This window comes from Minwuia sp. IMCC3060 (genome assembly GCF_029909435.1).
Lineage (GTDB): Bacteria > Pseudomonadota > Alphaproteobacteria > Minwuiales > Minwuiaceae > Minwuia.
In genome coordinates this window covers 2830094-2945436 of record NZ_CP123782.1, presented here as the reverse complement: position 1 = coordinate 2945436, position 115343 = coordinate 2830094, and the positions used below count along the sequence as shown (strand labels likewise).

100 protein-coding genes and 3 tRNA genes (2 of these 103 running past the window's edge) are annotated in these 115343 nt (G+C 65.1%); 72 read left to right on the top strand and 31 right to left on the bottom strand.

What is annotated here, in order from left to right; genetic code table 11:
* Positions 1 to 450: the 5' portion of a hypothetical protein gene (locus QGV54_RS13800; RefSeq protein WP_281016264.1), read on the bottom strand. The gene continues 51 nt to the left of window position 1, outside the view; 450 of the gene's 501 nt are visible here — the first part of the coding sequence; it begins with the start codon at positions 448 to 450; its stop codon lies beyond the left edge, outside the window.
* Positions 451 to 565: 115 nt separating this feature from the next.
* Here QGV54_RS13800 and QGV54_RS13795 point away from each other — a divergent pair, with 115 nt between their 5' ends.
* The 4 genes from QGV54_RS13795 (at position 566) to QGV54_RS13780 (ending at position 4602) form a co-directional block, all read left to right on the top strand.
* Complete coding sequence (locus QGV54_RS13795; protein ID WP_281016265.1) at positions 566 to 2170, top strand: long-chain-fatty-acid--CoA ligase; 1605 nt, start codon at positions 566 to 568, stop codon at positions 2168 to 2170.
* A 66-nt stretch (positions 2171 to 2236) separates the two neighbouring features.
* On the top strand, positions 2237 to 3148 hold the full coding sequence (locus QGV54_RS13790) for a 2-oxoglutarate and iron-dependent oxygenase domain-containing protein (protein ID WP_348638788.1): 912 nt from the start codon (positions 2237 to 2239) through the stop codon (positions 3146 to 3148).
* Positions 3145 to 3762 (top strand): LysE family translocator, encoded by a 618-nt coding sequence (locus tag QGV54_RS13785; protein WP_281019963.1) that lies wholly within the window; start codon positions 3145 to 3147, stop codon positions 3760 to 3762. Before QGV54_RS13790 ends, QGV54_RS13785 begins: the two co-directional genes overlap by 4 nt.
* A gap of 48 nt (positions 3763 to 3810) precedes the next feature.
* Positions 3811 to 4602, top strand: coding sequence for an EAL domain-containing protein (locus QGV54_RS13780; protein WP_281016268.1), 792 nt, complete (start codon positions 3811 to 3813; stop codon positions 4600 to 4602).
* A 58-nt stretch (positions 4603 to 4660) separates the two neighbouring features.
* Here the strand turns inward: QGV54_RS13780 and QGV54_RS13775 are convergent, their stop codons facing one another.
* The 3 genes from QGV54_RS13775 to QGV54_RS13765 all read right to left on the bottom strand — a co-directional run bounded on the left by QGV54_RS13775 (position 4661) and on the right by QGV54_RS13765 (position 7320).
* Positions 4661 to 5224, bottom strand: coding sequence for a hypothetical protein (locus tag QGV54_RS13775; protein WP_281016269.1), 564 nt, complete (start codon positions 5222 to 5224; stop codon positions 4661 to 4663).
* Between the two features lie 132 nt (positions 5225 to 5356).
* Complete coding sequence (locus tag QGV54_RS13770) at positions 5357 to 6331, bottom strand: transketolase C-terminal domain-containing protein (protein WP_281016270.1); 975 nt, start codon at positions 6329 to 6331, stop codon at positions 5357 to 5359.
* Positions 6331 to 7320, bottom strand: coding sequence for a thiamine pyrophosphate-dependent dehydrogenase E1 component subunit alpha (locus QGV54_RS13765; RefSeq protein ID WP_281016271.1), 990 nt, complete (start codon positions 7318 to 7320; stop codon positions 6331 to 6333). Before QGV54_RS13765 ends, QGV54_RS13770 begins: the two co-directional genes overlap by 1 nt.
* A gap of 109 nt (positions 7321 to 7429) precedes the next feature.
* Between QGV54_RS13765 and QGV54_RS13760 the strand changes: the two genes are divergently transcribed.
* Complete coding sequence (locus QGV54_RS13760) at positions 7430 to 8260, top strand: hypothetical protein (RefSeq protein WP_281016272.1); 831 nt, start codon at positions 7430 to 7432, stop codon at positions 8258 to 8260.
* A gap of 18 nt (positions 8261 to 8278) precedes the next feature.
* On the opposite strand, the gene QGV54_RS13755 is transcribed toward QGV54_RS13760, so the two are convergent.
* A complete protein-coding gene (locus tag QGV54_RS13755) occupies positions 8279 to 9571 on the bottom strand; it encodes a response regulator (RefSeq protein ID WP_281016273.1) in 1293 nt (430 codons plus the stop codon).
* Positions 9572 to 9729: 158 nt separating this feature from the next.
* Between QGV54_RS13755 and QGV54_RS13750 the strand changes: the two genes are divergently transcribed.
* On the top strand, positions 9730 to 12456 hold the full coding sequence (locus QGV54_RS13750) for an MHYT domain-containing protein (protein ID WP_281016274.1): 2727 nt from the start codon (positions 9730 to 9732) through the stop codon (positions 12454 to 12456).
* A gap of 89 nt (positions 12457 to 12545) precedes the next feature.
* Complete coding sequence (locus QGV54_RS13745; protein WP_281016275.1) at positions 12546 to 13424, top strand: SDR family oxidoreductase; 879 nt, start codon at positions 12546 to 12548, stop codon at positions 13422 to 13424.
* 100 nt (positions 13425 to 13524) lie between these two features.
* Here the strand turns inward: QGV54_RS13745 and QGV54_RS13740 are convergent, their stop codons facing one another.
* The gene (locus tag QGV54_RS13740; protein ID WP_281016276.1) at positions 13525 to 14925 is read right to left on the bottom strand and encodes an OmpA family protein; all 1401 of its coding nucleotides are present in this window, start codon (positions 14923 to 14925) and stop codon (positions 13525 to 13527) included.
* 122 nt (positions 14926 to 15047) lie between these two features.
* Here QGV54_RS13740 and QGV54_RS13735 point away from each other — a divergent pair.
* The 5 genes from QGV54_RS13735 to QGV54_RS13715 all read left to right on the top strand — a co-directional run bounded on the left by QGV54_RS13735 (position 15048) and on the right by QGV54_RS13715 (position 20340).
* Positions 15048 to 15122: transfer RNA gene (locus tag QGV54_RS13735), tRNA-Asn, on the top strand.
* 228 nt (positions 15123 to 15350) lie between these two features.
* A complete protein-coding gene (locus QGV54_RS13730; RefSeq protein ID WP_281016277.1) occupies positions 15351 to 17204 on the top strand; it encodes a dihydroxy-acid dehydratase in 1854 nt (617 codons plus the stop codon).
* Between the two features lie 62 nt (positions 17205 to 17266).
* Positions 17267 to 17470 (top strand): DUF551 domain-containing protein, encoded by a 204-nt coding sequence (locus QGV54_RS13725; RefSeq protein ID WP_281016278.1) that lies wholly within the window; start codon positions 17267 to 17269, stop codon positions 17468 to 17470.
* 74 nt (positions 17471 to 17544) lie between these two features.
* Entirely contained in the window at positions 17545 to 19104 is a 1560-nt protein-coding gene (locus QGV54_RS13720) for an AMP-binding protein (protein ID WP_281016279.1), read from the top strand.
* A gap of 33 nt (positions 19105 to 19137) precedes the next feature.
* On the top strand, positions 19138 to 20340 hold the full coding sequence (locus QGV54_RS13715; RefSeq protein WP_281016280.1) for a GNAT family N-acetyltransferase: 1203 nt from the start codon (positions 19138 to 19140) through the stop codon (positions 20338 to 20340).
* A gap of 12 nt (positions 20341 to 20352) precedes the next feature.
* On the opposite strand, the gene QGV54_RS13710 is transcribed toward QGV54_RS13715, so the two are convergent.
* From QGV54_RS13710 to QGV54_RS13695, 4 genes are all read right to left on the bottom strand, one after another.
* Positions 20353 to 20976, bottom strand: a complete 624-nt coding sequence (locus tag QGV54_RS13710) for a ParA family protein (protein ID WP_281016281.1) — start codon at positions 20974 to 20976, stop codon at positions 20353 to 20355.
* The gene (locus QGV54_RS13705; protein WP_281016282.1) at positions 20973 to 22487 is read right to left on the bottom strand and encodes a CHAD domain-containing protein; all 1515 of its coding nucleotides are present in this window, start codon (positions 22485 to 22487) and stop codon (positions 20973 to 20975) included. The genes QGV54_RS13710 and QGV54_RS13705 overlap by 4 nt, the downstream gene beginning before the upstream one ends.
* 176 nt (positions 22488 to 22663) lie before the next feature.
* Entirely contained in the window at positions 22664 to 23701 is a 1038-nt protein-coding gene (locus tag QGV54_RS13700; RefSeq protein WP_281016283.1) for a lipid A deacylase LpxR family protein, read from the bottom strand.
* A gap of 41 nt (positions 23702 to 23742) precedes the next feature.
* Entirely contained in the window at positions 23743 to 24552 is an 810-nt protein-coding gene (locus QGV54_RS13695) for a hypothetical protein (RefSeq protein WP_281016284.1), read from the bottom strand.
* A gap of 286 nt (positions 24553 to 24838) precedes the next feature.
* Between QGV54_RS13695 and QGV54_RS13690 the strand changes: the two genes are divergently transcribed.
* From QGV54_RS13690 to lpxC, 17 genes are all read left to right on the top strand, one after another.
* Positions 24839 to 25345 (top strand): hypothetical protein, encoded by a 507-nt coding sequence (locus tag QGV54_RS13690; protein ID WP_281016285.1) that lies wholly within the window; start codon positions 24839 to 24841, stop codon positions 25343 to 25345.
* On the top strand, positions 25345 to 26337 hold the full coding sequence (gene rsmH, locus QGV54_RS13685; protein WP_281016286.1) for a 16S rRNA (cytosine(1402)-N(4))-methyltransferase RsmH: 993 nt from the start codon (positions 25345 to 25347) through the stop codon (positions 26335 to 26337). Before QGV54_RS13690 ends, rsmH begins: the two co-directional genes overlap by 1 nt.
* Positions 26334 to 26681: a hypothetical protein gene (locus QGV54_RS13680; protein ID WP_281016287.1), complete on the top strand. Its 348-nt coding sequence runs from the start codon at positions 26334 to 26336 to the stop codon at positions 26679 to 26681. The genes rsmH and QGV54_RS13680 overlap by 4 nt, the downstream gene beginning before the upstream one ends.
* Positions 26678 to 28441, top strand: a complete 1764-nt coding sequence (locus tag QGV54_RS13675; protein ID WP_281016288.1) for a penicillin-binding protein 2 — start codon at positions 26678 to 26680, stop codon at positions 28439 to 28441. Before QGV54_RS13680 ends, QGV54_RS13675 begins: the two co-directional genes overlap by 4 nt.
* Positions 28428 to 29858, top strand: a complete 1431-nt coding sequence (locus QGV54_RS13670; RefSeq protein WP_281016289.1) for a UDP-N-acetylmuramoyl-L-alanyl-D-glutamate--2,6-diaminopimelate ligase — start codon at positions 28428 to 28430, stop codon at positions 29856 to 29858. Before QGV54_RS13675 ends, QGV54_RS13670 begins: the two co-directional genes overlap by 14 nt.
* Complete coding sequence (murF, locus tag QGV54_RS13665) at positions 29855 to 31285, top strand: UDP-N-acetylmuramoyl-tripeptide--D-alanyl-D-alanine ligase (RefSeq protein WP_281016290.1); 1431 nt, start codon at positions 29855 to 29857, stop codon at positions 31283 to 31285. Before QGV54_RS13670 ends, murF begins: the two co-directional genes overlap by 4 nt.
* 16 nt (positions 31286 to 31301) lie before the next feature.
* A complete protein-coding gene (gene mraY, locus QGV54_RS13660; RefSeq protein WP_281016291.1) occupies positions 31302 to 32390 on the top strand; it encodes a phospho-N-acetylmuramoyl-pentapeptide-transferase in 1089 nt (362 codons plus the stop codon).
* Positions 32391 to 32394: 4 nt separating this feature from the next.
* Positions 32395 to 33762, top strand: coding sequence for a UDP-N-acetylmuramoyl-L-alanine--D-glutamate ligase (gene murD / locus QGV54_RS13655; protein WP_281016292.1), 1368 nt, complete (start codon positions 32395 to 32397; stop codon positions 33760 to 33762).
* Positions 33759 to 34892: a putative peptidoglycan glycosyltransferase FtsW gene (locus tag QGV54_RS13650; RefSeq protein ID WP_281016293.1), complete on the top strand. Its 1134-nt coding sequence runs from the start codon at positions 33759 to 33761 to the stop codon at positions 34890 to 34892. Before murD ends, QGV54_RS13650 begins: the two co-directional genes overlap by 4 nt.
* Complete coding sequence (gene murG, locus QGV54_RS13645) at positions 34889 to 35998, top strand: undecaprenyldiphospho-muramoylpentapeptide beta-N-acetylglucosaminyltransferase (RefSeq protein ID WP_281016294.1); 1110 nt, start codon at positions 34889 to 34891, stop codon at positions 35996 to 35998. Before QGV54_RS13650 ends, murG begins: the two co-directional genes overlap by 4 nt.
* On the top strand, positions 35995 to 37413 hold the full coding sequence (murC, locus tag QGV54_RS13640) for a UDP-N-acetylmuramate--L-alanine ligase (protein WP_281016295.1): 1419 nt from the start codon (positions 35995 to 35997) through the stop codon (positions 37411 to 37413). The genes murG and murC overlap by 4 nt, the downstream gene beginning before the upstream one ends.
* A 5-nt stretch (positions 37414 to 37418) precedes the next feature.
* Positions 37419 to 38357, top strand: a complete 939-nt coding sequence (gene murB / locus QGV54_RS13635; RefSeq protein WP_348637696.1) for a UDP-N-acetylmuramate dehydrogenase — start codon at positions 37419 to 37421, stop codon at positions 38355 to 38357.
* A complete protein-coding gene (locus QGV54_RS13630; protein ID WP_281016297.1) occupies positions 38354 to 39259 on the top strand; it encodes a D-alanine--D-alanine ligase in 906 nt (301 codons plus the stop codon). Before murB ends, QGV54_RS13630 begins: the two co-directional genes overlap by 4 nt.
* Entirely contained in the window at positions 39247 to 40131 is an 885-nt protein-coding gene (locus tag QGV54_RS13625; protein ID WP_281016298.1) for a cell division protein FtsQ/DivIB, read from the top strand. Before QGV54_RS13630 ends, QGV54_RS13625 begins: the two co-directional genes overlap by 13 nt.
* 43 nt (positions 40132 to 40174) lie before the next feature.
* Positions 40175 to 41419: a cell division protein FtsA gene (ftsA, locus tag QGV54_RS13620; protein WP_281016299.1), complete on the top strand. Its 1245-nt coding sequence runs from the start codon at positions 40175 to 40177 to the stop codon at positions 41417 to 41419.
* A gap of 140 nt (positions 41420 to 41559) precedes the next feature.
* A complete protein-coding gene (ftsZ, locus tag QGV54_RS13615; protein WP_281016300.1) occupies positions 41560 to 43242 on the top strand; it encodes a cell division protein FtsZ in 1683 nt (560 codons plus the stop codon).
* Between the two features lie 229 nt (positions 43243 to 43471).
* Positions 43472 to 44377 (top strand): UDP-3-O-acyl-N-acetylglucosamine deacetylase, encoded by a 906-nt coding sequence (gene lpxC, locus QGV54_RS13610; RefSeq protein WP_281016301.1) that lies wholly within the window; start codon positions 43472 to 43474, stop codon positions 44375 to 44377.
* 33 nt (positions 44378 to 44410) lie between these two features.
* Here the strand turns inward: lpxC and QGV54_RS13605 are convergent, their stop codons facing one another.
* Both QGV54_RS13605 and QGV54_RS13600 read right to left on the bottom strand, forming a co-directional pair.
* Complete coding sequence (locus QGV54_RS13605) at positions 44411 to 44851, bottom strand: VOC family protein (protein WP_281016302.1); 441 nt, start codon at positions 44849 to 44851, stop codon at positions 44411 to 44413.
* Between the two features lie 79 nt (positions 44852 to 44930).
* A complete protein-coding gene (locus tag QGV54_RS13600; RefSeq protein ID WP_281016303.1) occupies positions 44931 to 45722 on the bottom strand; it encodes a helix-turn-helix transcriptional regulator in 792 nt (263 codons plus the stop codon).
* 112 nt (positions 45723 to 45834) lie between these two features.
* Here QGV54_RS13600 and QGV54_RS13595 point away from each other — a divergent pair, with 112 nt between their 5' ends.
* From QGV54_RS13595 to QGV54_RS13565, 7 genes are all read left to right on the top strand, one after another.
* Positions 45835 to 47730 carry an acyl-CoA synthetase gene (locus tag QGV54_RS13595; protein WP_281016304.1) on the top strand — a complete coding sequence of 632 codons (1896 nt, stop codon included), beginning with the start codon at positions 45835 to 45837 and terminating at the stop codon, positions 47728 to 47730.
* Positions 47731 to 47834: 104 nt separating this feature from the next.
* Positions 47835 to 49058, top strand: a complete 1224-nt coding sequence (locus QGV54_RS13590; RefSeq protein WP_281016305.1) for an aromatic ring-hydroxylating dioxygenase subunit alpha — start codon at positions 47835 to 47837, stop codon at positions 49056 to 49058.
* Between the two features lie 111 nt (positions 49059 to 49169).
* A complete protein-coding gene (locus tag QGV54_RS13585) occupies positions 49170 to 50003 on the top strand; it encodes a TauD/TfdA family dioxygenase (RefSeq protein WP_281016306.1) in 834 nt (277 codons plus the stop codon).
* 58 nt (positions 50004 to 50061) lie between these two features.
* Positions 50062 to 50916, top strand: a complete 855-nt coding sequence (locus QGV54_RS13580) for a TauD/TfdA family dioxygenase (RefSeq protein ID WP_281016307.1) — start codon at positions 50062 to 50064, stop codon at positions 50914 to 50916.
* 87 nt (positions 50917 to 51003) lie between these two features.
* Complete coding sequence (dctP, locus tag QGV54_RS13575; protein ID WP_281016308.1) at positions 51004 to 52011, top strand: TRAP transporter substrate-binding protein DctP; 1008 nt, start codon at positions 51004 to 51006, stop codon at positions 52009 to 52011.
* A gap of 39 nt (positions 52012 to 52050) precedes the next feature.
* A complete protein-coding gene (locus QGV54_RS13570) occupies positions 52051 to 52590 on the top strand; it encodes a TRAP transporter small permease (RefSeq protein WP_281016309.1) in 540 nt (179 codons plus the stop codon).
* Positions 52587 to 53852 carry a TRAP transporter large permease gene (locus QGV54_RS13565; protein ID WP_281016310.1) on the top strand — a complete coding sequence of 422 codons (1266 nt, stop codon included), beginning with the start codon at positions 52587 to 52589 and terminating at the stop codon, positions 53850 to 53852. The genes QGV54_RS13570 and QGV54_RS13565 overlap by 4 nt, the downstream gene beginning before the upstream one ends.
* A 15-nt stretch (positions 53853 to 53867) precedes the next feature.
* On the opposite strand, the gene QGV54_RS13560 is transcribed toward QGV54_RS13565, so the two are convergent.
* From QGV54_RS13560 to galU, 3 genes are read right to left on the bottom strand one after another with little or no spacing between them, the layout of a single operon-like run.
* Positions 53868 to 55250: a phosphomannomutase/phosphoglucomutase gene (locus QGV54_RS13560; protein ID WP_281016311.1), complete on the bottom strand. Its 1383-nt coding sequence runs from the start codon at positions 55248 to 55250 to the stop codon at positions 53868 to 53870.
* A gap of 14 nt (positions 55251 to 55264) precedes the next feature.
* Positions 55265 to 56578 carry a UDP-glucose/GDP-mannose dehydrogenase family protein gene (locus QGV54_RS13555; RefSeq protein ID WP_281016312.1) on the bottom strand — a complete coding sequence of 438 codons (1314 nt, stop codon included), beginning with the start codon at positions 56576 to 56578 and terminating at the stop codon, positions 55265 to 55267.
* A gap of 29 nt (positions 56579 to 56607) precedes the next feature.
* A complete protein-coding gene (gene galU, locus QGV54_RS13550) occupies positions 56608 to 57486 on the bottom strand; it encodes a UTP--glucose-1-phosphate uridylyltransferase GalU (RefSeq protein ID WP_281016313.1) in 879 nt (292 codons plus the stop codon).
* Between the two features lie 155 nt (positions 57487 to 57641).
* Here galU and QGV54_RS13545 point away from each other — a divergent pair.
* Together QGV54_RS13545 and QGV54_RS13540 are read left to right on the top strand one after the other, a co-directional pair.
* A tRNA-Leu gene (locus QGV54_RS13545) sits at positions 57642 to 57728 on the top strand.
* Between the two features lie 267 nt (positions 57729 to 57995).
* Positions 57996 to 59345 carry an aminotransferase class I/II-fold pyridoxal phosphate-dependent enzyme gene (locus QGV54_RS13540; protein ID WP_281016314.1) on the top strand — a complete coding sequence of 450 codons (1350 nt, stop codon included), beginning with the start codon at positions 57996 to 57998 and terminating at the stop codon, positions 59343 to 59345.
* 90 nt (positions 59346 to 59435) lie between these two features.
* Here the strand turns inward: QGV54_RS13540 and htpG are convergent, their stop codons facing one another.
* Genes htpG through QGV54_RS13515 form a run of 5 tightly spaced genes read right to left on the bottom strand, consistent with a single transcriptional unit; the run spans position 59436 to position 66048 of the window.
* Positions 59436 to 61334 carry a molecular chaperone HtpG gene (gene htpG / locus QGV54_RS13535; protein WP_281016315.1) on the bottom strand — a complete coding sequence of 633 codons (1899 nt, stop codon included), beginning with the start codon at positions 61332 to 61334 and terminating at the stop codon, positions 59436 to 59438.
* Positions 61335 to 61337: 3 nt separating this feature from the next.
* The gene (locus tag QGV54_RS13530) at positions 61338 to 62459 is read right to left on the bottom strand and encodes a DUF4340 domain-containing protein (protein ID WP_281016316.1); all 1122 of its coding nucleotides are present in this window, start codon (positions 62457 to 62459) and stop codon (positions 61338 to 61340) included.
* A 3-nt stretch (positions 62460 to 62462) separates the two neighbouring features.
* Positions 62463 to 64364, bottom strand: a complete 1902-nt coding sequence (locus tag QGV54_RS13525; protein ID WP_281016317.1) for a GldG family protein — start codon at positions 64362 to 64364, stop codon at positions 62463 to 62465.
* Positions 64365 to 64374: 10 nt separating this feature from the next.
* A complete protein-coding gene (locus QGV54_RS13520; RefSeq protein WP_348638757.1) occupies positions 64375 to 65112 on the bottom strand; it encodes an ABC transporter permease subunit in 738 nt (245 codons plus the stop codon).
* 3 nt (positions 65113 to 65115) lie between these two features.
* Entirely contained in the window at positions 65116 to 66048 is a 933-nt protein-coding gene (locus QGV54_RS13515) for an ABC transporter ATP-binding protein (RefSeq protein WP_281019866.1), read from the bottom strand.
* A gap of 228 nt (positions 66049 to 66276) precedes the next feature.
* On the opposite strand from QGV54_RS13515, the gene QGV54_RS13510 reads away from it, so the two are divergent.
* Positions 66277 to 67431 (top strand): thiolase family protein, encoded by a 1155-nt coding sequence (locus QGV54_RS13510; protein ID WP_281016319.1) that lies wholly within the window; start codon positions 66277 to 66279, stop codon positions 67429 to 67431.
* Positions 67428 to 67838, top strand: a complete 411-nt coding sequence (locus QGV54_RS13505) for a Zn-ribbon domain-containing OB-fold protein (protein WP_281016320.1) — start codon at positions 67428 to 67430, stop codon at positions 67836 to 67838. The genes QGV54_RS13510 and QGV54_RS13505 overlap by 4 nt, the downstream gene beginning before the upstream one ends.
* A gap of 39 nt (positions 67839 to 67877) precedes the next feature.
* On the opposite strand, the gene QGV54_RS13500 is transcribed toward QGV54_RS13505, so the two are convergent.
* Positions 67878 to 68669: a LuxR C-terminal-related transcriptional regulator gene (locus QGV54_RS13500; protein WP_281016321.1), complete on the bottom strand. Its 792-nt coding sequence runs from the start codon at positions 68667 to 68669 to the stop codon at positions 67878 to 67880.
* A gap of 201 nt (positions 68670 to 68870) precedes the next feature.
* Here QGV54_RS13500 and QGV54_RS13495 point away from each other — a divergent pair, with 201 nt between their 5' ends.
* The 15 genes from QGV54_RS13495 (at position 68871) to QGV54_RS13425 (ending at position 83290) form a co-directional block, all read left to right on the top strand.
* Positions 68871 to 70037, top strand: coding sequence for an MFS transporter (locus tag QGV54_RS13495; protein WP_281016323.1), 1167 nt, complete (start codon positions 68871 to 68873; stop codon positions 70035 to 70037).
* A 144-nt stretch (positions 70038 to 70181) separates the two neighbouring features.
* The gene (locus QGV54_RS13490) at positions 70182 to 70997 is read left to right on the top strand and encodes a class III extradiol ring-cleavage dioxygenase (protein WP_281016324.1); all 816 of its coding nucleotides are present in this window, start codon (positions 70182 to 70184) and stop codon (positions 70995 to 70997) included.
* 66 nt (positions 70998 to 71063) lie between these two features.
* Positions 71064 to 71561 (top strand): pyridoxamine 5'-phosphate oxidase family protein, encoded by a 498-nt coding sequence (locus QGV54_RS13485; protein WP_281016325.1) that lies wholly within the window; start codon positions 71064 to 71066, stop codon positions 71559 to 71561.
* A 513-nt stretch (positions 71562 to 72074) separates the two neighbouring features.
* Positions 72075 to 72920, top strand: a complete 846-nt coding sequence (locus tag QGV54_RS13480; protein WP_348638787.1) for a branched-chain amino acid ABC transporter permease — start codon at positions 72075 to 72077, stop codon at positions 72918 to 72920.
* Between the two features lies 1 nt (position 72921).
* Positions 72922 to 74160, top strand: a complete 1239-nt coding sequence (locus QGV54_RS13475) for a substrate-binding protein (RefSeq protein WP_281016327.1) — start codon at positions 72922 to 72924, stop codon at positions 74158 to 74160.
* A gap of 98 nt (positions 74161 to 74258) precedes the next feature.
* On the top strand, positions 74259 to 75374 hold the full coding sequence (locus QGV54_RS13470) for a branched-chain amino acid ABC transporter permease (RefSeq protein WP_281016328.1): 1116 nt from the start codon (positions 74259 to 74261) through the stop codon (positions 75372 to 75374).
* On the top strand, positions 75367 to 76107 hold the full coding sequence (locus QGV54_RS13465) for an ABC transporter ATP-binding protein (protein ID WP_281016329.1): 741 nt from the start codon (positions 75367 to 75369) through the stop codon (positions 76105 to 76107). Before QGV54_RS13470 ends, QGV54_RS13465 begins: the two co-directional genes overlap by 8 nt.
* Entirely contained in the window at positions 76100 to 76798 is a 699-nt protein-coding gene (locus QGV54_RS13460) for an ABC transporter ATP-binding protein (protein WP_281016330.1), read from the top strand. The genes QGV54_RS13465 and QGV54_RS13460 overlap by 8 nt, the downstream gene beginning before the upstream one ends.
* 31 nt (positions 76799 to 76829) lie before the next feature.
* A complete protein-coding gene (locus tag QGV54_RS13455; RefSeq protein ID WP_281016331.1) occupies positions 76830 to 78344 on the top strand; it encodes an amidase in 1515 nt (504 codons plus the stop codon).
* 11 nt (positions 78345 to 78355) lie between these two features.
* Positions 78356 to 78811 carry a hypothetical protein gene (locus QGV54_RS13450; RefSeq protein ID WP_281016332.1) on the top strand — a complete coding sequence of 152 codons (456 nt, stop codon included), beginning with the start codon at positions 78356 to 78358 and terminating at the stop codon, positions 78809 to 78811.
* Complete coding sequence (locus QGV54_RS13445; RefSeq protein WP_281016333.1) at positions 78808 to 79485, top strand: urease accessory UreF family protein; 678 nt, start codon at positions 78808 to 78810, stop codon at positions 79483 to 79485. The genes QGV54_RS13450 and QGV54_RS13445 overlap by 4 nt, the downstream gene beginning before the upstream one ends.
* A gap of 13 nt (positions 79486 to 79498) precedes the next feature.
* Positions 79499 to 80212, top strand: a complete 714-nt coding sequence (gene ureB / locus QGV54_RS13440; RefSeq protein WP_281016334.1) for an urease subunit beta — start codon at positions 79499 to 79501, stop codon at positions 80210 to 80212.
* Positions 80212 to 81918 carry an urease subunit alpha gene (gene ureC, locus QGV54_RS13435; protein ID WP_281016335.1) on the top strand — a complete coding sequence of 569 codons (1707 nt, stop codon included), beginning with the start codon at positions 80212 to 80214 and terminating at the stop codon, positions 81916 to 81918. Before ureB ends, ureC begins: the two co-directional genes overlap by 1 nt.
* Complete coding sequence (gene ureG / locus QGV54_RS13430; RefSeq protein ID WP_281016336.1) at positions 81915 to 82538, top strand: urease accessory protein UreG; 624 nt, start codon at positions 81915 to 81917, stop codon at positions 82536 to 82538. Before ureC ends, ureG begins: the two co-directional genes overlap by 4 nt.
* Positions 82502 to 83290 (top strand): urease accessory protein UreD, encoded by a 789-nt coding sequence (locus QGV54_RS13425; RefSeq protein WP_281016337.1) that lies wholly within the window; start codon positions 82502 to 82504, stop codon positions 83288 to 83290. The genes ureG and QGV54_RS13425 overlap by 37 nt, the downstream gene beginning before the upstream one ends.
* Positions 83291 to 83343: 53 nt before the next feature.
* Here the strand turns inward: QGV54_RS13425 and QGV54_RS13420 are convergent.
* Positions 83344 to 83419, bottom strand: a tRNA-Lys gene (locus QGV54_RS13420).
* Positions 83420 to 83623: 204 nt separating this feature from the next.
* Between QGV54_RS13420 and QGV54_RS13415 the strand changes: the two genes are divergently transcribed.
* Positions 83624 to 85174 carry a carboxyl transferase domain-containing protein gene (locus tag QGV54_RS13415; RefSeq protein ID WP_281016338.1) on the top strand — a complete coding sequence of 517 codons (1551 nt, stop codon included), beginning with the start codon at positions 83624 to 83626 and terminating at the stop codon, positions 85172 to 85174.
* Between the two features lie 91 nt (positions 85175 to 85265).
* On the opposite strand, the gene QGV54_RS13410 is transcribed toward QGV54_RS13415, so the two are convergent.
* Complete coding sequence (locus QGV54_RS13410; RefSeq protein WP_281016339.1) at positions 85266 to 86075, bottom strand: metal-dependent hydrolase; 810 nt, start codon at positions 86073 to 86075, stop codon at positions 85266 to 85268.
* Positions 86076 to 86168: 93 nt separating this feature from the next.
* Positions 86169 to 89621: a pyruvate carboxylase gene (gene pyc, locus QGV54_RS13405; protein WP_281016340.1), complete on the bottom strand. Its 3453-nt coding sequence runs from the start codon at positions 89619 to 89621 to the stop codon at positions 86169 to 86171.
* Between the two features lie 203 nt (positions 89622 to 89824).
* Here pyc and betA point away from each other — a divergent pair, with 203 nt between their 5' ends.
* Positions 89825 to 91495: a choline dehydrogenase gene (betA, locus tag QGV54_RS13400; protein WP_281016341.1), complete on the top strand. Its 1671-nt coding sequence runs from the start codon at positions 89825 to 89827 to the stop codon at positions 91493 to 91495.
* Between the two features lie 16 nt (positions 91496 to 91511).
* Here betA and mutL read toward each other — a convergent pair whose 3' ends face one another.
* Together mutL and QGV54_RS13390 are read right to left on the bottom strand one after the other, a co-directional pair.
* On the bottom strand, positions 91512 to 93368 hold the full coding sequence (mutL, locus tag QGV54_RS13395) for a DNA mismatch repair endonuclease MutL (RefSeq protein WP_281019961.1): 1857 nt from the start codon (positions 93366 to 93368) through the stop codon (positions 91512 to 91514).
* Complete coding sequence (locus QGV54_RS13390; RefSeq protein ID WP_281016343.1) at positions 93368 to 94654, bottom strand: hypothetical protein; 1287 nt, start codon at positions 94652 to 94654, stop codon at positions 93368 to 93370. Before QGV54_RS13390 ends, mutL begins: the two co-directional genes overlap by 1 nt.
* Before the next feature lie 107 nt (positions 94655 to 94761).
* Between QGV54_RS13390 and QGV54_RS13385 the strand changes: the two genes are divergently transcribed.
* The 8 genes from QGV54_RS13385 to QGV54_RS13350 all read left to right on the top strand — a co-directional run bounded on the left by QGV54_RS13385 (position 94762) and on the right by QGV54_RS13350 (position 99111).
* Positions 94762 to 94995, top strand: a complete 234-nt coding sequence (locus QGV54_RS13385; protein ID WP_281016344.1) for a hypothetical protein — start codon at positions 94762 to 94764, stop codon at positions 94993 to 94995.
* 78 nt (positions 94996 to 95073) lie between these two features.
* Positions 95074 to 95673, top strand: a complete 600-nt coding sequence (hisB, locus tag QGV54_RS13380) for an imidazoleglycerol-phosphate dehydratase HisB (RefSeq protein ID WP_281016345.1) — start codon at positions 95074 to 95076, stop codon at positions 95671 to 95673.
* A gap of 37 nt (positions 95674 to 95710) precedes the next feature.
* On the top strand, positions 95711 to 96352 hold the full coding sequence (hisH, locus tag QGV54_RS13375; RefSeq protein ID WP_281016346.1) for an imidazole glycerol phosphate synthase subunit HisH: 642 nt from the start codon (positions 95711 to 95713) through the stop codon (positions 96350 to 96352).
* A complete protein-coding gene (locus QGV54_RS13370; protein ID WP_281016347.1) occupies positions 96352 to 96912 on the top strand; it encodes a GNAT family N-acetyltransferase in 561 nt (186 codons plus the stop codon). The genes hisH and QGV54_RS13370 overlap by 1 nt, the downstream gene beginning before the upstream one ends.
* Positions 96909 to 97634, top strand: a complete 726-nt coding sequence (gene hisA, locus QGV54_RS13365; protein WP_281016348.1) for a 1-(5-phosphoribosyl)-5-[(5-phosphoribosylamino)methylideneamino]imidazole-4-carboxamide isomerase — start codon at positions 96909 to 96911, stop codon at positions 97632 to 97634. Before QGV54_RS13370 ends, hisA begins: the two co-directional genes overlap by 4 nt.
* A gap of 3 nt (positions 97635 to 97637) precedes the next feature.
* A complete protein-coding gene (gene hisF / locus QGV54_RS13360) occupies positions 97638 to 98417 on the top strand; it encodes an imidazole glycerol phosphate synthase subunit HisF (protein WP_281016349.1) in 780 nt (259 codons plus the stop codon).
* Positions 98414 to 98743 (top strand): phosphoribosyl-ATP diphosphatase, encoded by a 330-nt coding sequence (locus QGV54_RS13355; protein WP_281016350.1) that lies wholly within the window; start codon positions 98414 to 98416, stop codon positions 98741 to 98743. Before hisF ends, QGV54_RS13355 begins: the two co-directional genes overlap by 4 nt.
* Before the next feature lie 5 nt (positions 98744 to 98748).
* Positions 98749 to 99111, top strand: coding sequence for an HIT domain-containing protein (locus tag QGV54_RS13350; RefSeq protein ID WP_281016351.1), 363 nt, complete (start codon positions 98749 to 98751; stop codon positions 99109 to 99111).
* A 73-nt stretch (positions 99112 to 99184) separates the two neighbouring features.
* Here QGV54_RS13350 and QGV54_RS13345 read toward each other — a convergent pair whose 3' ends face one another.
* From QGV54_RS13345 to QGV54_RS13330, 4 genes are all read right to left on the bottom strand, one after another.
* Positions 99185 to 100444, bottom strand: a complete 1260-nt coding sequence (locus QGV54_RS13345; protein WP_281016352.1) for a serine hydrolase domain-containing protein — start codon at positions 100442 to 100444, stop codon at positions 99185 to 99187.
* Positions 100445 to 100573: 129 nt separating this feature from the next.
* On the bottom strand, positions 100574 to 101704 hold the full coding sequence (locus tag QGV54_RS13340; RefSeq protein ID WP_281016353.1) for an acyl-CoA dehydrogenase: 1131 nt from the start codon (positions 101702 to 101704) through the stop codon (positions 100574 to 100576).
* A gap of 57 nt (positions 101705 to 101761) precedes the next feature.
* Complete coding sequence (locus QGV54_RS13335; RefSeq protein ID WP_281016354.1) at positions 101762 to 102958, bottom strand: acyl-CoA dehydrogenase family protein; 1197 nt, start codon at positions 102956 to 102958, stop codon at positions 101762 to 101764.
* Between the two features lie 94 nt (positions 102959 to 103052).
* Positions 103053 to 103691, bottom strand: coding sequence for a hypothetical protein (locus QGV54_RS13330; protein WP_281016355.1), 639 nt, complete (start codon positions 103689 to 103691; stop codon positions 103053 to 103055).
* Between the two features lie 64 nt (positions 103692 to 103755).
* Here QGV54_RS13330 and QGV54_RS13325 point away from each other — a divergent pair, with 64 nt between their 5' ends.
* The 7 genes from QGV54_RS13325 to QGV54_RS13295 all read left to right on the top strand — a co-directional run bounded on the left by QGV54_RS13325 (position 103756) and on the right by QGV54_RS13295 (position 113992).
* Positions 103756 to 104643: an EamA family transporter gene (locus tag QGV54_RS13325; RefSeq protein WP_281016356.1), complete on the top strand. Its 888-nt coding sequence runs from the start codon at positions 103756 to 103758 to the stop codon at positions 104641 to 104643.
* A gap of 61 nt (positions 104644 to 104704) precedes the next feature.
* Positions 104705 to 105463 carry a methyltransferase domain-containing protein gene (locus QGV54_RS13320; RefSeq protein ID WP_281016357.1) on the top strand — a complete coding sequence of 253 codons (759 nt, stop codon included), beginning with the start codon at positions 104705 to 104707 and terminating at the stop codon, positions 105461 to 105463.
* Entirely contained in the window at positions 105460 to 107034 is a 1575-nt protein-coding gene (locus QGV54_RS13315; protein WP_281019960.1) for a sulfatase-like hydrolase/transferase, read from the top strand. Before QGV54_RS13320 ends, QGV54_RS13315 begins: the two co-directional genes overlap by 4 nt.
* 211 nt (positions 107035 to 107245) lie before the next feature.
* Entirely contained in the window at positions 107246 to 110533 is a 3288-nt protein-coding gene (locus QGV54_RS13310; RefSeq protein ID WP_281016359.1) for a hypothetical protein, read from the top strand.
* Complete coding sequence (locus QGV54_RS13305; RefSeq protein WP_281016360.1) at positions 110533 to 111261, top strand: hypothetical protein; 729 nt, start codon at positions 110533 to 110535, stop codon at positions 111259 to 111261. Before QGV54_RS13310 ends, QGV54_RS13305 begins: the two co-directional genes overlap by 1 nt.
* Complete coding sequence (locus QGV54_RS13300) at positions 111258 to 111761, top strand: hypothetical protein (protein WP_281016361.1); 504 nt, start codon at positions 111258 to 111260, stop codon at positions 111759 to 111761. The genes QGV54_RS13305 and QGV54_RS13300 overlap by 4 nt, the downstream gene beginning before the upstream one ends.
* Positions 111758 to 113992 (top strand): hypothetical protein, encoded by a 2235-nt coding sequence (locus QGV54_RS13295; protein ID WP_281016362.1) that lies wholly within the window; start codon positions 111758 to 111760, stop codon positions 113990 to 113992. Before QGV54_RS13300 ends, QGV54_RS13295 begins: the two co-directional genes overlap by 4 nt.
* A 33-nt stretch (positions 113993 to 114025) precedes the next feature.
* Here QGV54_RS13295 and QGV54_RS13290 read toward each other — a convergent pair whose 3' ends face one another.
* On the bottom strand, positions 114026 to 115343 hold the 3' portion of the coding sequence (locus QGV54_RS13290; RefSeq protein WP_281016363.1) for a heparinase II/III family protein. The gene runs 1166 nt beyond the window's last position; only the last 1318 of its 2484 coding nucleotides appear in the window; the start codon falls outside the window, past its right edge — the gene reads right to left on this strand; its stop codon occupies positions 114026 to 114028.

The following is a 115343-nucleotide window of genomic DNA, read 5'->3' as shown; positions in this document are numbered from 1 at the left end:
ATACTGGATGATCACGAAGATGCTGCGCACGAGATGGTGCAGCAGGCCGACAGGTTTTCGCTGGCTGGGCCAGAGCGGTGCAATGCGCGGCAGGATGATCAGCGGCAGCAGCATGGCAATCAGGGCACCGATGCGGATGGTGGTCTGATCCCCGGCGGAGGCGACAGCCGCGCCAACGAAGATGATCAGCACGGCCGCGCTGGAGGCGACGCCGACCCAGCCGCCGGAAAGCAGGAACAGCAGCTTCACGTCGTGGTGCCGCCAGCCGAGCCAGAACATGCTCTGCGTCACCCAGACCACAAGCGCGAGCGGCCAGAGGATCGGCGGGTCCGCCGCGCACCGGTCAAGGCTCCAGCCCCACCAGAGTGCCGCCCCGCCGAGGGCGAGCAGCAAGAGCTGGCGCAGCACGAAGGCGGCGATGGTTGTCTGTTTCTGCGAGGCGGTCTGCATGCGGCGCAAACTGCGTCAGGCCCGCTGCCTTGGCATTGTGACCGATAGCCGCGCGATGCGGTTGACGCGGCGGGACCTTGCGGGAACACTCGCGGCTGCTTCGGGGAGGATGAGAATGACTGGCAATACTGCAACGGATGGCGAGGATCGCCGCAATGTGGCTGACGTGCTGCGGAGGCATGCCCGCGACAGCGGTGACAGTATTGCGCTGGTCTTCGGCGAACGGCGAACGGACTATGCGACCCTGGACCGCCAGGCCAGTTGCATCGCCAACGGTCTGATTGCCGCGGGCATTCGTCCCGGTGAGCGGGTCGGCCTGATCGCGAAGAATTCCGATGATTTCATCGCCCTCTACTATGGCTGTGCCAAGGCCGGTGCGGTGCTGGTGCCGGTGAACTGGCGCCTCGCGGTGCCGGAGATGGCCTACATCATCAACGACAGTGGTGCGCGTGTGCTGGTGCTTGGCCCCGGCTATCACCATCTGGGCACGGACCATCGGGGCGAGATGCCGGCCGTGGAGACCATCCTGGCGATCGATGGCCGGACCGAGGGCGTCGCCGAACCGGATGACCTGCGCGAATGGTACGGACGGCAGGCCGATGTCGATCCGATGGTGCCGGTGCTGGCGACGGATATTGCGGCGCAGCTCTATTCCAGCGGCACCACGGGGCACCCGAAGGGAGTCCAGCTCAGCCACTTCAGCTGCTTCGAGCTCTGGCCGATCCTGAGTTCCAACGAGACCAAGGCCTATGGCCGCTGGACCGCGTCGGACGTGAACCTGATCTGCATGCCGCTGTACCATGTCGGTGGCCTGAACAATGCCCTGGCCGGCCTGTACGTCGGGGCCATGACGGTGATCATGGCGGAGGCGGTGCCAGGCGAGATCCTGAAGCTGATTCCGCAGTACCGGGTGACCAAGTCCTTCATGGTGCCTGCGCTGATCAATTTCCTGCTGCAGTCGCCGGGCTGCGCGGAGACGGATTTCTCCTCCATCGACGAGATCTGGTACGGCGCGGCCCCCATTCCGGCGGAACTGCTGCGTCAGGCCATCGAGGTCATCGGCAACAAGTTCGGCCAGGCCTACGGGATGACGGAGAGCAATGGCGGCGGCGTCTACATGAGCCCCGACGAACATGACCTGTCGAAGCCTGAGCGCCTGCGGGCCTGTGGCCGGGCCGCGCCGGGCTACGAGATCCGCGTGGTCGATGAAACCGGCAAGGACGTACCGACCGGTGAGGTGGGGGAGATCATCCTGCGCTCCACCACCCTGATGTCGGGTTACTGGAATCTGCCCGATGCCACCGCGAGCACGCTGAAGGATGGCTGGCTGCATACCGGCGACGCCGGATACTTCGATGACGAGCAGTTCCTCTACATCTACGACCGGGTGAAGGACATGGTGATCTCGGGCGGTGAGAACATCTATCCGGCGGAGGTGGAGAGCGCCCTGTTCGGCCATCCGGCGATTGCCGATGTCGCGATCATCGGTGTCCCGGACGAACGCTGGGGGGAGGCCGTCAAGGCCGTGATCGTGAAGAAGGCCGGTGCCGAGGTGACGGAGGGCGAACTGATCGCCTATGCCCGCGAACGTATCGCCCATTACAAGTGCCCCAAGTCGGTGGACTTCATCGATGAACTGCCGCGCAACCCCACGGGCAAGATCCTGAAGCGCGAACTGCGCAAGCCCTACTGGGAGAAGGCCGGGCGCAATGTCAGCTGAGAAGTTTTCGTGAGCGATATTCCGATCATCGACCTGTCGCACCCGTCACGCCCCGAAGGCGGCGGCGTGCCGGCGCAGATCGCCACTGCCATGCAGCGCAGCGGGTTCTTCTACATCACCGGTCATGGTGTGCCGGACCAGGTCATTGCCGCTGCCGTGGAGGCAGCGAGAGGTTTCTTTCGCCTGCCGGTGGAGCAGAAGCGCAAGGTGGCCGTGACCCGGCACCATCGCGGTTTCAACGCACTGGGTGATGCGCGCATGTACGGGGCGAAGCGCCCGGACCACAAGGAGTTCTTCCAGATCGGCCTCGACCTGCCGCTGGATGATCCGGACGTGATGGCCGGTCAGCCGCTGCGCGGGCCGAACATCTGGCCCGACGCGCCCGCAGCGTTCCGCAGCGTCTTCGAAGCCTACTACGCGGCGATCGCGGACTGTGGCCAGCGGCTGTTGCAGGGCGTGGCGCTGAGCCTCGGGGTGGAGCGTGACTTCTTCGCGCCGTTCTATACCAAACCGCTGCAACGGACGCAGGCCGTCTGGTATCCGCAGCAGCCCCGCGCGCTGGGGGACGACCAGTTCGGCGTCGCGCCGCATACCGACTTCGGCCTGATCACGCTGCTCTGGCAGGATGACAATGGCGGGCTGGAGGTCTGTCTGCCGGATGGCACCTGGATCGCCGCGCCGCCCGTGCCTGGGTCGCTGGTGATCAATGCCGGGGATCTGATGGCACGCTGGACGGCGGGACGCTATCGCTCGACCCTGCATCGCGCCACCAACCGGCACGTGGCGGAACGCCTGTCCATCGCCACCTTCCATGACCCGGACTTCAATGCGCCAGTGAACCCCGCCGATCTGGTGGGGGTGGCGGCAGCAGACGGGGCGGAGGTGACCACGGCGGGCGCTCATATCCTGTCGCGGATCAACGAATCCTTCGGCTACCGCAAGACCGAGGCTGCGCGTGACGGGACCGTGGGCGCTTGATCGAGGCGCTGATCTATTTCACGGGGGCGTTCTTCCTGCTGATCATCACCCCCGGACCGGGCGTGCTCTCGGTTGCCGGGGTCGGGTCGGGTTTCGGCTATCGCACCGGAGTGCGCTACATCGCCGGGCTCTGGCTCGGAACCAACCTCGTGGCCATCGCGGTGGTCAGCGGTCTCGCCGTGGTGCTGGAAACGGTGCCGGAGCTGCAACTGGTCTTCCTGGTGGTCTCCGTCGCCTTCCTGTTCTATCTGGCGGCCCGGATCGCACTGGCCGGTTCGACGATAGCCTTCGCGCGGGCCGTGAAGGTGCCCGGCGCGGTCGATGGCATCTTCCTGCAGTTCGTCAATCCGAAGGCCTATGTGGTCCATGGCACCCTGTTCGTCAGCTTTCCGCTCGGGTTCGAGAGCACGACCACCGAGATCATCGTCAAGTTCGTGCTGATCAACATCATCTGGGTGCCGGTCCACTTCGCCTGGCTCTACCTCGGGGTCTCCCTGAAACGCATGGCACTGGCACCCGCCACCCAGCGCCGGATCAATATCCTGATGGCGCTGGCGATGGTCATCGTCGTCGTGCTGGCACTGTTGCAGGGACAGGGTATGCTGGACGGGTGACAGCATCGACCCTGTCTGTTTCCAACCGTTCAGCCCGGAGGGTGTAAGATGCCCGACCTATCCGACGCGCATCACGCGGTCTGGCTGAGCGGAGAGTTCGTTGCAGCGGAGGGACGCGGCGAACTCTCCATCGCCTACCAACCCATTGTCGAACTGGCCACGTCCCGTGTCGTGGGGGCGGAGGCGCTGTTGCGCTGGACCCACGCCACGCGCGGCACGGTGTCGCCGAACACGTTCATGGGTTTCGCGGAGCCGGAGGGGCTGCTGTCCGGTCCGGGTGCATTTGCACTGCAGACGGCACTCGATGACCTGGCGTGCTGGCGGGAAACCAGGCGTGCCGCGCAGGGAATGTTCGTTTCGGTCAATGTTTCGCCGACCCAGCTCGATTCACCGGGGTGGGTCGGCGATCTGAAACAGGCCATCGACGACTGCGGCATGGCGCCTGAAGACCTGCATCTGGAACTGACCGAGACCGCGCCGCCGCCTGGGCCGGGTGCGGCGCGGGCACTGCAGGCCTTGCACGATCATGGCTTTCACATTGCCATAGACGACTTCGGAACCGGTTATTCATCTCTGTTGCGGGTGCAGAACCTGCCTTGCGACAGCCTCAAGATCGACCGGGCCTTCACCGCAGGTCTGCCTGACGACACAGCCTGCAAGGCCATCGTGGCCAGCAGTCTGGCGCTGGCGCATGGCATGTCGATGGGCACGGTGGCAGAGGGGATCGAGACTGTCGCCCAACGCGATCACCTGCACGACGCCGGGTGCGACCTGGGACAGGGCTACCTGTTCGGCAAGCCGGTCGATGCGGCAACCTTCATGGCGGCGCACCTCGACTGAGGGGCAGGGCGACCGATCATCCCCGATCGCCGTCTGCCTCCAGCCGTGGAAATGTCGGTCAGCTGATCACTTCCATCGTGTACCAGCCGTTGCCGACACCATTGGCGACACCTGCCTCCGTATCACCGGTGTAGGTATAGAGCGGCTTGTCGGCCATGGTCAGGACCCAGACCTGCAGGGCCTCGTTCCATGCCTTGCCCCACAGTCCATAGGTGCGCAGGTCCTTGCTGACCGTAAGGGGGCGCCAGTTCTCCAGGGCCGCACCCGACAGGGAGGACTTGCCGTAGGCCGTGTCCTTTTCCGTCGCATAGAGCGCATGGCCACTCAGGTCGGTGAGGATCTGTCCGGTGCGCTTGGTATAGACGACATCGACCAGGCCGCTGCCACCCCGGTCCATCACGCCGCGCATCGGGATCCGGTCCACCAGCGGTCGCTGGGCACGGGTCGGCCCACCATCGGTGATCGCGTAGTATGGTGACCGGAGTTCCTCCTCCAGAACCTCTTCAGGGTCCAGCGCATCATCGACGCGAAGCTGGGCCGCTGCAGGCTGCAACTGGAACAGGAAAACGGAGAAGACCAGCAGGGCAACAGACCGGTACTGGCCAGCACTCAGACGAGACATTCCGAACATCACTTCACTCCGGGTTTCAGGGCCAAACCTCTACCCGAATGTTGGATCTGTCAGCGGGAATTGCAAATCAACTCCTGCGGTCGGAAGCCCGTGACAAGAGCGCTGGCGGGCGTGTCAGGCTCCTCAGGACATCATGCGCGCGATGGCGGCGTCCAGACGGTCAGGCCCCAGCCTGATCTCGTTCTCCAGGGTTGGCGCGTAACCGATAGGCAGCTTCGGTGCCCCGATCCGGCGGACGGGGGCCTTCAGGTCCGAATGCAGTTCCTCCGCAACCGTTGCCGCGACCTCCGCGCCGAATCCGCCGACGACCACCGCCTCATGGGCGATCAGCAGCCGCCCGGTGCGGCGCACGCTCTGCAACACGCAGGCCTTGTCCCAGGGCCAGAGCGTGCGCAGGTCCAGCACCTCGATATCCGCCACCCCGGCCTGTGCGGCCCGCCCGGCGGCCGCCAGAATGTCATGCAGCGTCGCGGACCAGGTGACGATGGTGAGATCACTGCCCTGCCGCGCCACCCCCGCCGTTCCGATGCGATAGGGCGCGGCATCGTCCGGCACCTCGCCTGAGAGGGGCCAGAGGTTCTTGTGCTCCAGGTAGACGACCGGATCGTCGCTCAGGATCGCGGCCTTCAGCATGGCGTGGTTGTCGGCAGGTGTGGCCGGCATCATCACCACCAGCCCGGGAATGTGCGTGTACAGCGCCTCCAGCGACTGGCTGTGCTGCGCGGCGGATGACCGCCACATGCCGACCGGCATCCGCACCGTCAGGGGGACTCGGGTCTGGCCGCCGAACATGAAGCGGGCCTTGGCGGCCTGGTTGATCAGTTCATCCGTGGCACAGAGCGCGAAGTCCGCGAACCGCATCTCCACGACCGGACGGGTCCCGGTCATGGCGGCCCCGACCCCGACTCCCATGATCGCGGCTTCGGAGATCGGGGTGGAGACAATGCGCTCCGCGCCGAACCGTGCCTCCAGCCCCGCGTATTGACCGAAGACGCCGCCGCGTCCCAGATCCTCCCCCAGCGCCCAGACGGTCCGATCCGCCTCCATGGTCTCGGACAGCGCAGCTGCCCCGGCAGCGGCATAGGTCATCTCCGCCATCACGCCACCTCCGGCGCGCGGGCGTCCAGAACGTCGGTCAGCCCTTCTGCGGGGTCCGGCCATGGGGCGTTCCGGGCGGCCTCGAAGACCTGTTTCATCTCCGCCGCGACGGCCCGTTCCATCGTGTCGAACACCTCTGTTTCCACGCCCGCAGCGACCAGCAGGGCGCGGGAACGGGCGATGGGGTCGTTCTGCCACGCCTGCTCGACCTCCGTCGCCGGGCGATAGGTGGCCGGGTCGGCCCCCGTGTGGCCCGTCAGCCGGTAGGTCCTTGCGTGCAGGAATGCGGGCTTGCGATTCCGCCGGACCCGGTCGATCAGGGATTCGGCAGTTTCCGCCACGATGGTGATGTCGTTGCCGTCAATCGATTCCGCGTCCATGCCGAAGGATGCGGCGCGGGCGGCCGGGCCGGGCCCGGCGGTCAGGTCGGCGCTGCGTGTGGTTGCCGCGAAGCCGTTGTCCTCGCAGATGAACAGCACCGGCAGGTCGAAGGCCGCTGCCCAGTTCAACCCCTCCAGAAACGGGCCGCGGTTGATGGCGCCGTCGCCAAAGAAGCAGGCGACGATGCGGTCGTCGCCATGCAGCCGGATCGCGTGCGCCGCGCCCGTGGCAATGACGATGTTCGCGCCCACCACGCCATTCGCCCCCAGCATGCCGACGGAGAAATCGGCAATGTGCATGGAACCGCCCTTGCCACCGCAATTGCCGCCCTGGCGACCGAACAGTTCGCGCATCATGGCTTCCGGATCGGCGCCCTTGGCCAGCGTATGCCCATGACCCCGGTGGGTGGAGAGCAGGATGTCGTCGCGACGCAGTTGTCCGGCGACACCGGCGGCAATCGCTTCCTGCCCGATGGAGGGATGGATGGCCCCCAGGACGAGGCCCTGCTTCAGGCCTTCCAGCGCGGTTTCCTCAAGGGCACGGATGCGCAGCATCTCGCGGTGGTAGGCAAGAAACCGGTTCCGGTCCAGGTTTCCCCTGTTGCTCATGATCCCCCCCTCCGCATTGGCAATTGCGCCTGTTGGGTTCACGATAGGGGAGCCTGGCAAATCCGGTCAATCCGACCGGCAGACCAATGATTTCAGGAATGGCGCGCAGATGACCGAGAGACCCTATGGCATTGTCCTGGCGGACACGATCACCAGCCTGCCGCCAGAGGCTTCGGGGGCCGTTGTCGTCAGTGGCAGCCACGGCGGGCTGTTTCCTGCAGCCTGCGCCCTGCGGGCCGGTGTACGCGCGGTCATCCTGAACGACGCGGGCAATGGCATGGCAGCCGCCGGACTTGCCTGTCTGGATCATTGCCATGCGCACGGCGTGGCTGCCGCCGTGGTCGACAGCATGAGTTGTCGGATCGGCGATGCGGTCGACACGTTGCAGCGTGGCGTCATCAGTCATGTCAATCCTCTGGCGCTGACTGTCGGCGTCCGGCCCGGCATGTCGGTGGAAGACGCGGCGGAGGCGCTGCTTCTGGCACCGGTTTCGGACATGCCGGTCGCGGAGATGGACGAGCGCCGGGAGGTCGTCGCGTTGCCCGGGGCCCTGCGCCGTATCGTGCTGCTGGACTCCGCCTCGCAGGTGCGCCCTGAGGATGATGGCCAGATTGTCGTGACCGCTTCACATGGTGCGCTGGTGGGGGGCAATCCGGCCTACGCCATTCGCCGTGAGGCGTTCGCGGCCCTGTTCAATGACGCGGGCGGCGGGCCGCAGGGCTGGGGCTTCAGTCGGCTGGGCGCGCTGGATGCGCGCCGGATCGCCGGCGCGACGGTCGGATGCAGCAGCGCGCGGATCGGGGATGGCCGCTCCACCTATGAAACCGGTGTGCTTTCCGCAGTGAATGATGTTGCGCGTTTCCTGGGACTGCGGGTCGGCATGTCGGCACAGGACGCGTGCGAGATTCTCGCACTGACCGATGTCAAGGTGCCGGACTGAGACACCGGAACAGCCGGATCAGGCGGCGGAATTGGCCGAAACCGGTTCATCGCTGATGATCTCCAGCCGCTTGCCAGGCAGTACCAGGCTGACCGTGGTGCCGACGCCAGGCTCGCTGTCCATCTCGAACCGTCCGCCATGCAGTTCCACCAGCGATTTCGTCAGCGGGACCCCGAGCCCGGTTCCCTCATGTTTCCGGGAATGGGTGGCGTCTGCCTGACCAAAGGCTTCCATGACGCGGGGGATGTCTTCCGGCTTGATGCCGATGCCGGTGTCCGCAACGATCAGGTGCAGATCGCCGTTGGTATCGATCTCCGCCCGGATTTCGACATGGCCGCCGGTATTCGAGAACTTCACGGCATTGCTGATCATGTTCAGCAGGGCCCGCCGCATCAGGATCTCGTCGCAGAACAGCTCCACATTCTCCAGTTCGCCGCCGAAGTCGATCCTGATCCCGTGCTTCTGCGCCAGCGACTCGACGAGGCGGATCGAGCGGTCGACCAGGTCGGCGACCGATGTGTGCGATTCGTTCAGGATCGTCTTGCCGGCATCGACCTTGGTCAGATCCAGAATGTCGTTGACGATGCGCAGCAGATGCTGACCGCTTTCGTTGATGTAGCAGGCGTATTCACCGAACTTCGCCGTGTCGGCCGTGGCGTCGGATTCAAGCTGCTGTCGGATCAGATCCGAGAATCCGATGATCGAATTCAGCGGGGTCCGCAGCTCATGGCTCATGGTGGCCAGAAACTCGGATTTCGCACGGTTCGCCGCCTCTGCGCGCTTCTTTTCCTGACGCAGGCCTTCCTCCAGCGATTGCCGCTGCTTGATCTCGTTGCGCAGGTCGAAGTTCATCTTCTCCAGGTCACGGGTGCGTTCCTCGACGCGTCGCTTCAGGCTCTCGTTCGCGGCGTGCAGCGACAGCTCCGCACGGCGGCGGTCAATCTGGGTCTGCATCCGCGCCAGGGTGATGTCCAGGTCGACAGGCTTGGTGATGTAGTCGTTGGCCCCCAGCTTGATCGCCTCGGCGATTCCATCCTTCTCGTGGATGGCCGTCACCATGATCACCGGCAGGATCGCGGGGCTGCGGTTCGCCCGGATCAGGCGCAGGACCTCAAGCCCGCTCATGCCCGGCATCATGATGTCGAGAAGGATGATGTCGAACTCGCTCTCGTCGATCAGGCGCAGGGCATTCGGGCCATCTTCCGCCATGACCGTGTCGTATCCGCGGCGCGTCAGACGACGCGCCAGCATGGCGCGATTGGCCTCGAGGTCGTCAACGACCAGGACGCGCGGCTTCTCTTCGTTGTCCATCTTGCTCCGGCTCCTAGCGGAATGGGCATATCTCCATCTAGACACTGGCGGCTGAACATTTGGTTAAGCCGCAGAATGTCGCGATCAAGGCCGGCGCCATGACTTAATGCGTACTTAACCCCTTCGCGCCATGATCCTTCGTGCACGGAGGTTCGCGAATGGAACTGTCACAACATCACGATATGACGCTGGTGCTGCTCGCGGTGGGCATATGTGCGTTCTCGGCCTTTTCCGCGCCCACACTCGCATCCCGCGCCCGGGATGCGAGTGTGGGCGCGGCGGCTGGCTGGACATTGTTTGCCGCATTTGCCCTGGGCGGTGGCATCTGGTCGATGCATTTCATCGCCATGCTCGGGATGGAACTGCCCGTCGTGACGGTGCTGTTTGACACGCCCAAGACCATCGGTTCGATGGGTTTGGCCGTGGTCTTCACCTGGGCCGGTCTGGCGATCGTCAGGTCCCTGGGGTCCAGCTTCATCATGCTGCTGGCAGGCGGCCTGTGCATGGGGCTTGGTATCGCGGGCATGCACTACATGGGCATGGCGGCAATGCGCATGCCGGTCGAGATCGTCTACGATCCGGTCCTCTTCGTCGCCTCTTTCGCCATCGCGATCCTGGCATCGATGGCGGCGCTGTGGCTCTGCTTCAATCTTGAATCCCTCACCTGGCGACTGGGCAGCGCCTGCCTGATGACCTTTGCGGCTGTCGGCATGCATTACTGCGGCATGGCGGCGGCAACATTCAGGCTGCGCGCCGATGCCCTGGTCCATACCGACTCGGTCGTGAATTCCGGCGTCCTGGCTGCAGCCGTCGCGCTGGGGGCCGTGCTGCTCTTCGGCGTCGGGCTGGCGACAGCCCTGATCGACAGGCGGGTTACCGAGAACCTGCGTGCCGGCACGGAGAGGATCAGACGCAGCGAGGAACGCTTTCGCCTGATGGTCAACGGCCTGCAGGACTATGCCATCATCATGCTGGACCCGGCGGGCCGGGTATCATCCTGGAACGACGGCGCCGCGCGTCTGGATGGTTTCAGCGCGGAGGAGGTACTGGGCCGGTCCTGCGCCCTGTTTGATGCGGATGCCGAGAACGCCCCGCGCATTCTGGCGCGGGCCTTGTCGGAGGCCAGCCTCCGGGGCCGGTTCGAGGCGGAGATGAAGCGGCGGCGCAAGGACGGAAGCACCTATTGGGCCAGTGTCACGTTCCACCCGGTCTATGACGGTGCGGGTGAACTGTCGGGCTTTGCCAGCGTGACGCACGACGTGACCGAACGTCGGCAGGCCGAGAAGGCCCTGCGCGCCGCCTACGACGGTCTGGAGGCAAAGGTTGCGGAACGGACCCAGGAACTGAAGGAAGCGATGGAGGTGGCCGAGGCCGCGAATTCGGCCAAGAGTTCGTTCCTGGCCAACATGAGCCATGAACTGCGGACCCCGCTGAACGCGATCATCGGGTACACCGAGATGCTGATCGAGGATTTCGAGGATCAGGGCGATGCAGGCACGGTCGATGACCTGCACCGGATCGAGAAATCCGGGCGCCATCTGCTGACCCTGATCAACGAGGTGCTGGATCTGGCCAAGGTCGAGGCCGGTCGCGTCAGTCTGGATCTGGAAGCGGTGGATGTCGCGGCGCTGGTCGATGAGGCGATGAGCACGGTTCGCCCCATTGCCGAACGGTTCGGGAACAACCTTCTCCTGGATCTGCAGGTGCCGGGACTGCATATCGAATCGGACCGCAAGCGCCTGTTCCAGTGTCTGCTGAACCTGCTCTCCAACGCGTCGAAATTCACCGAGAATGGTGACGTCGAACTGATCGTCGGCCGGACCGAGATCAAGGATCGGGACGCCGTCTCGTTCGTCGTGCGTGATTCGGGGATCGGGATGTCGGAGGAGCAGCTCGACAAGGTATTCGAGCCTTTCGAGCAGGCCGACGGCACCCTGACGCGGGAACGCGAAGGTACCGGCCTCGGCCTGACAATCACCCGTCGGCTGGTGCAGATGATGGGAGGCGATATCACGGTGACCAGCAAGCCTGGCATCGGTTCGACCTTCACCCTTGTCGTGCCGGTCTCGCTGGAGGAGATGCATGATGATGGCCGGTCCGCGACGCTGTTGTCGGGCATGGCGTCGCCTGTTCTGCCCGAGGCAATGGACGCCGTCGGACCGCTGGCCCTGATCATCGATGATGATCTGGATGCGCTGGACATCTATCGCCGGGTGCTTGAACGCAGCGGCTTCCGCACGAGGGTCGCGCAGGATGGTGAAAGCGGCCTTGCCGAGGTCCGGACAACGGTGCCCGACCTGATTCTGCTGGATATTGCCATGCCGGAGATGGACGGTTGGCAGGTCCTCGGGGCGCTGAAGGAAGATTCGAGGCTGGCGAACATTCCGGTTGTCATTGTCTCCGTCACGGATGAAGCGGCGCAGGGACTGGCACTTGGCGCGGTCGACTGGCTGACGAAGCCGGTATCGGCAGAGGCCCTGACCAGCGCCGCGGCACGCATCTCCCGCGTCCACGCCGAGCCACGGGTTCTGGTCTTCAGCGACCAGATCGACGTGATCGAACCGGTCGGCGACACGCTGGATGACCTGGGGATCTCGTGCCTGTTCTTCGAGAGCCCCGACAATCTGCCGGACCTGCAGACATTCGGGCCGGATATCCTGATGATCGACATCTCGAGCAGGTTTGGCAGACCGGAGGTCCTGGAGAGACTCAAGTCACAGTCGAACTGGATGGAGATGAAGGTCGTGCTGCTCGCATCGCCATCGGAAGATGGCGGCAGCGGACCGGAACCGCGTATCGATCCGGCCCTGCCGCCCGACGATCTGCTGCGCGAAGTGTCGAAGTTCGTCCGGCCGCAGCGCTGTGGTGATGCCGCGGCTGCCTGACAGCAGCATTGCATTGTCTGCCCATACCATCCGCTGAACGAACGCTCTAGACTTCCCGTTCTGGCCAGTTGGAGAACGGGGAGGTTCGTATGTCCGGAGAGAATTCAGGTCGCCTGTCAGGGCGTGTTGCAGTGATCACCGGCGGTGCGTCGGGGATGGGCAAGGCAACTGCGGAACGGTTTCTGGCAGAAGGTGCCGCCGTCGTCATCGGTGATCTCAATCAGGTCAATGGCGATGCCCTGATCGGGGAGGCAACCGCAGCCGGGTATGGCGATCGCATTGCCTTCGTGCGTTGCGATGTTTCGGAAGAAGCGGACGTGGCCACACTGGTCGGCACCGCTGTCGACCGTTTCGACCGGCTGGACTGCATGTTCAACAATGCGGGTGTCGGCGGTGCCTTCGGGCCGGTCACCGACACCACGGTCGATGAATGGGACTACACGTTTGCCGTTCTGGTGCGGGGCGTTTTCCTGGGCTGCAAGTATGCGACCCGGCAGATGCAGAAGCAGGGTTCAGGCGGTTCCATCATCTCGACCGCGTCCATCGCAGGGCTTTCCGGCGGGGCGGGTCCGATCGCCTATTCCGCCGCGAAGGCCGCAGTGGTGAACCTGACGCGCGCCCTCGCAGGGGACCTTGCGGAGGATCGTATCCGCGTCAATGCCATCGCGCCGGGGGCCATCCGGACACCGCTGCTGCATTCGGGCCGGGCGGAGATGATGGAAAAGATGGCGCAGGCGAAGACGCCCTGGCCACGGCTGGGCGAGGGGGCGGACATTGCGGGTGCCGCGCTGTTCCTCGCCTCCGACGACAGTGAGTTCGTTACCGGCCACACGCTTGTGGTGGATGGCGGCGTACTGGGGGCTGCGCCGGACATCTGGGGCCATGGCCAGGATGCCATGTTCAAGTCGAAGGCAGGCGTCAACCGCGGCACGACAGGGCAGGGCGGTGACGTGCGCGACGTGGAATGACCGCCACCTGGCGGTAGGACGCTGCCGCAAGAAAGAAGGGGGTGCTGCGGCATTGGTCCCGCAGCACCCCCTTTCTGATTCCGGCTCCGGAACGGACCGGTCAGTTCTCCAGGAAGCGGACCTCCACGCGGCGGTTGCGCTGGAAGGCTTCCTCGCTTGTCCCTGTGTCGCGCGGATGGAACTCGGCATGGCCGGCTGCCACCAGGCGGTTCTTCGGGATGCCCTGTTCGATCAGGTAGCGCACGACGGAGAGCGAACGGGCAATCGACAGTTCCCAGTTGGAGGGAAACTGCGGTGTCGAGATCGGCCGATTGTCCGTATGGCCGTCGATCTGAAGTGCCCAGTCGATCTCCGCCGGGATGTCGGGCGCGGCGGCGAGGACAGCCTTGGCGAAGGCATCAAGGCGTGACTTGCCGATGGGGCGCAGGCTGGCCTTGGCGACGTCGAACAGGACTTCGGAACTGAAGACGATGCGCTCGCCGTCGATCTCCTCGGCATTCGCGACACCACCGAGTTCGTTCACCCGCTCAAGGAAGGAGGTCCGGTACCCGATGATCTGCACGTCATCGCGGGCTTCCAGGTTCTCGAAGCGGGCGTTTGCCTGCGCCAGTTCCTTCTCCAGCTGGTCGACGCGGTTGGTGGCGGCGGTCAGGCGGCCCTGAACCTTGCCGAACTCGATCTTGTCGATGCCTGTTTCCGATCCCTGAAGCTGGGCGCGGGCACTGACCAGTTCCGCCGTTGCCTCATCGAAGCGTGCATTGGCGGCTTGCAGGAGGGCCAGGGTCTGGTCACGCTCGGTCTCCGCCTCGCGACGTTTCTGCGCCGCATTGCGCAGGTTCTTCTGGTAGCGGTCGGCGAGCGACTGGATCTCGGCCAACTGGGCCAGCAGGTCGCGTTTCTCCTTGTCGAACGCGGCGGCCTCCGCGCGCAGCTTGCCGACTTCCTGGCTGATCTGGGTCAGCTGGCTGATCTGCGTCGAGAAGGTGGATTCCATCCGGGTGATGATGGTCTGTACCTCGATCACGCGGTTCTCCGTGTTCTGCAGCTCCAGCACCAGGGCCGCGACATGCTCGGCCAGGATCGCCGGGCAGTCACCGGGTGCCCCTTCCTCCAGCCCGCAGGCCTCAACGGAGGCGAGGCGGTACTTGCGCTTGAAGTTCCAGTACTGGAAGCCGCCAATCGGCTGGTTGGCCAGCAGGCGCACGGCCACCCATGAATCAGGATAGATGTCGATGATCCGCTCGAACCGCTTCCAGGCAAGGCCATAGAGGCGATAGCGCTCCAGCGGCAGCACGCCGGGTTTGTCAGCCTTGCGGATGAAGTCGAGTGCGGCCACGAACAGGCCATTGACGTCGGTTTCGCAGGCGCAGGTGATCTCCTCGATGGTGGCATCTGCCGCAGGTGGTTCGACCGCGACGGCGGCCTTGTCTGTCTCTGCCTCCTGCGCCATGGCGCCGAAGCTGATGAATGAGGCCACGATGGCCCAAGCGAAACGTCGCATTTTGTCGATTCCCCTCGAATGCACTGACTGCACCTGTCCTGCGCAAGAGCCGGGCCAGACGGTCGACAATTTCCTCTGGTCAATCCGCCCCCGCTTTGCTATGCCCTCATCCGCTTCCGTGATCCTCGGTAGCTCAGCGGTAGAGCAATCGGCTGTTAACCGATTGGTCGTAGGTTCGAATCCTACCCGGGGAGCCATTTTTCAGGGCCCGTTCCTTCCCATGAAGGCGCGGGCCTTGTGCATTACGGACTGCATTTTGCGGATAAGGTCCCATTGTGTGGATCGATCCCGGTGCGATCTGCGTCCCCCGGACTTGATCAGGGGGGGCAATCTCATTCATATGACGGCCAAAGCAGCCGTGGTGCCGCATTGCCTGTCGAACGGGTGGTCGTGGCGCGCTGACCAAACTTGGGGAGACTGACGCCGTGTCGAATGAAAAGCCTGTCCTGATTGACAATCATCCGGGCCGCAACGCCCAGGCCTATGGCATTGCCCGGGAACTCGGCGCGGACATGGACCTGATCCATGAACCGTCCGTCGGCGTGATCGGCAACAAGGGCGACAGCCAGTGCTACATCGGCGTGCAGCGCAAGGTGGAGGCGATCCACGAGAGCCTGCGCCAGCGGCTGGGCCGGGAGCCGGGTCAGCTTTCCATGCGGCTGGTGCAGCCGGAGTTCACGGTCGCGACCTCCGACGGTATCCGCAACGGCACGCGGGAGATGCGCTATTCCCTGATCGGTCGCGAAGTCACCCACGACAGCGTCTGCGAGCATCTGAGCGCCAGCGGCCTGGCCGGCACCGTGGCTGTCGTTGCCTGTGACAAGCCGCCGGTCGGCACCCTGGCCGCCCTGCTGGAACACAATCAGCCTGCCATCATGATGTCGGACGGCTCGATCCACCCGGCCGTCGATCCGAAATCGAACGAGACCATCGATCTGGTCTCCGCCTATCAGGTCGCGGGCAGTGAGGACGAGGAGTTCCGCAAGCACATCGCCTGCGTCGCCTGCCCGGGCTATGGCAGCTGCGGTGGCATGTTCACCTACAATACCATGCAGACCTTCATCGGCGTGGTCGGCATGCAGCCGCTGCACATGGTGGCGCCGCCGTCCGACGACCCGCGCCGGATGGAGCAGTTCCCGAATGAACTGGTCGACTATCTGAAGGGGCTGATCGACAGCAATACCCGCCCGCGTGACATCGTCGGGCGCGATTCCATCCGCAATGCGGTCATCGTGGCCATGGCGATCGGCGGTTCGACCAATGTCGTGCTGCACACGCCGGAGATCGCCCGCGCCGCCGGGTTTGCCAACTTCTGGCAGGACATCATGACGCCGGAGGAATTCAATCACCTGTCGAAGAACGTCGTGCCGGTCCTGACGGATGCACGTCCCTATGGTCGCTATTCGATGGTGGACATCGACCGGGTCGGCGGCGTTCAGGTCATCGTCCGGGAACTGATGGATGCCGGACTGCTGAACGGCGACGTGCCAACCTGCACCGGCGAGACACTGGCCGAGCAGGTGGCCCGTCTGGATCCGCCCGCGGCGGACGGCGACGTGATTCATCCGGTGGCCAAGCCCTACAAGCCGACGGGCGGCCTGCGCCTGCTCGGCGGCAATCTCTCCCCCGGCTACAGCGCGATCCTGAAACTGGCCGGTGTCGAGGGCGGTCTGGAGAACAACATCTTCCGCGGCAAGGCCAGGGTGTTCGAGGGCGAGGCCGGTCTGCTGGAAGCACTGGATACCCAGCCGGAGATCTTCAGCGACGGCGACATGATCATCGTCCGCTACGAGGGGCCGAGCGGTGCGCCCGGCATGCCGGAAATGCTGGATTCGACCTCCCGCATCACGACCCTGTGTCGGGAGAAGGGGATCGTCGTCGGCCTGATGACCGATGCGCGCTTCTCCGGCGGTTCGGTGGGGCTGGTGATCGGCCATGTCGGACCGGAGGCCGCGCTGGGTGGCCCCATTGCCCTGATCGAGAATGGTGACGAGATCACGGCCGACCTGAACAGCAACGAACTCAACTGCACCGAACTGATGGACAAGGCGGTGTTCGATGCCCGCATGGCTGCATGGCAGGCAACTGTCGATGCAAACGGCGGTATTCATCCGAACTGCGGTGTTGCCGATACGCGCCTGCTGAACCGGATGCGCCGTTCCGGCGTTTCGGCGCTGCAGGGGGGCGGCATGCACCCGGACCGGGAAGTCTGGGTGAACGATCCGCGTGAGCCGGTGATCACGGGCTTCACGCCGACCAATCGCTGGCACAGCACCTGACCATTCCGCACAGTGTGATCGAGGCGGTTGCCTGACCGCCCGATCCCTGCTGCGATAGGGTCATGGCTGGCTGGCTTCCCATACGCACGGCACCGCAGGACGGCATGCCTATCCTCGTCTATGTCCCGGAATATCAGGGCGGGCGCGGCGCCATCATCACGGCTGTCTGGATGAAGCGCCGCCTGTTCGGCTCCGGCTGGTACGACAGCGGCGCGACACAGGTGAAGCCGAGCCACTGGCAACCCCTGCCGGATCCGCCGGTCTGAGGCGGGTACCGATTCCATCGTGCGGCGTAACTCTCTAGACTTCGCTTCAGATAGTTCCGGGGGAGGGTTGGATCATGGGTGTTCCGTATGACGGGCTGACAGTGGGTGACCTGCTGTTTCGTGCCTTCCGCCGTCACGGCGACAAGGTTGCCTTCGACGGCTACGGCGGACGCTATACCTATCGCGCCGCGCTGGACCTGATCGGGCGCTACCAGGCGGTCTACAAGCGGCTCGGAATCCGGCGCGGCCAGCACATTGCCATGCTGAACGCCAACCGGGCGGAGGCCTATCTGGCGGGTGTCGCGGCGCAGGCGCTGGGACTGTGCATGACGCCACTGCACACGCTTGGCAGCCTGGCGGACCATCAGTTCATCCTGGAGGACTCGGAGACCGACTGGCTGCTGGTCGACGTGGAGAACTATGCCGTGCGTGGCCGTGAACTGGCGGAGAAGGTAGATCGCCTGACCGGTGTCCTGACGCTCGGACCCGCCGACTACGGTACTGACCTTCGCGCGGCGGCAGAAGATATCGGTGCGGTGACTGCGGTGGTGGAGGCGGAGACCAGCGACCGGGTCTGGCTGAGCTATACCGGCGGCACGACAGGGCAGCCGAAGGGCGCGGTCCGTACCCATCCGGCTTTCGTGGCCATGGCCAATGCGATCCTGGCTGACTTCGAGTTTCCCGATTTCACCAACTACCTGGCCGTCGCGCCCATCAGCCATGTCGGCGGCACGAAACTGCCTGCGGTGCTGCACCTGGGCGGCACGGTGACCTTCATGAACGGCTTCGATCCGGGCAAGGTGCTCACCACCATCGAGCAGGAGCGGATCAGCATGACGCTGCTGGTGCCGACCATGATCTACATGCTGCTGGACAGCCCGGAACTGGAGAAACGCGACCTTTCCAGCCTGGAGTACCTGCTGTACGGCGCGTCACCCATGTCGCCGACACGGCTGGTGGAGGGAATCGAACGGATCGGCCCTGTCTTCGGACAGCTCTACGGGCAGACGGAGGGCTATCCGATCTCCGTGCTGTCGAAGGCCGATCATGATGCCAGTCAGCCGGAACTGTTCGCGTCCTGCGGCCACCCCAATGCCAGCGTTCAGGTCAGGCTGCTGGACGATGACCTGAACGAGGTGCCGGAGGGTGAGCCCGGCGAGATCTGCGTGCGCTCGCGCCAGATCATGGACGGCTACTGGAAGCGCCCGGAGCAGACGGAGGAAACCCTGCGCGGCGGCTGGCTGCACACAGGTGACGTGGCACGGCTGGACGATCGCGGCTTCCTCTATATCGTCGACCGCAAGAAGGACATGATCGTTTCCGGTGGTTTCAACGTATTCCCCCGTGAGATCGAGGATGTGCTGACCTCCCACGGCGACGTCGCCATGGCCGCCGTGATCGGGGTGCCGGACGAGAAGTGGGGTGAGGCGGTGAAGGCCATCATCGTGGCCCGGCCCGGCACGCAGCCGGATCCGGAGGTCCTGATGCGCATGGTGCGGGACAGCAAGGGCGCCGTGCATGCGCCGAAGTCGGTGGAGTTTGTCGATGAGATTCCCGTTACCCCGATCGGCAAGCCGGACAAGAAGGCCATCCGTGCCCGGTTCTGGGAGGGCAAGGGCCGTCTTGTCGGTTGACCCCGGCGCTTTGGCCCTGTTGGCTGGTCCGCGATGACATCCACGACACCCGATGATGATGCGGACGCCTATACCCTGCGCGTGGCGTCGGAGATTGCGGCGGTGCCCGCAGCGGACTGGGACGCCTGCGCGGGGCCGGAAAATCCGTTCACCCGCCACGCCTTCCTGAAGGCGCTGGAGGATGCGGGCTGTGCTTCGGCGGACGAGGGCTGGATGCCGCAGCATCTGCTGCTGGAAGATCCGGCCGGTACCCTGGTCGGGGCCATGCCGATGTACCTGAAGTCCCACAGTCAGGGGGAGTACATCTTCGACCATGGCTGGGCCAATGCCTTCGAGCGTGCGGGCGGCCGCTATTATCCGAAGCTGCTCGCTGCCGTGCCCTTCACGCCGGCCACGGGACCGCGACTGCTTGTCCGCAATGGACAGGACTTCGATCAGACCGCGCGGCTGCTGCTGCAGGGCGGTATCCAGGTCGCTACACAGTTCAAGGTCTCCGGCCTGAACATCAACTTCCTGACGGAGCGGGAGGCAACCGTTGCCACCGACATGGGCCTGCTGCTGCGCACCGGGGAACAGTTCCACTGGGTGAACCAGGAATACGCCGACTTCGACGCCTTTCTGGAGAACCTGTCGTCGCGCAAGCGCAAGGCCATACGCAAGGAGCGGCGGGAGGCGCTGTCGAACGACATTGAGGTCGAGACGGTGACCGGGGATGCGCTGACCGAGGATCACTGGGACGCGTTTCACCAGTTCTACATCGATACGGGCAGCCGCAAGTGGGGCCAGCCCTACCTCAACCGCACCTTCTGGTCACTGCTGGGGGAGCGCTGCGGCGATAGCGTCGTGCTGATGCTGGCCCGGCGCGACGGACGCTATATCGCCGGGGCGCTGAACCTGGTGGGCACCGACACCCTCTATGGTCGCTACTGGGGCTGTGTGGAGGACCACCGCTTCCTGCATTTCGAGCTCTGCTACTACCGCGCCATCGAATGGGCCATCGACCATGGCCTGTCGCGGGTGGAGGCAGGGGCGCAGGGGCCGCACAAGCTGGCACGCGGCTATCTGCCGACCACAACACGCTCCGTCCACTGGATCGCGGACCCCGGATTTCGCAGGGCCGTTGCCGACTACCTGCAGCATGAGCGTGAGGAAGTGCAGCGGGAGATCGACTATCTCGACCGCTTCTCCCCCTTCCGTCAGGCGGGACCATATGTGCCGGACGAGGGCGCGGTCTGAACCGGTCCGGTTTCAGATTTCCTCGATCCGCCGAACCATGGGCAGCCAGTCATCGATGACGCTGGCACGGCGGGACGGGGGCAGATCGAAGATGCCGAGACCCTGGCGCGCGACATCCTGATACAGCGCGCGGTCCGTCAGGCGGGTCACCACGTCATGACCGAGTGAAGCCAGGAACTCGTCCAGTTCCCGCGCTGCCCGGGTGTTGGCGCGGACCCGGTTGCCGATCACCATCACCGGTTTCCGACCCTTCTGAACGGGTTTCAGTTCATCAACCCGCTTCAGGAAGCGTTTCGTCGCGGCCTCGTCAAAGACGGATGGCAGGACAGCCATGACGATCATGTCCGCGTCCTTCAGCAGGGTGCGGACCTTTTCCGAGTCGACGCCGGCACCTGCGTCAATCACCAGCCGTGCCAGCTTCTTCGGCACCTCGCCCTGGCCCTTGCGCCAGTCCAGCGCCTCGATGGGGGCCGCGGTGGCGGGGCGGCTCTTCAGCCATTTCAGGCTTGAGCCCTGGCGGTCACACTCCGCCAGTCCGGTGCGCTGACCGGCATTCGCGAAGGCCGTGGCCAGATTTGTCGCGACAGTGGTCTTGCCGCAGCCGCCCTTCGCATTCACGACCAGTACCGAGATCACTGCCGTTTCTCCTTCTTGCCGCTCTTGCGTGGCCCAGGCTGTTTCCAGAAGACCGGAGTGTTGCTGAAGGCCAGCCAGGCGTCGACCATTTCCGGCTCGATCGCCGCCAGCCGATGGGCATACCAGCCCTTCACCATGGCCGCCCCGATCTGGGCCTCCGCATCCCCGGTGGCCAGGTGATCGACCAGATCCGACGTCACCGCGGCATCGTTCAGGTGCCCCAGGTCATCCTGCAATCGTGACATGCCCTTGCGGTATGTCCGGGCGGCATCACCCGGGAACAGACCACCCAGAAAATCGATGGCATAGCGGAGCTTCTTTGCCGCGATCCGCACCTCGTGGCGCTGCTCCAGGGGCATGGTGGCGAAGCCTTCGGCGGTCCGCATCAGTTTCCTGTGGCGCTTGCGCAGCAGCCCGGTCGCGACGGGCGTCAGCGGCGCGTCGGGCGTGCCGCTCAGCAGCAGGGTCACGTCCTGGGCGCCCAGCAGATCCATGAGCATGCGGTTGAAGGGGCGAGCATCCAGCGTGGTCCGCAGGTCCGCATAGGCGGTCCCGCGTGCCAGCTCCGCGGCCTCACGAAGGCGCTGGAGTGGTTGCGAAGCGGGATTCGCAGCCTCCACCGGCGGCAGCATCTGGGTCAGAAAGACGTCCAGATCCCGGGCAGGGCCCATGGCCTGCAGTGCCGAGCGCGCATCGGTCTTCAGCCCCTCCGCCGACGGACCGAGGTGATCGCGAAACAGGGACAGGGCCGACCGGAGCCTGCGCAGTCCCACCCGCAACTGGTGCACACCCTCCGGGTCCGATCCGTCACGGCTCGCGGCCAGGTTGCCGGCGACCTGCCGGGCCGTGGCGGAAACAATGGTCGCGAAGGCGGAGGCCACGGTGTCAGACCGGGTCAGGACAGGGCGCTTGAATTTGCGCCAGGCGGGCGAACCGCCCTCCGCCAGCGCCACGCCGCGCGCTGCCTTGGATTCCACGGCGACATGGACGCTGCGCTGCATCACCTGTGCCCGCGCGATCCGTGCGACCGAATTCTCCGGTCCGCCCAGCAGTTCGATCTCCAGTTCCTCGACCGGCATCTCCCGTCCGGCGGCCAGGATCCGGCCCCGGTCCAGCGAGACCTCCACCGTGGCATCCCCGATATTGGCAATCTTCTTCTGCCGACGCACCTCGGTCCGGTGCCATTCGGTCAGTTCCTCCGGCAGGATCAGGCCGAACTCCTCCCGTGGCGCGCCGCTCGGCAATGCTCCCGGATCCGGGACAGGCCCGTCGATCACGGCAGACCATTCACCACGCTCCAGTCCACCGGTCTCGCGCTTCATGGTGAGTTCGTGGCGGCCATCCTTGGCCCGAAGCCGCAAGGTAAGACCTCGGGACCAGAGACGCCTGTCCGCTGTATCGAAATAGATGCTGGTGACGCCTGTCGTTCTCGCCAGTGCACTGCCAAGTGACTTGAAGGCAGAATCAAGAGATTGACTTCGTCCTTCCAGCTTTATTTCGATCTCTCGCATCTCATTCTTGTTCATGAGTCGGAAAAATTCAGAAAATTGATGATTGATTTTGTTGAAACCGACATGGTTTTCCCTGAAATCCTGAAATAGAGCGTTGCAGGGCGTAAAAATACGCGAAAGGGTGCCCGAATTCCATCAATAATGGATGGATTTCATCGCCAATGCTCAATCTCGGTTCAGTATCGTGCCGTCAGCGTGATCGCCGCGAATGTATGGGGATCGGCCTGGCCCGCGAACTCCTCCGTCCGACGCACCATCGTCCAGCTCAACCGCAGGCCTTCCCATCGCACGGCAGCCCCGATCTGGAAGTCGTGCACCAGATTGCGCTTGTTCACCCGCGCGCTGTTGCGGAAGCTGTTGCCGTCCAGAAAGATGTTGCGCAGGACGAGCCTGCTCTGCACGCCGCCGAAGAAGTACCAGTTCAGCCTGCGCGCGTCGGGGTCGATGAAGCCGCCACCGGCAAGGCTGGGCCGGATGCGTGGCGGGCCCAGATCGTTCTCCAGATCGGGACCGAGGCGCAGCGTCAGGCCCGCCATGCCCTGGGTCAGCACATTGCCGAGACTGAGTCCGGCGCTGGGCAGCAGATCGAAACCCCAGGGACGGGTCTGTTCCTTGAACGGGCGCCATGTCCTGTCGTAGCTGATGATCAGCCCGGGTTCATTGGACAGCTGGTTGTCCCAGCCCTGGGCAATATCGCTGTCGATCAACTGGTGAAAGGTGTTCTGCACGAACTCGCCCAGGGCCAGCGGTCCGACGATGCCGATGTTGGCGGTCACGGTCTCCACATGGGTGTCGTCATCTGCGATGGCTGCAACCTCGCCGTAGAGCCAGCCCGCATAGGGGTGGTCACCCGGCTGTGGGGCCGACTGGGTGATATCCGACGGTGTGTAGAGGTTCTGTCCGAAAGCCACTCCGCCATAGAGCTTGCGCCGGTCCTGCACGCCCAGCAGCGTCCGGCCGAGCAGGGCGGTCAGGTCACTGACACTGCCCTTGGGGCGCAGATAGGCGACGCGGAAGCCGTTGGTGTACTCCTGATCCGTCCCGGCGAAGTAATCATTCTCCACCACGATGGACAGGGTGCCATACTCGACCTCCTTCTTTTCCCCGGTCCCCGCCCCGTTCCCGGTCTTCGGAAGGTCCTGAGCCTGCGACTGCACGGCCCACATTGCCGTGACGAGTAACAGGGCGGAGAACAGGCAACGCGTTGACGGCATGGTAAGCATCCGTTGGGCGGGGCAGGCGGAACGGCCGAGGGTCAGGCTGCCCGGATCTGACGTGGTTCGTATATGGCCGTATGGTGGATGCTGGCAACAGGCTTGCTGCCGTCACCGATCAGCAGCACATCCAGTTTTACGAAACCATGGCCCTTGTGGTCGTACAGGCGGGAAACCACGGCACGGGTTTCCAGCGTGCTGCCGACGTTCAGGGTGCCCAGATGCTGGATCGCGCTGCCGACGTGGATCCAGGGGCCGAGCCGGACGGTGTCCCGCAGGATGGTGTTCGCACGGCGCAGCAGGAAGCCGGGATGCACCAGCCCGGACTCGGCGTAGTGCGGATGTTCCTCCCGCACGTCCTTCAGGTACTGCGCGTGTGTCGCCGCGTCGATGGTCTCGTGCATTGTGCCCATCACCCTGCCCTCCGGCAGGCTCTCGGGTCCGGCCTTTGGTCGTTCGTCATGGGACGGCATGGGTCCGGTCGGGAATCCGGCCACATCAGGGGTGGGCAGCGCCGAGTCTTCGGTCAGCCGTGCCGTGCCGGTCGCGGCGATCGCACCGCGTGCCTCGATCCGGATATCGACGCCATTGTCGGACGTGGTCTCGCCGATCACATCGACCGTTTCACCGTCATAGACCGGTCTGTCGAAACGGCAGGTCATGTGCCCGCGCGCCAGGAAATCCGGGCCAAGCAGGATCAGCGCCGCCCGCGTCATGTAGGCATAGTCATCGACACCGGGCACCAGCCCGCCCTCGAAGCCGAACCTCTGCGCCACGCCGTCATCGTGGATGCGGTTCTCGCTCTCGAACGCCGTGTTGAACGCTGAAATCGCATATCGCGTCTCGGTCATGCCCCTGTTCCTCCCCCGGATTGCCGTGTGAAAGCCATGTTCCTGTTTCATTCATGGGCCAGGCAATTGTTAACACAAGTCATTGGTCACATTAACAGATTTGTGTCGGATTTTTGGCTGGAGAACTGTCGAACCCGTCTCTCACCCATTGACTTACCATGAGAGACCACGTATTCCCGTGTGATCCCGTGAAGTGCCATGAGGCAGGTGTGCCGACCCATCACCATCCCATTGGCATCCAGGGCGGAGGGCGATAGGGCCGAAACACGAACAAGTGGAGCCGAATGTGCCGGGAGCGAATTACTTCTCCGGCAGTTTCACGCACCGGATCGACGGCAAGGGCCGTGTATCGATCCCGGCCCGCTTTCGTGCGCTTCTGGAAGAACAGGGAGATTCCGAAATGATGGTGATCCCGTCCTACAAGGATGGGGTCATGGAGGCGTTTCCGCGCCGGGTGCTGGAAGGCATCTTCGAACGGCTGGAGGAAAAGGATCCGCAGTCGGAGGAGGTGGAGGATCTTGCCACCTACCTGTTCGGCGGGGCGAATACCCTGTCCTTCGACAAGGATGGCCGCGTCGTGCTGTCGCCGGAGCTGCAGGAAGCGATTGGCGTCACCGATCAGGTCGTCTTCATGGGGCGCGCCGACCGGTTCTATCTGCTCAGCCCGGAACGCTCCAGGGAAGTGCTGGAGGCCGCGCGCATCCGCTCCCGCGAGAAACATCGCGGGGCGCTGGCGCGGAGCCGTCGGGCGCCACAGGTTCAGGTCACCTCGCTGCCAGACGAGGACGCATGATGGAACGCGCATCTGTCGAGCCGCGCGAGGGTCATGTTCCGGTCATGGGCACGGCGGTGGCGCGGGGGCTGGCCCTGTCCGCCGGACGGCGCTACCTGGACTGCACCTATGGATTGGGCGGCTACACCCGTCAGTGGCTGAATGCCTGTGACTGCCAGGTGATCGCGATTGACCGTGACCCGCGCGCGATCGCGGCGGCAAGGCAGGACGCGGAACGGTTCGACGGTCGGCTGACCGTGCTGGAAGGGTGCTTTGGCGACATGGCCGCGCTGCTGGCGGGCATCGGCATCGACAGCCTGGACGGTATCGCGATGGATCTCGGCGTGTCCTCACCGCAACTGGATCAGGCGGAGCGGGGATTCTCCTTCCAGCATGATGGCCCGCTGGACATGCGCATGGGTGATGGTCCGCTGACGGCGGCGGAGATCGTCAACGACTGGCCGGTGGAGCGTCTGGCCGACATCTTCTACCGCTTTGGCGAGGAGCGGAAATCCCGACCCATCGCCCGCGCCATCGACAAGGTGCGGGTTGACCGGCCGATCCGCAGCACGGCGGAGCTTGCCGCCATCGTCGCGCGCGCCGCGCCGACGAAGCCAGGCCGCATTCATCCGGCCACGCGAGTGTTTCAGGCGATCCGCATTGTCGTGAACGACGAACTGGGGGAACTGCGCCGTGGCCTGATCGCGTCGGAGCAGTTGCTGCGTCCCGGCGGACGGCTGGCCGTTGTCAGCTTCCACAGCCTCGAGGACCGGATGGTGAAACGGTTCCTGACGCCTCGCACGGGCAACGCGCCGGGTGCTTCCCGGCATCGTCCGGTGATCGTGGAGGCTCCGGCGCCCTCCTTCAGGTTGGTCAGTCGTGGCGCGGAAAAGGCGGACGAGGCGGAGGTTGCCGCGAACCCGCGGTCCCGCTCTGCCCGTCTGCGTCTGGCCGAGCGCCTTGATGCCCCGGCCTGGCCCGAATCCGAAGGTTTCGAGGAGTTGGCCGCATGAGCCGCCTGTTCCTCATGCTCGCCCTGTTCATCGCTGCCCTCGCCATCGGTGCGGTCTACGAGAGCGAACGTCGCTATGACGCCGCGGAAGACGAGGCGGTGCGGGTGGAGCACGAGATCGCCGAAACCCGCCGCGACATCCATGTGCTGGATGTGGAGTGGAGCTATCTGACCCGGCCCGAACGGCTGGAGGAGCTGGCAGCACTGCATCTGCCGCTGGCGCCACCGGATGTGGGTCGCATGATCGCCTCCGATGCGGACCTGCAGCCATTGATGGACGAACTGAACGGCCTGACGGTCGCGAAGGGCGTCGTTGATCCGTCGAGCGGGAAGGTGCGGCCATGAACCGGACCCTGTTCGACAGGCCGCCCGGCACCGAACTGGCGCAGAGCGACCTGCAGTGTCAGTTGCCGGGCAGCGACATCACCCGCGTGCGCCGACGCCTGACCATGCTGGGACTCGCCTTCGCGATCGGTTTCACGGCGCTCTCTGCCCGCGTGATCCATCTGTCCAAGCCGGATCTGGGGTCCGGCATGGCGGCGGAGGCGGCAACGGTTGCCGTGGCGCCGGAGCTGCCTGCGAAATGGCGGACCCGCTCCGCGATCACTGATCGGGATGGGCAGTTGCTGGCGGTGGATCTGCCGACACATGCATTGTCCATCGAGACCCGCAAGGTGCGGAGGCCGGACCGGCTGGCCTGGCGTCTGGCTGAGGCGCTGGGGGACACCACGCCCGCGCGGGTGCTGGAGCGGCTGGAGAAGGCGAAGGGCGCGCTCTGGCTGCGCTGGCGCCTGACGCCGGATCAGGTGGCGGCGGTGATGCGCGTCGGTGATCCGTCCATCAGTCTGGTGCCGACGGTCACCCGCAGCTATCCCAACGGACGTCTGACTGCCCATGTGGTCGGCTTCATGGACTCCGAACGTCAGGGGCGTGCGGGGCTGGAGCGTGGTGTCGAGGACCGGCTTCTGGATCCCTCCAACCCGCCGGTCGCGAGCTCCATCAATCTCGGTGTGCAGCATGCGGTGCGGGCCGAACTGGCGCGGGCGGTCGAGACCTTCTCCGCAATTGGTGGCGCGGCGCTGGTCATGGATGTGACCAATGGCGAGATCCTCTCCATGGTCTCCCTGCCGGATTTCGATGCCAACCTGCGGGAGTCGCTGCGCGAGGATGCGTTCTTCAATCGCGCCACCTATGGCCGCTACGAAATGGGGTCGACCTTCAAGACCTTCACGGCGGCCATGGCGCTGGAGGCGGGCAAGCGGCTGAGCGACAGCTATGACGCCACCGACCCGATCCGTTTCGGCCGTTTCCGCATTCGCGACCATCACGCCAAGAAGCGTGAGATGACGGTGGCGGAGATCTTCAAGTTCTCCTCCAACATCGGTGCCGCGAAGATGGCCGTGGATGTCGGAACCGAGAACCAGCGCAAGTTTCTCGGCTCGCTCGGTCTGCTGGAGCGGGCGGCGATCGAGATCCCCGAACTGGTGGCGCCGCAACTGCCCTATCGCTGGGGTGAGCTGGAAACCATGACCATCGGCTTCGGGCACGGGCTCTCGGTATCGCCGCTGCATCTGGCCACCGCCATCGGTGCCATGGTCAATGGCGGCAACCTGATCGAGCCGACGTTGCTGAAGCGGTCTCTGGACAATCCGGCAACCCTGCGTCGGGTGATTTCCGAGAAGACATCCGACAGCATCCGCAAGCTGCTGCGCCTTGTCGTGGCGGACGGGACAGGACGCAGTGCGGCGGCGCAGGGCTATGTCGTCGGCGGCAAGACCGGCACGGCCGAGAAGGCCATCGAGAAGGGCTATGCGCGCAAGCGGCTGATCACCTCCTTCGTTGGCGTCTTCCCGATGCAGGCCCCGCGCTACGTCGTGCTCGCCATGCTGGACGAGCCGCAGGGGACCAAGCAGACCTATAACTACATGACGGCGGGCTGGAACGCGGCGCCCACCGTCGGACGCATCATCAGGCGCGTGGCGCCGCTGCTGGGTGTTGCCCCGGTCGATGAGCTGGATCCGGAGATCCTGCGCGCGCTGGCGCTGCCGCCTTCCGCTGACCCGCTCGCGAAGAAGGCCAGGGGAGGACGCGATGCGACTCTCTGACCTGATGGGCAGCAAGGCAGGCAGCAACGCCGCACTGGAGATCACCGGCATCACGGCGGACAGCCGGGATGTGAAACCCGGCTTCCTGTTCGCGGCCCTTGGCGGCACGCAGACGGATGGCAGCCGCTTCGTGGCCGATGCGGTCGCCCGCGGCGCCGTTGCGGTGCTGGCGGAACGTCCGTTGTCGGCGGATGTTCCCGTGGTCGTCGGGCAGGACGCCCGGAGCTGCCTGGCGCGGATGGCGGCCCGGTTCTATGGCACGCAGCCGGAGACGGTGGCGGCGGTGACCGGCACCAGCGGCAAGTCGTCGGTCGTCTGGTTCCTGCGCCAGATATGGGCCGCGCAGGGCCTGCGGGCGGCGAGCCTCGGCACGCTGGGCATCCAGGGGCCGGACGGATTTTCCGCCGGATCGCTGACGACACCTGATCCCGTGGCACTGCATCGCGACGTGGCGGCGCTGGCGGACAGCGGCGTCACCCATCTGGCGCTGGAAGCCTCCAGCCATGGACTTGTACAGCGACGTCTCGACGGGCTGAAGCTGTCGGGTGCGATCTTCACCAACCTGGGGCACGACCATCTCGACTATCACCGGGACCGTGCCGACTACCTGAATGCAAAGCTGCGGCTGTTTCGGGATCTGCTGCCGACGGGTGCGCCTGCGGTCATCAATGCCGATGATGCGGTCTCGGCTGATGTGACGGAGGCGGCACGGGCCGCGGGCCTGCGGGTCGTCAGCTATGGCACCGGCAAGGCCGATTTCCGTTTCTCGATCGATGACGCGCGGCTGGATGGCCAGACCGTCACGATCAGCCACGCGGGCGAGACGCTGACCATCCGGCTTCCCCTGATCGGGGCGTTCCAGGCGGAGAATGTCACTGCTGCGGTCGCCCTTTCCGTTTCCCTCGGCTCCGCGTTCCGAGGGAGCCTGGCGGCGCTGCCCGAGCTTGAGGGGGCACCTGGCCGTCTGCACCTGGCCGGGTCCAGGGGCAGCGCCGCCGCTTTTGTCGATTATGCGCACAAGCCGGACGCGCTTGCCGCCGTGCTGCGCACGCTGCGCCCCCTGACGGCCGGTCGGTTGATCGTGGTGTTCGGCTGCGGCGGGGACCGGGACACGCAGAAGCGCCCGATGATGGGTGAGATTGCCGCGACCCTGGCCGACATCGCCATCGTCTCCGATGACAATCCGCGCACCGAGGATCCGTCAGCCATTCGTCAGGCCATCATGGCCGCCTGTCCCGGGGGTATCGAGATCGGGGACCGGGCAGCCGCAATCCGCCACGGTGTCGGCCTGATGCAGGACGGTGATGTGCTGCTGGTCGCGGGCAAGGGGCATGAGACCGGACAGAAGATCGGTGACCGGGTGCTTCCCTTCGATGACATGACCGAGACCCGCGCGGCACTGGAGGGCCAGGCATGAGCGTGCTCTGGACAGCCCGTGAAGCCGCGGATGCCACCGGCGGCGCAGTCGCCGGATCATGGTCGGCGACGGGTGTTTCGATCGACAGCCGGACCTTGGCGAAGGGCGACCTGTTCATTGCCCTTGCCGGACCCAATGCCGACGGTCATGACCATGTTGCCGCCGCACTGGATGCCGGCGCGGTTGCGGCGATGGTTCATGCCCGGCCCGAAGGTGTGGATCCGGCGTGCCTGCTGCTGGTCACGGATACCATGGCGGGGCTGGAGGCGCTGGGCGTTGCCGCCCGGGCACGGACGGATGCCCGCATCATCGGTGTTACCGGTTCCTGCGGCAAGACCAGCACGAAGGCGGCGCTGGCGCATTGTCTGACCGCATCCGGTGTTGCCGTGCATGCGTCGGAGAAGAGCTACAACAATCACTGGGGTGTGCCACTGACACTCGCCCGGATGCCCCGCGAGACCGGGGTGGCGGTGCTTGAGATGGGCATGAACCACCCGGGCGAGATTCGGGCGCTGACCGCAATGGTGCGCCCCGATGTTGCGGTGATCACGACGGTCGAGGCCGCACACCTGGCGGCTTTCGGTTCGATCAGCGAGATCGCGGATGCCAAGGCGGAGATCTTCGAGGGGCTGACGGACGACGGCGTTGCCGTGCTGCCCGCGGACAATGACTGCCACGCGCAACTGGTTGCTGCCGCACAGCGGGCCGGGGTCGCCCGGATCGTGAACTTCGGCCTGGCCGAGACGGCGGAATATCGCGCTGTCCGTATCTCCCTGAAGCCGGAGGCTTCCTGTGTCGAGGCGCGGCTGAACGGGCACGAGGCGGCGCTGTGCATCGGCATTCCCGGCCAGCACTGGGTCAGCAATGCCATGGCCGTGATGGCGGCAATCGATCAGGCGGGCGGCAACATGGGTCGGGCTGCACCAGCCCTGCGAACCCTGGAGGCCGTGGCCGGTCGGGGCGCGCAGCAGACGGTTGTCCTGCATGACGGTCGCAGCTTCAGGCTGATCGACGACAGCTACAACGCCAATCCGGCCAGTGTGCGTGCCGCCCTTGGTGTGCTGGGCACCACCGCACCCGGTGCAGGCGGGCGGCGCATTGCCATCCTTGGTGACATGCTGGAGCTCGGCGAGACCTCCGCGTCGCTGCATCGCGAGCTGTCGGCTGACGTTCTGGCTGCGGCTGTCGATGTCGCCCTGCTCTGCGGCAAGGACATGGGCGCACTGGCGGATGCGCTGACCGGCCGGATCGATACCGTACTGCATGCCGCGACCTCCGCCGAACTGATCGACCCGGCGCTGACGCAGGTCCATGCGGGCGATGTGGTGCTGGTGAAGGGATCGCTGGGCAGCCGGATGGCACCCGTGGTTGCCGCCCTGACGAACCTGGAGGCCGCAGCGGAACTTCCGCGCGCGGCCTGCGGCTGAAGGGGGGACGCGCCACATGCTCTACAATCTGCTTTTCCCGCTGGCCGACGATTTCCAGGTCTTCAACCTGTTCCGCTACCTGACCTTCAGGACCGGCGGAGCGGTGATCACCGCGCTGCTGGTGAGTTTCATCGTCGGGCCGCGCTTCATTGCCTGGCTGAAGTCCCGACCGCGCTACAATCAGCCGATCCGCGATGACGGGCCGGCCAGCCACCTGATCACGAAGCAGGGCACGCCGACCATGGGCGGATTCCTGATCCTGCTTGCGGTGACCATCGCGACCCTGCTCTGGGCCGACCTGACGAACGGCTACGTGTGGATCGTCATGTTCGTGACGCTGAGTTTCGGCGCCATCGGCTTCATGGACGACTTCGCCAAGGTGACCGGAGCCTCCAGCCGGGGCCTGCGCGGCAAGACCAAGCTGGCCGTGGAGTTCGCCATCTGCCTCGTTGCCGTGCTCTGGCTCGGCGCGATCTCGCCTGATTCCCTGGAGAACCGGCTGGCGCTGCCGTTCCTGAAGGATGTGCTGCTGGACCTCGGCTGGTTCTTCGTACCCTTCGCCATGTTCGTGATCGTGGGGTCATCGAACGCCGTCAACCTGACAGACGGCCTCGACGGTCTGGCCATCGTGCCGGTCATGATCGCCGCCGGAACCTTTGCGCTGATCACCTATGTCACCGGCAACTCGATCTTCGCGGGCTACCTGCAGATCCAGTACATCGCCGGTGCCGGCGAACTCGCCGTCCTTTGCGGTGCGCTGGTCGGTGCCGCGCTCGGGTTCCTGTGGTTCAACGCCCCGCCGGCCATGGTCTTCATGGGCGATACCGGTTCGCTGGCACTGGGTGGCGCGCTCGGTTCCATCGCCGTGGTGGTGAAGCATGAACTGGTGCTGGCCATCGTCGGCGGCCTGTTCGTGCTGGAGGCGGTCTCGGTGATCGTGCAGGTCGCCAGCTTCAAGACCACGGGCAAGCGGGTGTTCCGCATGGCCCCGCTGCATCACCACTTCGAGCAGAAGGGCTGGCAGGAGCCCACCATCGTCATCCGGTTCTGGATCATCGCCTTCATTCTGGCGCTGGTCGGCCTCGCCACGCTGAAGCTGAGGTAGGCCGATGATCCCGCTCACCATTTGCAAGGACAAGACCCTGTTCGTGCTGGGGCTCGCGCGCAGCGGGCGGGCAGTGGTTGCCGCCGCTCTGGCCGGCGGTGCCCGTGTCCTGGCCTGGGATGACACTGCGGACGCCCGCGCAAGGGTCAGCAGCGTGGAGATGGTCGCCCCGGACAAGGCCGGCTGGTCGGCAATCGACATGCTCGTGCTGGCGCCGGGCATCCCGTTGACCCATCCGAAGCCGCATCCCGCGGTCGTCGCCGCGACGGATGCCGGGGTGGAAGTCATCGGCGATGTGGAGCTGTTCGTGCGGCAGATGCCGGATGCGCGGATCGTTGCCGTGACCGGGACCAACGGCAAGTCCACGACCACCGCAATGATCGGACATGTGCTGCAGTCAGCGGGCCTCGACGCGGCCATCGCGGGAAACATCGGCGTGCCCGTGCTGGAACTGGCGCCGGGAACGCCGGACCGCGTGCACGTGCTGGAACTGTCGTCCTACCAGATCGACCTGACCCCCTCGATCCGGCCCGAGGTCGGTATCCTGCTGAACATCACCCCGGACCATCTGGACCGACATGGCGGCATGGCCGGATACGTGAATGCGAAGCGCAAGCTGTTTGCCCGCATGGACAGCGGCTGTACTGCCGTGATCGGCATCGATGACCGCTATGGCCGTGATCTGGTCGATACCCTCTCACAGGTCCAGGGCCTGAAGATATGTCCGATTGCCGTCGGACGCCCCCGTCCCGGCTCCGTCTATGTGCTTGAGGGTCGTGCCTTTGCCGACGGCCTTAGCATCATCGACCTGAACGGCCATCCCACCCTGCCCGGAAAGCACAATCACCAGAATGTGGCGGCGGCCATTGCCGCCTGTCAGGCGCTCGGCCTTGGTGCCGCGAAGATCGCGGCGGGTATCGGCAGTTTCCCGGGCCTGCCGCATCGCATCGAGCGGCTGGGCGAACGCGGTGGCGTCAGCTTCTACAATGACTCCAAGGCGACCAACCCCGAGGCTGCGGCGCGGGCGCTCGCTTCCTTCGAGCGGATCTACTGGATCGCGGGTGGCGTGCCGAAGGATGGCCCGCTCGCGCCCGTGCTGCCGTTCCTTGATCGCGTGGCCAGAACCTATCTGATCGGCGCGGCGGAAGCGCGGTTTGCGGTCGAGCTTTCCGGTCGCACCGACTGCGTGCCGAGCGGCACGCTGGCGCGCGCTGTGGCTCAGGCGACCAGCGATGCCGAGGCGGCCGGTGGCGGTGTCGTGCTGCTGTCCCCCGCCTGCGCCAGCTTCGACCAGTTCACGGACTTCGAGGCGCGCGGTGATGCATTCCGCGCCCTGGTGGCCGACCTGCTGAGCGCGGAGGTCGTGTCATGATCGGCTTCGGGCGCACGGATACATCGACCCTGGGCCGCTGGTGGTGGACGGTGGACCGCTTCACCCTCGTGGCTTTCCTGCTGCTGATCGCGCTGGGCATCACCCTGACGCTCGCCGCGGGACCGGCTACGGCGCTGCGCAACAACCTGGAACACTTCCACTTCGTGAAGCGCCAGCTCACCTATGTCGGCCCGGCCCTGATCTGCCTGATCGGACTGTCGATCCTGAGCGTGGAGACCATCCGACGTTACGCCATCGCCCTGTTCGGGCTTGTCCTGCTGGCCACGCTGTCGACCCATGTCATCGGGCATGAGGTCAATGGCGCTTCCCGCTGGCTGCGTCTCGGCCCCCTGTCGGTGCAGCCTTCCGAGTTCCTGAAGCCGACCTTCATCATCGTCTCGGCCTGGCTGATGGCGGCGGGACGGCGTGACCCGACGCTGCCCGGTGTCGGGGTCTCGGCAGGTCTGTGTGTCACGATCATCGCCATCCTCGCCCTGCAGCCGGACATCGGCATGTCGCTGGTGATCGCCTGTGTCTGGGCGGCGCAGTACTTCGTTGCCGGCATGCCGATGCTGATGGTCGGCGCCTTGCTGGCGCTGGGCGCCGGGGCGATGTTCGGCGCCTATCACATGTTCGACCATGTGCAGTCGCGCTTTGACCGGTTCCTGGATCCCGCGGCGGAGAACTATCAGGTCCGCCGCGCCATGGAGGCTTTCGAGGCCGGGGGGCTGACCGGGCGCGGGCCGGGGCAGGGGGAGGTCAAGTACCTGCTGCCCGACGGCCATACGGATTTCATCTTTGCCGTCGCGGCAGAGGAATTCGGTGCCATCGCCTGCATCCTCGGCATCCTGCTGTTCGCGCTGATCGTGGTGCGGGGCCTGTTCCGCATGCGGGGGGAGGGCGACCTGTTCATTGTCCTTTCCTGCACCGGTTTCCTGACGCTGTTCGGACTTCAGGCAGCGGTGAACATCGGGGTGAACCTGAATCTTCTGCCGACGAAGGGCATGACACTGCCGTTCATCTCCTACGGCGGATCATCCCTGCTTGCGCTGTCGGTTTCGGCGGGCTGTCTGCTCGCCCTGATGCGCCGCCAGACACCAGGCCAGGCACGCGGGGAGGCACGGCGATGACGTCTTCCGCACGCATGGCACCCTTCGTCCTGACCGCTGGCGGCACGGGCGGGCACCTGTTCCCGGCGCAGGCGCTGGCGGAGGAGCTGCTGCGGCGTGGCCGCGATCTGGTCCTGGTCACTGATCTTCGGGCCAGCGGGCTGGCGGAACGCTTCCCCGGTATCGCGGTTCGCGTGATCCGTGCCGCCGCACCGGTGGGCAGCCTGCTTGGCCGTTTTCGCGCGGCGATGTTGCTGGCTCTCGGCGCCATGGATGCCCGCGCGATCCTTCGCGCGCTGCGGCCTGCCGCCGTCGTGGGCTTTGGCGGCTATGCCTCCCTGCCCACGGTCTGGATGGCACAGGCAATGGGTATCCCGAGCATCCTGCATGAACAGAACGCCCATCTGGGCCGGGCCAACCGCAAGCTGGCCCGCCGCGCCAGCGCCATCGCGCTGACGTTCCCCGAAACCCGCGCCGCAACCGGTGAGACCATCGTTGTCGGCAATCCCGTGCGGGCTGCAGTGGCCCGCGTCGGGGAGCTTGCCTATGTCGCGCCCGATCCGCGCGGCACGGCCCCGGTCCGCATCCTTGTCTTCGGTGGCAGCCAGGGCGCGCGCATCTTCTCTGACGTCGTGCCCGATGCGCTGGCCGACATCCCGGCGGGCATGCGCACGCGCCTGCATGTCGTGCAGCAGGCCCGGTCGGAGGATCTGATGCGCGTCCGCGAAGCCTACCAGGCCGCCGGTATCCCGGCGACGGTGGAAACCTTCTTCGATGACATGCCGCGCCTGCTGGCGGAGGCGGATCTGGTCATCGCGCGCGCCGGTGCATCGACGGTGACCGAGCTGGCGGCTGCCGGACGTCCGGCGATCCTGGTGCCCTACCCGCACGCCGCCGACGACCATCAGACGGCAAATGCGGAGGCTGTCCGCGCGGCGGGTGCCGCATGGATGGTGCCGAACGACCGGTTCGACCGGGGCAGTTGCGCCCGTTCCGTCATGGCGCTGCTGGAGGACCCGGCAGCATTGGCCCGCATGGCCGGGGCCGCCCGAAACAGCGCCCGGCTGGACGCGGCAGGCAAGCTCGCTGACCTGGCGGAGCACATTGGCAGCGGGGCGCAGTCATGACCCGCAGCCCCATGAACATCGGCGCGATCCACTTTGTCGGCATCGGCGGCATCGGCATGAGCGGCATCGCCGAGGTGATGCACAATCTCGGCTACGCGGTGCAGGGCAGCGACATCTCGGCCAACGCCAATGTGGAGCGACTGCGCGGCCTCGGGATCAGTGTCGCCATCGGTCATGATGGTGCGAACCTGGGCGATGCGGGGGCGCTTGTGGTGTCCTCGGCGGTGAAGCCGGACAACCCGGAAGTCGTGGCAGCGCGCGCACGGCTGATCCCGGTAGTGCGCCGCGCGGAGATGCTGGCCGAGCTGATGCGCCTGAAATGGTCCGTCGCAGTGGGTGGCACGCACGGCAAGACCACGACGACATCCATGGTTGCGGCGCTGCTGGATCATGCCGGGCTGGACCCGACGGTGATCAACGGCGGCATCATCAACGCCTATGGCACCAACGCGCGGCTGGGTGATGGCGAATGGATGGTGGTGGAGGCCGATGAGTCCGACGGCAGCTTCGTGAAGCTGCCCGCGACCATCGCGGTCGTCACCAACATGGATCCGGAACATCTGGACTACTACAGCGACTTCGACGAGATCCGCGACGCCTTCCTGTCCTTCCTGGAGAACATCCCTTTCTACGGCGCGGCGGTCATGTGCATCGACCACCCGGAGGTCCAGGCGCTGATGGGGAGGATCACCGACCGGCGGGTGATCTCCTACGGGTTCAGTCCGCAGGCCGACGTTCAGGCCCGTAACCTGAGCTTCGATGGCGGTTCCGCACATTTCGACGTGGCCCTGCGCGACCGGCGCAGCGGCAGCGAGAGCGAGATCACGGGCCTGGTCCTGCCGATGCCGGGCCGTCACAACGTGCTCAACAGCCTGGCGGCCATTGCCGTGGCGCGCGAACTTGGTGCCAGCGATACCCTGATCCGGGACGGGCTGGCGGGTTTCGCCGGGGTCAAGCGGCGCTTCACCCGCACGGGCGAAGCCGGCGGCATCACCGTGATCGACGACTATGGCCACCATCCGGTGGAAATCGATGCGGTGCTGAAGGCGGCGCGCAACGCGACCAGCGGTCGTGTCATCGCGGTCGCCCAGCCGCACCGCTACACCCGCCTCGCCGCCCTGTTCGAGGATTTCTGCACCTGTTTCAATGATGCGGACACGGTGATCGTCACCGACGTCTTCCCGGCGGGCGAGCAGCCGATCGAGGGCGCGGACAAGGCGGGGCTGGTCGCCGGACTGCGCCAGCGCGGCCATCGCGATGTCCATGCCCTCGGCGCGCCGGAGGATCTGGCCCGCACCGTCGCCGATGTGGCCCGTCCCGGCGATCTGGTTGTCTGCCTGGGTGCCGGCAGCATCTCGCTCTGGGCCAACGCCCTGCCGGAAGCCCTGCGTGCGCTGCAGGGGGGAGGGCAATGAACGACATGACCCCGATCCCCCGCAACGACCTGATCAGCCGACTGCCCGACGTCCGGGGCAGCTACACCGCCGATGCGCCCCTGAGTGCGCTCACCTGGTTCCGTGTCGGCGGCCCGGCGGAGGTGCTGTTCCGCCCCGCCGATCAGGCCGATCTGATGGCATTCCTGGCGGCGAAACCGACTGATGTGCCGGTGACGGTGATTGGTGTCGGTTCCAACCTGCTGGTGCGCGACGGCGGTGTGCCGGGCGTGGTGATCCGCCTCGGACGTGGTTTCAGCGATTTCGAGGTGATCCGCTCGGAAGGAACAGTCGCGATCCGTGCGGGCGCCGGCCTAAGCGACGTGAACCTGTCGATGAAGGCCCGCGATGCCGGTCTCTCTGGCCTCGAGTTCCTGCGTGGCGTGCCGGGCACGGTGGGTGGCGCGCTGCGCATGAATGCCGGGGCCTACGGGGCGGAAGTGAAGGATGTTCTGGTCTCCGCGCGCTGGATCGACGCTGCCGGGGAAATGCAGGAATCGTCGGTGACGGAGCTTGGCTTCGGCTACCGGCATTGTGCGGCGCCCTCGGACGCGATCTTCGTGGATGCGCTGTTCCGGACCGTTCCCGGAAAGCGTGAAAACATCGATGCGCGCATGAAGGAAATCAGTGCCGCCCGCAATCTCAGCCAGCCGGTGAAGTCCAGCACGGGCGGTTCCACCTTCGCCAACCCGCCGGGTGCCAAGGCCTGGGAACTGATCGATGCGGCCGGTTGCCGGGGCCTGGTGGTGGGCGATGCACAGGTTTCGGAGCAGCACTGCAACTTCCTGATCAACCGGGGCAATGCAACTGCTGCGGACCTCGAGACTCTGGGCGAGACCGTGCGCCGCCGGGTGGCTGAAACATCCGGTGTGGAACTGCACTGGGAGATCCGACGCATCGGTGTCGGTCCGGGGGGCAGCGCATGAAACATGTTGCAGTCCTGATGGGTGGCTGGTCGGTCGAACGCGAGGTCTCGCTGGTCACAGGTGCGGCCTGTGCGGATGCGCTCGAAGCCTGCGGGTTCAGGGTCACGCGCATCGACGTGGACCGGAACCTGGCGACACGGCTGACCGAAGTTCGCCCGGACGTGGTCTTCAATGCGCTGCATGGCCGCTTCGGAGAGGACGGAACGGTGCAGGGCATGCTGGAGATGATGGGTATTCCCTATACCCACTCCGGTGTTCTGGCGTCGGCCATTGCCATCAACAAGCCCGCTGCCAAGGCGCTGTTCCGTGAGGCCGGAATCCCGACGCCGGATGGCGAGGTGCTGACCCGTCGTGCCCTGGCCGCGCGCTCGGACTGGCAGGCCCCGCTGGTCATCAAGCCGATCAATGAAGGCTCCTCGGTCGGTGTCGACATCATTCTGGAGGGCGACAACATCCCGCCGCTGGAAACCGGCGACCCGGAGGCGCCGGTGCTGGTGGAACGCTACATCCCGGGGCGCGAGGTCCAGGTGGCCGTGGCCTTTGACGAGGTGCTGGGTGCCATCGAGATCCTGTCGCCGGGGCGCTTCTATGACTACGAGGCCAAGTATGCGCCCGGCGGGTCGCGTCACGTGATGCCCGCACCGCTTCCGGAGGCCGACTATAGCGCCGCCTGCGAGATCTCATTGCTGGCGCACCGGTTGCTGGGCTGCCGCGGCATCACCCGTTCCGACCTGCGCTATGACGATACCGGGGAGGGGCCGGCAAAACTGTTCCTGCTGGAAGTGAACACCCAGCCTGGCATGACACCCACATCACTGGCGCCCGAGATCGCACTGCACCAGGGCATCGACTTCGAGACGCTGTGTACCCGACTGGTGGAGGATGCATCATGCGATCGCTGACCGCGAAGGCCGCCGAGCGTCCCCTGCAGGAGACCAAGACCGCGAAGGCAAACCGCAGGTCCGGGAAGCAGCAGCGCACCATGCCGCGGCGGGAGCGCCGCCGCCGGGTCTGGAGCTGGATCGCCGTCGCCCTGATGATCGGCGTCATTGGCGCGACCTTCCATGCGGTGCGGCAAGGCTGGCACGCACAGGCCTTCATCGCTCTGGGGGAGATGGTCGACGACGGTTATCGCGTCGTGGGTCTGACGGTGGAAGAGGTTACCCTGACGGGGCGTGACAAGGCGGGCATGAATGCCCTGCGTCGCGCCCTGGATGTGGAAGTCGGGACCCCGATCCTGCGCCTCGACCTGGATGAGCTTCAGGCCCGTCTGGAAAGCGTTGGCTGGATCGCATCGGCCGAGGTGCAGCGTCACCTGCCGGACCGTCTGCATATCGACATCACCGAACGTGTGGCCTTTGCCCGCTGGCAGCGCGATGGCCGGACCAGCCTGATCGACCGGGATGGGGAGATCATCCTGTCCGACGTCGGTCACCGCTTTGCCTATCTGCCCCGGATTGTCGGCGACGGCGCAAATGTCCGGGCGGCGGAACTGCTGGACCTGCTGGATGGCTCCCCCCGCCTCGCGCGGCAGGTGCAGTCGGCCAGCCTGATCCGGGAACGGCGCTGGGACGTGACCCTGGAGAGCGGCATCACCATCAGCCTGCCGGAGCAGGGCGCGGACGCCGCCTGGCAGCATCTGGATGAACCGAAACACCGCAAGCGACTGCTGGCGGACGACGTTGGCTTCGTGGACATGCGCATACCGGGGCGCGTGATCGTGCGGGGCAGGGACAGTGGCGGCGATCAGAAGCCGCAGGAACAGGAGACCTGATCATGCAGAGGGCGGATCAGGGTCGAACAGGGGCTGCAGGGTAATGGCGAACGGACGATCCCAGTTCATTGCGGCGCTGGATGTCGGGTCCAGCAAGATCAGCTGTGCCGTGGCACAGCCGCTGGATGACGGCTATCGCGTGCTTGGTGCGGCGTCGCGCCGTGCGGAGGGTTTGCGCCGTGGCGTGATCACCGACATGGATGCGGCGGAGGCCGCGATCCGCGATGTGGTGGATCAGGCGGAGCAGCGCGCAGGCGTGGCGGTGGATGATGTCTTCGTCTCCCTCTCCGGCGGCATGCCGTCCAGTCATGTGGCGGAGGTGGAGATCGCCGCCCCCGACCGGCCGATCACGGATCAGGACGTGCGGCGGCTGCTGCAGCTTGCGGGCACGCGGGAGGAGCAGGGAGAGCGCTCCGTCCTGCACGCAATTCCGGTCGGCTTCGCGCTGGACGGAGAGACAGGTATCCAGGACCCGCGCGGCATGGTGGGGCGGCGGCTGAGTGCGCGGGTGCACCTGCTTTCCGCCGCACAAGGCGCGCAGCGGAACCTGAAGATGTGCATCGAGCGGTGCCTGCTGCGCCCGGTCGATCTGGTCGCGGCCCCCTATGCCGCCGGACTTGGCTGTCTGAGCTGGGATGCCCGTGATCTCGGCTCCGTCGTCATCGATCTGGGCGCGGGCGTGACCAAGATCGGCATCTTCCGCAACGGCACGCTGATCTTCGCCGACGCGATCCCCATCGGCAGTGCGCATATCACCAACGACATCGCCTCCATTCCCGGGCTGACGCTGGCCTTCGCCGAACGGCTGAAGACCCGCCATGGCAGCCTGTTCGTCGGTCCCAACGACGACGATGTGACCGTCGCGCTGCCATCCTTCGTGGAGGGCTGGACGGACGGCACAGGGCAGATGGCCCTGTCGCTGCTGACCGGTGTGATCCGCCCGCGGGTGGAGGAGATCTTCGAAACCGTGCGGGACATCATCGATTCCTCGGGTCATGCGGCAATCGCCGGGCGCAACGTCGTCCTGACGGGCGGCGGCAGCCTGCTGACCGGCATCGACGCCGTCGCGCGCGACATTCTCGACCGGCCCGTCAGCCTGGGTCGTCCGATTGGTCTGGCCGGTCTGAAGAAGGACATGTCCGGACCTGATTTCACAACGCTGGCAGGCACCATCGCCTTCGCCGAGCGTCGTCTCGAAGCACGTCATGCGGTTGACGTGCCAGCCACCCTTCCTGGCCGTGTCGGGCGGATTGTCCGCCTGGGTCGTTGGCTCAGGGAGAACTTCTGATGTTTGCGTTCCATGAGGCCCCCTCGCGTCGGAACGCCGGAAAGGGTGAGTCCGTCAACAACACCCAAGCCCGGAGCACCGCACATACCAGGCATTCCCCACTGAAACCGTCTGTCGGGCATACATAAGGAGGCATCGACATGGCCATTAACCTGACCAATCCTGAACTCACCGAGATGCTGCCACGCATCGTGGTATTTGGCGTCGGTGGCGCCGGCGGCAATGCCGTCAACAACATGATCGAATCGGAGCTGCAGGGTGTGGAGTTCGTCGCCGCGAACACCGACGCCCAGGCACTCGCCAAGTCCAAGACGACCAACCGCATCCAGCTTGGTGCCGGTCTGACGCAGGGACTGGGCGCGGGCGCGCAGCCGGACGTCGGCCGTCAGGCCGCCGAGGAGGCCATGCCGCTGATCCTGGAGTATCTGGAAGGCGCGCACATGTGCTTCATCACCGCCGGAATGGGTGGTGGTACGGGCACGGGCGCGGCACCGGTGATCGCCCGCGTCGCGCGGGAGCATGGCGTGCTGACCGTCGGTGTCGTCACCAAGCCGTTCCAGTTCGAGGGCAAGCGCCGTCTGGCCATTGCCGACGCGGGTGTGCGTGAGCTGCAGTCGAGCGTCGACACGCTGATCGTCATCCCGAACCAGAACCTGTTCAAGGTCGCGACCGACAAGACGACCTTCGCGGATGCCTTCAAGATCGCTGACGAGGTGCTGCACTCCGGTGTCCGCTCCATCACCGATCTGATGGTGGAACCGGGCCTGATCAACCTCGACTTCGCCGATGTCCGCACCGTCATGAACGAGATGGGCAAGGCGATGATGGGTACGGGCGAGGCCGAGGGCGAGGATCGTGCGCAGGCCGCGGCCTCTGCCGCAATCGCCAACCCGCTGCTGGAGGACATGTCGCTGAGCACCGCACAGGGTGTTCTGGTCAATGTGACCGGTGGCATGGATCTGACCCTGCACGAGGTCGACGAGGCCGCGAACCTGATCCGCGAGGAAGTTGACGAGGACGCCAACATCATCATCGGCTCCATCCTCGACCCGTCGCTGGACGGCAAGATGCGCGTCTCCATCGTCGCCACCGGCATCGACGTGATGCAGGCAGAGAAGGCGGTACCCCAGGGCTTCACCCCGCGTGTCGTTGCCACGGCGGATCGTTCCGTCACCGCACCGGCTGAACTGACGGCGAGCCGCCCGATGTCGGGTGGGACGATCCCGTCCGGCGGCAATTTCGCCACGGCGCGCAAGCTCGAGCCGGAAATGGAGATGGAAACCGATCTCGACGCCGAGGAAGCCGTCGGCACCGCTGAAACCCAGCCGGTTGTCGACGACGTCGCTGATCACGACATCTTCCAGGCACCGGTCGAGGAGAAGGTCGAGGCAAAGGGTGTGACGGAGCGGACCTACGAGATTCCGTCCTATCCGGCGCGTTCGGCCCCGGAACCGCGGCACATTCCGGCCTCCGAGAGCGGGCTGGATGATGGCTTCCTGGCACCGTCCGCACAGACGGCGCGGACCATCGACACCGCACCGCCCGCACCTGTGACGCAGGCCCCGGCGGAGGAAAAGCCGACGGGTGCACGCCGGTTCCTGAACCGGCTGCGGGGCAAGTCCCGGTCCGCCGACGAGACCCAGACCAATGCCCAGCCGAAGCGTCCGCTGTTCCCGAACCGGGGCAGTGAACAGGCATCCGAGGCCGAGCGGGCGGAGCCCATGCTTTCAGGACTGTCCCTGCCTGAGGCGGAGCCGCGGAAATCCGCGGGTTCCGAGGATGACCTGGACATTCCGGCCTTCCTGCGCAGGCAGGCGAACTGAGCGTTCGCCGTGCCTGACGGAAAGGGTAACAGTGGGTAACAAAGAGTGACTTGAGCGCTGTCAGGGCGATTCATATAACCCCTGACAGCGCCTTATCTTTCATTGATTCGTTTGTCTGTTTAACGGGTCGGGGAAGGGCGGGTGGATGCTGACCGGCACAGGGCCGGTGTGGGGAGTGGCATCGAACTCATTTGTCGGCGGGGAGCCGACTGTCCAGAGGGGACATCGCGTGAGCCTGCAACGGACCATCGCACGACGCGTCGAACGCCACGGAACAGCGCTGCACTCGGGGCTGGACGTGACGATTGCCTTTTCGCCTGCCGAGCCGGGGACTGGTATTGTCTTCCGCCGCTCCGACATGGACGGAAACGCCGCGCTGATCCCCGCACGCCATGACCATGTTGCCGATACGCGGCTCTGCACGGTCATCGCCAACGCCCATGGTGCCAGTGTGGCGACCATCGAACACGTCATGGCGGCCCTGTCCGGCAAGGGCGTGGACAATGTCATCGTTGATGTTTCAGGCGCCGAGACACCTGTCATGGACGGCAGTGCCGGTCCTTTCGTGGAGATGATCCGTGAAGCCGGTATCGTCGAACAGAATGCGCCGCGCCGCGTGCTGCGGGTGCTGAAGGAAGTGCGCGTCGGTGAAGGCGACTACTGGGCCCGCCTGACGCCGTCGGAGGAGTTCCGTCTCAGCTTCAACATCGCCTTCGACAATCCGCTGCTGGCCAGCCAGTCGACGCAGTTCCATCCCGACTTCGGCGATTTCGAAGAGGACATTGCGCCCGCACGGACGTTCTGCCTGTTCGAGGAGATCGAGAAGATGCGGTCCATGGGCCTTGCCCGTGGCGGCTCCCTCGACAATGCGGTCGTTGTCCAGGGCGACAAGGTCCTGAATCCGGAAGGCCTGCGTTTCGGTGACGAGAGCGTGCGGCACAAGCTGCTGGACGCCATCGGCGACCTGCGTACCGCAGGCTACCAGATCATCGGCCACTACCATGGTGAGCGGGCCGGTCATGCGCTGAACAACAAGCTGCTGCATGCATTGTTCGCGGACCCGACCGCCTATGTCATCGAGAATGCGGTCTCCACGGACTGGGACGACGTCCGCATTGCGGACGCCGCCGACTGAAAGGCTGCTGACCGTCAGGTCTGATGCCTGACTTCAGGACGTGCTTTCCGTCTCGCTGGCCTGCGGCCAGTAGGTTCCGAAATTCCAGTACAGCCCCTCCAGATCGCGGCAGGAGAATTCCCTGCTGCCATAGTCCGTGTCCTCGACCGGCCTTGGAACCTCCACACCTGATGCGATGACCCTGGCGCAGAGTGCGTCTGCATCATCGATGGCGATGTAGACGGACGTCCCGTCGCCTGCGGCAGGTCCGGGCTGCCCAACGGCCTGGCCGAATTCGTCATCACGGGCGCTGCCAACCATGATCAGCGCCGAACCCAGGGCAAGCTGGGCATGGGCAATGCCGCCCTGGCCGTCTTCCACGACGAAATGGCGCCGGAAGCCGATCACGTCCACCAGCCAGTCGATCATGGCCGGGCAGTTGCGATAGCGGCGGGTGAGGTAGATGCGTGGTGGTTCGATGGGGGCGTCGGCCATTTGCGGTCCTCCTGTCCAATGGTTCGGACCGGCATGATGACAAGTGCCCGGGCAGGCGGATTGAACAAATGTGACCTGCTCAGACCTGCCCCGGTGTCGTCCCCGCCATGCGCGCGAACTCCCGCGTCAGATGGGCCTGATCGGCGTACCCGGTCCCGTGCGCAATGGCGGCCACATTGTCCGATCCGTCCTGAAGCTGCTGCAGTGCATTCTCGAATCTGACAATGCGGGCATAGGCCTTCGGAGCAATGCCGACCTCGGCGGAGAAACGCCGGGTCAGATGCTCCCTGCTGATATCCAGTTCTTGCGCCAGTCGGCTGATCCGGGCCGTACCGGCGCTGGCCTCGATCGCCCGCAATGCCTGCATGACAGCCGCACTCTGCCGCGCTCCCGGCAGGATACGCTCGCGCAGGAACTGCTCCAGGATGCGGAACCGTTCCGGCCAGTTGCCGCAGAGCGCGAGCCTTTCCACGATGTCGCGGCCATCCTGCCCCAGCAGATCCGCCAGACTGACCACCTGCCCCGTGATCTCCGTCAGCGGGATGCGGAAGAATGCGCGTGCACCCGCAGGCGTGAAGTCCACCTGCACGCAATGCACCGGGCCGACGGAGCGCACGACGGTGAACCGGTCGATCAGACCGGCGGTGAACGTGTGGTGGGCGGCTTCCGCGCCTGGCCTGTGCCCGGCATGGATCAGATAAGGGTCAGCGAAGTTGATGATCAGCGGCAGGAAGGTGGTGGCCGGCATCCGGTGGGTGAAAGGTGGTGCAGCCATGTCGGCGAACCCGGCCCATCGGACCAGAAACGGTCGCAGGTCGGCGGGCAGGGGCGGGCAGGTCTCGTCGCCTGCTGGCTGATCGGGCATGTCCATGCACGCATCATGTCACCGATACCGACCCGGGTCAGCCTGAACGCTGGACGGCGGATCGGGGATGGCTATCGTTGCAGCAGAGAGAAACTTCACCCTGGGGAGGATGAACATCGTGCGACAGATCCCGACGACGCTGGCGGAAGTCGAGGAGGTCGAGCAGACCCCCTGGCAGGACAGGCTGATGGCGGAGAACGTCTACGCGGCAATCGCGAAGTCGGCGAACGCCTGGCCCGACCGGCCTGCCATCCATTTTCTGGCGCACGGGCAGCTGGATGACGAACCCCAGACGATCCTGTATCGCGACCTGCTGGCCCGCATCACGGCCACCGCCAACCTGCTGCGTGATCTCGGGATCGGCGATACGGATGTCGTGACCCTGCTGATGCCGATCATCCCGGAGACGCAGTATTTCCTCTGGGGTTCGGAAACAGCGGGCATCGCGAACCCGGTGAACCCCTTCCTGGAAGTCGATCATATCGTCGGCATCTGCAAGGCGGCGGGGACGAAGGTTCTGGTCGCCTGCGATCCGTCCATCAGCCCCGATCCCTGGCCCAAGGCGGAAGCGGTGAAGGCGGCCCTGCCGCATATCACGCTGATCCGGGTCGGTGGCCCGGCTGCAAGCACACCCGATGTCGTTTCCTACGAGGAGGCGATCAAGGGTGTCGCGGACGACCGGCTGACGTTCGATCGCGACTTCCATCTGGACGACGTCGCCGCCTACTTCCACACTGGGGGCACCACCGGGGTGCCGAAGCTGGCGCGCCACACGCAGAAGGGCCTGATGCTGCACAGCTGGACCTTCGGCAACTGCATGCCGGACCCGACCGACAGCAGTCACGGGCCGCAGCATTATCCCCTGGGCATTCCGCTGTTTCATGTCGGTGGCGGCACCTGCTACAGCCTGATGCCGTTTGTCTGGGGCCGGACGGTGACCATGCTGGGGGCGGAGGGGTATCGCAACCCGAACTCCCTGCGCGATTTCTACGCCAACTGCGCGCGCCTCGGCTGGACCAAGATCCCCATCGTGCCGACGGTCTGGTCGATGCTGCTGCAGATGCCGGTCGGAGATCATGATCTCAGTCGGGTGCAGTTCGGCGGCGTCGGCGGTTCGACACTCTCCGTCGAGGTTGCCAATGCGGCGATGAAGAAGCTGGGCATTCCGCTGGTCGAGGGCTGGGGCATGACGGAGACCCACGGCTTTGCGACGATCAATCCCTATCTGGGGGACATTCGCGTCGGCTCCGTGGGGCTGCGGCAGCCCTACATGCAGTTGCGCATCGTCGAACCGGACGGCAAGGGCGGTATCGCGCGGGATTGTGGCACGGACGAGATCGGTCTGGTGGTGGTGCGTGGTCCGCAGGTCTTCGGCGGTTATCTGGATGAAGTCCATGACTCGAAGGCCTGGCTGGGCGGGGACCGCCACAGCGGCTGGTTCGATACCGGGGACCTGGGCCGGATGGACGCGGATGGCTACGTCTGGCTGACCGGACGGGCCAAGGATCTGATCATTCGCGGCGGCCACAATATCGATCCGGCAACCATCGAGGACGTGCTGTACCAGCATCCGGCGGTGGAACTGGCGGCTGCGGTCGGACGCCCGGACAAGCGCGTTGGTGAGATTCCCGTGGCCTATGTCCAGTTCGGTGCCGGCAAGACCGAGACCGTGGACAATCTGAAAGCCTTTGTTGCCGAACGCATTCCGGAGCGTGCCGCGAACCCGGTCGAGATCATCGCGATGACCGAGATGCCGCTGACCGGCGTCGGCAAGATCTTCAAGCCGCAACTGCGGCTGGACGCGGCGCGACGGGTCTATGAACGGGAGTTCGCGCCGCTGGCGAAGGAGATGCAGGTCGAGATCGCCATCGACGTCCGCACCGACAAGCTTCATGGCACGCTGGCAACCGCGACTATTTCCGGCGAGGGCGACAGGGAGGCCGCCGCAGCGAAGGTGAGGGAAGCCATGGGGGCCTACGAGATCCGTGCCGAGGTCACTGTCGCCGACGGCTGAATGGCAGGGGGCGTCGCGAACGAAACAGCCAGTGTTCGCGTCGGAGCATTCCGCGCTGACCGCAATGGGCTGATCATCGCCTGATCAGGGATCAGGAGGTTACGATGGACAGCCCGCGTGGACGCAATCTTGTCGATGACAGCCTGGTCGCCGCCCTGCGTCACGTGGCGGACCGCGCCAATACGACCGCGGCCCTGCCCAACGAAGCCTATACCGACGCGCGGACGCTGGCGGCGGAAGCGGACGCGGTTCTGCGTCAAGCCTGGATCGGCATCGCGTTCGAGGCGGACGTTCCCCGGCCCGGTACGGTCTTTCCCGTCGATCTGACCGACACGCCACTGCTGCTGGTGCGCGACAGGGACGGCGTGGTGCGCGTGTTTCACAATGTCTGCCGTCATCGCGGCATGAAGCTGGTGGTGGAGCCGGGCCGCACCGGCCGCGTGATCCGCTGCCCCTATCACTCCTGGTGCTACAGGCTGGATGGCAGTCTTGACCGGACACCGCATGTGGGTGGCGTGGGCCAGGATACCCATGCCGACCTGGACCCGACGAGACTGGGCCTGATCGAGGTGCGGTCGGCGGTCTGGTTCGGCACGGTCTTCGTCGATCTGTCCGGCACTGCCCCCGCCTTCGATGCAGCCAGGTCCGGCCTGCAGGCGCGCTGGTCCGCGTTCGCCGACGCGGATTTCCGCAGCGGTGGCGCGGACAGTACCTTCGATATGGTGCTGAACGCCAACTGGAAGCTGGCGGTGGAGAATTATCTGGAGAGCTATCACCTGCCGTCCGTGCACCCTGCCCTGAACAGCTATTCCCGGATCGAGGATCATGAGTTGCTGGTGGGCGATGATGGCTTTGCCGGGCAGATCAGTCTGGTCTATCGACCGGTGCTGGACGCGGACGGGCTGGGCTTCCCCAAGGTGGGGGGACTCGGCGAATACTGGCAGACCCGCGGGGAGTATGTCGCGCTGTATCCCAACCTGCTGCTCGGGGTGCATTCCGACCACTGGTTCTCCATCCTGTTGCTGCCGGACGGCCCGGAGCGTACCCAGGAGCGCATCCGTATCGGCTATTTCTCTGAGGATGCCGCAACCGGGGTGGACTATGCGGCGCTGCGTGAAGCCAACACCCGCCTCTGGCAGGTCGTGTTCGGGGAGGACATCTCTCCCGTGGAACGGATGCAGGCGGGACGCCATTCACCGGCGTTCGATGGGGGTGTCCTGACGCCGGTCCTTGAGACCACGACGCGCGACTTTCATGCCTGGATGGCGGACCGGTTGCTGAACCACTGGGCATCCGGCGGGCATCGCTCAGCCCTACCGCACGACTGACATACCCGCGTTTGTTCCATATCACGCTTTGCCAAAGTGATGTGATGCAGTTACATTAATCAGTAACAGGCATCGGGACACGATGCCTGCTTTCCTGGGGAGGAGGGCATCATGGCAGCAGGCATGACGGTCTCACCGGTGACTCCGATCATCGGTGCGGAAGTCAGCGGGGTGGATCTGGCAAACATCGACGATGACGGGTTCTCTGCTCTCCGGAAGGCATTCCTGGATCACAGCGTGCTGTTCTTCCGGGACCAGGATATCAGCATCGATGCCCACAAGGCGCTTGGCCTCCGGTTCGGTGACCTGCACATTCATCCGGCCGCGAACGACTACAACGACGGGGTGAAGGATCATCCCGAAATCCTGGTCATCCATGCGGACGAGAAGACCACACGGACGGCGGGCGACAGCTGGCATTCGGATGTTTCCTGCGATGCCGAGCCGCCGATGATGAGCATCCTGCGTCTGCACACGCTGCCGCCGCTGGGGGGCGACACGCTTTTCGCCAGCATGTACGCCGCCTATGACGCGCTGTCGGACCCGATGAAGCGGTTGCTCGACGGGCTGACCGCGACCCATGACGGCGGTCCCAACTATCGCGACCGTGCCGGGCGCCAGGGTGTCGATACCTCGGCCAAGGCCTATCCGGCTTCTTCGCACCCGATCGTGCGGACCCATCCGGAGACGGGCCGCAAGGCGCTCTACGTCAATCGTGCCTTCACCACCCATGTGGACGGTGTGCCTAAGGACGAGAGCAACGCCATCCTCGGCTTCCTGTTCAACCACATCGAGAAGGCGCAGTTCCAGTGCCGGTTCCGCTGGCAGCCGAACTCGGTCGCCATGTGGGACAACCGCTGCACCCTGCACCACGCGATGTGGGACTATTTCCCCAATGTCCGGTCCGGTTTCCGGGTCACGGTCAAGGGCGACCGGCCCGTCTGAGGGGCACAATCACCGTGCCGGCACCGTGCCGGTCCGGCGTTCCAGAAGGAGCACCAGCATGAATGACATGAGCACAGGCTACGCCATCCTGGATGTGCGTCGTACGTCGCCCAACATCGGGGCGGAGGTTCGGGGTGTCGATCTGGCCAACGGGCTGACGGCAGAGGAATTCGCCGAGGTGGAGCGTGCATTCCACGAATATCAGGTGCTGTTCTTCAAGGACCAGTCACGCATTGACCCCGGTGTGCAGGTCGAGATCGGGAAGATGTTCGGGCCGTTGCATTTCCATCCGGCGGCACCGCATCTGGAGGGCTATCCGCCGGTCTTCGTCATCCACGCCCACAAGGATTCGAAGATCGCCAACGGGGAAGGCTGGCACACCGATGTCTCCTGCGATACCGAGCCGCCGCTGGGTACCATGCTGCAGATGCACATCCTGCCAAGCGCCGGCGGCGACACCATGTTCGCCAGCATGTACGGCGCCTATGACACGCTGTCGCCGGCGATGCAGTCCTTCCTGGAGGGGCTGACCGCGACCCACGAGTCGGAGCACATCTATCGCGGGCGATATTCCGACCGGGGCGTGGACGACTCGGACAAGGTCTATCCCTCGGCGGTGCATCCCGTGGTCAGGACCCATCCGGCGACCGGTCGCAAGGCGCTCTATGTCAACGGCGGCTTCACGACGCGGATCAACGAGCTTTCCAAGGCAGAGAGCCGCAACCTGCTCGATTTCCTGTTCCGCCACATGGAGGAGCAGTTGATGGTGACGCGGTTCCACTGGTCGGAGAATGACGTGGCGCTGTGGGACAACCGCTGTGTCCAGCACCGCGCGCTCTGGGACTACTGGCCGGAGGAGCGCAAGGGCCACCGCGTCACGATCAAGGGTGACAGGCCTTTCTTCAAGCCCTGACACGGCAGCACTGAGACCGCACGACACAAACACGGAAACAGGCATCCGCAACAGGCAGGATGCAGGACATGCAAGGGGAGAGAACGAATGAAGGGATTGATCAGGGGGGCGGTGCTCGCCACGACGATGGCTCTGGCAGCCGGGACGGCAAGCGCCGAGGAGATGGTGGCGAAGTTCTCCACCCATTGGGGACCGCAGCATCCGGCCTCCGTTCAGGCCATCAAGTTCATCGACCGGGTGAACGAGCGCCTGAAGGGCAAGCTGCGCATCGACGTGTTCCCGGCGGGCCAGCTCTTCGGCATCCGCGAGATCATGGGCGCGCTGGCCTCCGGTTCCGTGGAGATGGGTGCCGTGGTCGGCATCGTCAGCTTTCCGCCGATCAACCGGAACTACAATGTCACTGCGTTCCCGGGCTATTTCTCCAGCTTCGAGGACCAGCGCAATTTCTTCGAGAACGATCCCAAGGGCAAGGAAGTCTGGGAAAACATCCTGACCCGCACCCGTACTGCGGTGGTTGCCTACAACCCGGTCGGCCCGGCCGCGATCTATTCCTCGGCAAGCAAGCTGGAGACGGTTGCGTCGATGGCTGGCCTGAAGGCCCGTGTGCTGAGCAATGCGGATCGTGCGCGCTGGACGGCGCTGGATGTGGGCAAGATGGTCTCCCTGCCCACGCGTGAGGTCTATACCGGCCTGCAGAATGGCACCATCGATACGGTCTCGACCGTTCCGGGGGCCATCAAGGCCTATAGCTGGTGGGAGCATCTGACCGCGGTGCAGCTGCCGTGGATCTCCTTCGCGGATGCCTACATCATGGCCAACCAGGCCTGGCTGGACCGCCTTCCCGAAGATGTGCGGCAGGTGCTGGCCGAAGAGGGGGCACGGCTGGGCGAGGAATCGACGGCCGACATCATGAAGGCCTCCGCTGCCGTGCATGAGGAGTTCGTGGCCGAACATGGCGGCACTGTCTCCGTGCTTGAGGGGGCAGAACTCGCCAAGCTGCGTGCCCTGGAAGCATCCAAGGTCGAGCCGCTGCTGGCCGAAGAGGTCGATGCGGATGTCTTTGCCGCCCTGAAGGCCTATGCAGCCGGCAAATAGGCTGGTAGCCGCCATCACGTCCCCGCGGAGTGCGGGGGCGTGAGGCTGCTGCTCAGCGCTTATCGGCTGCTCTACGGCACCAATTCACTGATCCAGCGGGTTGCGCTCGGGCTGGGCATGGCCATCGTCGCCTTCGCCGTGCTGGCGCTGTTCGCGGCGGCGGTGGAGCGGCATGTCACCGGGCGGGGCTATGCCTGGATGAATGACCTGCCGCCGTTCCTGCTGCCATGGTGCGTCTTCCCGCTGATGGGGGTCCTGCTGCGCAGCGGGCGCCATATCTCGGTGGATGTCGCGCCTACCCTGCTGCCTGCCGGACCTGCCCAGATCCTGCGTCTCATCGTGGGACTGGTTGCGCTCGTGTCCGGCATCTATTTCTGCAATGCAGGGATCGAGGCGACGGGTTTCTTCCACATGCTGGGTGAGGTCACCGAGACTGAGATCCAGTTCCCGTTCTGGTTCCTGTACGCCGCCTTTCCGACCGGTTTCGGCATCCTGTCGCTGTTTGCGCTTGAGTTGGTGCTGCGCGAGATCCTGTTGCTGGCGGGCATGCTGCCCGGTGAAGAGGCGAAACCGACATGATCGCACCTGCCGCCTTTCTGGCTCTGGTCCTGCTGATCCTTTCGGTGCCGATCTTCCTGGTCTTCGGCATTGGCTCCAGCCTTGTCGCCACCCTGGAACTGCACCAGCCGTTCACGACCCTGCTGCAGGTTTCATTCGGCGCGGTGACCAAGCATGTGCTGCTTTCGATCCCGCTGTTCATCTTTGCCGGACTTGTCATGTTGCAGGCCGGTGTGGCGCGGCGGCTGGTCCATCTCTCGGTGACGCTGGTCGGTCATCTGCCGGGCGGCCTCGGCATCGCCATGGTGCTTGCCATGGGGTTCTTTGCCGCCTTCTGCGGTTCCATTCTGGCTGCAATCACCGCGGTCGGTTCGATCCTGATGCCGATCATGGTGGAGCGTGGATATACCAAACGCTTCGTCGTCGTGCTGGCTGCGACCGCTGGCCTGCTGGAGGCGCTGATACCACCGTCGAACGGGGCCATCATCTTCAGTGCACTGACCAACGTGCCGGTGTCGAAGACCTTTGCCGCCGGAATCCTGCCGGGCTTCGTCTTCATGGGGCTGCTGATCGTCTACGTCATGTGGGCCTGTCGGAAGATGCAACGCGATGAGCGCTCCGGCTGGCGCGCGCGCGGCCAGGCCTTTGTTGCCGCCATTCCGGGACTGATGACGCCGCTGATCATTCTGGGCGGCATCTATTCCGGGCTGCTGACCCCGTCCGAGTCGGCTTCGGTCGCAGCCTTCTGGGCGATCATCGTCGGCTTCCTGGTGCACCGTGAACTGACGGTGCGCGGGATACTGGAGGCGCTGAAGGCGACGGCGATCATGACAACCGTCATTTTCTCCATCATCGCCATGGCGACGTTCCTCTCGGTGATCCTGACCTTCACGCGGGCGCCGCAGGACCTCGTCACCTTCTTCATCGAGTTCGGTGCCACACCTCTGACCTTCCTGATCATGGTGGGTGTGATCTGTCTGCTGCTCGGTACCTTCCTGGAGGTGGTGCCGGTGATCTACCTGACGATCCCGGTGTTCATCGCCATCATCGACCACCTGGGCATCGATATCCTGCACTTCTACGTCGTGTTCGGTGCCTTCGTCGGGCTGGGACTGCTGACGCCACCGGTCTGCGTCGGGGTCTACACGGCGGCGGCCGTGATCGACGAGGCACCGGACAGTGCCTTCCGCGCGGTTCCGGCATTCGTCATGGTCGGTCTGGTCTATGCGGCGCTGATGATCGCCTTCCCCATCATCGCGACCTGGCTGCCGTCGATGATCTGATACGGCGGGGCGCGGTTACAGGTCCGCGGGAGCTTCCAGGCCGGAGGCTGTCAGCTGTTCGACCAGGGAGACCTTCAGACGCTCCAGCCCCTCTGCCGTTGTCGCCTCGCAGCGGGCAACCAGAACGGGTTGGGTGTTGGAGGCGCGCAGCAGCCACCAGCCGTCGTCGTTCATCACGCGGGCGCCGTCGATGTCGGAGAATGTGGTGCCGGCTGCCCGCAGACGGCCCACCACTTCCTCGATCACCGTGAACTTGCGTTCATCGGCACAGTCGAAGCGCAGCTCCGGCGTATTGAGCAGGGCCGGCATGGCCTTGCGCATCTCCGCCACCGACTGGTCGGCATTGGCCAGCATGTCCAGGAAGCGCACGCCCACATAGAGCGCATCGTCGAAGCCGTACCACTTGTCGGCATAGAAGATGTGGCCGGACATTTCCCCGGCCAGCGGGCATTTCAGCTCCGCCATCTTGGCCTTGATCAGGGAATGGCCGCTGCGGAACATCAGGGGCTCGCCACCGGCTTCCTGAATCCCGTCGAACAGGATCTGGCTCGACTTCACGTCGGCGATGATGGTTGCCCCGGGATGGTCCGCCAGCACGGCCCGCGCCAGCAGCAGCATGATCTGGTCGCCATAGAGCATCACGCCATCGCCGTCGACGACGCCGATCCGGTCCCCGTCCCCGTCGAAGCCGATACCGAAGTCGGCACCAATGCCGCGCACCGCGCTGGCCAGTTGCTCCATGTTGGCGGGCACTGTCGGATCGGGATGATGGTTGGGGAAGGTGCCGTCCACTTCCTCGCAGATCAGCATGTGCCGACCGGGCAGGCGACGCACCAGTTCATTGATCACTGCACCGGCAGCACCATTGCCGCAGTCCCAGACAACGGAGAATTCACGGCTGGAGCCATAGGCGGCCGCGACTGCTTCCGTGTAGGCATCCTTGATGTCGCGCCGGGTTTCCGCGCCTGCGCCGGTGGCGAAGTCACCGGCGGCGGCGATCTTGCCCAGTTCCAGGATGTCATCACCGAAGAACGCCTTGCCCGACAGCATCATCTTCAGGCCGTTCATGTCCGGCGGATTGTGCGAGCCGGTGACCATGATCCCCGCATCGGCCGGCAGGTGGTAGGTGGCGAAATAGAGCATCGGGGTCGGGCCGAGACCGATGTCGGTCACATCGCAGCCCGCGCTCCGCAGCCCCTCGCTCAGTGCCGCCGAAAGTGACGGTGAGCTCATGCGTCCGTCCCGTCCGATGGCCACATGGCGTCCCCCTTCACGCACCACGCGGGTGCCGAAGGCCGCGCCGAGGGCACGCGCATCGTCTTCGGTCAGGGTCTCGCCATAGGTGCCGCGCACGTCGTATTCGCGCAGCACGGTCGGATGGAACACATGGGCCTTCATCGTCCGGGTCTCCCTCAATCGACGGTCCTGCGACCGACGCTGACATAGCGCAGGCCGGCATTCCGCATCTCGTCCAGCGCATAGATGTTGCGCAGATCGACCAGCAGCGGTTCCGACAGCAGTCCCTTGACCCGATCAAGGTCCAACGCGCGATAGGCGTTCCATTCCGTCAGGATCGTCGCACCGTCCGCACCTTTCATCGCATCGTAGGCATCGTCGCACCAGGTGATGCCAGGCATCATCTTCGCGGCTTCTTCCATGCCCTCCGGGTCATGGGCACGCAGGCTGGCCCCGGCCTTCTGCAGCGCGGGCAGGATGTCCAGGCTGGGGCTTTCGCGCATGTCGTCCGTGTTCGGCTTGAAGGTCACGCCCAGCACGGCAATCGTCTTGCCTGCGACGTCGCCGCCAAAGGCATCGATGATCTTCTGCGCCATGGCCCGCTTGCGGTCCTCGTTGACCTGATCGACAGCCTCGATGATGCGCAGGGGACTGCCGTTCTGCTCCGCCGTCGCGATCAGGGCGCGAATGTCCTTGGGGAAGCAGGATCCGCCATAGCCTGGCCCGGCATGCAGGAACAGGTTGCCGATGCGCTTGTCCAGGCCGATGCCGCGCGCCACCGCCTGCACGTCACCGCCGACCTGCTCGCACAGGCTCGCGATTTCGTTGATGAAGGTGATCTTGGTCGCCAGGAAGCAGTTGGCCGCGTACTTGATCAGTTCCGATGTCTCCAGCGTGGTGAAGACCATCGGGGTCTCGTTCAGGAACAGCGGCCGATAGAGATCGCGCATGACCTGCTCCGCCTTCTCCGACTCGACGCCGCAGACGATCCGGTTGGGGCGCATGAAATCCTCGATCGCCGCGCCTTCGCGCAGGAATTCCGGGTTGGAGACGACGTCGAACCTGGCCGTCGGGTTGGCCTTGGCCAGGATCCGTTTCACTTCCGCGCCGGTGCCGACCGGGACCGTGGACTTGGTGACCACGACCGTATAGCCGGAGACCGCCCTGGCGACCTCTTCCGCCGCGCCGTAGACATAGCTGAGGTCGGCATCACCCGCGCCGCGGCGGCTGGGTGTGCCCACCGCGATGAACACCGCGTCAATATCCGCCAACGCTGAGTCCAGGTCGGTGGTGAACCGCAGCCGTCCCGCCTCCACATTGCGGGCGACAAGGTTGTCGAGGCCAGGTTCGAAGATCGGCATCACGCCGTCCAGCAGGCGCGCGATCTTGTCGGCGTCCTTGTCGACGCAGATCACGTCGTGGCCGAACTCGGAAAAGCAGGCACCGGAGACCAGGCCAACATAGCCCGTGCCGATCATTGCAACTTTCATGTGGATCTACCTTTCGGCGTACCTGGCGGTCAGAGCGTTTTTGCGAGGGCACGGATGTGGGCGGCAACGTCCGGACCCATATCCTCCCGCGCCAGTGCATAGGCGATGGTCGCCTGAATGAAACCGACCTTGTCGCCGCAGTCGTAGCGGACGCCTTCGAAGCGATGGCCGTGGAACGGCTGCTTGCCGATCAGCCGCGCCAGGGAGTCGGTCAGCTGGATCTCGTTGCCCGCGCCGGGGTCCTGGCTTTCGAGCAGGCCGAAGATCTCCGGCTGCAGGATATAGCGCCCGATGACGGCCATGGTGGAGGGGGCGACATCCGGCGCCGGTTTCTCGACCAGGCCCAGTACTTCGGCCAGATCGCCCGTAACCTTGCCGGGGGAGACGATGCCGTAGCGGTTGGTATGCTCCGGCGGGACATCCATGACGGCGATCATGTTGCCGCCGCGCCGGTCATGTGCCGTCACCATCTGCTGCAGGCAGGGGACGTCGGACAGGATCAGGTCATCGGCCAGCAGCACGGCGAAGGGTTCGTTGCCCACCAGGTTGCGCGCGCACCAGACTGCGTGACCCAGGCCCAGCGGCTCCTGCTGGCGGGTATAGGCGATGGTGCCTGCGCGCGGCAGGACGGAGGTGACGAGGTCAAGGATCTCCTCCTTGCCGCGGTCCTTCAGATTGGTCTGCAGTTCCCAGGAATGGTCGAAATGATCCTCGATGGCTGACTTGCCGCGACCGGTGACGAAGATGAATTCCTCGATCCCCGCCGCCTGCGCTTCCTCCACCGCATACTGGATCAGCGGCTTGTCGACGACGGGCAGCATCTCCTTCGGCAGCGACTTGGTTGCCGGCAGAAAGCGGGTGCCCATGCCTCCAACTGGAAATACTGCCTTGCGTACCCGCTTTGCCATGATCACTCCGGTCCCGTCGCCTGATTCGATACAACCACCCCGACGCGCGGTTTCTGCCATGGACCCGCAGCCAGAACAAGCTCTGGACAGTTCCCGGCGGTTCCGTCAGAACCGGATTGTGACCAGCGCATACCGCGCATCCGCTTGCCACATGGGGCCGCTTGCTGGAATTGGTAGACAGACCGGACTTAAAATCCGTTGGGCGTATGCCCGTGTGGGTTCAAGTCCCACAGCGGCCACCATCAATTCCTGTCTCACGCTCAACGCGCATCGCCCGTCCGCTGCGACGGGGCGGCGACCGATCACCGGGCCGCCGTCGCGGTCTGTTGGCAGGGAGGTCGACGTCTCTCCCTCCCTGCCCATCATCGCGGCACGCGCAGAATTTCCCGGTTAACGCGTCTTAACCATCTTGATTCACGGCATCTTAAATCCGGCACCGGCATTCTTTGCCCAGCAAGAATTGCCGCCGTCCCAGAAGGGGATGGTTGTTGGAGCCGAGGAGCCAGACAATGGACCGCGAGAATGCAATCCCACCCGAAGCCCTGACGGGCAGCCTGCGTGACTACCGCGAGATCAAGGGCGCAAACCTGCTTGGCCGGGTTGATCCGTTCTTCGAATGGCAGAACCTGCGTCGCCGCAACGCGCTCTGGCCCTATTCCCGTTCCACCGCCACCGCGCCGACGTCGTCATGCAGCGCGCTGGACGATACCGGCCATGCGCTGGAAGGTGTCAACTTCGCGTCCCAGGACTATCTCAGCCTGGCGTCCCACCCGGAAGTGAAGGCCGCCGCCATCGAGGCCGTGGAGCGCTATGGCGCGCACAGCGCCGGTTCCGCCGCGCTGCTTGGCAACACTACCGGGTCCCTGCGTCTGGAGCAGGAGATCTCCGATTTCACGGGCCGCGATCACACGGTCCTGTTCCCGACCGGCTGGTCCGCCGGTTTCGGTGCGATCCAGGGGCTGGTCCGCCCCGATGACCATGTCGTCATGGACGTTCTGGCCCATTCCTGCATGCAGCAGGGTGCCGCCGCGGCAACCCGCAACATTCACCTGCACGGCCATCTGAACCTGGACGGCGTGAAGCGGAAGCTGAAGCGCATTCGTGACCGTGATACGGTGAACGGCATCCTGGTGGTGACGGAAAGCCTGTTCTCCATGGACTCCGACACGCCGAAGCTCCGGGAACTGCAGGAGCTTTGCCGCGAATACAACGCCACGCTGCTGGTCGATGCCGCCCATGACCTGGGTTGCCTGGGCGAGGATGGTCGCGGTCAGCTTGGTCTGCAGAACATGCTGGATGATGTGGACATCATCGTCGGCAGCTTCTCCAAGACCTTCGCCTCCAACGGTGGCTTCGTCGTTGCCGGTTCCAGGTCGGTGAAGGAATACCTGAAGTACTACAGCGCGCCGCAGACCTTCTCCAACGCCCTGTCGCCGATGCAGTCGGCCGTGGTGCTGAAGGCCTTCGAGATCGTGCGCTCCGAGGAAGGCCGCAGGCTGCGCAAGTCCCTGATGGACAATACGCTGTATCTGCGGGAGCAACTGAAACGGGCCAAGTTCGATGCGACGGGTGACCCGTCCGCCATCGTGCCGGTGCATATCGGTGCCGAAGGACTGGCGCGCATCGCGGCGCAGGAGCTGCAGGCCCGCGGCGCGATCGTCAACCTGGTGGAATATCCGGCTGTTGCCCGCAACGGTGCCCGGTTCCGCCTGCAGGTCATGGCGCATCACTCGAAGGAAGAGATCGATGCACTGGTCAGCCGGATGCGCGCGTCCCTGGATGCGGCGGAGCCGCGTTTCGAACCCTACCGCCTGTCCGGCCAGCAGAAGATCATCGGTTCGGTCGCCAAGGTTGCCTGATCCGGACTTCGCGCCGATCAGCGCCTGAAACTGCGCGGCCCTCCCCCTGGCCAGGGGGAGGGCCGAACTGTTTCCGGGACCGTCCGCGGATCAGATCGCCCGGGACATGAAGTTCGCCATGCGCCTGCTGAAGGCCGCCGGATCGTCCAGCGGTTCGCCCTCGATGATGCGGGCCTGGTCGAACAGCAGCCGCGCCGCCTCCTCGATGTCCGCATTCAGGCCGTCCTCGCGCATGCGATCAACCAGGCGGATCACCAGCGCGTGGCGCGGATTGATCTCCAGCACCCTTTTCGATGCGGCGTCCACCTGCTTGTGTGCCTTCAGCATCCGCTCCAGCCGCATGTCCATGTCGTTGTCGTCGGCCACCAGGCAGACCGGGCTTTCGGCCAGCCGGTCGGAGGTGCGGACATCCTTCACCGCGTCGCCCAGCGTTTCCCTGAACGCCGCGATCAGGGTGGCCATGTCCCCCTCCTTCGGGGCTTCCGGCTTGTCCTGATCGTCGTCCGTTGATTCCGCGTCCTCGATCTTTGACAGGTCGGCACCGCCACGGGTGACGGACTTCAGCTGCTTGCCATCGAACTCGCCATGCGCCTGCAGCCAGAAATCATCGACCGCATCGGTCAGCAGCAACACCTCGATACCCTTCTTCCGGAAACCCTCCAGATGCGGGCTGCGGCGTGCGGCGGCCAGATCGTCGGCGGTGATGTAATAGATCGCTTCCTGTCCCGGCTTCATGCGCTCGACATAGCCGCTGAGACTGGTCAGCTCGTCGCCCGCGGTGCTGTCGAAGCGTGCCAGTTTCAGGATACGGGGGCCGACCTCGTGATCCTCGTAGATGCCTTCCTTCAGCACCGCGCCGAAGTTGCGCCAGAAGGTGGTGAAGCCCTCCGGGTCCTTCTCCGCCTTCTTCTCCAGTTCGCCCAGCACGCGCTTGACGATCTGGCCGCGCATGTGACGCAGCATCGGCTCGTTCTGCAGCATCTCGCGGCTGACGTTCAGGGGCAGGTCTTCGGAATCCACGATACCGCGCAGGAACCGCAGATAGCTGGGGGCCAGCCCCTCCGCCTCATCGGTGATGAAGACCCGCTTCACGTACAGCTTCACCCGGTGCTTGCGGTCCGGATGGAACAGGTCGAAAGGCTTCTCGGTCGGCACGAACAGCAACAGCGTGTACTCGACCTTGCCCTCGATCCGGCTGTGCAGAACGGTCCAGGGCTCGTCGAAGGCACCGCCGACATGGCGATAGAATTCGGTGTACTGCTGTTCGGTGATCTCCGACCTGGGGCGGGTCCAGAGGGCGGATGCCTTGTTGACGGGCTCGTTCTCCGCGTCCGCCTCATCGTCGCTGGCGGTGATGGTGATCGGCCAGGTGATGTGATCGGAATAGGTCTCGATGATCTGGCGCAGCCGCCAGGTCTCCAGGAATTCCTTCTGCTCGTCGCGGACCTTCAGTTCCACGGTGGTGCCGCGACCGTCACGCGCCGATTCCTCGATCGTGTATTCGCCCGTCCCGCCGGAAACCCAGGTGAAGGCGGTATCCGCACCGGCCCGGCGACTGGTGACCGAGACTTCCTCCGCCACCATGAAGGCGGAATAGAAGCCGACGCCGAACTGTCCGATGACCGACAGGTCCGGTCCCTTGCCATCCTTGCCCTGACCTTCGGCAAGCTGGTCCATGAAAGCGGTCGAGCCGGAGCGCGCGATGGTGCCCAGGTTCTCGATCATGTCGTCGCGATCCATGCCGACGCCATTGTCGGTGATCGACAGCGTGCCCTTGTCCTTGACGACATGCACGCCGATGCGGAAGTCGGTGTCCCCTTCGGTCAGCGCCGGTTCGGCAATGGCCAGATAGCGCAGCCGCTCACAGGCATCGGAGGCATTGGAGATCAGTTCCCTGAGGAAGATCTCCTTCTCCGAATAGAGCGAGTGGGTGACGATGTGCAGAAGCTTCGCAACCTCTGCCTGGAACTGATAGCTCTGGGCAGTCATGGGTCAGGAGTCCTCCTTGGGTTTGGTCAGGGTTTCCAGCGTCGGCGTGAAGTTCTCGGCGGTGAAGGACGGGAACAGGTAGGCCCAGCCGTCAACCTTCGCCGCCGCCGCACGTGCGCGGACTTCCTCATCCTCCGCAACGATCGGATCCGGTTCCTTGCCATCGATACCGACCGGAAGCTGCTCGATCAGGCTGGCATCGAACTGAACGTCGAAACGCAGCCAGAAGGCATCCGTATTGTCCACCTTCCGCCCGGCATCGAGGATGTCCACCGTGACGATCCAGCCGCTCTGCGTGGTGAAGGTCGCCCGTGTCGCGCCGGTGAAGTCCACCTCGGCCTCTGGGGCCACGTCGCGCGGTTTCAGGAACTCCAGCGCCCGGCCTGTTGCCGTCAGGCGGATTTCCTGTTCCTGCAGGCCTTCCGGCAGGTCGGTCACGTGGAAGTAGCCGTACTCGCTGCGGTTCAGTTCCAGCACCGGCATGTCGGGCCGGGCGACGCGGATGTCGGTCACGACATCCTTGGTGACCTTGAACAGTTCCCGGTCCAGCCAGTCGGTGGGGGCAGGTTTCAGGTTGAAGAAGCCCTCCGCCAGCCAGGTCTCGTTCTCGTCGGCGCGGCGGACATAGACTTTCGCCGGCTCGGTGGCATCGCCAAGCTGCTTGGTCTTGCCGAGGATGACCCCGGCCAGTTGGCTGCCGCCGGCATCGCTGGCAACGACCTTGATGGTCCTGGCGCTGCTGTCGACTTCCCCCTCCGGCAGCGGCTGCGGTTCTTCCAGGCCCAGCCGGTCAAACAGTTCGGGGTCGCTGGTCTTCGGCGCGATGATGGTGGCGCGCGACAGGGCAACCACCAGCCGCTTCACCTCGTCCGCGTCGGCCGGATAGCCGTTGCGCGCATCGTGATGCCAGTGACCGTCTGCGTCACGGCTCAGGCTCCAGGCGCCCTTTGGTGTCACGAACGCCAGCCTGGCGACGGCGTTGATCTGCTCGGCAAGCTCCGGGAACAGCGCCTGGCCGTATTCGCGGGCCGCGAGCCGGTCGGCCTTGCGGTCCAGCACGAAGGCTGCGGCGACGACGCTGGCAATGGTCAGCAACAGAAGGACGATCCAGGTGGTGCGGCGCATGGCTCAGCCCTCCTTCAGCATCTGGCTGCGACGCCGCCGACCGCGTCGCCAGAGCGCCAGTATCATGGCGATGACGAACACCAGTGCAGGCATGGCGCCAATGGTGATCACCTTGATGCGGTCCTGCAGTTCCTCGATATCCCGCCGCAGGTTGAGCTGCACGGCGCGCAGCTCGCGGCGGGTGTCCAGCACGTCCTTCTGGAACGATTCAATGGCCTTGGCCTCCTCGGTGGAGAGCAACTGGCCACCGCCTTCACCGGCGCGGTTCTGCAGTTCGGCAAGCTTCTTCTCGGTTTCCTTCAGACGGGCTTCCAGTTCCTGTTCCTGCTGCAGGTACTGCTGCTCCGCAGCGCGACGCAGTTCGGTGATCACGGTGAAGGGACGATCCCCTTCGCCCCGGCTGCGCAGCCCGATCAGGTCGCTGGAACCGGCGAGATTGTCGATGGCGTTGATCAGGAAGTTGGCATTGCCCGAGGTCTGCTGCGTCACCTCCTGCCCGAAGACCGCCTGGCGACTGGCCCAGTAGGTATCCTCGATGAAGTCCGCGTCCGTCACCAGGATCATGCTGACCGGTTCGGCGGAACGTTCGATATGCGGTGCATCGACACCTTCAGGCGCTGCATCGAAGGTCGAGTTCACGATGCCGCTCAGGCGGGCAGCGATGACGAACTGGCGGTCCTCCGACTGGAAGTCCGCCAGCAGCCCCTGCGGATCGGGGCGGAAGCGCAGCTTCGACGCCGGGATGCGCATGGCCTCGCGGGTGGTGGTGATCAGGGGCACGGCCTTCAGCGGGCTGTCCTCCGCGATCTCGATGTGCCCGACGGAGGGCAGCAGCAGCGGCAGGCTGAGGTCGGCGGTCACCGGGTCGTCGGCATTCAGCGCAGGCCCGGCCGCCTGGATCCAGGCCACATAGTCGATCAGTTGCCGCCGTCCGCGACCGATGTTCACACGCGTCGCCAGCGTGCGGTCCAGAACCAGTGTCTCCGGCTCCACCTGCACGCCCCAGGGGCCGAGCAGTTCGGGCAACAGGCTGGAATGCGGGTCCATCGGGTCCGGCGCACCGCCGGGGGAGGGCAGGCGGACACCGACCTCGGAAAACGGGTCGGCAAGGATCAGGGCCTTGCCGCCGCCCAGGATGAACTGGTCGATGGCATAGCGCTGGCGTTCCGTCAGGTTACGGGCGTGGGCCAGCATGATGACGTCGGTGTCAGGGGGAATCTCCTCCCACTGGCGCAGCGGAATATCGACGTCGAAGAATCCGCGCAGCGGCTCCGTGATCGCGTAGGGGCGGCTCTCGCCCCGCATTGCCGCCTGCACCCCGCCCGGTCCGAAATCCAGCGGGAAGGTCGTGATGACCATCAGCTTCGGCAGATCAGGGTTGGACAGGCCATAGACCATCCGGGTCAGGTCATATTCCAGGAAACGGCCCCGCTCCGGCTGGAAGAAGGGGATGGTTTCCTGATCGTCGGTCGTGTTCTGCCCGACCAGGCCGAAATAGAAGGTGTCGCCACCTGCACCCAGCGGCACCCCACTCAGGCCTGCATCGACAGCCGCGTCCTCGTCTTCCGAGAAGGGTTCCGGGTCGATCAGCTCCAGGCGGATGCGCCCGCCCGAGATGGAGCGGAATTCCTCCAGCATGCTCATGACCCGGTCCGCGTGGTTGCGGATCTCCGGTACCGACCCGGCAAGGGACGCCGAATAGTAGAGCTGCAGGGTAACGTCTTCCTCCAGCCCCGAGAGCACGTTGCGGGTGCCGTCGGAGAGGGTGTAGAGGCCGTTCTCGGTCAGGTCGAGGCGGCTGTTCTCCAGGCTGTCATCCGCCACGATGTTGACGGCGAAGAACAGGATGGCCAGCAGACCGATACCACTGAAGGCGATGAACTTGTATCTGTTGAGCTGATTCATGGTTCCGTCCTCAGCCCGCGAATTTCTTGTATTCGATGATGATCATGTTGGCGAACAGCCAGACCCCGATCAGGCTGGCGAAGAACACCAGGTCACGCAGGTCGATGACGCCGCCGATGATCGACTGGAAATGGGTGATGAAGCTGAAGCCCGCGATCTGGTCCACCAGCATTTCCGGTGCCCAGCCACTGACGAAGTCCAGCACGATGGGGGTGCCGGAGACCGTGAACAGGAAGCAGACGACCGTGGAGACGACGAAGGCGATCACCTGGTTCTGGGTCAGGGCCGACAGGCACGACGTGATGGCCAGGTATCCGCCGGCCATCAGCAGCGCACCGATATAGCTGGCGATGATGACGCCATGGTCGGGATCGCCGAGATAGCTGACGGTCAGCCAGAACGGGAAAGTCAGCGACAGTGCGATGCCGACGAAGGCCCAGGCCGCCAGGAACTTGCCCAGTACCGCAGCGGGCACCGAGATCGGCAGGGTCAGCAGCAGTTCGATGGTGCCGGTCTTGCGTTCCTCCGACCACAGCCGCATGCCGATTGCGGGGATCAGGAACAGGTACAGCCACGGCAGATAGGTGAAGAAGCTGAGCAGGTCGGCCTGCCCACGCTCGAAGAAGTTGCCGAGATAGAAGGCAAAGGCCGCCGTGGTCAGCAGGAAGATGACGATGAACACCCACGCGATGGGGGTGGCGAAATATCCGGCCAGCTCGCGGCGGAAAACGGTTGTCATGGCTCCCATGGCTCAGTTCCCCTGCGTGATGGTGCGGAAGACTTCGTCCATCCGGCCCGGATCGACATAGAAGGCTCCGATCTGCCAGCCACGTGCACTGGCCAGTTGCGAGACGCCATCCGTGACGGTGGCGCTGTCCTTCGGAAAGACCACGACACGGCGGTCGCCGTCCGGTTCGACACTGGCAACGCCCGGCACCCGGATCAGGTCGGCGCGAATGGTCTCGAAATCCGGCTGACCATCGCCCTTCAGTTCCAGCACGACCGCGTTGTGGAACCGCGACCGGCCCATCAGTTCTCCCGGCGTGCCATCGGCGACGACCCTGCCGTGGGCGATGATCATGGCCCGGCTGCAGACGGCGGAGACTTCCTCCAGGATATGGGTCGAGATGATGATGGCCTTCTCCGGTGCCAGTTCGCGGATCAGATCGCGCACCTGGAACTTCTGGTTCGGGTCCAGACCATCCGTCGGTTCGTCAAGGATCAGGATATCGGGGTCATGCAGCAGCGCCTGCGCCAGGCCGACGCGTCGCTTGAAGCCCTTCGACAGGGTCTCGATCGGCTGTTCCATCACCCGGCGGAGCTCGATCCGCTCCGTGATCGCCGCAATCCGCTCACGGCGCTGTTTCGCGCCCAGGCCCCGGATGCTGGCGATGAAGTTCAGGAATGCCGCAGGGGTCATGTCGGGATAGGCCGGTGCGCCCTCCGGTAGGTAACCGATGCGGGTCTTGGCCATGATCGGATTGGCCAGCGCATCGACCTGGTTGACCGTGACCGTTCCGGCGGTGGGACCCAGAAAGCCCGTGATCATCTTCATGGTGGTGGACTTGCCCGCACCATTGGGGCCGAGGAAGCCCAGCACTTCGCCGCGCTGCACCTCGAAACTTATCCCGTCCACGGCGGTGAAGTGACCGAACTGCTTCACCAGATTCCGAACTTCCAGCATGGCTGTCACGTCGGCACTGCTCCCCTGATCATGCGTTCTGTGCTCCCGCGCCCGGATCATGGACCCTGGACATGGTGCTTGCGCATCTGACTATTGTGGCCGGAGGAGGCCGGATCGTTTCTCGCCTCTGGCCGCGCCATGATCTAGTCGGCCCTGCCATGCGGTTCAAGGGTTTCAAGCCAAGTGTCCCACCATGTAGGCTGAGAAACCTGATGTCGGGGGGAGCAGATGGGTACTTCAAAGGCTGTAATCACGGGCGTGGCCAATACGGCCTGCGGCAAGCTGGAGGGATCCACCTGCCTTGGCCTGCATGCGCAGGTCGCGCGCGGCGCGGTTGCCGACGCGGGCCTGGATCTCGGCGATGTGGACGGGTTGCTCTGCGCCTACTCCTTCACCGAACCGCATCCGATGCTGGCCTCCGTCGTGGCGGAGTACCTGGGCATCCAGCCCGCCTATTCCGCTTGTGTCAGCGCGGGCGGGGCCACCGGCGGCCTGCAGGTCATGACCGCAAAGGCGCTGGTGGAAAGCGGCATGTGCCGCCATGTGCTCTGCCTGACCGGGGACAACCGGTTGAGCGGCATGGCACCGGGTGCCGCCGTTGCGGCGCTGGCCCAGTTCGGCCACGGACAGTTCGAGGTGCCCTATGGCATCACCATTCCCGCCGCCTATGCCATGGTGGCGCGGCGCTACATGCATGACACCGGGCTTACCGCATCGGACCTGGCGCACATTGCCGTGACTACCCGCAACCATGCCCGCCGTCACCCGGACGCCCAGATGCGCAAGCCGCTGAGCCATGACGACGTGATGGGCAGCCGGGTCATCGCCGACCCGCTGCGCCTGTTCGATTGCGCCCTGATTTCCGATGGTGCTGCCGGTATCCTGGTCTCTGCCGCGCCCACCGGGCACGGCGCGGAGGTGCGCATTGTCGGTGCGGGGCAGAAGAACACGCATGAGCATCTGATCTCCGCCCCCCGGGATATGCAGTCCTTCGGCTGCAAGTTCAGCGCCCGCGATGCCTTTGCCGAGGCCGGAATGACCACCGCCGACATCGACGTGGCGGAGATCTACGACAGTTTCACCATCACGCTGGCGATCGAACTGGAGTCCATCGGCTTCTTCCCCAAGGGGGCGGTGGGGGAGGCGGTTTCCGACGGTGCACTGGACCTGGGCGGCAGCCTGCCCTGCAACACCCACGGCGGGCTGCTGAGCTTCGGCCACTCCGGCGCGGCGGGCGGCGCGTTCCATGTGGTGGAGGCCGTGCGCCAGTTGCGCGGTGAGGCGGACGAACGTCAGGTGCCGGATGCGGCCCGTGCCTTCGTCCACGGTGACGGCGGAGTCCTGTCCGCCCATGTTTCCCTGATTCTGGAGCGGCAGTCATGACCGATCCCGCAAACGTCCTGCCATTGCCGACCCCCAACGCCGAGAGCCAGGCCTTCTGGGATGCCTGTACCGATGGCCGACTGACCTTCGCGCGCTGCACCGCCTGCGATGCCGTCCAGTTTCCGCCGCAGAAGAGCTGTACCGCCTGCGGTGGCGAGACCGGCGAAGCTTCGGAGGCTTCGGGGCAGGGAACGGTCTTCACCTTCACCATCAACCACCGCGCACCCGGTCCGGCCTTCGCGGAGCGCGCGCCCTATGTCATCGCCCTGATCGATCTGGCGGAGGGGCCACGGCTGATGATGAACGTGATCAACTGCGCGCCGGAGGATGTCACCATCGGCATGCCCGTCCGCATCTGCTTCGAGCCGCGCGGCGACATGGCACTGCCACAGGCTGAGCCTGCTTGAGACAAGGGCGAAGCCGCTGCAGCCTGACCGGAGCACGGATCATCCCCGGCTGGCGAGCATCCGGGCATTCTCGATCGCGATGACGCTCTGGTCGGCGAAGGCGCCGGCGATCTCCAGACTTCTCGGGTCGAAGGGGTGCACCCGCTGGCGGTAGATCGTGAACGCACCGATCAGCCGGTCCCGCGCAAGCATGGGAATGGCCGTGAATGACCTCGCGCCACCCAGATCGGCCGTGGCTTCGCGCAATGGATCACCCCGGCGGTAGATTTCCTCCCCGCGCACATCGGCGATATTGACGATGTCGCGACTGGCCACCAGGCGGCCCAGCCCCGTCTCCGCCGCGACCTGGAACGTTCCCTGACCGGTAAGCCACTCTTCGAATGCCGGGGGGATGCCCAGCATGTATTTCGACCGGAACCCCTGACCGGGGAAATATTCGAACAGCACGCCGAACTCGGCGTCACAAAGTTCAAGCGTATGGTGCAGGACGGCGGCGATGACCTTCTCCGGCTCACCATTGGAACTGCTGATGATTCTCAGCACTTCATGAAGCGCGCGTTCCCGGCGGATCGACTCCTCCAGACTGAGGGCAAGCTCCGAAATCAATGCGGCCTGTTCATCCCGGTCGGCCCGGACTGACGGCGCGCCGTTGAGGACCTTGTGCAGTTCCAGTTTCGACGATACGCCGAGCTTGCGATAGATCGCCGCCAGATGTGTGCGAACGGTCAACGGCGAGATGCTCAGCCGTTCCGCGATCCGGTGATAGGTATCGCCGCTGGCGTAGGCCTTTGCAATCTCCGCTTCGCGTGGACTCAGGCGTTCTTCCGGCACATGCAGTTCCCATCTCTCCGCAGTCTGGTCCCTGTCCCGGATGGAACGGGGACAACCATCGGAATGTAAGGCCATACAGCAGATGAACCACGGCAGATACAGCAGATGGTGCAGTCAGGTTACTGCAGTCGGTCGATTTCTGTCCTGCCCGCGATGCCATAGCGTCGGATGCTGGGTTCAGGGCGCGGAGGAGGAACGGAGATGGACAGGCGGTGGATTGTGCTGGCGGCGGTTTTCCTCGCCCGGACGTCGATGGGATACCAGTTCCAGTCGATTGGCAGCGTCGGGCCGTTCCTGATCTCCGAGCTGGCGATCGATCTGGCGGTTCTGGGGTCGCTGATCGGGGCCTACAAGTTGCCGGGACTGTTCCTCGCGATACCCAGCGGCATGCTGGGCCAGAGGTTTGGCGAAAAGTCCCTGCTGGTCCTCGGCATGCTGCTGATGGCCGTCGGTGGTGTCATGTCGGCGCGCTCGGGCTCCGTCGACGTGATGTATGTCGGCCGGATTCTCAGCGGCGTCGGTGCAGTGGCGTTCAACGTTCTCTCGTCAAAGATGATTGCCGACTGGTTTGCTGAACGGGAACTGACGGTCGCCATGTCGATCCATGTCAACAGCTGGCCCTTTGGCATCGCGCTTGGTCTGGCGACGCAGGCGGCATTCGCGGAGGCCTACTCCCTGAGTGGCATGCTGATGATGTCAGCCCTTTTCTGCGGCGCCGGTGTGCTTCTGCTTCTCTTCGGGGCCAGCAACCGGCAGGTGCCTGCTCCCGGCGGCTCGGCATCGCTGAAGTTCGGACTGGGCGGGAGGGAGTTTCTCCTCGTCTCGACAGCGGCAATGATCTGGATGCTGTTCAACGCCAACCTGATCGTTGTTGTCAGCTTTGCACCGGCCTACCTCGTTTCCCAGGGCTATGAAGCCATTGCCGCCGGGCAACTCGCGAGTACCGGCATCTGGATTGGCGTGGTCGCCGTGCCGCTGGGTGGCCTGATCGTGCAGAAATGGATCAATGGCGATCTGTTCATGGTGGCGATGTTCCTCGGGGGGGCCGCTGCCACGATGTCGCTCATCTTTCTGGACGACCGGCTCATCGCATTCATTGCCATCGGGCTGCTTGCCTGGTCTCCGGCGGGGGCGATCATTGCGGTTCCCGTGCAGATACTCTCTCCTGCGAACCGGGCCATGGGGATGGGCATCTTCTTCAGTTACTATTATCTGGGAATCGGCATTCTTCCGTCTGTTGCGGGCTATCTGGGTGACGTGACCGGGGACCCGGCCGCCCCGATCCTGTTCGCGACGGCGCTGCTGCTGCTGGCCCTCTGCAGCCTGATCACGCTGCGACTGCTTCAGCGCAGGACGCTGGTGACATGACGGCCGCCATGGCAGGAAAATGAACGGGCCGGTTCTGCCCATCGCGCGTCTGCTGTCCTATATCTACTCCGACACAGACCATTGCCGTGGACACGCAGACGATGACGAACCTGACCAGCCTCATCCAGGCAGGCACCTGAAGCGATGCACAGGATCCATTTCATTCCCCATGGCGGCGGTCCGCTGCCGCTGATGGGCGATCCGGCCCATGTGCCGCTGGTCGAGGCGCTGACGGCCCTTCGGCCCGGCCTGCAGGGGGCGAAGGCGATCATTGTCGTCACCGCGCACTGGGAGGCGGAGACCCCGTCCTTCAGCAGTTCAGCGGCCCCCGGGATGCTCTACGACTATTTCGGCTTCCCGGAGGAGACCTATCGCCTGAACTATCCCGCGCCCGGCGCGCCGGACCTTGCGGAGGCCGCAGCGGCTGCACTGCGCGTGGCGGGATTCACGCCCGCTCTCGACCCGGAACGCGGTTTCGACCATGGCACCTTCGTGCCGCTGATGCTGATGCGGCCGGAGGCCGACATTCCGGTGCTGCAGATGTCGTTGCTTTCGTCACTTGATCCGGCCCGGCACATCGCGATGGGCCAGGCGCTCGGTCCCCTGCTCGACGATGGGGTGGTGCTGCTGGGTTCCGGTTTCAGCTTCCACAACATGCAGGCGCTGGTCGGTCGGCTGTCGCCACAGCAGAGGGCAGGGGGGCAGCAGCTGGCCAGCGAGTTCCATGACTGGCTGGACAGCGTGATCTGCGATCCCGCCGCCGATGCTGCCGAACGGACCCACCGGCTCACTGCCTGGGCAGATGCCCCCGGTGCCCGCTTCTGCCAGCCCCGGGAGGAGCACCTGCTGCCGCTCCACGTCTGTTTCGGCGCCGCTCAGGCCGCAGGCCTGCCCGCCGCCACCCGCACCTTCGCCGAACCCTTGCTGGGATTCGAGGCGCGGGGCTATGGCTGGGGGTGAGCCGCAGTCTGTCACCAGGGGTGGCATGCCGGGCTTCCGGCGCAATTCTGAAGGGGAGAAGAGACCATGCCGAAGCTGACTGACGACGAGTTCCGGGAGTTCCTCGATGCGAAGGGCATCGTGATGAAGATCGCGGTGGTGCGTGAAGACGGCAGCCCGCTGGTGACGCCGCTGTGGTTCATCCATCGCGACGGGGCGATCTGGTTCACGCCGCGCGAGAAATCCGAGTGGTTCGCCTGCCTGCGCCGCGATCCCCGCGTCGCGCTCTGCATCGACGACCAGAACCTGCCCTATCGCAAGGTGCTGGTGGAGGGCGATGCGGAGCTGGTGCATGATCTGGGCGCCGACGATCTCTGGCGGGATCTCTATCGCGACATGGCGGCGCGCTATGTCGGGCGGCGCGGTGCCAACGAATATGTCGACAATACCATCGACCAGCCACGCGGCCTGTTCCGCGTGGTGCTGGCGGGCGCGAAGGTGAAGAGCTGGCGCCTGCCGCTGGAGGACGAACCGCAGATGGGCATCTGGGCGGACCGCTACTACAAGCCGGGCACCAGTTTCTGAGGTCTGTACGTCAGCCCGGATTTCCGCAGGCGAGCGGTGACGCTTGTCTCATGCCATGCCGGAAGTTCACCGCCCTGTTCGGTCACCGCGCCTTCGTCTGCGTGGCGATACAGGCAGTGATCCCGACACCCCAAAGGAAACCTGTTTGACCGAACAGGCGCTGTGAGGCGCAGCTCTTCGGCGCACTCAATGCTGCTTCGGGTGTCTGGCGAAGTTGTCCAGATGCGTACAAATGATTGCCAATTCTTTGGATTGCTCAATTATTCCGCAGGTGTTGATTTTTTCTGATTAAGATGTCGTCAGAAAATGCGCAGCGAAGACGGCCAACAACAGGAGGTATCTCGGGAAATCCACGTTTCAGGGTGGTGATTTGCTTGTGGCATACATGTTGCCTATCCCCCCGACGTGGCCCGTTTCCAGGGGTTCAGTTGGGTCATCATTTTGCCAGGGGGGAACATTCACTTGGACGTAGCCGTCAAGCTGATCTTCGATGTTCTGGCTTTCTCGTCCATCATGGTGCTTGTGGTGCTGGGACTGGCCGTGATTGCCAGCATGATGGGCATCTTCAATCTTGGTCACGGCGAGTTCGTCCTGCTGGGTGCCTATACGGTCTACATCTTTCGCGAGATGGGCCTCCCCGAATGGACCGGCATGCTCGCCGCGCCTTTCCTGGTGGCGATCGCCGGCCTGGTCATCGAGATCGCCTTCATCAGAAGGCTCTACGCCTCCCCTGTGATCGCCATGCTGGCGACCTTTGCCATTGGTTTGATCATCCGTGAACTGATCCGTGTGCTGATCGGCGGCCAGTACTACGCCATCGACGAGCCGGTTCCGGGATCGGTCTCGCTGCTGGGGGTCGATGTTTCGGCCTGGCGCGCGATCATCATCTTCCTGACCGGTGCGCTGATGGTGGCCTGTTTCCTTTTCCTCACACGGACGTCGTTCGGGCTGCAGATCCGCGGTGCGCTGGAGAACCCCGGTCTGGCGCGCGCGTCAGGCGTCTCCACGACCCGCCTCTACGCCTTCACCTTCGCGTTCGGGGCCGCGCTGGCCGGACTGGCCGGTGCCCTGATGGTGCCGCTCTTCTCACTGTCGGCCGATCTGGGTGTGCGCTTTCTGGTGCAGGCGTTCCTGTCGGTCATGCTGGGCGGTGTCGGCACCTTCGAGGGGCCGATCCTGGGCAGTGCCGTGATCGGCGCCATGGTCCCCGGCTTCCAGTGGCTGCGTGAAATCCCCCTGTTCGGGATCATGGTCGGCGACCTGATCCAGCCCATCGTGGCTGAGGTGCTCGTCTTCATCGTCGCCCTGGTCATCGTCAAGTTCCGGCCGGATGGCTTCATCACAAAAGGGAGAATCTAGAATGGCGAACAAGCATTCAAATGGCGGGGGCGGCATCAGTCGCCGGTCCCTGCTGCGCGGCGCGGGGGCGCTGACTGCGGCAGGCTGGGTGGCCGGCTTTTCCGGTGGCTGGATCCTGCGCCCGAGCCGGGCGTTCGGGGCGGCACCGATCAAGTTCGGCGTCGCGACGGACATTACCGGCGCAATTGCTCCGTCGGGCAATTCCAACTGGCAGGTCATCCAGCTGGCGGCGAAGAAGATCAACGATGCAGGCGGCATCGGTGGCCGTCCGATCGAACTCTATCTGGAAGATACCGCATCGGACCCCAAGGTTGCTGTGGGCAACGTCCTGAAGCTGATCCAGCAGCACAAGGTCGATGTCGTCGTGGGCGGCATCACCTCCGCCATGCGGGAAGCGATCAAGAACCCGATCGTGCGCCGCGGCAAGACGCTGTACCTCTATCCGCAGCTCTACGAAGGTCAGGAATGCACCGAGCATCTTTACTGCACGGGCCCGACCCCGGCACAGCAGTGTGACGAACTGATCCCCTACCTGATGAACACCCTCGGCAAGAAGCGATTCGCCATGCCTTCGGCGAACTACCGGTGGCCGCAGCTGCTCAACAAGTATGCCCGTGCCCTGATCGAGAAGAACGGCGGCGAGGTCGTGTTCGAGGAATATTACCCGCTGGATCAGCTCGAGTACTCGGCGACCGTCGCCAAGATCAAGAGCGAGGGCGTGGACTGCGTGTTCAACACGGTTATCCCGCCGGGTCTGCAGGCATTCACCAAGCAGCTCTACGAGTCCGGCTTCCAGAAGGACGGGGGCGCACATACCTGCGTCTATTTCGACGAGAACAGCGTGAACTACGTGCCTGAGCGCGAGCTTGAGGGTGTCTTCACCTGCCTCGACTATTTCCACACGGTGGACGATCCGGTCGGCGCGCAACTGCAGAAGGAATACGCCGAGATGTTCCCGGGCACGAAGTACCTGTTCACCGCAGGATCGGCGGCCACCGGCGCCTACCGTGCCGTCAAGTTCTATGAGGCAGCGGTGAAGAAGACAGGCGGCGACCTGAGCCGGGAAGCGGTGTCTGCGGCGATCGATGATGTTGCCATCACCGATGTGCCTGGCGGCGATTCCCGCATGGTTCCGGGTACCGGTCACTGTGCGCTGAACATGTACGTCGCGCAGGCCAAGGGCGGCTCATACGAGATCCTGAGTTCAGCCAACATGGTTGCGCCGCAGGAATGCGGCTGACCTGAGCGTGGTGCCCCGGTCTGCACGGCGCAGGCCGGGGCCTTCACGATCCGACGCGCCTTCCCGCAACACGGCATTCGCCTGGAGATGAGACCAAGATGACGGAAACGACCGCCAACCTCGCGGACGACAAGGCAGGCGGCAAGCGACGCCTGCCCCTTTCGGTGCTGCCCATCATCGAACTCGCGATGCTGGCGCTTCTGCTGCTCTATCCGATCCTCATCACCTATCTGACTGCCGAGGGCGAGACGCTCGACTTCAACAACTACTTCGTGGTCCGTGTGACCTCGATCATCCTGCTGGCCATGCTGGCAGTCAGTTTCGACCTGTGCTGGGGCTATTCCGGGATCATGAGTTTCGGGCAGGCCCTGTTCTTCGGCATCGGCGGCTATTTCGTGGCCAAGCTGTCCGAGGAAACCGGAACGACCTCACTGCTGGTCATTGTCCCCGCCGGCATGCTGGTCGGCCTGCTCTCGGCGCTGTTCGTCGGCTGGTTCCTGCTGATCAGCAAGAGGACGCCAACCATCATCTTCGTCGCCCTGGGCACGCTGACCGCCTCGTTCGCCGCCGAGCGGCTGGTCGCGGGCTGGCAATGGGTCGGCGCCGGGAACGGCATGTCGATCTGGGATTTCGCGACAATCTTCGGGACAGAGCTGGAGCCGGGTATCGGCTTCTATTATCTGGCCGTCGCCTTCCTGCTGATCGCCTATCTGGCGAGCCGCTATCTGGTGCGTTCGCAGTTCGGTCTGGCTCTGGCCGGCATCCGCCAGAACGAGCACCGCCTGGCGTTCCTGGGGTACCGGCTGCAGGCCTTCAAGCTGATCGTGTTTTCCTTCGCCGGTCTGATCGCGGGCTGGGCCGGTGCGATCTATGCCTTTCATGAGGGCTTCGTCGGTCCGTCCACCGTCGGTGTGACGACATCGACCTATGCCGTGCTCTACGGCCTGTTCGGTGGTGTCGGTACCCTGATCGGTCCGGTGATCGGGGCAGGCGTCATCGAGGGCCTGACCGTTATTCTCTCGGACAATGAGACGCTGAAAGCCTATTGGCCCATCGCGCTCGGCGCCGTGATGCTGGTCGTCGTGGCCTATCAGCCGACCGGACTGGTGGGACTGCTGGTCAGCCAGCGCGAACGCTTCGGATCCTTCGGCGTCCGGCAGGGCGGGAAATCATCCGGGACCGATGACACCGGAAAGGCAACCGGCAATGACTGAGCCGCTACTGAAAGTCAGCGGACTCGGCAAGGTCTTCGGGACGCTGCGCGCGCTGAACGGTGTCGATGTCGCCGTCCACGCCAATACCTTCCATGGCCTGATCGGCCCCAATGGGTCCGGCAAGAGCACCCTGCTGAAGGCCATCGCGGGTGACCATTTCGCGGACGAAGGTGAGGTCAGTTTCGCCGGCGAAGACGTGACCACCATGTCACCCGCCGAACGGTCCCGACGCGGCCTCAGCCTGAAGTTCCAGATCACCGCGATCCTTCCTGAACTGACCGTCTACGACAATCTGCTGCTGGCCCTGCAGGCGCATCAGTCCCTGTGGGGGCTGTTGCTGTCCAGGTCGCGCCAACGCCTGGACGCGGAGGTCATGGACATGCTGGCGCAGTTCCGGCTCACCGGAAAGGCGCATTCACTGGCTGGCGAGATGAGTCACGGAGAGCAGCAATGGCTGGAGATCGCGATGGCGCTGGCGCTGAAGCCGAAACTGCTTCTGCTCGACGAACCGACCGGCGGGATGAGCCCGGAGGAACGTCGCGTGACCGGCGAACTGCTGGAACCGATCCGGGATTACTGCGCGCTGGTGATCGTCGAGCACGATCTCGATTTCATCAAGGATATCTGTGACAACCTGACCGTGCTGGACCAGGGACAGGTGCTGGATGACGGCACGGTTGCCGAGATCGAGGGATCGACCAAGGTTCAGGAGGTCTACACAACCCGTGTCTGACAAGATTCTCGACGTGAAGAACCTGAACAGCGGCTATGGCCACAGCCAGGTGATCTTCGACCTGTCCATGTCCGCGCCACGTACCGGCTGCGTCGCGATCCTGGGAAGGAACGGTGCCGGAAAGACGACCCTGCTGAAGACACTGGCAGGCGAGTTGAAGGCAATGTCCGGCGACATCGATTTTGACGGCATGGCTGCGGCAGGAGTCGGTACCGAGAAGCGTGTGCGCCACGGCATGGGTTACGTGCCGCAGGAACACGCGGTCTTCGCCAAACTGTCGGTGCAGGACAATCTGAATCTCGGCGCGGTCACGCAGAAGGACAAGTCGGGCATCGACAAGGTGCTGGATTTCTTCCCCAAGCTGTCCCAGCGCCTGTCCCAGCCTGCCGGCACCCTGTCCGGGGGCGAGCGGAAGATGCTTGCCATCGGGCGCGCGCTGCTGAGCAAGCCCACCATGCTGATGCTGGACGAGCCGACCGAAGGCGTCTGGATCGGCGTGATCGAGGAAATCGCGGAGCGGCTGGCCGCGCTGTCGCGCGAGATCAGTGTCATCATCGTGGAACAGCACCTGGAACTGGCCCTTCGGGTCGCCGACTACGTGTACGTGATGGAGCGCGGCCAGATCCCGCTGGAAGGGGAAGCGGAGGCCATCCGCAACGATCCCGCGCTGCTCCGTTATCTCGCCCCCTGATCACAGGAAACCTCCGAGGAGACACATTGTCATGGCTGTAAGCACACTCACCCCCCAGCAGGTCCGCGACGCAGCGGACGAAATGGGACTTTCGCTGACCGATGCGGACGTCGAGTCCTACATTGGCCTGCTGCAGTCCAACATCGACGCCTACAACGTGGTCGATTCGCTGCCGGACTATCTGCCGGAAGTGAAATACCCCCGCACGCCCGGCTACCGCCCCGCGCCGGAGGACAATCCGTACAATGCCTGGTACGTCAAATCGACGGTCGAGGGCGCCCCGGACGGCAAGCTGAAGGGCAAGACTGTCGTGCTGAAGGACAATGTCATGCTGGCCGGTGTGCCCATGATGAACGGGGCGGCGACGATGGAGGGCTATATCCCCAACGTCGATGCGGAGATCGTCACCCGTATGCTGGACGAAGGCGCGATCATTCTGGGCAAGTCACACTGCGAGAACTTCTGTCTCTCCGGCGGCAGCCACACCAACGCGACCGGTCCGGTCCACAACCCGGTGAAGATGGGCTATTCGGCGGGCGGCTCCTCGTCGGGCAGCGCGACGCTGGTCGGTCTGGGCGAAGTCGACATGGCCGTCGGTGGCGACCAGGGCGGCTCGATCCGCATGCCCGCCGCCTATTCCGGCGTCTACGGCATGAAACCGACCCACGGACTGGTGCCCTATACCGGCATCATGCCCATCGAGATCTATGTCGATCACACAGGCCCCATAACCGCCAGTGTCAAGGACAACGCCCTGATGCTGGAAGTCATGGCGGGCAGCGACGGCATTGATCCGCGCCAGTTCGACGTCGAGACCCACCCCTATTCCGAGATGCTGGAAGGTGGCGTCGCGGGCATGAAGATCGCAATCGTGAAGGAAGGCTTCGCCCAGGAGAACGCTGAAGCCGACGTGAATGCCGCCAACATGCATGCCGCCGAGATCTACCGGAAGATGGGTGCGACGGTGGAAGAGGTCTCCATCCCCTGGCATCTGCTCGGCCCGGCAATCTGGATGCCCATCGGGGTCGAGGGCCTGACGCAGACCATGATGTATGGCGACGGCTATGGCGTCAGCCGTCAGGACTTGTATGTCACCAGCCTGATGGATTTCCATCGCAACTGGCGCCAGCGCGCGGACGAGATGTCCGAAACGACCAAGCTGCTCACACTGCTGGGCACGCACATCCGCAAGAACTATGGCAGCCGCTACTACGGCAAGGCCATGAACCTGTCGCGGCAACTGAAGGCAGCCTATGATAAGGTACTGGCCGAGTATGACCTGCTGCTGATGCCGACGGTGCCGCTGAAGGCGACCAAGTTGCCCGCACCCGATGCAACCCGTGAGGAATATATCCAGTGCGCGTTCGAGATGATCTCCAACACCTCACCGTTCGACATCACGCATCATCCGGCAATGGCAGTGCCTTGCGGCATGGGCGACGGTCTGCCGATCTCCATGATGCTGGTGGGCAAGCGCTATGACGAGGCCACGATCTACAAGGCCGCCTATGCTTTCGAACAGGCGGAGGACTGGAAGACGCTGTAGGGCGGAACACCTTGCCGTCGCCTGAGGCCCTGATGGTGGACCGGATCGTTGCATGGCGCGACGATCCGGATACCGCCAGCCGGCTGCATCGGCTGGATCACGACGGCGGTCTGGAAATCCTGATCGTTGCCGAGACCGATCTCGGGCGCAGGCGGTTTCAGGCGACCACCGAGAACGGCAGGCCGGTTCAGGTCGCCCTTCCCAGATCCCAGCGGCTGGCCGATGGCGCGGTCCTGCATCTGGACGCACAACTGGCGCTGGTGGTTCGTGTCGGTGCACCGGACTGGCTGGATCTGGAACCACTCGACAGTGCTGCGGCCCTGGAACTCGGCTATGCTGCCGGCAACCTGCACTGGCGGGTGAAATTCTCCGATGGACGGGTACAGGTGGCGCTCGACAGCGGCGATGCCGAAAGCTATCTCGCCCGGCTTGCACCGCTGGACGGGCGTTTCAGGGTGGTGTCATGACGGACGCTTCGGAACTGCTGGGCGCAATGCAGTTCGCAGACGGCCTGTTCCCGGCTGGCGGTTTCGCTACCTCCAACGGGCTGGAGCAACTGTCGGGCGGGCGGCGTATCCCGGCGTCGCAGCTCGACACATTCTTCGCGCGTGAGATCGAAGGGCGTTTCGGCCCTTTCGAGCGTGTCATTGCTGTGCTTGCGCATCGCGCCGTCGCCGATCCGACGTCCCTGATTCAGCTTGATGCCCGCGTCGAGCGCATGACCTGGGCATCGGCACAGCGTGAGGCTTCAGCACAGGCGGGGCGCGGAATTCTCACCGCAGCGGTCAAACTCGGCCTGCCCGGCGCTGCCGAAACGATGGCACGCGTTCGCGCGGGCCGTCTGCGGCCGCATCAGCCTGTGGCCCTCGGCGCTGTTCTGGCGATGGCTGGTATCTCCGAACAGACCGCACAGCTTGTCGCCGGGCACCGCTTTCTGGCCGGCCTTGCCAACGCGGCGATCCGTCTGGGTCTGACCGGTGCAATAGGTGCGCAACAGGCTGTTACGCGGCACAGGGACGATCTGGCCTGCTGGGCTGGCAAGACCGTGCCCGGTGATGCGCTGCCCACAAGCTTCAGCCCATTCGCGGACATCGCAATGATGCGCCACCGCCGGTCCGATACCCGGCTGTTCGCCACATGAACGGAGGTTTCCGATGAACCTGACACCCACGGAGCAGGAGCGTCTCACGCTCTTCACTGCCGCCGAGCTCGCCCGGCGCTATCGCACGCAGGGGATACGGTTGAGCCAGCCGGAGGCCATTGCGCTGATCGCCGACGAGATCATCACGGCGGCCCGCCGCGATCTGGATCATGCGTCGCTGGTCGAATTCGGCGGGAACCTGCTGACGGCCGACGACGTGCTGCCGGGTGTGGCGGCCATGATCCCCTATGTCTCGGTTGAGGTGAGCATGGCTGAGGGTACCAAACTGATCACTGTGTTCGATCCGATCCAGCCGGGCAGCGCCGCGAGCACCGTGCCTGCGCCCGGTGAGATCCTGCCGGCGGACGGAGACATCGAGATCAATGCCGGGCGGGACAGTGTGGAGATCAGCGTCATCAATCGGGGCGACCGGACCATTCAGGTACGCAGCCACGCGCATTTCTTCGAGGTGAACAGGCAACTGGACTTCGACCGCGCGGCGGCATTCGGGATGCGCCTCGACAGCCCCTCCGGCGCGGGCGCGAAGTTCGAACCGGGGATCGCCAGAACTGTCACGCTGGTTGCTTTCGGCGGCACGCGCACGATGCGCGGCGGCGGGGGGCTGACAGACGGGGCGCTGGATGATCCCGCCGTGCGCGACCGCGCGATGCGGAAGGCGGCGGAACTCGGCTATCTGGGGCTGCCCGAAACCGGAGGTGATGCCTGATGGCCAAGCTCAGCAGGGAAACCTACACCACACTCTATGGTCCAACCGTCGATGACCGGTTTCGCCTTGGGGATACATCCCTGATCGCACGCATCGAAAAGGATCACACCAGTTACGGCGATGAGCTGACCACCGGCGCAGGCAAGGCCATGCGCGACGGCGAAGGCTTCCAGCCCGGCGGCACCTACGAAAGCGGCGCACTGGATGTGGTGATCCACAATGCCATCATCATGGATCCTGTACTGGGTGTGGTGAAGGGCGACATCGGTATCCGGGACGGCCGCATCGTCGGCGTCGGCAAGGCCGGCAATCCCGACCTGATGGATGGCGTGTCGGAGGGCCTGGCGACCGGCCCCAACACGACCGTCATGCACGGCGACGGTCAGATCGTGACGCCCGGCGGAATCGAGGCGCACGCGCACTTCCTGTCGCCGCAACAGGCCTGGCATGCGCTGGCAGGCGGCTTCACCACCATGATCGGCATGTCGCCCGGCCCGCATTTCGATGTGAGTTCATCGGGGCCGAACATCCTGGGCGCGCTGATCCGTGCAGCGGACGAGTTTCCGCTGAACTTCGGTTTCCTGGGGCGTGGCTGCATGGATTTCGATGCGTCGGTCGAATCCGTCGCCGGTGGCGCGCTTGGCGTGAAGATTCACGAGGATTTCGGTGCCTCGCCCGCTGTCATCGACGGTGCGCTGAGAGCCGCCGATGCGCACGACTATTCGGTGCATCTGCACACCGATACCATCAACGAATTCGGCTTCTGCGAGGATACCCTGGCCGCCATCGCCGGACGGACCATTCACATGTACCACACGGAGGGCGCGGGCGGAGGCCATGCGCCGGACCTGATCCGGGTGAACGGTGCGGCCAATGTGCTGCCGTCATCGACGAACCCGACAAATCCGTTCACCAGAGGCGCGCTGGAGGAAGGCATCCCGATGACGATGCTGTGCCATATTCTCAGCTTCGCGATCCCCGAGGATGTGGCGTTCGCGGAGTGCCGCATCCGCCCGCAATCCATGGCCGCGGAGGACTGTCTGCACGACATGGGCGCAATCTCCATCTTCGCGACCGACACGCAGGGCATGGGACGGCTGGCCGAGAACTCGGCAAAGTGCTTTCAGCTCGCCAGTGTCATGCGGGACACCTACGGGCCATTGGCGGATGAACCGTTCGACAATGCGGACAATCTCAGGATCCTGCGCTATCTCGCCAAGCTGACCATCAACCCGGCCATCGCGGCGGGTATCGATGAGCATGTCGGGTCCATCGAACCCGGGAAGATGGCCGATCTGGTGTTCTGGCCACGGCAGTCGTTCGGCGCCAAACCGTCGATGGTGGTCAAGTCGGGAGAGATCGTCTGGTCCGCCATGGGCGATGGCAATGGCAGCCATATCGGAACGGAACCGATCATCCAGCGCCCCATGTGGGGCGCGCTCGGCAGTTCTCGGCGGCACCTGGGCGTGACCTTCGTCAGCAAACTGGCCATGGAAGCCGATACCGAACGCAGGCTGGGTGTCGAGAAGCGCTTCGTTCCGATCAGGTCCGTGCGGTCGCTGGGCAAGTCGGACATGGTGCTGAATGACCGGACGCCGGAGATCACGGTGGATTCACAGACCTTCGACGTCTTCGCCGATGGCCGGAAACTGTGGCACGAACCATTTGCCGAAGTGCCGCTCAACCGACTGCACATGCTCAGATGAGCGGCAACGGGACAGCCGCGCGGGTCGGCATCGGCGGGCCGGTCGGATCCGGCAAGACAGCGTTGATCGAGGCGCTGCTGCCCTTGCTGACGTCGGCGGGAATCGAGACCGCGGTGATCACCAATGATCTGGTCACGCGCGAGGATGCGGACCGGCTGATCCGTCAGAACCTGCTGGGCGAGGGCCGCGTGGTTGCGGTCGAGGCCGGGGCCTGCCCGCATACGGTGATCCGGGAAGATCCCACCCTGAACATGGCGGCGGCGGATGCGCTGGAAGACCGGTTTCCCGATCTTGACCTGATCCTGCTGGAATCCGGCGGCGACAATCTGGCTTCCACCTTCTCGCTGGATCTGGTCGACTGGTGGATCTTCGTCATCGACGTCGCGGGCGGCGACGACATCCCCCGGAAACGCGGGCCGGGCACGATCCAGTCAGACCTGCTGGTGATCAACAAGTCCACGCTGGCGCCGCACGTCGGCGTCGACCTGGACCGCATGCTGACCGAGGCCGAAGCGACACGGCAGGGCCAGCCCGTGATCGTCACCGATTGCCGGTCGGGCCAGGGCGTGAGGGAGGTTGCCGGGTGTTTGAGCCAGGCCGTCCTGTTCCGCAGTCTGTGACGCACCCTGCCGATCTGGATCTCGCCTTCCATGCCGGGCCGGACGGGACCTGGCTGAAACGCCGGCGGGCCAGCTACCCCTATGCGCTCACCGGCATCTACCCGCCCGACCGAAGAGGCCTGACGGTGATGCCCCAGTCGGTATCCGGCGGCCTGTTCGGCGGTGAAGATCTGGTCGAGCGCGCTCACGTCGGCCCCGGCGCCATGGCCAGCATTCACGATCAGGGGGCCCGGACCTGTCATGCGCACCGGGGACGCGGTCCGGCCAGACTGCTGCGGGTCCTGCATTGCGAACAGGGCGGTCATCTGGACTGGTACGGTCAGCCGTCTGTCCTGTTGCCGGGGGCGGACATCGACCTGCAGACTGAGATCGTGGTCTCCGGGAATGCCCGGGTGCTCTGTTCCGACATCTTCGGCTATCACGTGCCCGACGCCGGAGACGCCCATCCGGCCCACTTCCATGCGCATCTGATGATCAGGCGCGAAGGGGTGGGCATCATTGCCGAAAATGCGGCCGACGTGATCCTGTCCCCCGAACTGCCCGACTGGTTCGCGACCCTGATCCTTGTCTGCGATGATCCGGACAGGATCTCCGGGGCCCTGTCCTTCGTGGACGCGCAACCGACACCGGACGGGGTGCTGCTTGGTGCGGACCTCCTGCCCGGCGGGGCTGGACTGGTCGTCATGGCAACCAGCGATCATGCGGGCATACTGACAGCCCACATCCACGGTTTGCAGACCGCAATCACCTGAGAGACTTCAGGAACGAAGGTGCGCGCGAGGCGCTCTTGACCCGTTGGGAAGAATGGTGGGCGCGCACGGACTCGAACCGTGGACCCGCTGATTAAGAGTCAGCTGCTCTACCAACTGAGCTACGCGCCCACGGGTCACCAGAACAGGGCTCTCCCTGTCAGGGAAGCCGCTGTTTAGCGGATCGGTTCGGGGCTGTCCATAGGCTGACTGACAGAAATGCGCGAAAGGTTTCGTCGTGCATGGCGGCACCCCGGATGGTGCCATTGCGGCCCGTGACGCCTTTCGGGGATACTGCGCGCCACGATGGTGGAATGGCGCGGGGAGGTGCCGGGTATGCAGGACCTGATCGACGATCTGGAGCGGCGCAGGCGGGAGAGTCTGGAGCTGGGCGGTGCGGACAAGGTGGCGCGGCAGCGCAAGGCGGGCAAGCAGACGGCGCGGGAGCGGGTGGCGATGCTGTTCGATCGCGGCAGCGTGTTCGAGGAGATCGGCCAGCTTGCAACCCATGCGGCGACCATCGTGACCCCGACCAAGAACAAGATCACCCCGGCGGATGGCGTCGTCACCGGCTTCGGGCAGGTCGACGGGCGCACCGTCGGCGTGGTGTCGGAGGATTTCACGGTGCTGGGCGGCTCGCTGGGGCTGATCAACTTCGAGAAGAAGTGCCGCATGATCGAACTGGTGGAGCGGGACCGGGTGCCGCTGGTCTGGCTGTTTGACGGCGCAGGCGCGCGCACCGATGAATATGTCGGCCAGGGGCTGGCCCCGATGCATCACTTCATGCAGGTGGCGCGGCTGTCGGGGCAGTCGCCCCAGGTCGCGGCAGTGATGGGACCGAGCGCCGGAGATTCATCGCTGCTGGCGGCGATGATGGAATTCATCGTCATGGTGCGCGGCACGTCGATGCTGGCAGCCGGCGGGCCGCCGCTGGTCGCCTCCGGCACCGGCGAGAGCGTGTCGAAGGAGGATCTTGGGGGTGCCGACCTGCACTGTGCCATCTCCGGCGTCGGCGACAATGCGGTGGATACGGAGGAGGAGGCGATCAGCATGCTGCGCCGCTATCTCTCCTACATGCCCACCAACGCCTGGAGCTGGCCGCCGGACGCACCGGTGACCGATGATCCGAACCGGGCCGAGCCGTCGCTGCGCACCGTGATCCCGGAGAACCGTCGGCGGCCCTATGACATGAAGCGGGTGATCGATGCTGTCGTGGATCGGGACAGCTTCCTGGAGATCAAGCCGGCCTTCGCAAAGATGATGATCACCGGTCTGGCGCGGCTGAACGGTCACCCGGTCGGCATCTGCGCCAACCAGCCGAAGGTCATGTCAGGCGCGATCACCGCGGCGGCGGGGGAGAAGCTGCGGCATTTCATGGACCTCTGCAGTGCCTATCACCTGCCGCTGGTGTTTCTGACCGACACGCCCGGCGTCATGACCGGCCCGAAGTCGGAGCAGGAGGGGGCGCTGCGCGTCGGCATGCAGGTGGCCCACAGCTTCGCCTTCGCCAATACGCCGATCCTGACCCTGGTGACGCACAAGGGCTTCGGCTACGGCGGTGCGGCGATGGGCGGCTATGGCGGGGGGCAGTCGGTGGTGCTGGCCTGGCCGACGGCGGACTTCAACGCCATTCCGCTGGAAAGCGGCATCACGGCGGCCTATCGCGCCGATCTGGAGGCCGCGGCGGACCCGGCGGCACGGCACGCGGAGCTTGTGGCGGAATATACCGACCTCTGCGGTGCGGTCCCGGCGGCGGGCCAGATGAAGATCGACGATGTCATCGATCCCCTGGAAACCCGCCCGAGGCTGATCGCGGCCCTGGAACGGGCGCTCAACCGGCGCACGGAAGCGCCGTCCCCGACCCAGCGCCACGGCGTGTTGCCCTGAAACAAAAAGTGCTCGACTGATTTCGCATTGAATGAAGAGGGCGGCACCGTTCGGGTGCCGCCCTTCGTAGTTCAGCCCTGCCTTGATGTGGTCAGAACTTGCGGGTTTCGCCCGGTTGCATGACGATCACGTTGGTGGGCGCATTGCCCAGCACCTCAATGAGCTTCTCCGGCGTGCCCTTCAGTGGCGGGAAGGTGCCATAATGCATCGGCACCACGTTCGGCGTGCGCAGCAGTTCCTTGATGGCGTAGGCGGCATGCTGCGGGCCCATGGTGAAGTGACCGCCGATGGGCAGCAGGGCCAGGTCCGGCTTGTAGTACTTGCCGATGAAGGCCATGTCGCCGAACACGCCGGTGTCACCCGCGTGATAGATCCTGTAGCCGTTTTCCAGCCGCACGATGTAGCCCGACGGCTCGCCGCCCGGCAGAACCTGCGTCTTGCCGGAAATCGGGTCCTTCCAGCTGACGGACGAGGAATGTTCGGCATGGGTCATGGTGATGGTGATGCCATCGCCGATGGGGCGGATCGGGCCGGACTTGTTGAAGCGGATCAGCTTCTTCGGATCCATCGCGCCGATGCTGTTGTAGGTCGATCCCATGTCGGCGTTCATCGCCACCAGCGCGCCGGTCATCTCCGCCAGCTTGAAGGTGTCTCCCACGTGGTCGCCATGGCCGTGGGTGACGAGGATCAGGTCAACCGGGCCAATGGCTGCCAGGTCCTTCATGTCGTCCGGTGTCTTCGGGTTCCGGGTAATGAAGGGATCGATCATGATCACCTTGCCGCCCGGAGACACGATCTTGAACGCGGCCTGTCCGAACCACTGTACGGACACATCCGCCGCCTGCACCGCCGACGCAGCGAGCGCGCCGACCGCGACCGTGGCAACCGCGGCCACGCGCATCAGGAAATCGCTGATCTCAGTCCCCCTTCTGATTGCGATGTTAACCAATCGTCTCCTGTTTACGTCGGGTGAACCAGAGTGGATCTCAACTGATCACGCAAACTCGACCAGCAGGTCCTTGGCGTCCACCTGCGTGCCTGCGCCTGCGGTGACGGTCTTGATCTCGCCGTCGCGTTCGGCGCGGATGGCGGTCTCCATCTTCATGGCCTCGATGGTGAGCAACAGGTCACCGGCCTGCACCTTCTGCCCGGTCTCCACGGCAACGGTGGCGACCATGCCGGGCATGGGGGCCGCGACGTGATTGGCATTCCCGGGTTCCGCCTTCGGGTGAGAGACGGCGGTGGCGGCGGCGTGACGGTCGCGGACCTTGATGCGGCGGGGCTGGCCGTTCAGTTCGAAGAAGACGCGGGCAATGCCTTCCTCATCGGCTTCCCCGACGGCCAGGCAGCGGATCACCAGTGTCTTGCCGGCCTCGATCTCCACCGAGACTTCCTCGCCGGGTTCCAGGCCGTAGAAGAAGACCGGGGTGGGCAGGCGATCAACGGGGCCGAACTCGGCCTGGAAGGCAGCGAAGTCGGCAAAGACCTTCGGATACATCAGCCAGGACTGGAATTCTTCCGCCGTGATCTCGCGTCCCGCATCAGTCTCCGCCTGCTGGTGCAGGGCGGCGAAATCGGCGGGCGGAACCGACTTGCCGGGGCGGTCGGTCAGCGGCTTCTCGCCGCCCAGGACCTTGGCCTGCAACGCGGCGGGAAAGCCGTTCGGCGGCTGGCCCAGGTCGCCATGGAAGAAGGAGACGACCGAGTCGGGGAAGGAGATCGGCTTGTCCGGGTTCTCCACATCGGCGCGGGTGTGCCCGGCGGAGACCATGGACAGGGCCATGTCGCCCACCACCTTTGACGACGGCGTCACCTTCACGATGTCGCCGAACATCAGGTTCACGTCGGCATAGGTGCGTGCCACCTCATGCCAGCGTTCCTCCAGCCCCAGCGACCGGGCCTGTTCCTTCAGGTTGGTGAACTGGCCGCCGGGCATCTCGTGCAGATAGACCTCCGATGCACCGAAGCGCAGATCACTCTCGAAGGCCCGGTACTCGCGCCGCACCGCCTCCCAGTAGTCGGAGAAGGCGCGGATGGTGGCATTCTGCAGCCCCGTCTCCCGCTCCGTATGGCGCAGCGCCTCGACGATGGAGCCGAGGTTGGGCTGGCTGGTCAGACCGGAGAAGGAGTCCATGGCCATGTCGGCGGCATCCACCCCGGCCTCCGCCGCCGCCAGGATGCTGGAGGAGGCGATGCCGGAAGTGTCATGGGTGTGGAAGTGGATCGGCAGGCCAGTCTCTTCCTTCAGGGCCTTCACCAGAACCCGTGCCTGCGCCGGTTTCAGCAGCCCGGCCATGTCCTTGATGCCCAGGATATGGGTGCCGGCAGCCTTCAGTTCCCGCGCCATCCTGACGTAATAGTCCAGGTCATAGCGGGCGCGGTCGGGGTCGAAGATATCGCCCGTGTAGCAGACCACGGCCTCGCAGAGCCGGCCGGACTCATTCACCGCGTCAATGGCGACGCGCATGTTCTCGACCCAGTTCAGGCTGTCGAAGACGCGGAAGACATCGACACCGCTTTCCGCCGCCTGGCGCACGAAACCCTGCACCACATTGTCCGGATAGACCGTGTAGCCGACCCCGTTGGCGCCGCGCAGCAGCATCTGGAACAGCACGTTCGGGATGCGCGCCCGCAGGTCCGACAGCCGCGTCCAGGGGCATTCGCGCAGGAACCGCATCGACACGTCGAAGGTCGCGCCGCCCCAGCACTCGATGGAGAACAGATCGGACAGGTTGCGGGCATAGGCGTCCGCCACCTGCACCATGTCGAAACTGCGCATCCGGGTGGCCAGCAGCGACTGGTGCGCGTCGCGCATGGTCGTGTCGGTGACCAGCAGGCGCTTCTCCGCCAGCATCCAGTCGGCGAACTTCTCCGGCCCCAGTTCGTTCAGCAGGTCGCGGGTACCCTTCGGCGGCGTTTCCACCTGCCATTCCGGCACCTTCGGCTTGGGTGCCACGGGGGGCAGGGCGCGGCCCTTGACCTCCGGATTGCCATTGACGGTGACGTCGGCGATGAAGCCCAGCAACTTGGTCGCGCGGTCCTTGCGGGCGGCGAACTCGAACAGTTCCGGCGTCTCGTCGATGAACTTGGTGGTGTAGTCGTTGGCGATGAATTTCGGGTGGTTGATCAGGTTCTCGACGAAGGCGAGGTTGGTCGCCACGCCCCGGATGCGGAACTCCCTCAGTGCGCGGTCGAGACGGCGGATCGCCGCCTCCGGCGTCGCCGCCCAGGCGGTGACCTTCTCCAGCAGCGAGTCATAGTAACGGGTGATCACTGCGCCGGAATAGGCCGTGCCGCCGTCCAGCCGGATGCCGAAGCCGGTGGCGCCGCGATAGGCAGTGATGCGGCCATAGTCGGGAATGAAGTTGGCCTCCGGATCCTCCGTCGTGACACGGCACTGCAGGGCATGGCCCCGTAGCCTGATGTCTTCCTGGGCCGGGACGCCGGTCTCCTCCGGATGGCCGATGCGGCCGCCTTCGGCGATGCGGATCTGGGCCTGCACGATGTCGATGCCGGTGACTTCCTCCGTCACCGTATGCTCGACCTGGATGCGGGGATTGACCTCGATGAAATAGAACTCGCCGGTGTCGCGATCCATCAGGAACTCGGCGGTGCCTGCGTTGACATAGCCTTCGGCGCGGGCCAGACGCAGCGCTGCTTCGCAGAGCTCGTTGCGCTGGGCGTCGTCCAGATAGGGCGCGGGGGCGCGTTCAACGACCTTCTGGTTGCGCCGCTGTACGGAGCAGTCCCGTTCGAACAGATGCACTACGGTGCCATGATGGTCGCCCAGCAACTGGACCTCCACATGGCGGGCGCGGCGCACCAGCTTCTCCAGATAGACTTCCCCATTGCCGAAGGCGGCTTCCGCCTCGCGGCGACCGGATGTGACCTCCCCGATCAGGTCCGCCTCCGTCTCGATGGCACGCATGCCGCGTCCGCCGCCGCCCCAACTGGCCTTCAGCATCAGCGGGTAGCCCACTTCGGCCGCCATGCGGGTGATCTCGGCGGCATCCTCCGGCAGCGGACCGGTGGCGGGCACGACGGGTGTTCCCGCGGCAATTGCGGCGTCCCGGGCGGCGACCTTGTTGCCCAGACCGCGCATCACGGCGGGGGAGGGGCCGATGAAGGTGATGTCGTTGGCGGCACAGGCCTCCGCGAAGTCCGGGTTCTCCGACAGGAAGCCATATCCGGGATGCACGGCGTCGCAACCGGCCTTCTTCGCGATGCGGATCATCTCCTCGATCGCCAGATAGGCCTTCACGGGGCCGAGGCCCTCACCGATCAGGTAGCTCTCGTCCGCCTTGAAGCGGTGCAGCGCCAGCTTGTCCTCTTCCGTGTAGACCGCGACGGTACGGATACCAAGTTCGTTCGCGGCCCGCATGACGCGGATCGCGATCTCGGAACGGTTGGCAACCAGCAATTTCCTGATCTTGCGAAACTCGGCCATGGACGGACCCCCTTGCGACTTTGACACACCCCGGACAGCAGTGTGGGCCAAGGGCGCTGGCATGGCAAAGCTGAACTAAAGGGTGACATGCGCCGAAACTGACCATGATCACAATCCGCATGGTTCACTGTCCGGGGTTGCCGGATGGATGGCACAGGTGCAGAAATCCCCGAGCAGCGGTGCAGCAGCAGGAGAACCCCGCCGTGACCGACATTCCGGAATTCGCCAGGGCAGACTATGTCATCGTCGGCGCGGGCAGCGCAGGCGCGGCACTGGCATATCGGCTGAGCGAGAACGGGCGCCACTCCGTCATCGTGCTGGAACATGGCGGCACCGATGCCGGGCCACTGATCCAGATGCCGGCGGCGCTGTCCTACCCGATGAACATGTCCCGCTATGACTGGGGCTATCAGTCGGAGCCGGAGCCGCATCTGGGCGGGCGGCAACTGGCCTGCCCGCGCGGCAAGGTGATCGGCGGCTCCTCTTCGATCAACGGCATGGTCTATGTCCGGGGACATGCGCTGGACTACGAGGGCTGGGCACAGTCCGGCGCGCGCGGCTGGGCCTACCGCGACGTGCTGCCGTACTTCATGCGCATGGAGAGCAATCACGGCGGTCAGGCGGATTGGCGCGGCACCGATGGCCCGCTGCATGTGACGCGCGGGCCACAGAAGAACCCGCTGTTCACCGCCTTCCGGGAGGCCGGGCGTCAGGCCGGCTATCCGGTCACCGCCGACTACAACGGGGAGCAGCAGGAAGGCTTCGGCCCCATGGAGATGACGGTCTGGCGCGGGCGACGCTGGTCGGCGGCCAATGCCTACCTGCGCCCGGCGCTGAAGCGGCCCAACGTACGGCTGGTGCGCGGGCTGGCGCTGCGGGTGGCCTTCGACGGGGCGAAGGCGACCGGTGTGGTGTTCGAACAGGGCGGGCAGCAGAAGGTGCTCTCCGCGACGCGGGAAGTGATCCTGTCCGCGTCCTCCATCAACTCCCCGAAGCTGCTGATGCTGTCCGGCATCGGCCCGGCGGAGCACCTGCGCGAACACGGAATCGACGTGCGTGCCGACCGCCCCGGTGTCGGGCAGAACCTGCAGGATCACCTGGAACTCTATCTGCAGATGACCTGCCTGCAGCCGATCAGCCTCTACAGCCACCTCAACCTGTTCTCGAAGGCGATGATCGGGGCGCAATGGCTGTTCACGAAGACCGGGCATGGGGCGACCAACCACTTCGAGGCCGCAGCCTTCATCCGCTCCGCCGCCGGGGTGCCTTACCCGGATATCCAGTACCATTTCCTGCCGGTCGCCATCCGCTATGACGGCAAGGCCCCGGCCAAGGCGCACGGGTTTCAGGCGCATGTCGGGCCGATGCGGTCGCCGTCGCGCGGGCGGGTGCAACTGACCTCGGCGGATGCGAAGGCCGATCCGTCGATCCTGTTCAACTACATGTCCACGGACAAGGACTGGGCCGATTTCCGCACCTGCATCCGCCTGACGCGGGAGATCTTCGCCCAGCCCGCCTTCGAACCTTTCGCCGGGCCGGAGATCGCGCCGGGGGCGGATGTTCAGGATGATGCCGCGCTGGACGATTTCATTCGGGAGGCGGTGGAGAGTGCCTACCATCCCTGCGGCACCTGTCGCATGGGCGACCCGGAGGACAGCCGCAGCGTGGTGGACCCACAGGGACGCGTGATCGGCGTCGATGCCCTGCGCGTGGTCGACAGCTCCATCTTCCCCCAGATCACCAACGGCAACCTCAACGGCCCGTCGATCATGGTGGGCGAGAAGATGGCCGACGATATCCTCGGCGGTTCCATGCTGACCCCGGACGACCGCACGCCCTGGCTCAACCCGGCGAGGGAGACGAGCCAGCGGTGACTTCGGCGCTGCTTCCCTACCGCCGTCCGAACAGCCGTTCGATGTCGTTCAGGTGCAGTTCGACGTAGGTCGGGCGGCCGTGGTTGCACTGGCCGGAGTGCGGGGTGCGTTCCATCTCGCGCAGCAGGGCGTTCATTTCCTCGGCGTTCAGGCGGCGTCCCGCGCGGACGGAGCCGTGGCAGGCCATGGTGGAGCAGACATCCTGCAGCCGGTCCTTCAGGCCCGTAGCCTGATCGAACTCTGCCAGCTCGTCGGCCAGATCGTTCAGCAGGCCGCGAATGTCGCACTGACCCAGCAGGGCTGGCGTCTCGCGCACGACAATGGCGCCGGGTCCGAACCGTTCCAGAATGAGGCCGAGGGACGCCAGTTCATCCGCCCGGGCGGCGATGCGGTCGGCATCCGTCTCTTCCATCTCGACCACTTCGGGCAGCAGCAGGCCCTGCCGGGCGACACCGTTCTCGTCCAGTTGCCGTTTCATCCGTTCATAGACCAGGCGCTCATGCGCCGCATGCTGGTCCACCAGCACGATGCCATCCATGGTCTGGGCGACGATGTAGGTACCGTGGACCTGCCCACGTGCAACCCCCAGCGGGAAATCCGCTGACGGGGCCGGGGCATCCGCTGCCTGCGTCTCGACGCGGCCCGAGGGGTCGATGAATTCGCGTACTGCCGATTCAGCCACGCCTGACAATCCGCCCTCCGGGCTTTGCCAGGCCGCGAAGGCTTCGCGCGCGGCAGCGCTGTCCTGACGGGGCATGTAGCTGCCGCCACCACCGCCGCGCAGCGGCATGCTGAACCGGGGCGTTTCCGGCTGGGTGCCGGCGCGGAAGGCGCCGAGGGCCTGCCCGGCGACAGTTGTGGAGGCACGATGCCCCGCCGCCGCCAGCACGCTGCGCAGGCCGCCGACGATCAGGCCGCGCACCACACCCGGTTCGCGAAGCCGCACCTCAGCCTTCGCCGGGTGGACATTGACGTCCACGAAGGCCGGATCGACCTCCAGGAACAGCACCAGCACGGCGTGCCGCCCGCCGGACAGGAAATCCTGATAGGCACCGCGCACCGCGCCGGTGAACAGCTTGTCCCGCACCGGACGGCCATTGACGAACATGTACTGCTGCGTGGCGTTGCCCCGGTTGTAGGTCGGCACGCCCGCCAGCCCGGTCAGGCGGATACCGTCGCGGTCCGCCTCCACCGGCAGCGCATTCTCGACGAACTCCCGGCCCATGACACGGGCCAGGCGCGCGGCGCGGGCATCCAGCAGTTCGCCCTGTTCCGCCCCGGCCTGGAACGCGGTGCGCTGGTCGTCCTTCAGGGTGAAGCCCACTTCCGGGTGCGCCATGGCCAGCCGCTTGATCATGTCCAGCGTGGCACCGAATTCGGCCCGGTCGGTCTTCAGGAACTTCAGCCGCGCCGGGGTGGCAAAGAACAGGTCCCGCACTTCCACCCGCGTTCCCCGCGCGCGCGAAGACGGCTCGGGGGCCGAAAGCCGCCCGCCATCCACCTGAATGGCCCAGCCGGTGTCGGCATCCTGCCGGCGACTGTCGATGCGCAGGCGCGCCACGGCCCCGATGGAGGGCAGCGCCTCCCCACGGAAGCCGAGATGGCGGATGTCCATCAGGTCGTCATCGGGCAGCTTGGAGGTCGCATGACGCTCGATGGCAAGGCTCAGGTCATCGGCGCTCATGCCGTGGCCGTCGTCATCGACGGAGATCAGGGATCGCCCGCCCTCCCGCAGCACGATCTCGATCCGGCCGGCACCGGCGTCCAGGCTGTTCTCCACCAGTTCCTTGACCGCGCTCGCCGGCCGCTCGATCACTTCACCGGCGGCGATGCGGTTGACGGTGGTCTCCGGCAGTCGGCGAAGCGTGGACATCAACTGGCCGCGACCGAGAGATACTCCCGCGTCAGCCGCTTGCTGGTCTCGACAGCAGGCTGTCCGAACGGATCGACACCCAGCAGGTGCGCGGCAATCACGGTCTCCAGCATGAAATGCATCAGCAGGCCGCCCACCGACTTCTCGTCCAGCCGGGGCAGGCGGATCATGCGCACGGGATGCCCGGTGGCAACCAGCGTCTCCATCGTTGCCCGCGCCTGTGTCTGGACGATGGCCCCCAGGCTCTGGCCGGACAGATAGGCCAGGGCCGGATCGGTCACCAGATCGGGCGCGATGGTCGGGCCGGGATCGGGTTCGGCCACTGTCAGCACCGTGAAACTCTTGTCAGCCGGGCCATCAAGCCAGAGCTGCAACTGGCTGTGCTGGTCGACCGGCCCCAGTGCCGCGACCGGGGTCAGGCCTGTGCCGTCCTTGCCGAGGCTCTCCGCCCAGAGCTGGCGGTGCCACATGGACAGCCGCTCCAGCGAGCCGGCATAGGGCATGATGACCTGCTGGCTGCGGCCCCTGTGCTGCGCCAGACCCACGGCGACCGCAGCACCGGCCACAGGCGGCGCGGCCTCGTCCGTCAGCAGGGATTCGAACAGTTGCGCCGCGCCGCTGCGGACGGCATGTGCGTCCAGCCCGGCGATCATCGCGGGCAGCAGGCCAACCAGCGACAGGACGGAAAACCGGCCACCGACCTTCGGGTCATGATCCAGAACCTCGACGCCGTGGATCTCGCACAGGCGCCGCAGGGCATTGTCGCCGGGTTCGGCGATGGCCATCAGGTGACCGGGAATGGCGCCGGGACTGAGCCGTTTGCGCAACCAGTCCAGCACCACGAGGGTCTGAGCCAGCGTCTCGGTGGTGCCGCCCGACTTGGACACGGAGAGGAAGAAGGTCGTCTCCGGGTCCAGCCCGGCCAGCAACTCTGCGAAGCCGCGTCCGTCCAGGTTGTCGGGCAGGATCAGCCGTGCCCGATCCTCCGGCGCGGCCAGCGCCAGCAGGGTCTGCGCTCCAAGGCTGGAGCCACCTGTGCCCAGCACGACACAATGGCGGTATCTGCCGCGGATCCGGTCCGCGACCGGCACCAGGGCTTCCAGATCGTCGCGCCGACTCGCCAGTCCGAAGCAGGGGAGTTCGCCCGCTGCCAGATCGGCCCGAATCCTCGCCACTGCCGGGGCAGCGTCCACCAGCAACTGTGCGTATGTGCCGGTATCGAGGCCGCTTTCGCCCACGGTCGGCTGCAGGGACGGCTGGACGAAATGCTGGAAGGGAAGGGTCATGGAGATGCTCACCGCCTGATTGGACCGATGCGGACAGAACTGGAAATCGACAGTGCCATGTGCAACCACCGATTCCCCTGTAACGCCAAACATACTACATATCGCCCATGGAACAGATTCTCGCCATCCGTGTCTGGTTGCGTCCGCTCGCCGTCCTGCTGACCGTGGGCGTGTTGTGTGGCTGTGAGATCGTCGATACGGGACCGACCCGCATCGGCGGCGTGTCCTGCGGCTGGTCGGATGCCGGGCCATCCGACCCGGAATATCACCGATGCCGCAGCCGAAACGCCGATGAGGGCGTGCTGATGCGGCGCACGCCCAGTGGTGGTGTGGGCTTCTGAGGCCCTCTGTGGCTTTGACCGTGACGCCGCACTTGCTATAGAGCGCGTCTCCGCCGTGACTGATCAAGGAACCGCGCCATGCGCCAGGCCAGCTATGACCGCCGTACCAAGGAAACCGAGATTTCCGTCGAACTGAATGTCGACGGCACCGGCATCTACACCATCGACACCGGTATCGGCTTTCTGGATCACATGCTGGAACAGCTTTCCCGGCACAGTCTGATCGACCTCACGGTCCGGGCAAAGGGCGACACCCACATCGATTTCCACCACACGGTGGAGGATACCGGTATCGCCATCGGCACGGCCCTGGCGGAGGCGCTGGGCGACCGCGCCGGCATCACCCGCTATGGCTCGGCACTGATCCCGATGGACGAGACGCTGACCCGTGTGGCGCTGGATGTCTCGAACCGGCCCTACCTGATCTGGCGGGTCGGGTTCTCGCGACCGAAGCTGGGGGATTTCGATACCGAACTGTTCAAGGAATGGTTCCAGGCCTTCGCGCAGGCAGGTGGCATCACGCTGCATGTAGAGAACCTGTACGGAGAGAACAACCACCACATAGCGGAGAGCTGCTTCAAGGGGTTGGCGCGGGCGCTGCGCGATGCGCTGGACATCGATCCGCGCAAGTCGGACGCCGTGCCCTCCACCAAGGGCGTGCTGGGCGGCAGCCTGTGAGCATGGCGAAGCGGGCGCGTGCGGCGCGGCGACGGCCATGCTGACGGTCATCGTCGATTACGGATCCGGCAACTTGCATTCGGCTGCGAAGTCGTTCGAGCGGGCAGCGCGCGAACTCGGCTCGGACATCCGCATCGAAGTCTCCGGCGCGCCGGAACGGGTCGCGGCGGCGGATCGGGTGGTGCTGCCGGGGGTCGGGGCCTTTGCCGATTGCCGCGCGGGCCTGAGCGCCATCCCCGGCCTGCGGGAAGCGGTCGAGGAGGCGGCGATCACCCGCGCGCGCCCCTTCTTCGGTATCTGTGTCGGCATGCAGTTGATGGCGGACGCGGGACTGGAGCATGGCCATCACGAAGGGTTTGGCTGGATCGAGGGAACGGTTGACCGGATCACGCCGGCCGATCCGGCGCTGAAGATCCCGCACATGGGCTGGAACGAACTGGTGCTGCGGACGCCGCATCCGGTCTTTGCCGGACTGGGTGAGGGTGCGCACGCCTATTTCGTGCATTCCTATGCCTTCAGGGATGTGGAGCCCGCGCACCGGCTGGCAGAGGTCGATTATGGCGGTCCTGTTGTGGCTGCCGTCGGGCGGGACACCATGATCGGCACCCAGTTTCACCCGGAAAAGAGCCAGGCAGTGGGCCTGCGCCTGATCCGCAACTTCCTTGAATGGGCCCCGTGATGGCCGTGGATCGGAAACCGTCAACGGATATCCAGCAGCTCAAGTCCATCGAGGAGGTGGACCTGCAGGACCTCTGCGACGCCACGGAGGCGGCCATCGTCGATGGCAACGGCTTCGGCTGGCTGACCGTGCCGCGCCGCGCGGTGATGGAGTCCTACTGGAAGGGTGTCGTGCTGATGCCGGAACGGGAGGTCTTTGTGGCCTGGCTGGACGGGCATATCGTCGGCTCGATCCAGTTGCTGCGGCCCTCGCGCCACAATCATGCCCAGGGTCACATCGCGCGCCTCACGACCTTCTTCATCGCCCCCCATGCGCGGGGGTTGGGTCTGGCGCGCGGCCTGCTGCAGATGGCGGAAGATGTGGCGCGCAAGGATGGGTTCGAGCAGATCGACCTGGATGTGCGCGAGACACAGACCGCGGCGATCCAGATCTACGAACAGGGCGGGTTCACCCGCTGGGGCGTGCGGGAGAACTACGCGCTGGTGGGCGAGGACTATGTGACCGGATATTTCTACACCAAGGAACTGGCGCACAGGCGCAAGCCGGGAGCGAAGAAATGAATATCTACCCCGCAATCGACCTGAAGGACGGACGCTGCGTGCGGCTGCTGCAGGGGCGCATGGAAGACTCGACGGAGTTCAATCCCGATCCGGCGGACCAGGCGCGGCGGTTTCGCGATGCCGGTTTCACGCGGCTGCATCTTGTGGATCTGAACGGGGCCTTCGACGGCCGTTCGAGCAATGCCGATGCCGTGCGCGCCGTGCTGGCCGCCACGGATCGCCCGGTGCAGCTTGGTGGTGGCATCAGGGACCGGGCCGCGATCGACGCCTGGCTGGCTGCCGGGGTGGCGCGGGTCATTCTCGGCACCATGGCCCTGCGGGATCCGGAGACGGTCCGCGCTGCCTGCCGGGACTACCCGGAGCGGATCGTGGTGGGCATCGATGCGCGTGGCGGGCAGGTCGCGGTGGAGGGCTGGGCCGAGCAGTCGGAGATGAAGGCGACCGATCTGGCGCTGGCCTTTGCCGACGCCGGGGTGGCCGCCATCGTCTATACCGACATCGACCGCGACGGTGCCCTGCAGGGTGTGAATGTCGAGGCAACGGCGGAGCTGGCGCGTGTCTCCGGTCTGCCGGTCATCGCCTCCGGCGGCGTTGCGGGCATCGACGACATTCACCGGCTGAAGGCGGTGGCCGATGCCGGTATCGAAGGGGTCATCATTGGCCGCGCACTCTATGACGGTCGCATCGACCCTGCGGAAGCGCTGTCCGTGGCGGGGGCCTGACCCATGCTGAAGGCACGCATCATTCCCTGCCTCGACGTGAAGGACGGGCGCGTGGTGAAGGGCATCAACTTCGTCGATCTGCGCGATGCAGGCGATCCGGTGGAGCAGGCGACGGTCTATGATGCCGCCGGGGCCGACGAACTCTGCTTCCTGGACATCACCGCCAGCCACGAGAAGCGCGGTATCCTGTTCGATGTGGTGGCGCGTACGGCGGAACGCTGCTTCATGCCGCTGACGGTCGGCGGTGGTGTGCGCACCAACGACGACGTGCGGCAGTTGCTGCTGGCCGGTGCCGACAAGGTCTCCATCAATACCGCCGCCGTTCACCGCCCGGAGTTCGTGGGGGAGGCGGCGACCAAGTTCGGCAGCCAGTGCATCACAGTCGCCATCGACGCGAAGTCGGTCGGCCCCGACCGCTGGGAGATCTTCACCCATGGCGGGCGGGAGCCGACAGGCATCGATGCCGTCGAATGGGCGCGCCGCATGGAGGGGCTGGGTGCGGGCGAGATCCTGCTGACCTCCATGGACCGTGACGGCGCCAAGATCGGTTTCGACATTGCCCTGACTCGCACGGTGGCAGATGCGGTCGGTATTCCGGTCATTGCCTCGGGTGGTGTCGGAACCCTGGATCACATGGTGGAGGGGGTGCGCGACGGCCATGCCTCGGCCGTCCTCGCCGCCTCGATCTTTCATTTCGGCACCTTTTCGATCCCTGAGACCAAGGCGCACATGGCCGCCGCCGGTGTGCCGGTGCGCCTGCTGGCGGAGGAGGCCACGGCATGAGTGACAGTCCGGACATGCTGCAGCGCCTGTACGCGCTGGCGGAGCAGCGCAAGTCAGCCGACCCGGAGACATCCTACGTCGCGCGGTTGCACGCGAAGGGCACTTCGAAGATCGCGCAGAAGGTCGGTGAGGAAGCGGTGGAGACCGCGCTTGCCGCCGTCAGCGAGGGGCGGGACAAGGTCGTCTCCGAGAGCGCGGACCTGCTGTTTCACCTGACCGTGCTCTGGTCCCACCTTGGCATCGAACCGGGTGAGGTCATGGCCGAACTGGCACGGCGCGAAGGCATTTCCGGTATCGCCGAAAAGGCATCCCGCAAGGAGGACTGAGACCGATGAGCTATGACAACGACAACGTCTTCGCGAAGATCCTGCGCGGCGAACTGCCCTGCAAGAAGGTGCACGAGACCGAGTTCGCGCTGGCGTTCGAGGATATCCAGCCGCAGACGCCGGTACATGTGCTCGTGATCCCGAAGGGTGCCTATGTCGATTTCGAGGATTTCATGGCGAAGGCCCCGGCGGAGGAAATCACCGGCTTCTGGCGCTCCGTCAGTGAAACTGCAGAGGTCGCTGGCGTCGCGGGCGAAGGCTTCCGCCTGACCACCAACAATGGCGCCAGTGCCGGCCAAGTGGTGTTCCACTTCCACGTCCACATCTTCGGCGGTCGCCCGCTGGGCCGGATGGTCCGCAAGGACTGAGCCCTGGATCGCCCTGCGACCCGGGGCCTCGCCCCCCAGGGCCGCGCGGATGCGGTCGCCGGGCAACCGGAACTTAGCGAGCGTTCATGGCACCATAGACGCCCTTGCGAATGACGTTGCGCAGGGTCCGGCGGTTCTGCGGCGACTGCATCATGTAGACAGCGAACATGTCCTGCTGCGGGTCCACGAAGAAGTAGGTGCCGCCCGCGCCGCCCCAGTAATAGTCGCCGAGTGTTCCGGGCAGGATTGCGTCCTGGTCGGAGATGCGCACCGCAACGCCGAGCCCGAAGCCATAGCCCCGGCCGGGGATGTAGTACTTTCCGGGCTTCAGCCCTTCCGAGATGGTGTGGTCGCGGGTCATCAGGGCGACGGTCTCGGGCTTCAGGACACGGACACCGTCCAGTTCCCCGCCGTTCAGTAGCATCTGGGCGAAGCGCGCATAGTCTCCGACCGTGGAGATCAGCCCGCCACCGCCTGACTCGGACGGACGGGGCACGCGCGGATCGTACAGGCTGATGCTGCCGACGATGCCGTCGCGGGGCTTCGGTTCGGCAATGCGCGGATGATCGGCCGGATCAGTCACGACGAAGCCGGTGTCCTGCATCCGCAACGGCTGCAGGACGAGTTCCGCGAGTGCCTGGCTCAGGGGCTTGCCATAGGCAATCTCCACCACCGCGCCGAGCACGTCGGTGGCGCGGCTGTATTCCCATGTCGTGCCGGGCGGGTGCTCCAGCGGCAGGGTGGCGAGATAGGCTGCGGCCTGCACGTTCGACAGGCCCGCGCCGCCTGCTGCCGCGTTCCGATAGGCCTGCCGCACCACGCCCTGCCCGAAGAAGCCGTAGGTCAGGCCGGAGGTGTGGCGCATCAGGTCGCGGATGGTGATCGGACGTTCCGCCGGCACGGTCTCGATCTCGCCGTCACCGTCCAGGCGACCTGTTGCGACGCGGGTGGCGGCGAAGGCGGGAATGAAGTCGCTCAGCGGCTGGTCGAGATCGATCAGGCCGCGCTCCACCAGTGCCAGCGCCGCGACGGAGACGACCGGCTTGGTCATGGAATAGATGCGGAACAGCGTGTCGGCGGTCATCGGCGAGCCATCGGGCGTGCGGCTGCCCAGCAGTCCCAGATGCGCGATCCTGCCGTGGCGCGCGATCAGCACGACCGCCCCGGGGAACGCCCCGTTCCCGATCCGGTCAAGCAATTCACTGTCCAGTGCCGCGAGACCTTCGGGGCTGAAACCCAGTTCACGTGCATCGCCCTCAGGCAGGGATGCGGCCTGCGCCCCGGATGCGAGAAGCGGAAGAAGGAGAAGCAGGGCGAGAAGCGGACGTTTCATGAGCGTGATTCCGTTGGCCTTGAATGACCGCATTCTTTGCGCTCCGCCCCGGTCGCGCAATCGCCAAAGAAAATCCCGGCGCAGGCGGGGCCTGGCCGGGATGATCTGTCTCGACGTCTGAAGCCGGGCTTACTGCGTCAGCGCGGCAAACTGCTTCAGGTGCCAGTCGCGGTTACCGAACATGGTGTCGATCTGCATCAGCCGCTTGTAGTAGTGGCTGATCTTCAGTTCGTCCGTCATGCCCATGCCGCCGTGCATCTGCACCGACTGGGCGCCGATGAAGACGCCGCCCTTGCCGATCTGGGCCTTGGCGGAGGAAGCGGCCTTGCGGCGCTCCTTCTCGTCCTCGTCCAGTTTCAGCGTCACCATGTAGGTCATGGAACGGGACTGCTCCAGCTCGATGAAGCAGTCGACCATGCGGTGCTGCAGCACCTGGAACTTGCCGATGGGCACGCCGAACTGCTTGCGCGTCTTCAGGTACTCGTTGGTCTCGTCCTTCAGCATCTCCATGCAGCCGACAGCCTCGGCACAGAGTGCGGCGATGCCCTGGTCGACGACCTTCTCGATCACCGGCAGCGCGGCACCTTCCGTGCCCAGCAGGGCGTCGGCACCGACCTCGACATTCTCCATCTCGACCTCGGAGGCGCGCAGGCCATCCGCTGTCGGATAGTCACGACGGGTCAGGCCCTTGCAGTTGTTGTCGATGATGAACAGCGAGATGCCGTCCTTGTCACGCACGCCACCGGAGGTGCGGGCGGAAACGATGATCTTGTCTGCGGCAGCGGCACCATAGACGACCGACTTGTGGCCGTTGAGGACATAGCCGTCCCCCTTCTTCTCGGCCGTCGTCGAGACGTCGGCGAGATTGAAGCGCGACGTCGGCTCGGCATAGCCGAAAGCCAGCATGCAGGAGCCTTCGGCCACCGCGCCCAGGATTGCTTCCTTCTGCGCGTCGGTTCCGGCTTCCGCGACCAGGCCCGCGCCCAGGACGACGGTCGGCAGATAGGGTTCGGTCACCAGACCGCGTCCGATGGCTTCCATGACGATCATGGTCTCGACGGGACCGCCGAAGCCGCCATATTCCTCCGGCAGACCAACGGCCAGCCAGCCAAGCTCGGCAAAGGTCTTCCAGTTGTCGCGGCTGAAACCGTCGTCACTGTTGGACGTCTTGCGCCGCTTCTCGAAGTCGTAGTCGTCCAGAACGAACCGGTCGACACTGTCTTTCAGCAGTTGCTGCTCTTCCGAAAGGTTGAAATCCATCGGGCCCTGTATCCTCCCCGCCACATGATCCCGGAATACCGCCAGCGCGGCACCCGTCTACAATCCTAACACCATCTTCGCGATGATGTTCTTCTGAACCTCACTCGACCCGCCGGCAATGGTGATTGCCCGCATGAACAGGTGTTGCCCCATGACACCCTCAGCCGCCTCCGGCCCCACCGGAGACCAGTTGCTGCCTGGAGTCCGGTCTGCCAATTCATAGGGCGCGGCATAGTAACCCAAGGCCTCCACCGTCAATTCGGTAATGGCCTGCGTCACCTCCGAACCCAACAGCTTCAGCATACTGGCCTCACCGCCCGGGGGCGATCCCTCCTGCATAGCGGCGAGGATACGGAGATTGCAATACTCCAGCGCGGTAAGCTTTACCTCCGTTTCGGCCACCTTGCGGGAAAATACCGCATCGTCGAGCAGCCTGTCGCCACTGGCGGGTGTATCTGCGGCCATTTCCTTCAGCCGCTGCAGCAGCTTCTTGTTCCAGGCCACTTCCGCGATGCCGGCGCGTTCGTTGCCGAGCAGGAACTTGGCGTAGGTCCAGCCCCTGTTCTCTTCCCCGATGCGGTTGGCAACCGGTACGCGGACGTTCTCGAAGAAGACCTCGTTCACGTGATGGCCCTGATCCATCAGGATCAGCGGGCGCACCGTGATGCCCGGTGTCTTCATGTCGATCAGCAGGAAACTGATGCCTTCCTGGTGCTTGCCTTCCTTCCTGGTGCGGACCAGGCAGAAGATCCAGTCGGCATGGTGCGCCAGCGAGGTCCAGATCTTCTGGCCGTTGATGATGTAGTCATCACCGTCGCGCACCGCGGCGGTCTGCAGGCTGGCGAGGTCCGAACCCGATCCCGGCTCCGAATAGCCCTGGCACCACCAGTGTTCGCCGGACAGCAGGCGCGGCAGGAAGAATTCCTTCTGGTCCGGTCGACCGAAGGTGAAGATCACCGGACCAACCATCTGCAGCCCGAACGGCAGCAGCGGCGGCGCATCGGCGGCATGGCATTCCTCGTCGAAGATGTGGCGCTGTGCCGGGGTCCAGTCGCAGCCGCCATACTCCTTCGGCCATGAACCGGCGATCCATCCGCGGGCATGCAGTATCCGCTGCCAACGCAGATAGTCCTCGCGCTCCAGCTCCTGGCGCTGGCGCACCTTGTGGCGCAGATCGTCAGGCAGCTCCGCCTCCAGAAAGGTGCGGACTTCAGCGCGAAAGGCCTGTTCGTCGGGCGAGAACGCCAGATCCATCCTTCATGCTCCTCCCCAGGAATTGATCATCTGCGCGCGACAATATTGGGCCGCGACAGGGCTGTCGAGCATCTGCGGAGCACGACAGTCATGCTCAGGCATCCAGTTCCGCAGCCAGGGCACGCATCGCGGTCGCGGGGCTGGTCATCACGGGCCGCTGCGCCAGTTGCGCCGCCGGTGCCATGGAGGCCTGGGCCAGGGCGATCGCATCATATTCGTCGGGGGTGGCATCGACGGCATTGGCAATGGCGCGGGCATAGCCGGTGATGTCCCCATCCGCCAGAAGCTGGGCCGCACCCTCGACGATGATAAGATCCAGGCGGATATGGCGGTCCAGCTTTCCGGCGACCGACTGAAACAGATCCCGGGTCGGTTCGATGGTGGAGTTCAGCGTGACCAGCGCCGCGATTCGCGGGCCCCGGGTAACCGCCGCCTCCGCCAGCGCCCGGTCGACCCGTATGACGGGACGCCCCATCCCGGCCAGGGTGTCCGCCACCGGACCGAGGGTCGAACAGGTGCAGATCAGGCGGTCTGCACCTTCCAGGGACTCGACCATCTGACTCGCGGCATTGCTGCGAATCGTCTCGTTCAGACCGCCGGCGATGCGGGCGGACTCCAGCAGGGCCGGCCGGACCACATGACGGCGGGCACCGGGCAGCCCGGCTGTCCGCGCGGCAGTCTCGAACAGATCGACGTTGCTGTCCGCCGTATGGAAGAATACCAGTTCGCCCAAGACATGATCCTCCCGACTGTGGCACCGTCGCCGCACCGTCTCCTGTGAACCACAGAGTGCACTGATGCCACAAGCGACTACGCGTGCAACCCTTATCGGAATTGCGGCGGTTCTCTCCTGGGCCCTGCTCGCCCTGATGACGGCTGCCAGTGGATCGGTGCCGCCGCTGCAACTGACGGCGATGAGTTTCGCGATAGCCTTTCTGATCGCGCTGATGGTCTGGGGCCGACGCGGACAGAACCCGCTGCGACGGCTGCGGCACCCACCGGCGGTATGGCTGCTGGGGGTTGCCGGGCTGTTCGGATATCACGCCATGTATTTCGTGGCGTTGCGCAATGCACCGGTGGTGGAGGCGAGCCTGATCGCCTATCTCTGGCCGCTGCTGATCGTGCTCTTCTCGGCCCTGCTGCCGGGGCAGCGCCTGAAGGCCATTCATGTCGTCGGGGCGCTGCTGGGGTTCACCGGCGCGGTGCTGATCGTTGCACGCAAGGGACTGCGCTTCGATCCGGCATTCCTGTCAGGCTATCTGGCGGCAATGGCCTGCGCGCTGATCTGGTCGAGCTATTCCGTGCTCAACCGCCGCTTTGCCGAGGTGCCGACGGATGCCGTCGGGGGCTTCTGCGGCGTTACCGCCATCGGCGCGCTTGTGCTGCATCTGTCGTTCGAGACCACGGTCATGCCGGTCGGTATCGAGTGGCTGGCGATCCTGGGTCTTGGTCTGGGGCCGGTGGGGGGCGCGTTCTTCCTCTGGGACCATGCCACGAAGCGTGGCGACCTGCGCGTGCTGGGTGCCGCTGCCTACCTTGCCCCGCTTCTGTCCACGCTGGTGCTGGTGGCTGCGGGGCAGGCGGTGGCGACCTGGCAGGTCGGGCTGGCGTGTCTGCTGATCACGGGCGGGGCGGTACTGGCCAGCCTCGACATGCTGCGTCGCGCGCCGCATGATCCCATCTGACCCGGAAGCCGCTGGATCCTGGCACGGGATGGGAACCTGATACGGGGACTGCAGGCGACACATGTGGCGTCCGGACATCATCGACCTCAGCCAGTTCTATTCGGCACCTCTCGGGCACCTGGTCCGTCGCCACGTGCGGCAGTCGCTGGCCCAGCTCTGGCCCGATGTGCGCGGACAGAAGATACTGGGAATCGGCTATGCCACCCCCTTCATCCGGCCGTTCCTGGAGCAGGCTGACCGGGTGATTGCGGCGATGCCCGCCAACCAGGGTATCCAGCACTGGCCCCGCGAAGGTCCGAACCGTGTCTTTCTGGGTGACGAGCTGGAGCTGCCGCTGCCGGACCAGAGCATGGACAGGATCATCGTCGTCCACGCGCTGGAGACGACGGAAGCGGCCAGGCCCCTGCTGCGCGAGATCTGGCGGGTGATGGACAGTGGCGGACGTGCCCTGTTCATCGTGCCGAACCGTCGCGGACTCTGGTCACGGGCGGAGCATACGCCGTTCGGACACGGCCATCCCTATACCACCGGACAGCTTTCACGCCTGCTGCGCGCCAACATGTTCCTGCCGGAGCAGACCAACATGGCACTGCATTTCCCACCGCTTGGCTGGCGACCGCTGCTGCGCGCCAACAGGCTGTTCGAGCGTGTGGGAACACGGGTCTGGCCGGGTTTTGCAGGGCTTGTGATGGTCGAGGTGTCAAAGCAGGTCTTTGCGGTCACGCCATTGCGGGAAAAGCGGCGCAGGCGCATCCGCTCCGCCCCGGCGCTGGCCCCGGCGACACGTACCAGCACCAGGGACGGAGACAGCGACCGATGACGCGGCCGAAAAACATCCTGTTCATCATGGCGGATCAGTTGCGGCACGATTATCTCGGCTGCACCGGGCATCCGACCCTGCGCACCCCGGTGATCGACGCGCTGGCGGCACGTGGTGTCCGTTTCGCGAACAGCTTTGTCCAGGCGGCGGTCTGCGGTCCGTCGCGCATGTCGTTCTATACCGGGCGCTACGCGGTCAGCCATGGCGCGACCTACAACAACTATCCGCTGCGGACCGACGAATGGACGCTGGGCGACTATCTGGCACCGCTGGGTCTGAGGACGGCGCTCGCCGGCAAGACCCACATGAAGGCGGATGAGGCCGGGATCAGGCGGCTGGGGCTGGATCCCGCGACGGGCAGGGGACAGTTCCTGGCCGAATGCGGCTTCGAGCCCTTCGACCGGGATGACGGCCTGCACCGCCTGGCCCCCTACGTGCCGGAGGTGGCCTACGAGCATTATCTTCGGGCACAGGGCTATCAGGGCACCAACCTCTGGCACGAGGTCGCGAATTCCGTGCAGCGCGATGACGGGGAGGATCCGTCCGGCTGGCTGATGCGCAACGCCCGGTTCGCCGCCGTGGTGCGGGAGGAGGACAGCGAGACCCCCTACATGACCCGCCGCGCAATGGATTTCATGACCCAGGCCGGTGAGGCACCCTGGTGCCTGCATCTGTCCTATATCAAGCCGCACTGGCCCTATATCGCGCCCGCGCCCTATCACGCCCGCTACGGCGCGGCTGATGTCCTGCCCGGAAACCGGGGGCTGGGGGAAGAGGCGCCGCATCCGGTGCTGGACGCCTTTCGCCAGCACCCGGAGTCGATAGCCTTCCGGGAGGATGAATGCCGCAACACCGTGATCCCGGCCTACATGGGGCTGATCGAACAGATCGACGACCATCTGGGCCGCCTGTTCGACTTCATGGAGCGGAAGGGTCTGCTGAAGGACACGCTGATCGTCTTCACCAGCGATCATGGCGACTATCTGGGCGACCATGGGCTGGGGGAGAAGGAGCTGTTCTACGAGGATGCACTGCGCATCCCGCTGATCATTGCCGACCCGTCGCCCGCTGCCGATGCGACGCGCGGCACGGTCGTCGAGGAGATGGTGGAGGCCATCGACCTGATTCCCACCTTCATCGAGAGGCTGGGCGGCGCGGTTCCGGGGCAGCGGCTGGAAGGGCGCTCGCTGGCACCGTTTCTGCTCGGGGAGGCCCGTACCGAAGACTGGCGCGATGCGGTCTTTGCGGAGTGCGACTATTCCCTGCGCCATGCCCGCAAGACCCTGGACCTTGCGCCCATGGACGCCCGGGCCTGCATGATCCGGACGGGGCGGTGGAAATACATCCACCACGTCCGCTTCCGTCCGGAACTCTACGACCTGCAGAACGATCCTCTGGAGCAGCAGGATCTGGGGACAGACCCGGGGCATGGCGACATTCGTGACGGATTGCAGGCGCGGCTGTTCGACTGGCTGTACCAGCGCCGGACCCGCGTCGGCATCGGCGATGACTGGATCCGCGACTCGACCGGCATGGCGTTCCAGCGCGGTTACCGCTTCGGCTACTGGTGAGCCACGTTCACTTTCTTGCGAGCGGGCAATGAAGTGTGACAGCGCTCTCGTTCGCGATTTTCCTGACGAATAGCCTTCGCCCCCTGCCTGTTGCCCGCCTGAAAAAATGTGCACGTGTGGGTTGGTGAGTCTTGCAGTTGTGCGTTGCAACAGTAAAACTCCGGGTTATCCATCTCATGACATGCAGGTCGGTATTCAGGGGATTGTGCGGATGGACAACGGGACCGTTGTAGATTTCTTTCGTGGGGCCTTGCTGACGGCGGGACTCGTGATCCTGGCGCTTGTGCCGAACGGCGCGCAGGCCCAGAGTGCGCCTACCCAGATCGAGCAGATGGGCGAGCTTGCTGCGGGAATCCAGGACACCATCGAGACCAATCGGGGTCTGATCAACAGCATGCGCGAGCATGAGGAACTGTTGTCGGAGCAGTTGAACCAGGCCATCGATTCCGGCCTCAACCTGTCGAACGCCATCATCAACAAGCAGCTTGAGACGCTGTTCATCAAGCTGCGGGCGGAACAGTTCGAACGGCTGCAGAAGATCAAGGGTTCGGCGGACCGGATCAAGAACAGCCACAAGGTCTATACCCTTGTGAAGGACATCGTGGACGACACCAACAAGCAGGGCACGGGAACTGCCGTGCTCGGTGCAAGCCTGAACATCCTCGCCACGACGAGCAAGAATCCCTTCATCGCCAACGCCCGCTCGGTGCGGAAGCTGTCGGAACTGGGTGTCATCACCATCTTCGACGTTCCTCGCCGCCAGGAGGTTCTGGCAGAGTTCAGGGAAGAGGTGCGGCGCGCGGAACTGCGCGACCTGGAACTGACCGAGCGACTGGTGGAGAACCTGCGGGAGATCCGTACCGGCCTGACTGTGGAGGGGCCGCGTCGGCTCGATCTCTGGGGTGTCCAGTTGCAGGACGCCGCCGTGCGCGACCCGAAGCGCGTTGCCGCCCTTGGGGCTGAACTGGACAGCTTCGAGCGTGGTTTCGACAAGGCGATCAGTGTTGGTGGCCTGATGCGGCCGATCGTTTCGGTCAAGGCCAGTCTGATCCCGGTTGCCCGCCGCGCCCATGAAGCCGTCAGCGAGGCGACCCGGGAACTGAATGCGCTGCGCCAGCGCGACAATGCCCTGGGGCAGGAGGCGCTGGCCGCGCTCGCCATCATCTCGCGGGAGGATCGCGACCTCCGGGACCAGATCGATGCCGCGCAGCAGCGGGTCAGCGCCCTGTTCGACGAAATCCGCCGAACCGGCCTGGAACGTCCGGAAATATCAAAGGGGCAGGTCAATTTCCTGAAGGGACCCGCCTACACGAACCGTGGCGAACTGGTGAAGGCCCTGGACGCGTTGCAGGCGCTGATCGATGAACTGCCGAATGCGATTGCGCAGCGCCAGACCCGACGCGCGCAGCAGGCCGGTGGCAACGTCGTGCTGGTGAACATGGCCATCGACATGGGCAGGACGCAGCGTCTGGCCGCGGACCCGCTGACCCAGCGGATGACCGGTGTTCCCCATGCGGTGCCCTTCGTGGTGATGGGACGGCACCAGATCGACAGCCGCCGCGACTGTCGTTTCCAGGTTCAGGTGCGTGATGAACTGGTGGAGCGTATCCGGTCCCAGCGGTTCTTTGATTCCGGTCCCAGCTTCGGTATCCGGCCGCAGCTTTCCGGTACCCGTTTCACCAAGGTACACGACGGGATCGTGAGCATGATCCAGGGGCGCGAGATCGGGACCGATCGGGTCGTGGCGACCGCCAGGGCGCTGGTCGACTTCACCCAGCGCCCGACCGTCACGGGCGATTCGGCCACCACCTGCCGTGATTTCCTGCCGAGAATGGATGACATCACGGACGAGGTCAGGATCGACGTCGTCAAGATCACCGATGTCGAGATGGTGCTGGAGTCCTCGATCAGGGCCGATGGCAACATGCTGGATCAGGACCGTGACCTGGATGCCTTCATCAGCCTGGACGACGATGTTTCCGCCCTCCGTACCGGTTTCCGCATGGACCTGATCTCGGTGGAGCTGACCGCACCGGACGGCGTCAGCCGCATCGGGCGTGGAACCCCGCTGTCCTTTTCCGGCGTGGGTGACTTCAACGCGGCCCAGGACGGGACGGGTGTCGCCTTCACGGCGCTGCGCCCGGGCTCCGGTACCTACACGGTCTTCATCGAAGACGATCTGGGCGACAGGTATTTCGAGAAGACCCTTGACCTGACGGCGAACGGCATCGGGATGGAGGTGGAGCCGCTGACCGCCGCCGCCGAGTTCTTCGACCCGGTCATCGACCTGGTCACCCAGAACGCGGTGCGTATCATCGTTGATGGCCCCGCCCGCATGTCCGGCTATCGCGTCAGGTGGAGTGCGGACAACGGCGTGCAGGTGACCACGCCGTTGGCCCGGTTCCGCAGCCAGGGCGGCGTTTCCGTGGCCTCGACCTCACTCACCGCGACGGACCTCGCGGAGGCGACGGGCAAGCGATACAATGTGACCGCCGAACTGCTGTCACCGGACGGCGTCATCCTGGCCCGCGGCAGCAAGGAAGTGGTTGCCAGCATCGTCGGCAATGACCTGCGCCTGGTGGCGAAGGACACCAATGTCGGCATTGCGGCGAAGGACATCTTCATTCCTGCCCGGCGCAATGATTTCGGCCAGTTCGGCGTTCAGGTGCTGACCGGTGGCCCCAGGATCGAGGCACCGCTGCGCTTCTTCGATGCGCGGGTGATCGGCAACGGCTTCCTGCGCTTCGACGGCGACACCCTGCGCGCAAGCTTCGATGCACTGGGCGGCGGTGCCGACACTTCCACCCGTGACACGGGAAACTTCGTGGCGCGGGTGGCGCCGCAGGAGGTTTCGCCCGGCAGCAGCCCGCGCTTCATACTGCCGCCACGCCGGTCCAACAGCGATTCGGCCTTCGTCACCGTGAACAAGCTGAACGTGAAGCAGCGCGAGGGCGGCAATGGCATTCAGACCGTGCTGGAGGTCTTCGGCCCTGCCGACATGGCGTCCTACCGCGCCCGTTTCGTGCTGCGTGACGGCGGCACGATCGACGGCACCTTCGAGAAGGGTGATGCGGCGGCGGAGGCTGTTGCCGAGGTCGCGCCCGATGCCGTGCGCGCCGCCCAGGTGATCGCACAGGGCGGGCGGGTGCTGGGCGAGTTCCGGCTCGGCGACGACGGTCCCGTGCTCGGGCCGCCGCAATTCACCTTCCGCATTCCCAACACGGCAGCGCCGGGACAGTCGGTGGTGATCTTCGCCAATGTGCTGAATGTGCCCTTCGACGACGCGGGGGACTTCGACTGCCGTTGGCAGGCCGATCCGGCCTTCGGGACTTTCGACAGGTCCTTCGTCACCCTGGCACCGGTCAGCGGCAATGCAGGACTTTGCGTCAACACGCTGACCATAGCCGATGACCCGCAGCTGATTGGCCGCGAAGCCCCCATCGAGGTGGAACTGATCCGCATCGTCGGTGATGTCTCCCGGGAAGAGGGGGCGCAGTGATGGTCAGTTCTCTCTTCCGGGCCGCAATCAGGGCCGGCTGCGTCGGCGCACTCCTGTTCGCGGCCGGACCCGTCCTGGCGCAGGGCGGTGAGGTCAGTGTCGGTACCGGCAAGACCTCGATCCGTATCGTCGCACCCGGAACCGGCGGCAACAACGTGACTCGGCTGCAGACGAACAGGCAGTTCGTCAGCCGGGTGCTGAAGCAGGTCACGATCATCAACGGCAACAACCCGCTGAACCAGATCGACCCGGTGCGCAACAACAATGGACAGGTGTTCGCGTCTCTGGAAGATGCCGTTAACGCGAACCAGGGTAACAACAATGGCGGCGGTGGCGGCGGACTTGCCAATTGCCAGGGCGTCACGGTGCAGATGCAGGCCAGCGGCACGGCACCGCCCGATTTCCGCTTTGCATCGCTGGATATCGACCCCAACACCGGCGACTGCACGGTCGTGGCTGACGGCAGCACGGGTTCGGCCCTGATCGCACAGATCCCGGCGAATGGTGGGGTAGACTTCACGGCGGCGGAGGTGTTTCCCGACAGGCTCGTCGGCCTGTTCGAGTTCGATCCACCGGGTGCAATCGATGTTGATGTCCCGCTCGACACGCCGACCACGGTCACGATCAAGGCGACGAACGGATTTACTGTCCAGATCACGGTGACGGTCTCCGCGCTGGGCGGTGGTGAGTTCAGCTTTACCGTCAATGCAATCCAGCAGGTGGCATGATGGGAAAGACCGGCATTCTTCTGATCCTGAGCATCCTGTTCACGACGACCCTGCTGGAGGCACGGGAACTGCGGCGGCTCAATCGGATCCAGACACCGGACCAGTCCGCGGCGTTGCTGCCAACGGGCGCTGTGCGGGTGGCCCGTGTGAACCCGGTGCCACGGGCAGAGGTGGAGCGGTTCCTTGCCGATTTCGCCCGCGACTGGAATTCCGGCAACCAGGGCAGCTATGTCGCCGACGACTTCGTCGATCGCGCCCGGCTGGTAGAGAACCAGGACATCAAGGTCCCGCGCGATGCGGTACTGAGGATCCAGGCGGTGCAGGGGGTGCAGACCGTGCAGCAGGCCCGGCTGACCACCGATGACGGTGAGCGTCGTATCGTCAGCACGGTCTCGGCCACCGTGCGGACCCGGATCGAGTTCACGGACCAGACGCTGGGCTTCGTCGTGCTGACCGGAACCAATGACTTCGTGATGGAGTTCCAGGAAATCGACGGATGAGGGAAGGGGCGGGACGTATGGGGGTGAGGTTGCGCCCGCTCGTCGTGGCGGGAGCCGCTGCGGTTGCTCTGGAAGGCGCAAGTGCGCAGGAGGCACTGGAGATCGGCCAGTATGGCGATCCCCTGCCGGAATGGCGCATCGACGGGACCAACACGTTCCGGGCGGAACAGTCGGGGGTGGCCGGTGACGCCAGCGCCAACCCCAATCCGGACAATGCCTTCGATTTCTTCGACGAGGTGCACCTGAACCTGGAACGGCGCTACTCCCCCTGGAATTTCCTGCGCGGCAGTTTCGACGGTGTCGTGAACAGTTCGGAGTTTCGCTCCGCCAATCGCGGCATCGTGCCGGAGCGCGCGAACCTGACCTGGACCAAGGGTGACGGATCGGTGCCACTGCGCGCGGAGGCTGGCGATTTCTTCGGTTTCTACAGCTTTCGGACCCTGCAGCGTGCGCTGAAGGGTGGGCAGCTTGAGTTGCAGCCCCAGGTCGGATGGCTCGACGGTACCCATTCCCTGCAGTTCAGTTCCGGTTCCAATCAGCAGACCTATGTCGGCAGTGCCTTCGAGAACTGGTTCGACGACTATTTCAATGGGGCGTCGTGGCTGACGGAGAACGGGGGCAGCACCTACTCCTTCAGCCTCGTGCATGGCTTCCGGCAGGCGGATGGTGCCACCCCTGACCGCAATCAGGTGACCGGCAGCTTCGCCGGAGTCCATGATCGGCGGGTCGGCAGCCAGATCCTCAGTTTCGAGGGCGAGATGGCGCTGCTGAACGGGGACATCGGCAACGGCGGTGCCGGCCAGACCGACGCACTGGACTATTCGGTGCTGGCGCAGGTCAGTGGCCGCTCCGAAAGCTCTCCGCTTACCTACAGTTTCCGCTTCGACCAGACCGGGGCGGAGTTCCAGCCGAACGGTGGTGTCGTCTCCTCCGACCGCCGCACGTTCGACCTGCGGGCCGGATACAGGCTGGAGAACGGGCTGGCACTGCGCGGTCGCCTGCAACAGTTCACGGACGCCTTCACGCGTGCCAACAGCACCGACACCCAGGTTGCGGGCGTGACGGTCAGTGGCCCTCTTCGGCTGAGCGACAGCCGTACCGTCTCCATGACCTGGGACAGCTTCCTGCAGGATGTCGAGAACGACAACAGCACCACTGAATCCCTGACGGCCTCATCCCGTCTCGGCCTCTCGGCACCGATTGCCAGCGGCTGGACCGGGCGGGCCAACCTGTTCTACCAGCACGTGGACGATCAGGCGGCCAACACGCTGGCGACGACGCGGGAGGTGGCGCTGAACGCGACACATGGTCTGGAACTGGGCGGGTTTCGCGGCAGCGTGACTCCGGGCCTGCTCTGGCGGCTGATCAAGGGTGCGGGCAATGACGAGGCAGACTTCGGCGCCACGCTGGCGGCCAACATGTTTCGCGGCAACCATTCTCTGAACGCCAACTACCGTTTCCTGTTCCAGGATCAGGCAGGCAACAACGTGCTGGAGTCGGCAGCGCATACCCTGTCCGCCAACTATGCCTACCGCACAGGCCCCCACAGTTTCGGTACCTCGGTGGATCTGTTCCATCGCCAGCCGGAACCAGGCGGGTTCACGTCTGCCTATCGGGTGGGCGTCTTCTATACGCTGGCGTTCCAGAAGGCCACGGCGGAAGACCGGCAGGCTGCGCAGGCCGCCGTCTCCCCGTCGCTGATTCCGATTGCAGAGGGTGAGTTTCCGGCGGAGCTGGACCTGATCGACCTGACACCCAGCATGTCGCTGGCCGAGGCACGCGGGCGCTTGCAGGCTGCCGGGATCAGCGGAGGCGTCGAACAGCCCGGCGCGGTTGTCTATCAGGCGGCCTATCTGCCGCAGGTCGCCAATCCGCAACGGATTGCCCTGCTGCATGACGGGGCCCGACTGGTGAAATCCGCTGCCATCTTCGATCTGGTGGCAACCGGAGATCCTGTCGGCGTGCAGCAGGTGTTCCAGGATATCCAGCGCATCCTGATCCAGCGCTATGGCACCCCGGAGGTGTTCGAGCGTGGTGAGTTCGGTGCCGATTTCGTGCAGCAGATCAACAGCAACGAACTGATCCGCATCAGCGAATGGCGCACGCCGGAGGGCACGCTGCGCCTCGGCTTGCCGCGCCGGACGGACGGCACCGTGCGGATCGAACTGCAGTATGCCGGACGTTTCCCGCCGCCCGGCCAGACGCGCTGGAGCGTTGAGCAGGTGTTCTGATCGGGGGCGGGTGGAACGGCGGGGCGATGCTGGCTAGTTCCGTCCACCGAGGCGCAGTTTCACGCTCTGTGCCTCTATCGGTTCGGGGGGTGGAACGGCGCAGGTTGCCCGATCGACTGCCGCACCGTCGATGTTCAGGCTGACCTTGCCATCGTCGATGGTACCGGCGTAGCGCCCGACTTTGAAACTGACCCGACCGCTGCCTGTCATCCGCGCCGTGGCGTCCGTCGCCCGACTGTCGCGGTCCAGGTCGATCAGGGTCAGCATGTCGAGTGACGGTGTGGCGCGACGGCTGGTGAAGGCGGCGTGAAACTGGTCGACGGGGGCGATGCCGTTCTTCGTCCTGGCCGGAAACGGGAAACCCTTCGACTGTGCCAGTTCCAGGTCCGGTCCTGCGAGCACCTGAATGGCGGCGCGGGCAGCGCCATTGCGCACGACGGCGAAATTCCTGTCGGTGTCGGTCAGCGGCTCGGCGGCATGGAAGTTCCATTCCCACTTTCGTTCCCTGTCGGCAACCATCCGGTCAGCGACGAGCACCCGACCGCCGGGCAGGGAAATGAGGGTCCGCAGCGCGCGGCTGATGCCCTGGCCATAGGCGCCGGACGCATCACCGCGCATGACCACGACCCCGCCACAGCGCCAGTATCCCAGCAGGCGGCCCCTGGCGCCTGGATCGTCGATGGGTTGCCCCATCCCACCGTCGAAGGTGATGGCGTTGTGTGCCCGCGTCTGGCGCGTCCAGCCATCATGATGCTTCGAGCGGTAGTCGTCGTAGTAGCCGCTGTCGAGCAGCAGCGGTTGCCCCCGTCCCATGATGGTGAAGGCGTTCTGGTCGGCGTGGCTGTGACTGAAGGAGCCGAACTGGCTCGACTTGAACAGGACCGAATAGCGTTCGGGGTCGCTGATGTCGGTGTGGATCACACCCCAGCCGATGTCGGGGAAGATCGCTGCATCGGGGATGGCATCCAGTTGCAGCGCGGGGTCGGGGTTGTCGCTCTGATCGCTGAACAGCCGGGGCCACAGCAGGGCATTGGTCAGTGGCGCAGCCTTGCCTGTCCGGGCCACCAGATGGGATTGCCAGCCGTCCAGCAGCGGGTCCGCAAAGGCACCGCGACCGCGTTCGGAATAGAGTCGGGCGATCTCCGACCAGAGTTCGGGACGCAGATACTCGCCGCCGTCGCCGAACCCTGTATAGGCGACACCCGGCGGGGCGAAATAGGTCAGGAACTCCGCAAAGTTCCGTACCCATGCGGTATCGAAATAGGGAAAGCCGGTGCTGTTGTGGATCACGTCCCAGCTGTCGACGTGATTGACGAATTCCCAGACGCCGTAGTTCACGCCGTTGGAATAG

Coding starts and splice junctions, on each gene's coding strand:
- QGV54_RS13515 (WP_281019866.1), bottom strand. CDS start 66,048: ATGCTGGAAGTTCGGAATCTGGTGAAGCAGTTCGGTCACTTCACCGCC.
- QGV54_RS13725 (WP_281016278.1), top strand. CDS start 17,267: ATGGCTGGCTGGCTTCCCATACGCACGGCACCGCAGGACGGCATGCCT.
- QGV54_RS13565 (WP_281016310.1), top strand. CDS start 52,587: ATGATCGCACCTGCCGCCTTTCTGGCTCTGGTCCTGCTGATCCTTTCG.
- QGV54_RS13355 (WP_281016350.1), top strand. CDS start 98,414: ATGAGTGACAGTCCGGACATGCTGCAGCGCCTGTACGCGCTGGCGGAG.
- QGV54_RS13750 (WP_281016274.1), top strand. CDS start 9,730: ATGGAACTGTCACAACATCACGATATGACGCTGGTGCTGCTCGCGGTG.
- mutL (WP_281019961.1), bottom strand. CDS start 93,368: ATGTCCACGCTTCGCCGACTGCCGGAGACCACCGTCAACCGCATCGCC.
- galU (WP_281016313.1), bottom strand. CDS start 57,486: ATGGCAAAGCGGGTACGCAAGGCAGTATTTCCAGTTGGAGGCATGGGC.
- htpG (WP_281016315.1), bottom strand. CDS start 61,334: ATGACTGCCCAGAGCTATCAGTTCCAGGCAGAGGTTGCGAAGCTTCTG.
- QGV54_RS13325 (WP_281016356.1), top strand. CDS start 103,756: ATGCCACAAGCGACTACGCGTGCAACCCTTATCGGAATTGCGGCGGTT.
- pyc (WP_281016340.1), bottom strand. CDS start 89,621: ATGGCCGAGTTTCGCAAGATCAGGAAATTGCTGGTTGCCAACCGTTCC.
- QGV54_RS13540 (WP_281016314.1), top strand. CDS start 57,996: ATGGACCGCGAGAATGCAATCCCACCCGAAGCCCTGACGGGCAGCCTG.
- QGV54_RS13745 (WP_281016275.1), top strand. CDS start 12,546: ATGTCCGGAGAGAATTCAGGTCGCCTGTCAGGGCGTGTTGCAGTGATC.
- QGV54_RS13795 (WP_281016265.1), top strand. CDS start 566: ATGACTGGCAATACTGCAACGGATGGCGAGGATCGCCGCAATGTGGCT.
- QGV54_RS13520 (WP_348638757.1), bottom strand. CDS start 65,112: ATGGGAGCCATGACAACCGTTTTCCGCCGCGAGCTGGCCGGATATTTC.
- hisH (WP_281016346.1), top strand. CDS start 95,711: ATGCTGACGGTCATCGTCGATTACGGATCCGGCAACTTGCATTCGGCT.
- QGV54_RS13755 (WP_281016273.1), bottom strand. CDS start 9,571: ATGGACAACGAAGAGAAGCCGCGCGTCCTGGTCGTTGACGACCTCGAG.
- QGV54_RS13495 (WP_281016323.1), top strand. CDS start 68,871: ATGGACAGGCGGTGGATTGTGCTGGCGGCGGTTTTCCTCGCCCGGACG.
- QGV54_RS13760 (WP_281016272.1), top strand. CDS start 7,430: ATGACCGAGAGACCCTATGGCATTGTCCTGGCGGACACGATCACCAGC.
- QGV54_RS13475 (WP_281016327.1), top strand. CDS start 72,922: ATGGCGAACAAGCATTCAAATGGCGGGGGCGGCATCAGTCGCCGGTCC.
- QGV54_RS13295 (WP_281016362.1), top strand. CDS start 111,758: ATGAGGGAAGGGGCGGGACGTATGGGGGTGAGGTTGCGCCCGCTCGTC.
- hisA (WP_281016348.1), top strand. CDS start 96,909: ATGAATATCTACCCCGCAATCGACCTGAAGGACGGACGCTGCGTGCGG.
- ureC (WP_281016335.1), top strand. CDS start 80,212: ATGGCCAAGCTCAGCAGGGAAACCTACACCACACTCTATGGTCCAACC.
- murG (WP_281016294.1), top strand. CDS start 34,889: ATGACGTCTTCCGCACGCATGGCACCCTTCGTCCTGACCGCTGGCGGC.
- mraY (WP_281016291.1), top strand. CDS start 31,302: ATGCTCTACAATCTGCTTTTCCCGCTGGCCGACGATTTCCAGGTCTTC.
- QGV54_RS13775 (WP_281016269.1), bottom strand. CDS start 5,224: ATGTCTCGTCTGAGTGCTGGCCAGTACCGGTCTGTTGCCCTGCTGGTC.
- ureB (WP_281016334.1), top strand. CDS start 79,499: ATGAACCTGACACCCACGGAGCAGGAGCGTCTCACGCTCTTCACTGCC.
- QGV54_RS13590 (WP_281016305.1), top strand. CDS start 47,835: ATGGACAGCCCGCGTGGACGCAATCTTGTCGATGACAGCCTGGTCGCC.
- ftsZ (WP_281016300.1), top strand. CDS start 41,560: ATGGCCATTAACCTGACCAATCCTGAACTCACCGAGATGCTGCCACGC.
- QGV54_RS13525 (WP_281016317.1), bottom strand. CDS start 64,364: ATGAATCAGCTCAACAGATACAAGTTCATCGCCTTCAGTGGTATCGGT.
- QGV54_RS13490 (WP_281016324.1), top strand. CDS start 70,182: ATGCACAGGATCCATTTCATTCCCCATGGCGGCGGTCCGCTGCCGCTG.
- QGV54_RS13720 (WP_281016279.1), top strand. CDS start 17,545: ATGGGTGTTCCGTATGACGGGCTGACAGTGGGTGACCTGCTGTTTCGT.
- QGV54_RS13510 (WP_281016319.1), top strand. CDS start 66,277: ATGGGTACTTCAAAGGCTGTAATCACGGGCGTGGCCAATACGGCCTGC.
- QGV54_RS13410 (WP_281016339.1), bottom strand. CDS start 86,075: ATGCGCGTGGCCGCGGTTGCCACGGTCGCGGTCGGCGCGCTCGCTGCG.
- QGV54_RS13305 (WP_281016360.1), top strand. CDS start 110,533: ATGGTCAGTTCTCTCTTCCGGGCCGCAATCAGGGCCGGCTGCGTCGGC.
- QGV54_RS13765 (WP_281016271.1), bottom strand. CDS start 7,320: ATGAGCAACAGGGGAAACCTGGACCGGAACCGGTTTCTTGCCTACCAC.
- QGV54_RS13770 (WP_281016270.1), bottom strand. CDS start 6,331: ATGGCGGAGATGACCTATGCCGCTGCCGGGGCAGCTGCGCTGTCCGAG.
- QGV54_RS13650 (WP_281016293.1), top strand. CDS start 33,759: ATGATCGGCTTCGGGCGCACGGATACATCGACCCTGGGCCGCTGGTGG.
- dctP (WP_281016308.1), top strand. CDS start 51,004: ATGAAGGGATTGATCAGGGGGGCGGTGCTCGCCACGACGATGGCTCTG.
- murF (WP_281016290.1), top strand. CDS start 29,855: ATGAGCGTGCTCTGGACAGCCCGTGAAGCCGCGGATGCCACCGGCGGC.
- QGV54_RS13600 (WP_281016303.1), bottom strand. CDS start 45,722: ATGGACATGCCCGATCAGCCAGCAGGCGACGAGACCTGCCCGCCCCTG.
- QGV54_RS13705 (WP_281016282.1), bottom strand. CDS start 22,487: ATGCGAGAGATCGAAATAAAGCTGGAAGGACGAAGTCAATCTCTTGAT.
- QGV54_RS13415 (WP_281016338.1), top strand. CDS start 83,624: ATGCAGGACCTGATCGACGATCTGGAGCGGCGCAGGCGGGAGAGTCTG.
- QGV54_RS13300 (WP_281016361.1), top strand. CDS start 111,258: ATGATGGGAAAGACCGGCATTCTTCTGATCCTGAGCATCCTGTTCACG.
- QGV54_RS13700 (WP_281016283.1), bottom strand. CDS start 23,701: ATGCCGTCAACGCGTTGCCTGTTCTCCGCCCTGTTACTCGTCACGGCA.
- QGV54_RS13740 (WP_281016276.1), bottom strand. CDS start 14,925: ATGCGACGTTTCGCTTGGGCCATCGTGGCCTCATTCATCAGCTTCGGC.
- QGV54_RS13630 (WP_281016297.1), top strand. CDS start 38,354: ATGAAACATGTTGCAGTCCTGATGGGTGGCTGGTCGGTCGAACGCGAG.
- QGV54_RS13675 (WP_281016288.1), top strand. CDS start 26,678: ATGAACCGGACCCTGTTCGACAGGCCGCCCGGCACCGAACTGGCGCAG.
- QGV54_RS13390 (WP_281016343.1), bottom strand. CDS start 94,654: ATGACCCTTCCCTTCCAGCATTTCGTCCAGCCGTCCCTGCAGCCGACC.
- QGV54_RS13680 (WP_281016287.1), top strand. CDS start 26,334: ATGAGCCGCCTGTTCCTCATGCTCGCCCTGTTCATCGCTGCCCTCGCC.
- QGV54_RS13555 (WP_281016312.1), bottom strand. CDS start 56,578: ATGAAAGTTGCAATGATCGGCACGGGCTATGTTGGCCTGGTCTCCGGT.
- QGV54_RS13780 (WP_281016268.1), top strand. CDS start 3,811: ATGCCCGACCTATCCGACGCGCATCACGCGGTCTGGCTGAGCGGAGAG.
- QGV54_RS13485 (WP_281016325.1), top strand. CDS start 71,064: ATGCCGAAGCTGACTGACGACGAGTTCCGGGAGTTCCTCGATGCGAAG.
- QGV54_RS13385 (WP_281016344.1), top strand. CDS start 94,762: ATGGAACAGATTCTCGCCATCCGTGTCTGGTTGCGTCCGCTCGCCGTC.
- QGV54_RS13350 (WP_281016351.1), top strand. CDS start 98,749: ATGAGCTATGACAACGACAACGTCTTCGCGAAGATCCTGCGCGGCGAA.
- QGV54_RS13695 (WP_281016284.1), bottom strand. CDS start 24,552: ATGACCGAGACGCGATATGCGATTTCAGCGTTCAACACGGCGTTCGAG.
- murC (WP_281016295.1), top strand. CDS start 35,995: ATGACCCGCAGCCCCATGAACATCGGCGCGATCCACTTTGTCGGCATC.
- rsmH (WP_281016286.1), top strand. CDS start 25,345: ATGGAACGCGCATCTGTCGAGCCGCGCGAGGGTCATGTTCCGGTCATG.
- QGV54_RS13310 (WP_281016359.1), top strand. CDS start 107,246: ATGGACAACGGGACCGTTGTAGATTTCTTTCGTGGGGCCTTGCTGACG.
- QGV54_RS13470 (WP_281016328.1), top strand. CDS start 74,259: ATGACGGAAACGACCGCCAACCTCGCGGACGACAAGGCAGGCGGCAAG.
- QGV54_RS13455 (WP_281016331.1), top strand. CDS start 76,830: ATGGCTGTAAGCACACTCACCCCCCAGCAGGTCCGCGACGCAGCGGAC.
- QGV54_RS13505 (WP_281016320.1), top strand. CDS start 67,428: ATGACCGATCCCGCAAACGTCCTGCCATTGCCGACCCCCAACGCCGAG.
- QGV54_RS13670 (WP_281016289.1), top strand. CDS start 28,428: ATGCGACTCTCTGACCTGATGGGCAGCAAGGCAGGCAGCAACGCCGCA.
- QGV54_RS13715 (WP_281016280.1), top strand. CDS start 19,138: ATGACATCCACGACACCCGATGATGATGCGGACGCCTATACCCTGCGC.
- QGV54_RS13340 (WP_281016353.1), bottom strand. CDS start 101,704: ATGGATTTCAACCTTTCGGAAGAGCAGCAACTGCTGAAAGACAGTGTC.
- QGV54_RS13585 (WP_281016306.1), top strand. CDS start 49,170: ATGGCAGCAGGCATGACGGTCTCACCGGTGACTCCGATCATCGGTGCG.
- ureG (WP_281016336.1), top strand. CDS start 81,915: ATGAGCGGCAACGGGACAGCCGCGCGGGTCGGCATCGGCGGGCCGGTC.
- QGV54_RS13445 (WP_281016333.1), top strand. CDS start 78,808: ATGACGGACGCTTCGGAACTGCTGGGCGCAATGCAGTTCGCAGACGGC.
- ftsA (WP_281016299.1), top strand. CDS start 40,175: ATGGCGAACGGACGATCCCAGTTCATTGCGGCGCTGGATGTCGGGTCC.
- QGV54_RS13315 (WP_281019960.1), top strand. CDS start 105,460: ATGACGCGGCCGAAAAACATCCTGTTCATCATGGCGGATCAGTTGCGG.
- QGV54_RS13480 (WP_348638787.1), top strand. CDS start 72,075: ATGGTGCTTGTGGTGCTGGGACTGGCCGTGATTGCCAGCATGATGGGC.
- QGV54_RS13560 (WP_281016311.1), bottom strand. CDS start 55,250: ATGAAGGCCCATGTGTTCCATCCGACCGTGCTGCGCGAATACGACGTG.
- QGV54_RS13345 (WP_281016352.1), bottom strand. CDS start 100,444: ATGAAACGTCCGCTTCTCGCCCTGCTTCTCCTTCTTCCGCTTCTCGCA.
- QGV54_RS13465 (WP_281016329.1), top strand. CDS start 75,367: ATGACTGAGCCGCTACTGAAAGTCAGCGGACTCGGCAAGGTCTTCGGG.
- QGV54_RS13530 (WP_281016316.1), bottom strand. CDS start 62,459: ATGCGCCGCACCACCTGGATCGTCCTTCTGTTGCTGACCATTGCCAGC.
- murD (WP_281016292.1), top strand. CDS start 32,395: ATGATCCCGCTCACCATTTGCAAGGACAAGACCCTGTTCGTGCTGGGG.
- murB (WP_348637696.1), top strand. CDS start 37,419: ATGACCCCGATCCCCCGCAACGACCTGATCAGCCGACTGCCCGACGTC.
- QGV54_RS13605 (WP_281016302.1), bottom strand. CDS start 44,851: ATGGCCGACGCCCCCATCGAACCACCACGCATCTACCTCACCCGCCGC.
- QGV54_RS13625 (WP_281016298.1), top strand. CDS start 39,247: ATGCGATCGCTGACCGCGAAGGCCGCCGAGCGTCCCCTGCAGGAGACC.
- QGV54_RS13320 (WP_281016357.1), top strand. CDS start 104,705: ATGTGGCGTCCGGACATCATCGACCTCAGCCAGTTCTATTCGGCACCT.
- hisB (WP_281016345.1), top strand. CDS start 95,074: ATGCGCCAGGCCAGCTATGACCGCCGTACCAAGGAAACCGAGATTTCC.
- QGV54_RS13335 (WP_281016354.1), bottom strand. CDS start 102,958: ATGGATCTGGCGTTCTCGCCCGACGAACAGGCCTTTCGCGCTGAAGTC.
- hisF (WP_281016349.1), top strand. CDS start 97,638: ATGCTGAAGGCACGCATCATTCCCTGCCTCGACGTGAAGGACGGGCGC.
- QGV54_RS13580 (WP_281016307.1), top strand. CDS start 50,062: ATGAATGACATGAGCACAGGCTACGCCATCCTGGATGTGCGTCGTACG.
- QGV54_RS13370 (WP_281016347.1), top strand. CDS start 96,352: ATGGCCGTGGATCGGAAACCGTCAACGGATATCCAGCAGCTCAAGTCC.